Genomic DNA, 112,381 nt, shown 5'->3' with positions numbered 1-112,381 from the left:
GGGGCCGTCGTGCGCTTCCAGCACGCGGTAGCCCAGCAGGCGCAGCGCATCGACTGTATGCGCACGGACATCGTCGTTGTCCTCGGCCACCAGCACGGTTTCCTCGCGTGGCGAGTAGCCGGCCAGGCCCGTCTGCGGGACGCGAGCCTCGCAAGGCAGCGCCAGAGGCGAGCGCGGGAACATCATGGTGATGCTGGTACCGCCGCCTTCCACCGAATCGATCAGCACGTGGCCACCGGACTGCTTCACGAAGCCGTGCACCATCGACAGGCCGAGCCCGGTGCCGCGGCCGACCTGCTTGGTGGTGAAGAACGGCTCGAACACGCGCGCCAGGGTGGCCGCGTCCATGCCGTGGCCGTTGTCGCGCACCCGCAGCATCACATACTCGCCGGGGGAAGCATCCGGGAACAATGCGGCGTAGTCGTGGTCGAGGTGGCTGTTGTCGACTTCGATCACCAGGCGGCCGCCGTGCGGCATCGCGTCGCGCGCATTGACCGCCAGGTTCAGCACCGACGCTTCCAGTTGGCTGATGTCGATCTCCACGCACCAGATGTCCTCGGCGGTGCGGATGTCCAGTTGCACCAGTTCGCCCAGCGCCCGCCGCAGCATGTCCTGCATGTCCAGCAGGCACTCGTTGAGGTTGGCTGCCTGGCTGTGCAGCGGCTGGCGCCGGGCAAAGGCGAGCAGGCGCTGGGTGAGGCTGGCGGCACGGCCAACCCCCTTCAGGGCATTGTCCAGGGCACGGCTGGCCATCGCGCCGGCTTCGCCGGCCCGTTCGCTGAGCAGCATGGCGTGCTCGATGTTGCCCGAGATCACCGTCAGGATGTTGTTGAAATCATGCGCGATGCCGCCGGTGAGCTGGCCGACCGCCTCGATCTTCTGCGACTGGCGAAGCGCATGCTCGGCCTGCCGCCGCGCAGTAGTTTCCACCGCCTCCGATACCACGGCAGTGGCCACGCCGTCGGCGTCCAGCAGCGGGCGCAGCGAGACGTCGAAGCTGCGCCGGCCGGTGGGCAGTTCCAGCTCGAGGGAATGCAGCGAGTTGCGACCCTGCGCCGCCGCGGCGACGGCCTGGTCAACCACCGCGCCGACGCCGTCGGTGTTGGCGAACCACAGGGATTCGCCGAAGCGCTGGCCGACAATGTCCTTCTTGTCCGCGAGCACGGCGGCCAATGAAGCGTCATTGGCATCGACCACGCGCCCGGACAGATCCAGCAGCACCTGATGCTGGAAGCTGGATTCAAAGATTGCCTGCAGCCGCCGTTTGCTGGCCCGCAGTTCGGCGGTGCGCGCCTGCACCTGCTGCTCCAGGGCCTGGTTGTCCTCACGCAGGGCCAGTTCGGCCTGCTTCAACACCGATACGTCGCTGCCCATGCAGATGTAGCCGGCCACGCTGCCATCGGCGGCATGCTCCGGCACGCAGTCCATCTGCACGAATCGTGACTGGCCGCTGCGATGCACGAGCTCGACCTGGAAGCTGGTACGCTCGCCCTGCAGCACGCGTTCCAGGCTGGGGAGGGCACGTTCGAAGGCGCTGATGCCGCTGACATCGCGGGCAAGGCGTCCCAGCAATTCGGCCTGGCTCACGCCATGCCAATCCAGGAACGCCTTGTTCGCGAAGCGGTAGCGGTGGTCCTTGTCGAGCCGGGCGATCAGCGCCGGAACGGCGTCGGTCACCTGCTGCAGCTGCGCCTGGCTCTCATTGAGCGCAGCCTGCGCCTGCACCAGCTGGTTGCGCTCGTGGGCTTCCTGCCGCGCGCGACGGATGGCATCCGGCAAGCGCTGCAGGCGCTGCTTCACCACATAGTCGCGTGCGCCGCGGGTCAAGGCCTGCACGGCCAGCTCTTCGGTCAGGGTGCCGGAGACGAAGATGAAAGGCGTGTGCGGGATGCGCTCGCGCGCCAGCGCAAGGGCGGCATCGCCATCGAATCCAGGCAGTACGTGGTCGGCCAGGATGATGTCGAAGGGGCGATTGTCGATCGCCTCGATGAACGCATTGCGGGTCCACAGCCGCTCGGCCTCGAAGTCGAGGCCTGCGCGCTGCAGCTGTGCGCTGATCAGCTCCGCGTCAAGCGCGCTGTCCTCCAGCATGAGGATGCGCAGGCGCTCACTGCGGCGCGATCCATCACGCATGGTGCTGCCCCGAACCGTTGGGCCGGTGCGGCGGTGGCTGGTTGGTGATGCCCCAGAACATGCCCAGCCCCTGGATGGCATCGAAGAATTCCTTGAAATCGACCGGCTTGACCACGAATGCATTGACGCCCAGTTCGTAGCTCCGCACCAGGTCCTGCTCCTCGCGCGAGGAGGTCAGCATCACGATCGGGGTGCTGCTCAGCTGCGCGTCTCCACGGACCTGTTCGAGCACTTCCAGGCCATTGACCTTGGGCAGCTTCAGGTCCAGCAGCACCACGACCGGGCCACCGTGCATGGCGCCGGCGAACTTGCCTTCGCAGCGCAGGTAGTCCAGCGCCTCGGCGCCATCGCGCACGTGGATGACGTCGTTCAGCAGCTGGCAGCGTGACAACGCGGCCATCGTCAGCTCGGCGTCTTTGGGGCTGTCCTCGACCAGGAGGATCGGCCGCAGGTCCCTCATGGGTGATCTCCTGTGGAACGGGGTAGGGTGAAATGGATCGTGGCGCCCTTGCCGGGTTCGCCCTCGGCCCAGGTGCGGCCGCCGTGGCGGCCGATGATGCGGCGCACATTGGCCAGGCCGATGCCGGTGCCTTCGAATTCCTCGACGTGATGCAGGCGCTGGAACACGCCGAACAGCTTGTCCACGTAGCGCATGTCGAAGCCGCAGCCGTTGTCGCGCACGAAGAAATGGTCTTCGTCGTCGTTGCGTTCGTGGCCGACCTCGATAACCGCCTGCTCGCGCTCGCGGGTGAACTTGATCGCGTTGCCCAGCAGGTTCTGCCAGACCAGGCGCAGCATGGTCGGATCGGCCTCGACTTCCGGCAGCGGCGCCAGCGTCCACTGCACCTCGCGGCCGGCATAGTCCAGGGCCAACGTCCTGCGTACGTCCTCGGCCAGCGCAGCCATGTCCAGTCGCACCCGGCCCACCGTCGAGCGGCCCATCTGCGAGAAGCTGAGCAGGTCATCTACCAACGTGCCGGCAGATTTCGCCGATTCCACGATGGTGTCGAGGAAGCGACGTTCGGTGTCGTTGAGGCGCTCGCCCGCAGAGCTGCCCAGCAGCTCCGAGTAGCCGACGATGTGGCGGAAGGGAGCGCGCAGGTCGTGGCTGACCGAATAGGAGAACGCTTCCAGTTCCTTGTTGCTGCGCACCAGCTGTTCGTTCAGCTCCGCCATTTCCTCGGCCTTGCGCAGCACGATGTCGACAATGGCGGTGCGCATTTCGTGCGCGGCATCGCAGTCGGCATCACTCCAGGGCAGGCTGCGCTGCTGCACGGTCTCCTTCCACGCCTCGAACGAGTTGCGCGGCGACAGGGCCATGCCGGGCGCATCGGTCTTGCGCGGGTCGCCCCCCCAGCGCACGGTGCGCACGACCTCCGGCCGGAACCACATCAGGTAGCTGTGATGGAGCTGCGAGATCGACACCGCCAGCAGGCCACTGGCCACGTCGGTCAGGTGCGCGGCAGGCGACCAGTCGGCGGCGAGATGATCGGTGCAGTACATTTCCTGCCCGGCGTGCTGGTTGGCCAGCCAGTCGGCCAGGGCCAGCACCTCGCTGGGGGGCGGGCACTGCCCCACGCGCATGCAGTCCCCCTTGTGCACGATGGCCGCGCCGGCCGCGCCGGTTAGGGACAGCAGGCTGGCCTCATCGTGGCGCAGCGCCGCCATGAACTCTTCGTCCCCGGCCATGCGTGCCAGCAGCTTGACCAGCACCGAGCGACGGGCCACGCGTTCCTCGATCGCGCGCGCGCGCTCCTTCAGCGCGATCTGCAGCGACAGGATCTGGCCCATGAACTCACAGGCCGTACGCACGTGGTACGGCAGGCGGCGCGGCCGCACCGCGTGGCAGGACACCAGGCCCCACAGCCGCCCTTCGTGCACCAGCGACACCGACATTGATGCCCCGGTGCCCATGTTGCGCATGTACTGCAGGTGCACCGGCGAGACGCTGCGCAGCACGGCCAGGCTCAGGTCGGTGGGCGGCGCGTCGCGATGCGCTTCCGCGCGCAACAGCGGCGCAGGGGTGTAATCGCTGTCCGCAATCAGGCGCACCCGGTTGCGGCGGTACAGCTCACGCGCCTGGGCGGGGATGTCCGATTCGGGGAAGCGCAGGTCCAGATAGGAGGGCAGCAGGCCGTTGCCGTCCTCGGCCACCACCGTGCCATTCCAGCCTGCATCGAACTGGTAGACCAGGGTGCGGTCGAAGCCGGTGAGGCGTCGCACATGCGCGGCGGCCAGCCTGCACAGGTCTTCCACCGTCGTGGCGGTCTCGATGCCGGACATCAGCTCGCGGATCGCCGGGTACAGCTCTTCCAGCGAACCGGGCTGGCCCGGAACCGGCGCCTCCAGTTCAACCAGAAGGTCGGTTGCAGACCGGTGCACGAGCAGCTGGTGGCGGCCATGGCCATCCAGATGCACCGCGCCCACGTGTGCGCTGCTGCCGACCGTGGCCTGCTGCAACACCGCCTGGAACGGCGCCAGCACGCCACCCAGCACCTCGGCGACGTGTTGCATCAATGGCTCGCCGAACTGCTGCAGCAGGGCGGGGTGGCTGATGGCGCGCTCACGCACCTGCAGCGAGTGCGGTTCCACCACCAGAAGCACACCGTACGGCTGGATCGCGCCGGGGGTATGGATCGGTTCGCGCGCGCAACGCGACAGGGCAGCGTCGTGCGTGGGCTCAGCAGAAGGCATCAAGGGCGGGACTCATGATTCGTGAAGGGCAGGAACGACCCAGCGGTGTATCCGGTAACCATGGATGGTGAAGCAAAAGAGCGTATCCGCCTACCTCCCTGTGCATGTGGCGTGTCCTCCATCTGAAACTGAATTCTTCATACAAGCAGCGATGCGCATGCGGCAGGCGTCTCTGCCGGCTTCGCGGCCAGTGCATCTGCGCTGCACGCCGGCTCGACAGCGGCTGCCCTAGGGTGGCTCGACTTCCGTCGGATACCACGCCCGTGAACCTGCAGACCCTGCCTTCTACGCCGTACCGCATGCTGGCTGACAGTTGCCAGTTCGAACTGCTGGATGTGGATGCACTGCAGGACCCCGCCAGTGGCCGGTTGCTGCACCTGTATTCGCTGGTGGCCCGTTGCCTGTCCTGCGAGACGGTGTTCAAGGCCGAAGAAGGACAAGGCCTGGTCAGCCATTCGTCGGCACGTGTGGTGCGTTGTCCCACCGGCTGCGGGCAGCAGGCGTTCAAGCCGGCACTGTTGAGGAACTGGCGCCCACAGGTCGTGGCCCAGGCGTAAGCGATGCGGCGCGCTATCACAGCAGCCCGGGGTTGGCACGCCAGACTGCGAAGTTGAGCGCCGAGGCGAAGCAAATCCAGGCCAGATAGGGCAGCAGCAGTACGGCTGCCATCGTGCGGACGCGCACGAACGCGAGCATCGTCGCGCACACCAGCGCCACCAGCACCAGGATGTCGGCGAAGGCGAGGGCGCCCAGCTTCCAGCCGAAGAACAGCCAGCTCCACAGTGCATTGATGGCGAGCTGCACCAGATAGAGCCACAGCGCAGGCCGCGCGCCGCGCCAGCCGCGCTCCCGCCAGACCAGCCACGCCGCAATCGCCATCATGGCGTACAGCAGGGTCCATGCCGGGCCAAACACACCGGCAGGCGGCGCCCATGCAGGCAGGACGAGGGTGGCATAGAAGCTGGCGGCGGACGTCGAGGCCCACGCGCCCAGTGCGGCGGCAGCGAAGGTGATCGCCACCCATCCCAGAAGGCCATAGGCCTGTGTGCGCTTGTTCATTGCGTGCAACTCGTCAATTGGGGCGTCGGTGTATACGCACCGGGGCCGGCAATGGATGCAGACGGTTGCCTTCAGGGCAACGAGCCTGCAGCACCCGTGCCCTGGCCCGCTGGCAGCAGCGAAGGCTGCTGGTCAAACCACTCGCGTGCCTTGGCCAGATGCCATTGGCGCTGGTCGCCGTCCAGCTCGATGCCCGCACCCAGCAGCCCCCACCGTAGATAGAGATCACCGCGCTTGCGCTGTTCCAGCAGATCCAGCCGCGCGCGTACCGACAGGCGGTCGTTCTCGGCCTGCAGGCCATCGATGACCAGATGGCCAGGGCGCCAGCGCAGCGTCGCCTGCGCCTGTACCTGTCCGGAATCCAGCAGGGACAAGGTCCAGCGCGGGTAGTCGGTGCGCTCTGCGAACAGCGCCAGCAACGGTCGCGCATCGCTGAGATCGAGGTCCGTGGTGGCATCCACCTGGAACGGCGACTGCGCATCGATGCGCCCACGCCTGAAGTCCACGCGGCCTTTCCATGCCGTCGAGCCCTGCGTGCCCGCCACCTGCACGTTGCGTAGCTCGACCGTGGTGCCGGACAGATCGAAATGACGCTGGTTGAAGTCTCCCCGGCGCAGTGTTGCGTTCACGTCGATATCGCCGCCCATGTCCAGCCCTGCCACCTTTGCACTGGCGTTGCGCCCCAACAGCCGGGCCGTGCCATGGCCGACGCGCCCGTCGGTATCGAGGGTCGCATCACCACTCACGGTGCCGGTGCCACGGAGCAGTCGCACCTGGGGCGAACCCAGGTAGCGGTTGTAGGCGGTCAGATCAGGGATGGTGGCTTCACTGAAGCGCAGCTGCGCGCGGACGCCTTTGCGCAGTTCCTGCAGGCGGCCATCGCCGGTCAGGTCCAGGGCCAGATCCCGGCCGTCGAACAGGCGTACGTCCTTGGCATCGCCTGGCCGCGCGGTGAAGCGGGGCAACCGGACGGCCAGCCGCGCCTGGCTGGGCGTGCCGGCCTTCAGTTCGCCGTGGGCACTGGCCGTGCCCGCCAAGCGCACACCCGCCACCTCGGCCACGGCTTCGGCTGCAGGAATGTCCACGGTGCTGCCTTCGGTCAGCTCGCCGTTGCGAAGGCGCAGGTCCGCCTTCAGCGTGCCGCCGCCATCCAGCTGCAGCCACGGCTTGCGCACGAACAGGGCAGGGATCCAGTTGAGCGAGGTGAACGTCCATTCGCCGCGCACTGTGCCAGAACTGCGTTCCAGCAGCTGTGCGGGCTGTTGGAAGGGAATGTCCCGGCCACTGATATGCAGATCGGCATCCACCTCGCTGCCTGAACCGGACTTTTGCGGCAAGCGGGCCTGCAGGCGCAGGTCCTTGGCCACATTGAGTTGCAGCGCCAGCATGCCGCGATCGGGGGCGCCGTCGCCCAGGTAGAGCGGCACCTGCCACAGCGCGTGGTCGCCGGGCTGCAGTTGGCCATCGATCAGGTGGAGTGCGGCCTGCAGCCGTCCGGGCACTGGTGCGCTGGAGATCTTCGGCGTTGTGGCATTGGTGTCCATGCGCAGGCCCTGGCTGCGGGCATCGACCTCGAGCTGGGCATGCAGCAGCTTCAACTTGGCCAGGCCGGGCGCCTGGTCCCGATAATGGCGCGGATAGCTGAAGCGCGCGGTGAGATCCATGTCGCCCAACAGCTGCACGCCGTCAAAACTGGTGTCCGCATCGCTGAATGCAACCTCGGATTCGAACAGTTCCGACGGCCCGCCGCGCAGCTGCTTGAGGAAGCCCACCGTGCCCTGGCCCTGGCCGATGATCAGCAGCCTGCCGAAACGTGCGCTGCGGATACTATCGCTGTGGATGGCGTCGAAGCGCAGGGTCCAGCCCCGGTCGCTGCGCGGCGGTGGCGGGATGGCCTCTTCCACGCGGCTGATCTCGGCCGAAACCCCGGTGGCCTGCAGCCGGGGCACCCGCACCTCGCGCTGGAACAGGGGCAGCACCGCCAGACGAGCGCTGGCGCGGTCGGCGTGCAGCACGTAGACCGTGTGGTTCACATGGCCGCGCATGTGCACGTTCCAGGCGATGACATGGCCTGGCAGCACGGTAATGGCCGGCCCAGTGGTCATCACGAACTTGTGCGGCTTGCGGTTGGTGACCTGGTCAAACAGCGGTGTGTTGAGGAAGATGTTGCCGGCCAGCAGGTACAGCAGGTAGATGCCCAGCAGGACGCAGGCAGGAACACGCCACCGTCGAAGCCGGTGCGGGATGTGCGCGGAAACAGGGGACATCTACTGCTCTGAAGGCCGGAATATCTGCAACTATTGCCGAGCCGATGGCGGTGGCGCGTGAAGCAGCTACGGAGCAGGCGTTGGATTCTGGTAGTGTTCGGCCTGGTCACCACCACAGATCTGCAGGAGTCGCATGGATATCCGGCCCGCCCGTGCAGGCGATTTCGACGTGATGTGGGGCATGTTCGAGCAAGCCATTGCGACGCAGGATGCGCTGCCCTTTGCTGGCTCTTTCGCCGTCGAGACGTTTCGCGCGCATTGGTTCCAGGCCCAGGCACCTCATGTAGCTGTGCTGGAGGGCCGGGTTGTGGGCACGTACAAGATGGGCCCGAATTTCCCTGACCTTGGGGCGCATGTGGCCAGCGCCACGTATGTGGTCGACGCCGCGACACAGGGGCGGGGCGTGGGCCGAGCCCTGGTGGAACACAGCCTGGAGCGGGCGAGGGCGGAAGGGTTCCTGGCCATGCAGTTCAATTACGTGGTCAGCACCAACGGCCCGGCGGTGGCGCTGTACCGGAAGCTGGGGTTTGCGGTGGTTGGAACGCTGCCAGAGGCCTTCCGGCATGGCAGGCGCGGGTTGGTCGATGTCTTCGTGATGCACAGGTTCCTGTAGTGCCGTCGCCAGGTCGGCCGCATCAATCAGCATTCTTCGGGAGTGTGATGACGAATGAGGTGCGGCCATCACGCCATCGTCCATGGACAGTGCCGCGGTGCGCGTGGCAGATTTCCCGCACCAGAAACAGGCCGAGGCCAAGGCTCGCGTGTTCTCCCTGTGACGCGTTGTGCGAGCCTCGGCGCAAGGGATCGAACAGGCTGTTGAACGCTTCGTCCGACAGTTCGGCCCCCGTGTTGCTCACCGTGATCAGGATCTGGTCGGCGAGGCCCTCAAGGCTGATCCGCACATCGGTGCCGTGTTCGCCGTACTTTGCGGCGTTGGTCGTGAGGTTGTGAACCGCCTCGCGCAACGAAGAGGCATCGAAGCAACCGCGGGCATCGCCTTCAACCTCATACGTGATAGGGACGTGGGGCAGGGCAGCGCGAAGCAATTCGACTTCCTCGCCAAGCGATTGGGCAAGATCGCAGTCCACCGGATGAATGGCCATCCCATCGCCCAGCTTGCTGCGGCTGTAAGCCAGCAGGTCGTCCAGCAGCTTTTTCATGCGCATGCTGCCGTTGATGATCCGCTCGGCCTGCTTGGCCAAAGCTGGGTCCTGCAGCCCACTGGCCAGGGTGTCTGCCGAGAAGATGATCGCTGCCAAGGGGCCTCGGAGATCATGCCCGAGCGCCGCGAGGAAGATCTGCCGCCAGGATTCGACCTCGGCAGAGAACTGAGCAAGGGATTCGGCCACCGCCTGGTCGATGGCCTCATTGAAACGAAGGATGTCATCGATCGATGAAGTGACCAGCCGCTGGTCGGATGCCCATCGCCGAAGTACCGAAGCCCGAAGCGCTCGATACTCAGCCACCATCTGGTTGAGGCCAAAGCCGGCGATGGCGCGGGTTCGGCCATGATAGGACGCGGCGGACTCGGGACCGGGTTTCAACGGTGCAAGCCCGTGGGACTTTGCGAGCTGCTGGGAGTCTGTCTGCGGCGATCTGAGATCGTCTATGACCGCCTGAAGAATCTGGGGAAGATGATTCCGAAGTTGCTTTGCGCTGAACTCGACGGTATCGGGTGCCTGCGTTTCGGCGAATGCCACCGCGTCGTCGAGGATTTCCCGCGCATTCTGTTCGATAAAATCAGCCAGGCGCATCGCCAAACCCGTCCTGAAGTGGTGCGCCGAGCCTACACGACGGCGTTTGGATACGGGGTGAGAAAGGCTCGGCCTGTGGGGCGCGGTTCTGCCGGTGTTGGGGCGCCCATTTGAAGGGGGAGCCTGCAGCGCGGGTTGGGCCCGGGCGGCGGTCGCCCGGGCCAGTCTGGCGAGAACATAATATACATTATGCGAAAAGCTGTATCGGGCGTGATCCGGTTCGTCGGCTCGATCTGGCAATGGCTGCGGCTCTGGCTTGGCTCTTGCCTCCCTGTTGGCTCCCCCGACAAGGATGAGATCGCAGCATGAGCAAGATGGATCCCCATGATCGCATTGACCTAACCGGCCCTTGGGCCGGTTTCGGATTCCAAGGTGGACACATGTTCACCCCCGAAGGCCATCAGCTTGAGCCATGCGACATGGCCTGGTGGTCCCTGACCTGCAACATTGCGCGCGAATGGCGGCTGATGATGGCTGAGGCGTCTCCCCGAGCCGCAGCTGCCCGGAAGGCGTCAACTGCGGCGAAATCTAGTGTCATCTACCTAGCCGAAGCCCTCAGAATTCGCCGAGAACGGCAGTTCGGCGTGGGCGCGCTCGGTTCCGACGCCGGGGCATCCAATGTTCGAACGAGGCGATCTTTCCGTCAGATGTCGACAACGATCATGATGTCAGCGATTGACGTCGACCACGATGCGCCAGGTTTGCTCAGCAATCCGTGCCGCAGCTCGCCGTGTTTTTGCCGTGTCGCTTGGCTTCATACAGTGCCTGGTCCGCTCTTGCGAGCCACTCTTCAGCACTGGTCGTCGTGGGCGCGGCGGCAATGCCGATGCTCACGCTCAGGTCCAGCATTGTGGCATCACTGCCCGTATCAGCGTGGAGCAGGCTCCTGATCTTCTCTGCCAGCAGCATGGCCTCAGCCGGCGTCTGCCCAGCGAGCAGAAGCGCGAACTCATCTCCGCCCAGGCGTCCCGGTGTGTCGCCAGGGCGTGACACGCTGCGCAGGACCGCGGCGATACGACGCAGTGCTTCATCGCCAGTGCGATGGCCCAAGGTATCGTTGATGCGCTTGAAATCATCCACGTCCAGCATCAGCAGGCAATCCCTGCGGCCCAGAGCGCGCCCCGCTTCGATCATCTGCTGAGCGCGGTGCATGAGATAGCCGCGATTGGCCAGTTCCACCAGTGGATCCATTCGGCTGAGTCGCTGCAACTGCCGATTCTGTGACCTGACCCGGCGCGCAAGACGCCAACTCAGTGCACTCAATCCGATCCCGTAGACAAACAGGAACGGAAGGCTGAGCAGGAATGTTCGGGAAGAAGTGGCCGGCTGCCAGGGCGTGCCCATAGCAAGCCATGCAGCAAGGAAACCGAGCAGAAGCGCAGCCGTGGCCTTCAGCGCCAGCCGTGTACCGCCGGCCGCGATCTTGTCTGCCACCAGCAGCGCAGCGAAGAGCGCGCTGGGCACAGCGCTGACAGCCATGAAGGCGATCCATGCCCCGCCCAGCAGCGAGTCGACAACCATGCAACGGAATTGCACGACAGCGGGCCGGGCGGCGTGCCGTGTCAGCAGCTGTGCAATGGCCGGCCAGACCAGCGCATTGACCAGAAGAAACACGCATGCCGACCTGCCCATGCCGCGCTCCAGACCCACCGATGCAATGGGCAGCGCAGCAAGCGAGGCGCCCACGAAGCGCATCCACCCAATCCGGCGGGCAGCCCCCAGGCCCTCAACCGCAACCTCGTCCGAATCAGTGAAGAATGGCATCGCTTCCCTCACCCGTGTCCATGATGTCCCCAGGCGCCCTTTGCTCCTGCGCAGTCTGTCCCTTTGCTGTCAACGGCAGGTCAACGCAGGCTGCGGCGGCTTGTATCGCTCCCGCCCGAGGTGACAGCGCCCGACCTCAGCGACCCCTCAATCTCGCCGGTGCAGTGCGATACGGACAAACCGCGGCGTTCCTCCAGCCAGGCGGACAGCATGGGCAGCGGCATCGGTGGCGCGAAGAAGTAGCCCTGGAAAGATTCGCAGCCCAGCGAGATCAACAGGTCGCGTTGCTCCGCCGTCTCGACCCCTTCCGCCAGCGCGCTCATGTCCATCACCTGGGAGATCTCAACAATCTTGCCCAGCAGACGTTGAGCACTCTCCTGGGTGGCGACCTCCTGCACGAACTGCCTGTCGATCTTCAGCTTGCGAATGGGCAGGGTCCGCAGTGTGGACAGGGACGAATAGCCCGTGCCGAAATCATCCAGTGCCCAGGTCACGCCCAGTGCCTCAAGATCAAGCATTCGGTCGATCATCTCTGCCGTATCAGTGGATAGTGCGGATTCGGTGAGTTCCAGTTCCAGCAAGGCTGGGTTGATTCCGCTTTGATTGACCAGCTTGGCTACCGAGGGGACGAATGCCTCACCCAAGAGTTGAACCGGACTGATGTTTACGGCCACCCGCATGCCACGCGTATGGACGTGCCCGGACCATCCATCGAGCAGTTCGCAGGCCTGTCGAAGTACCTCCAGCCCTATCTCGTTGATCAATGCGCTTTCTTCGGCCAGCGGTATGAACGAGTCTGGCGATAACAGGCCCGCCGACGGATGCCGCCAGCGAACCAGTGCTTCAACGCCGATCACGTCGGCGTCGACATGCACCTGTGGCTGGTAGTGAACCTCTATCTCGCCGTTGCGCACTGCGCGTCCGAGCTCACGCTCCAGGCGCAGGCGCTTGCCGATATCCAGTCGGTAGATGCCGAAGATCGCCGCCAGAAGCACCATGGAGATCGCTGTGTTGAAGCGTGCGCCCCAGTGGCGAACCTCTACTGGCGGTGAGATGCCAGGTGCAATTCGATCGAGTGCCCCCAGCGCAAACGCTGCAAACATTGCCAGGCAAAGCAACGGAAAGACCAGGGAGCCATAGCGTTCGCGCGCTTCGAATGTGAAAGCAGCACCTGCGGCCAAGGGCAGAAGGAACAGGTGAACCGAACGTGGCACGCCTGCAATGGGCGCATCAATGGCCGCAATCGCACACACAGCTGCCAGCACTCCGTGGGCGACGATCAGAATTGATGTGCCGTCACTGCGCTTGCTTCGTAGCAGCGCGAGGATGCCGACGGCTATCAAGCCAACAAACACAATGGATAGTTCGGCCCGACCGAAGTACAGGTAACAGGATGTCCAGGCCAGGCCCAGGCAGATGCAGGAGATTCCTGCGAGGGACAGTATGGCCGACACCTTGTCGCGGCGAGCTGCGCCTTTGAATTTCAGGACCCCAAGCCCAGCGTGTACCGCGCCATCCCTCATCACCAGAGGCTCCTCTGACTGCCCATCCACTAGCCTGAATCCGCCCGTGCTTGGCAATGGCAGCTCAGCCTTTGGAGGGCGTCACGTGCTGGAGCGAGGCGGCATGCCGGAGAATATCAAAGCAACGCAGGACACCCAAATGTCGGTTATTTGGCGCATGCCGCAGCATGTAGGGCAGCAGTGCAGTACACCTGACGGCCCTGCCAGGCGCGGTCACCTGGCAATCAGCTGTCAGTGGCGCCTTGATACGCCGAGCCTGCTGGCCAGCTCACCTTCACCTCAAGCCCGCCCAGTTTCTGAGAGGTGCCCAGCGTCACGCCCGCGCCGTGGGCATCGGCCACCTCCCTGACAATGGACAGCCCCAACCCGCTGCCCTGCACCCGGCTCCCCAGCGTTCGGTAGAAGCGGTCAAAGACGCGATCGCGCTCTTCCTTGGCGATGCCGGGACCGCTGTCGGCGACGATGAGAAACACCCTGCCCTCCTCCTGCATCACGCAGACATTCATGCGACCGCCGACGGGGGTGTAACGCACGGCGTTCTCCAGCAGGTTGCGAACCAGCGCGCTCAGCGCGGCCTCATCACCCCTGATCTCCGCGCTGTCCAGCTTCAGTTCGATGTACTGTCGATTTACGGAAAGGATAGGACGCAGCGCATCCACCTCCATGCCGACCAAGCCATCCAGGCTCAGGCGCACCGAAGTCAATCGGGATACGGCTTCTGCGCGGTTGAGTGTGAGCAGCTGCGAAGCAAGGCGCTCCAGCCGCGCCACTGAGTCGCTGACCATCTCCTGTGCGCGAACCCTTCCTGCATCATCCGCCGCCATGCGTGCATTGTCTGCATGCACTTTCAGCGCACTGATCGGTGTGCGCAACTCGTGTGCGGCATCGGCTACAAACCGCCGCTCACGCGCCAGTGCCTCGTTCAATCGCCCAAGCAGACCGTTCACTGCCTGCACCAGTCCTCGCGCCTCGCGCGGCACGTCAGCCGCGTCCAGTGGCGACATGCGCTCGGGATCACGCCTGCCGATCTGGTCCGAGACGCTCTGCAGCGAGCGGGTCACGTAATTGACGCTCCACCAGATCACCAGCGCCATCAGTGGCAGCGCCAGCAACAACGGCAGCAAGGTGCCTCCTGCAATATCTTCGGCCAACTCTTCGCGGATGTCCGACCGCTCGCCAGACTGGAACCATCGGCCCCCACGGGTCTGCAGCGTGAAGGTGCGCCATTGTTCGCCGTCGATCACGGGACTGGCGTACCCGGCCACCAATGAAGCCAGTGGCCGGGTGGGAGCACTATCCGAGCGGAGCAACAGGCGCTGCTTCGCGTCCCACACCTGGAAGGCAAGCTTGCTCTCGTAGGCATGTCCATCGCTGAACGCAAGCGCGTCGCCCACGCCTTCAGCGTGCCCGTGCCAACCATGCAGCACAATGGGGTCGCCCGGAAACGCAGTCAGATCACTTAGCGGCTCATCTACCAGGCCCATCAGTACCCGCGTGGACTGCACCAGCCGGGCATCGAACATTTCCCCCGCTTCCTGTAGGCCGGCGCGATAGCTGAAGAATCCAGCCACGGCCATCAGAACCGCCAGGGTACTCAGCAGGGTCAGCAGCAGGGTGCGTCGCATCGACCTCATGCATCCGGCTCCGGCGACTGCCCCAGCGCATACCCGATGCCTCGCACGGTACGCACGATCGCAGGGTCGACCTTGCGCCGCAGCTGATGCACATGAACGTCCACCGCGTTGCTGGCGACGTCCTCATCCCAGCCGTAGAGGTGCTTCTGGATCGTTTCTCGCGCCATTGGCCGCCCGTTCTGCTCCATCAACAATCTCAGCAGCGAGAACTCGCGGCGGGTCAGATCCAGCGTCCGTCCTTTCCATCGCGCCTCCAGCGTCGCCGGATCAAGATGGAGGTCACCGGCGTCCAGCGTGGGATGCGAACGTCCGCTGCTGCGCCTGACGAGCGCGCGGACGCGTGCCAGCAGCTCGGCGGTATCGAAGGGCTTCCCGAGGTAGTCATCTGCTCCAACGTCCAGCCCGAGCGTACGGTCGGCCGGGCGTTCACGGGCACTGAGGACCAGAATCGGCACCGGGTTTGCCGCCGCCCGAAGGCGGCGGATCACTTCGATGCCGTCTACCCGTGGCAGACCCAGATCGAGCACCACCAGATCAAAATCCCCATCCTGCGCAGCCAGGAGTGCGGCCGTACCGTCTTCCACCCAGTCCACGGCGAAGGCGCCCCGTCGAAGTGCGGTCCGGATGCCTTCACCCAGGGAGCGGTCGTCTTCGACGATGAGGATGCGCATGAAGGCAGTGTCCAGTCGCGGACTTCACTTTGCAAGATGGCCCATCACATCGTGCAGCTTGGCTTCGATCTCATGCCGGCGGCCGGCATCGGCCACATCCCTTCCTGGCCGGGCTGGTGCTGCCAGTGCCTTCTGCAGCGCCGCCTGTGCTGGGCCCCACTCCTTCTGATCGCGCAGGAAGTCGCCGTAGAAATAGTTGGCATCGATACCATTGGGGTCGATATCCAGCCCCTTCTTCAGCATCTGCCGCGCCTGATCGTCATCCCCGAAGCCCAGCGGCCACCCCGGAACCTGGTAGTAGAGCGCGCCCAGACTGGTATACGCCGCACCATCCAAGGCCCGGGGATCCAGTTTCAGCGCGGCCTCGAAATCGGCGCGGGCCTGCTTGACCAGGCTGAGTGCGCCCATGCCACCTTTTTCGCCCGCAAGGCTGGACAGCACGATGCCCTCCCAGATCAGCGCACCGGCATCCCTGGGGGCCGCTTGCCGGGCTTGCGCGGCCTGCTTGGACAGGGCCATGAACGCCGCCTCGCGCTGCGGCTTGGGCGTCTGGTAGTTGATCTGGGCCCAGCGGTCACGGATCTGCGCCACCGGCACTGATGGTTCGGCAGCCACAGCGACCCCGACCAATACGGCGGCGGCAATAAGAATGAGATAGAACATGGTCTTACCCTGCGTGCGCTTCATGGGAGGTGTCCTTGCTGGGAGGGCATGCGGAAGAACTCGCTGCGGTGGTGCCACTGCTGGCGTGGCGCCTGACGATGGGTAACTGTTTGCGGAGGCTACGGTCCACCAGCTCGGGCAGCAGGCCGTTCAACCGGGCGAACAGCCGCTCTGGCCAGCCAATCTGCAAGCGCGGATTGCCAGAGCGCAGTGCCTGCAACAAGGCCGTCGCGACCTTCTCGGCCGAGTCGTGGGAAACGCCCAGTTCAGCGTTCATGGCATCCACGGCGCCGCTGTTGAAATCGGTGCGGGTGGCGCGTGGTGAGAGGTACTGGAACTTGACTGTGCTGCCGGCATACTCGCGGCCCAGTCCTTCGACCAGGCCGCGCAATCCGAACTTGCTGGCGCTGTAAGCGGCAAAACCCGGGAAGGCCAGGCTGCCGAACGTCGAGCCGAGAACGGCCACGCTGGCGTGCGACTGCCGCTCCAACAAGGGCAACAAGGCGCGGATCAGCAGCATGGAGCCAACCAGGTTGGTCTGCATCAGCTGCTCCAACGCCTGTTCGGTCTGCGCGCCGAACAGTCCGAAGGCGGCGCTTGCATGGCCTACGACCAGCACCGAAGGCGGCCTGGATAGCGCATCGATTTTCGCCAGCAACGTGCCGCGGCCCGCCGCCGTGCCGATATCGGCAACGACCGGTATGACACCCCCTTCCGGCAACGTGTCGGTGAGCGCCTGCAGCCGATCGCGGCCCCGCCCCACCGCCACGACCTGCGCGCCCTCGCCCACCAGGCCGCCGCAGAGCAACCTTCCGATTCCGCCGCTGGCTCCGGTCAGAACGACCGTACGTCCACGCAGGTCCATCAGGCCGCCTCCGCCATACGCGCACCGCCACTGCGCAGGGTGCGGAAGATATCGCCGTACAGCACGTAGAAGCGGCGTGCCGCGTGGACAACGGCCTGCTGGTCGCCAGGATCATCCAGCCTGTCCATCAGCGATTTGAAGAAGCCGACATGCTCGATATCGAGATCGCCATGCGAAAGCAGATAGCTGAAGGCGTTGCGCGGAAGATCCAACGACGTCTGCAGGGTGTTTGCAGCCTGCGTTGCCAGCGCCACACTGGTGCCCTCCAGCACCAGTACCATGCCAAAGAAGCCCACAGGGTTCCCGCGCTGGATGGTGTCGTAGGCGTAGCTGACCATGAGTTCGGTGGCCAGTGCGGGTTCGGATGTTGCAGCAGCGGACCGATCACCACCGGCAGCTGCAATATCGTCCAGTACCCATTCCTGGTGGCCCATCTCTTCTTCGATGTACTCACCGATCGCGGTCCGCAGCCATTCCAGGCGCGCAGGCAGGCGCGAGCCACAGGCCATCAGCAGCGGTACCGTGTGGCGCACGTGGTGGTACGCCTGCTGCAGGAACGCCAAATAGTCGTCGCGGTCGATGCGGCCCGCCAGTGCATCGCCGATGATGGGAATCTCCAGCAGCGACTGGCGCTCGCTGGCGGTCTGGGCAAGAAGGTGATCGTGGAAGCTCATGCAGGGTCTCCGATGGTGCTGAACGCAGGGCGCCGGTAGGCGGCGTCGATCTCTGCCTGGTAGTGGGCGAGGATGGCCTCGCGACGAATGCGACCATTGGCGGTCAACAGGCCGGCGTTCGCACTGAATGGCGCGACGGTGACGTAGCGCGCGATGCGCGCGTAGTCGGGCAGGCCGGCGTTGATGGTGGACAGCGCCGCGTCGAGCGCGCCGGAGCCCTGCTGCGCGATGCGCGGAACCAGCAATGCCAGGTTGTCGGCCTGCCCTTCCCCCCAGACCAGGGCCTGCGCGATGGCCGGGTGCGAAAGCAGTTCGCTCTCCACCCATTCGGGCGACACGTTGCGGCCAAACGCCGTGATGAAGACGTTCTTGCGCCGCCCAGTCACATGCACGAAGCCGTCGGCATCGATGTGTCCCAGATCACCGGTGTGGATCGGCCCCTCCGGCAGCGACTCGTCGCCCAGATAGCCCAGTGCACGCGCGCCGGACACCACGATTTCTCCGTCCACGATCTGCACCCTCACGTGTGGAAGGGGCCGCCCCACCGTGCCATCGCGCTGGGCACCAGGACGATTCAGGCACACCACCGACCCACACTCGGTCAGGCCGTAGCCTTCGAACACCGGCAACCCCAGGTGCCGTGCCCGCGACAGAAGACCGGGAGAAACCCGGCCTCCCCCAACGGCCAGGTATCGCAGTGATGCTGGCAGTTCAGTGCCCTGCTCTGCCGCCATGACCAGGGCCAGAAGCAGCTGCGGCACGAGGATGATGCTCTCGGGGCGGTAACGATTGAGGCAGCTCAGCAGCATGGGGATATCCAGCCCTGCTGCGCCGGTGTAACCGATCTCCTGCAGGGACGGCAGCGCGATCTCGGCGCCCGACAACAACGCCGCATACAATCCTGCGACGTTCTCCAGGAGCGTCGACAGCGGCATCAGGCACAGATGCCGGCGTGGTGCGATGTCACCTGCGGCGTCTGCCAATGACGCGGCGGTGGCCATCAACGTTCCGGCAGAAAGGCATACGCCGCGCGGGCGCCCTGTGCTGCCCGAGGTGTAGGTCACGCAGGCCGTGCCAAGCGGCAGGGTACTGCCAGCAGGAGCGTCCAGGCCTAAGCCGTGCGCACTCAGTGTCGGCAACGCCATTGGTGCGGCCGTGATCCCGCACGGCGGCGGCGCGCCCTCCGCCAGCACCAGCAGCTGGGCACCGCTGGTCTGCAGTGCGTGCTGCACTTGTTCATCCGAGAAGAAGGTGGGCAACGGTACGTGCACCACTTCGGCAATGCGAAGGGCCAGGTCGAGCACCACCCAGTCGGGGCCGTTGTCCAGGCGACTGGCAACGCAGGTGATACCTGTCCGCTGCAGCCACTGTGTCAGTTCCAGTACGCGAGACCGCAGCTCGGACGCACTCATCGTCCCCTGAGCGGTCAGTACTGGCTGGCTATGCTGCTGCAGCAGGCGCAGGACGTGCTGTGCATCAACACTCATCCGGCCACCCCCACGGAACTGACCGTATCCATTGGGTCTATCGAGCAGGCCTTTCCGCTAAGAAAGGCGATGCCTTCGCGGATATCGCCGCACATCACGCGCGGTTGCGATTCATAGTAGCGGCCCCAGTCGCCCGCGCTGTCGCCCATGCGCTCGGCACGCGCGGGCACCAGTTCGAGCGGTGCCAGATGCAGACGGACGAACGCGTTGCGCAGCTGTTGCGTCGCCACGAACATCACCCAATCCACATCGGCGGCGCGCAGGACCCAGGCCAGCTGCACGATCAACTCGCGTGCGATGCCCGCCGTCGTGGCCGCAAAGTGGCCCACCTCGGCGATCTGTGCTCGTTGAGGCGCACTGGAAAGATGCTGCGCCAGCACGGCCTCGACGGGCGCATCCAGATAGTGCTCCACAAACAGCGGGCCACTGTCTGCGTGTCGAAGCCCGACTGCCGCCACCAGTGCGCCCTGCGAATCGCGGTAGGCCAGCAGCTGTGGCATGAACTCGCGGATCTCCGCGCCGAAGCGCTGACGATAGGTCTCGGCGATGAAGGACTGCACCTGACCACGCAGCGGATGATCAGGCCCGATGAGGGTTGCTTCGGCGAATCTGCCCGGATGCGGGGCCATGGGAATCGGCGCTGGGATCATGTCCATGGGACAGCATCCTGAAGCGCACCGATTAAGGCAGAATTAGGCCGTTGTTAGCCGATTGTTAGTCATTTGATCGGATTTCGTTTTCAGGCTCGGCTGCTAACCGGTCTCTTGATCTAGAGAACCAACGCGAGCGTCAGTGCGACGACCAGGGCCAGCGTCACCAGGAAGGAGCCGAGTACAAAGCCAAATGCCTGGAGGTACCCTGTGCCGTTCAGTGCTACGAAGGTGCGCGTGCGCGCCCACAAGTACCATGCAACTGCCAGCGCTCCGATCCCCACACCCCAGCCATGCGCAATGTCTCCACCAGCAGAGCCCACTGCCTGCGAAACTGCAAGCAGAATCACAAATGGGCACGCAATGAACGCCTGTATCGAAAAAGGCTCCCGCAGCGTGTCGCGGTTGACGGGCAGGCGCTGTCGCCACAGCGTGCTTAGCGCCGCCCCCAGGGCGAAGATGCAGAAGGCAGCTGAACGGGTGAGCAGCAGCCCCTGCTCGCTTCCAAACAGCAGCTTGCCTACGGGTCCTGATACCGCGAGGGGGGCGGTGCGCGTAGACATTTCCAATGCGTGCGCCAGCACCACTGACAGAATCAACATCAGCACAGGGCTGATGGCATCGGCGAATCGTTGTTCCGGATCTTTGGAGAACTCTCGGCGCGTGTAGTGCGCTACCTCGCCCGGCTGCACCAGCACCCTCCACAGGGTCCGCGGGTAGAACACCAGCCACCCTACGAGTTCATAGAGGAACTCCTCAAGCGATCGCAGCAGTCTGATGAGATCCACAAGAGCCCCGGGTCAAATGGTTGAAGGTGAGCTTACTCTCCCTGCCGCCCGGGGCCGAATGGAGTTCGGCTGTCGGCCAAACCATTGCGTTAAGCCTTGCTGAGTCGAGTCCCCGCCAGGACATTCGCACCGGCACCAACGGGTGAAGTGAATTTGAGGATTCTTAACAATTTATGCTGTACGCTGGCTCGACTTGGCTCCTCTTGGGCGCGAATCCTTCGCCTCCGTGTCTAGCCCCTGACCGGCACGACACATGACCTCTCCAGTTGCTTTTCGGATCCTGAGGATCCGTCCTTTGCTGCGCGTCAACGGAACGATCGAGCGCGTCGAGACGCTTCAGGCCAAGTGCGGCGCATGTGGGGACGAGTCACGCATGTTCCGGGGATGCGGACTTGTCGATGTAGATGGTGGCGTCGAACTGACTTGCCCAGCCTGCAGGGTGACAGGGTTCTTGTCCACTGACCGGACATGGAGTCTCTGGGGGGAACAGATGAGGCAAGACAGGGTGCTGGCGCTGGCAGGGCTGACGCCAGACGATCTGGATCTGATTTAGGTCCGGGTTCACCTCTTGGTACCCGCGCCGAAGAGCCGCCGGAAGTCGGACGCCGGCAACCGTACGTCCTGCGTGCTTCTCGAGCACAGCCGCTTGAATCTCGCCAGCTGAAGAAGGCGCATACTCCTGACTGCGCCACAGCCTGGAGGGCCATCACGTGCCCCGGGGTCGCGCAACGGCAGGTGCCTGCCCGTTGCGCGATCATGAAGTTCCGTTGCGCCTTGCTCAAGCATCAGCCGCAACACTTGGCCCTCGACGTCTGCGAAACACTTGAATGCTCTGGATTCTTGCATTTTTCTCGCTGAAACAGCCATTTCCGGGGCGCAACAGTACAAACAAGTACCAAGATTGCGAAATGCTGTATCGGGCGTGATCCGGTTCATGGGTTCTGCTTGGCAATGGCTCCGGCTGTGGCTTGGCTCTGGCTTGGCTCTTGCCTCCCTGTTGGCTCCCCCCGACAAGGATGAGATTGCAGCATGAGCAAAATCGATCCCCATGATCGCATCGACCTAACCGGCCCTTGGGCCGGTTTCGGATTCCAAGCTGGGCATATGTTCACCCCTGAGGGTCACCAACTGGAGCCTTGTGACATGACCTGGTGGTCCTTGACCTGCAACATCGCGCGGGAATGGCGGCTGATGATGGCTGAGGCGGCTCCCCGGACCGCAGCTGCACGGAAAGCTTCGACCACGGCGAAATCCAGCGTCATCTACCTAGCCGAAGCGCTCAGAATTCGCCGAGAACGACGGTTCTGCGTGCGTGATCCCGGCCCCGGCGCCGAGACGTCCAATGTGGTCTACATGAGTCGTGGGCCGAAACCGCGTCAGCGCGTGTAAGGCTTTGTTCGTAGGGGCGCTGCCCCTACACCCCAGATCATTCAGTGACGGATGCTCTGGGGCGGTAGCTCTCTGCAGTCCGAGTGATATAGCCAGCGGCCCCGATTATTGCCATGTTCAACTTGTGCGCACGCGAATCATCCTTCCGGTGATGCTCGCTCAAGCCGGGCATCGCGCTTAGGAAATCATCGATCTTCCTTTCAAGGATGGACAGGTCCCGTCCATGGGCTAGCTCGTTGCGCGCGGAATTGAGTTTTTCAAGTGCGGGCCAGATGTCGACACTCTTGCCAACCACTCCCTGCGCAAGCTTCAATTTTGTCCAAAAGCTCAACTTAGCCTCAATTACAGCCTCAGGCTCGGAGAATACGGACATAATGATCACTTCAAGTTGCTCTTCTATGAAGAGGTGGCCCTGAAGAAGGTTGTGAGCGTATGGGTGCGGCTTGTTATAGCGCTCAAAGAACTCAGCTCCACGCACGTCACGAAGCTGGTCAGAATCTTCCTTGCTGATAGCCATCTTGCACCTGAGGTTAATTTCACAGTGGTTGTTGCGCGCTACATCGGTTGGAGGCTGGCTGGTTTGCAGGGGCTCCGCGCCCTGCCCTTGAAATCAACGCTCCCGGCAGCAAAGCCAGCCGCCTCTGGGAGACAAAACCTGCTCCCAGCCGTTCGATAGCTTACGCATTGCCTGACCGCCTATGCAGGCCATTCCTGAGCGTTTAGCTGCATCCGTACCCATTGCAGGCAATGCAACAACCTCGGTTGATGGCTTAGGGCGTCCCGCCTGCCTGGACTCGCCTTGAAGGACATCGGCCTCAAGCCCGTCACAAAGCGGGTTCATTCCCGGGTGCGGGTGATTAGGCCAGCGGTACTGGTCACAGTTGAATGGCGTAGTGGTCTTTGCCATCGAGTTGTGGGTCGCGCTGGGCGCTATCGGGATGTGATTTGGTGCAGGGCCCCTGACTGAATGGATCTGCTGCCCTGAAACAGAGCCGGCTGCAGCTAACAACACTCAGAAGATGCCAAGTCGAGTATCCATCCCCTCCTCCTGAGGATGTTAGCCAGCTTCCCGTTGGTGGAATTCCTACGGCGTCACCAATTTGCTGCCTACCAGGATGATCTGTAGCAACAGTAATACTGCATATGCGATCCCCGCGATGCCCGCAAGCGTCAAAATTCGCACCATTCGGTATCGCCAAGCCGGCAACTTCTCGTAGAAATTAAGCTCTACATGCCTCGCCACTGCTTGCTCGCTTCGGCAGCTTTGCATCTGAGGCAGCGCTGAGCCGAATCCAATCACCTCTACCAAAAAGTCTTCGCCTGGCGCCAAGCTCTTGATCCCCACGACATGGCGGCCGTCATGTGTTTGCTCCTGAGAGAATGGGCGCGGAGGCCAAAGGTGCATTCCATCTGGCTTCCACTGCCAAACCACCTCCACTCCATTCAGAGGAATTTTTCCATCGTTCCGAATGAAATAGGAGATGGTGTGCACAGTGATGGCATCTCTCTGCTGTCCCGAGCTATCGGCTTCAGGAGGGATATAGAAGGTAAAGCCATGCCTCTGGGCACAAAGCAGCCTAGCGCGCCCCTTGGAGAGCCAGCCGAAAGTCGCTGTTAGCACAGGAGCTAACAACGATGCGATTTCTTTGCTGTGGTCTAGTAAGAACATGTGCATTCCCTGTCGCCGTAATCATCAGCCCTAAATGAGTCGACTTTGAACAGAGGTATCCTCGCGTGCATTGCTTACATGATTGGTATCGACAATGGATAAGAACGCGAATTTGTCTTTAAGAATATCCACCGTCAAAAGACCGCGCCCCCGCAAGGATGCATAGAGCGCTGCGGAATAAGCTTGGCAGTTTACGGATTTTTCCGGATTAAAAGCTATATCAGTAAAGGCTTGATACCTCATCACCTCATCGGCAATTGCGGGCTGCTTGTGAAGTGCGTTGATGTACAACCAATCATAAAACGCGGTCTTTGGCTCCAGTTCCCAGTCGATCCCAAAGAACCGGAAGCCAACCAGTCGACCACTTCGAGTCAGGCGCGGATCTCGCTTGGCATCAATCGATGATGCATCCATCAAGTCAACGTAGGGACCTCCAGACTCAAACACCTTGCTTGCTTGATATGCGCATTCCAAGCTGAACTCGCGGCCACGCTTGACTGTCTTGATCATCAGATTAAAGGCGCTCAAGCTTACTCCAAGAGCGTCGGCTGACTTGCTTGATATCTCAAGTATATCGTCCAGCCCAAATTGCCTACTCGCTTCCGCATGCAGGGATCGAATCGACTTTTGAGACTGAGTTTTCGACATCCCAGGGAACCACTGAAAGTCGACGTGCCTCGTGAGCACGAGCAGGTCGCCACTGAGTGAAGGCGCAAATACTGGCCTAGATGCCACTGTCAGCCACCTGTTTCCAATGGGCGTAGTCCTGGCGGTAGCGGAAAATACTCGCATTGACTGCAACATTTCTTTCGTTCAGCTTTGCGTGCGTAGCAACAAGCCTAGCCTTTACCGCTTGATTCAAAGCAAATACTCCAAGTATGTGCTCTCTCGAAACTCCCTCTAGCATTAGGACTTCAGCTTGTGGATTAGTTGGGTATCTATCGGGGATGCCTAGAGTTGCGCGGCTCACACCATTCCAGTCAGCGTACATGCCCTGAAGGGCTTGTAGCCCCATGCGTTGAGCGATCGGAATGCTTGTCATCGCGGCCGACGCTGCATTGCCAGCGCAGAATGCGACAGTGGGTGACGACAGTACAGCGGGGCTAACCGCCACAATTACCCAGCTTTCGTCGACATCTGCCTGCTTAACCTTGAAGAACATCTTGTAGTTGGGGAAGTCAATTGAAAGACAGACTGCCGATGTCCCGTCTAGCCGTACAGTATCGTTAAACTTAACCCCGCCTTCTCCAGCTAACAGATCCCTAGGTACAAGTCCTCGCTGAATGATGGAAGTCAGATTGCTCTCCCTCGTGAAATGAACCAGATACTTGATACCTCGTTCGTGTACGAATTCCTGGATCGTCGCTGCCATGATGATTTCCTTCTCTGTCATGTGCTGTCAATGATGACCCGGCGGCCAGTGGCTCGACCCCGGCGCGGGCACGTCAGTGCGAACCGCATCTTTCAATTTATCATGCCGCAGTCGATGCGGCGAGCAAAGAGCAACCCGCCCTAGTTGGGCCAGAATGAAAGCAATACTTATGAGAGCCTGTGAGAATTAGTTGATATCTATCGTAGGTGTATGGAGCGGCCAGATTTCCGTAGTGCTTACCCCGCGATCTATGAGTCTGATGATGCGAGGATGCCGCAAGCTAGCTTCCCCTTAACCTCCAGGAGCGCAAAGTCCAATGTCTGATAGGCGATTCGTACAGCTGCTGCGTAGCCAGCCGCAACCACAGACAGCCCGATGAACAGGGTTGCTACAGCGATGGCTGGAAAGATGCTCGCCTTTACAGTGTCCAGTGAAATGGCCGGGGATAGCACGCGTGCCGTGACGAGCCAGAACAGGGCGCCCCAAAGGATGCCAGCGAACACATTGAAACGCGCCATTCGCTCGGTCGTTTGAGCTTTCACTAGCTGCACGCCGGAGGACAATCGCTCCAGCTCTGCTTGATCCTTCACAAATTCCTCGATAGCAACTGCAAGCTTTCCAGTAGACGTTGCGGTGACGCCCGCAAGGACCGTTCGAGTAGGAAGACCGAAGTAGACGCTGACAACACTCAGCACCAATGCGGCGATAATCATGACAGGATCGAAAGCGGATTCCATAAGGAAGAATCCACTCATGAAGATGAGTGTGAGGAGGAAGATCCAGAGTAGGCGTTTCCAGATGATGCTGAAGCCACTCATGATTAACCATGGTCCGACTAAAAACTCTTCTGAAAATGCAAGCAGCGGACCCTCCTTCACCCGGAGTGGCGGCCGGTCGACGACCGTGTATTCCGCAAGCCTGACTACTGCCCGGATCTTCTCAAACTCCATTTGCCCTCCGTTTAATCACCCGGTTTTTTACCGCATCGGTAGGCCTGCCCTGCGTCGAGGAGGGGTTGATCCAATTAACGTGACGCGTCACGCCCGATCGCCCCGCCCCATTGGCGCCCCCCCCCTCCCCCACTATAGTGCCAACCCTCACAAGGACGAGGCGGCGCACATGCCCTATATCGGAATCGGACTCCACGTACTGGCGGCCATCTACTTCGCGGTGCACGCCATCCGCTCAGGCCAGAGCCTCTACTGGCTCATCCTGCTCTTCTCGTTCCCGCTGCTCGGCAGCGTCGTCTACTTCCTGGCGATCTACTTCCCGGAAGCCCGCCACTCGCGCGGCGCCCGGCAGGTCGTCCGTTCCGCCAAGCAGCTCATGGACCCGGGCCAGGACCTGCGCAATGCCCGCGCCGAACTGGCACGTACGCCCACCGTGCAGAATCGGGTTCGCCTGGGCATGACACTGCTGGATGCTGGCCAGGCGGAGGAAGCCAGAACCCTGCTTGAGCAGGCAGCCAGCTCGCCGCTGGGCGACGATCCCTACATTCTGACCGGCCTGGCGCGTGCCCGCCTCGATTCGGGGCAGCCCGCGCTTGCGGCGGAGACGCTGGACGGCCTGTTCGCCCGCCATTCGGATGTGCGCCGCAAGCCGGAACAGACCCTGCTTTACGCGCAGGCACTGGCGGCTGCCCAAGCGCCCGGCATCCGCGCCGCGTTCGAGCGAGCCGTGGAATGCGGAAACGATGCCGCCGCCCGCTGCCTGTACGCCGAGTGGTTGATGGCACAGCCGCAGCCCGACGATCGTGAGCAGGCCCGCAGCCTGTTCGCCAGCATCATCGATGATGCCCAGCACTGGTCGCGTCACGCACGCAGCCACAATGCCGCATGGCTGGAGCGGACCAAGGTCGCGTTGAAGGGCTACTGACGCCTGGCGGCCTTTGGCAACCCTGTCGCATCCGCCTCCTTCACGGCCTCGCCGGACGGATGCCGACACTCGTCAGGCGTGCACCGCCGACATCGACAACAGCCTTGCGGCGCAAGGCTCCAGGCCCGTTGCGCCATATGCAACGATTCTGAAAATGTTGAATGTGGTGACGGCATCGGCCTTACTGCATTGGCATCGCGCACAACCGGGCGTATTCCTTTGCGTGCCACCGGAAACGGGTGGCCGGGATTCGAAACCCCGGTTCTACGCTGAAGTAAACGCTTGCCAGCCGGCATCACCCCTCAGGTGGTGCCGGCTGGCAATCCGTCGGCCGGCTATGGCGGGCGGTGCGCGGAGGCCTTGTGCCTGCCGGTTTTAGCGTAGACCGGGTTTCGAACCTCGCACCGTCCGCCACCTTTATCGGTGGCGGCTTCTGCATGCGCGCAAGGAGCCCTGCCATGAACCAGCCCCACTCCCCTACCCCGCACCCGATCCACGACGCGCCCTCCAACGGCCCCGGGCTGGATCCGAACACCCTCATCGCCCTGCTGCACAGCATCGGCTCCGGCGCCGCGTCCGATGGTCAACCGTGGCCAGAGCGCCATCAGATGCCGGGCCGGCGCATCGCCTTGGCGGATACCGATTGCTCGCTGGCCGGGCTTCGCGTGGTCCTGGAGATTCTGCTGGCCGCGCAGCGCGCCCGCGAAAATGGCGAGCTGGAGCAGTACGTTGGCCCGCGCGTAATGGAGGGGCTGATCATGGCCGGAATCGGCCTTACCGCACACGCAAGTACCCGACTGCATCCGGAGGGCTGAGTGGCGTGGTGCCGCTGGGCGGCCAACGCGCTCTGTCTTGTGGTGGTGGTTGCGGCACAGGCGCTGTGGCCTGCGACGCCGGTGCCCTCGCCCGTCGCGTTCCAAGGCATCAACGACGATCGATTTTCACAGCTGCGCCGCCAGGCGATGCAGTTCGTGGACTCTCGGCCACGGCAGGGCTTCCAGTTCGTCGAGCGGCGCCGAGATGCCGAGTTCCAGGTTCATTGCCGGGGCATACCCGTGCTGTGGCTGGAGGGGCGCTCGCACCATCTGCTGTTGCAGGTCTCACTGGACGCGGAGCAGCGGGCGCCCGCCGTTCTGCAGATTGGCACGCTACTTCAATGGCAGCTGGAGCCGGTGGGCTATCTGGAGCAGGTGCTGGCTGACGTGCCGGAACCTGTTCTGTTGGATCGTGTGCTGCAGATTCTTGCTAGTGATGTGCCTGATGGGGCGCGATGTGGCGTGCCGTAGTCGAGCATGGCTCGACTCTACAGGGCTGCGGGCAGCGAGGGTTAGGGCTCCAGCCCTGCCGCTCGTCACCTGCGAGCCAGGCATTGGCCCAGTGATCATGCGGGTCACCTCCCGGCATCGATCCAGCCCGCATCGCGCGCACGCGCAAGATCTTCTGGCGTATCGATATCCAGGGCCAGTTCCGGTGCCTGCACGACATGCACCGTATCGACAGGAAGTTGCCGCAGGCGCGCTCCGAAGCCGCGGTCACCGGCTGCACCGACAGGGGTGAACCAGGCGCGCGGCACGACTGCGGGAACGCCAAGCGCATTTCCGTGGCGGGTGCCCGCGCACGTTGACGCTGCGGCGCGGGCACCGGAAAGCAGCGCCTGCAGATGCGAGCGCTCGATTGCGGGCTGGTCGCATGCCACGACCATCACCGCGGTCACCGTGGGCAGCAGGTGTGCGCCGGCAACCTGCAGACTGCTCGCCAGGCCGCGTTCCCAGTGGGGATTGGTTACCGGCGTGGCATCCAGCCCGGCAATGCTGGATGTCACTGCCTGTGCGTTCGCGCCCACCACGACCAGGACCTGCGCTGGCGCGAGCTCCAGCGCTAGCCGCACTACGCGATGTAACAGGGTCTCGCCCTGCCGGGTCAGAAGCTGCTTGGGCTGGCCAAGTCGGGTGCTCCCGCCGGCAGCAAGCACGATGACCGCATGCGCGTCAGTCACCTGCCGTCCGCGCTTCGCCATTGCTGCAGCTGCGCGGCGATGCTGAGCGAAATCGCCTCCGGCCCTCGGCCGCCGATGTTCAGGCCGACCGGTGACCGAAGTCTCGGGGAAAGGCGGTGGCGCTGATCCGGTGTCAGCAGCTTGAACAGGTCCTCGCGCCTTCGCCGCGGACCCAGCAGTCCAATGAACGCGACGTTGGTATCAGCCAGGGCCACCAGCGTCTCCCGGTCCAGTTCGAAATCGTGATGCATCACCAGTGCCGCGTCGCAACGGTCGCCATGAAGGGCCTCGGCCGGGCTGGTCTGAAGATGCGCATCCGCGCACTGCCCGGCTGAGGCCCAGCGCGCTCGCCGTTCGGCTACGCTGACCCGCCACCCCAGGCCGCGCAGCAGCGGAACCAGGAAGGGCGTTTCGGGACCGCCCCCCAACACCAGGGCCCGCGGAAGCCGGGGCAACGGCAAACGCCACGCACCCTCGCCAAAGGGCTGCGTACCCTCCATCGGATGCAGCTGCCACGCCTGCTCGCGATGGCCCGCACGGAAAACGACCTGCCCCGACGTGCGAAGGTCGCGCTGGAGTGACACGCCCTCGCGCAGCCAAGCCTCAATGACGTCGTCGAGGCCGGCCATGGCACGCAACGGCAGCAGCGCAATCCGAAGCCGGCCGCGGCAGCCGAGCGCGGACCCGCTCAACAGGTCGTCGTCACTGCGGGTGTCGATCTCGATCCAGTCGACCCGCCCTGCCGCGCTCACCTGCTCCGCGCGTCGCGCGAGCTCGGGCTCCAGGCATCCGCCGCTCAGCCAGCCGACCTGGCCGCCGTTGCAGAACAGCACCATGTCGCCGGCACCGGCGTAGGTGGAGCCATCGGTTTCCAGCACCAGCGCGAGCACGGCGTGCTCCCCCGCACGCACGCGCGTCAAGGCCGTCTCGAGCACGCCGCGCGGGCTGCCTTCGGCGAGGAAGCCCGGCGCTGCGGACAGGTCCTCGGCAAGATCGCCGGGCTCCCCTCCGCCTGCGGCGGAGACCTCCAGAGTGGGCGAGGCTACGGGTCGGTCCATGCGCAACGTCAGCCTATGTCGGGCAAGCCGGGCAACAGCTTGTCCAGGGTGATGGGATAGCTGCGCACGCGCACGCCGGTTGCGTTGTAGATCGCATTGGCGATCGCGGCGCCAACCCCGCAGATGCCCAGTTCACCCACACCCTTGGCCTTCATCGGCGAGATCACCGGATCCAGCGTGTCGAGGAAGACCACTTCCTGGTACGGAATGTCGGCGTGCACGGGAACCTCGTAGCCGGCCAGGTCGTGGTTGATGAACAAACCAAGCCGTTTGTCGACCACCAGCTCCTCCATCAGGGTCGCGCCCGCACCCATCACCATCCCGCCGATGACCTGGCTGCGTGCAGACAGCGGATTGAGGATGCGGCCGCCATCGCATACGGCAAGCATGCGGCGAATGCGCGTCTCTCCAGTGTAGGCATGCACGGCGACCTCGCAGAAATGTCCTGCATAGGTGCCGACGTCGTAGCCTTGTTTGAAGTCGCCGAAGGCAATGCCGTCCTCCGCCGACAGGGTTCCCGCCTCCGCCAGCGTGATGGTCCGCCCATCCGCCTGGATGCGGCCATTGGCGAAGTCTGCGGTGTCGCCGTCGAAGCCGAGTTTCTCGCCCACCTTGCGGCGCAGGCTGACGCACGCCGCGTACACGCCCGCGGTGGAGCTTGCCGCGCCCCACTGGCCGCCGGAACCGGCGGAGGCGGGATGACGGGAGTCACCGAGGGTGACCTGGACCTGGTCCAGCGGCACGCCCATGGTCTCGGCTGCCGTCTGCGCGATGATCGTGTAGGAGCCGGTGCCGATGTCGGTCATGTCGGTCTCGACAATCACCCCGCCCTGGCCGTCAAGCCGGACCCGCGCCGCCGACTTCATCGTCGGTGCGCCGCGATAGCCCGCGGACACGCCCATGCCGACCAGCCAATGCCCTTCCCTGACCTGCGCCGGCTTGGCATTGCGCTTGTTCCAGTTGAAGCGCTCCGCGCCTTCGCGCAGGCAGCGCACCAGGTTGCGGTCGGAGAACTTCTTGGACGGATCGCCGGGCACGACCTCGGGCTCGTTGAGGATGCGGAACGCGATCGGATCGAGGCCCAGCTTCTCGGCCATTTCGTCCATCGCCACTTCCAGCGCCATGTGGCCCGGTGCTTCACCCGGTGCGCGCATCGCATTGCCTTCGGGCATGTCGAGCGTGGCGATGTAGTTGGCCACCAGGCGGTTGGCGCCTGCATAGAGCTTGGGCGTCTGCAGGGTGCCGTTTTCGCCATCCTCGCCGTTGATGTTGCCCGACCAGTTCTCATGGGCGATGGCGGAGATCCGGCCATCCTTTCCGCAGCCGATCCGCACGCGCTGGAGGGTGGCGTGCCGGTGCGTGGTGTTGTTGGGCATCAACGGGCGTTGCAGCGCGATCTTCACCGGTCGCCCGACCTGCTTGGCCGACAACGCGGCCAGCACCGCGTCGGCGCGGATGAACAGCTTGCCGCCGAAGCCGCCGCCGATATAGGGCGAGTCCACCCGCACCTTGGCAGGGTCGATGCCGAGGATCGCCGCCATGCCCTGCCTGGCCCAGTCGATCATCTGGTTCGCCGTCCACAGCGTGAGCGTGTCACCCTCCCAGGCGGCGATGGTGGCGTGCGGCTCCATCATCGAATGACTTTCGTCGGAGGTGTGATAAGTCTCGTCGAGCTTGACCGCGGCGCTCGCGTAGGCGGTGTCGAAATCGCCCAGCGCCTGCCGGTCGGGCTTGCCGTCACGCCCCTTTGCCAGCGGCGCGGTCGGTGCCAGGGCCGGGAAATCGAAGCGGCCCTTGCTGCGCTCGTAGCGGGTGCGGATCAGCGCCGCGGCGGCGCGGGCTTGCTCGAAGGTCTCTGCCACCACGCAGGCGATGGCCTGGTGGTAGTGGGCCACTTCGGGTCCGCCGAACAACGGCGCGTTGTTCCAGTTCGATTTGCCGACCGGCTTGGTTTCCGGTGCGGTGATGACCGCCAGTACGCCGGGCGCGGCACGTGCGCGGGAGGCATCCATCGAAATGATGCGCCCCTTGCCGATACCCGCACCGACGATGTAGCCGTAGGCCTGGTTCGGCGCCACGTCGTGGCGCTCGTAGGCATAGGGGGCGGTGCCGGTGGTCTTGCGCGGACCGTCGATGCGCGGCGTCGGTTTGCCGACGACCTTGGCCTTGTCGAACAGGTTGTCGCCGGCGGGGGCGTTGAATTCAAGGGGCATCAGCGCTCTCCTTCCACCAGCACGGCCGCGAGGGTGCGCTCGGCGAGCGCGATCTTGAATGCGTTCTCCGGCGTCGGACGGGCGCCGGCGAACACCTGCCCGGTCGCGGCCTTTACGCCGTCGCGCAGCAGCGGTTCGGCTGCCTCGACGCGCCACGGCTTCGGCGCAACCCCACCGAAGGCGAACCGCGCCGACCCGTCTCGCTGCACGACCGCAGCGACCGACACCAGTGCGAACGCATAGGACGCGCGGTCACGTACCTTGTGATACACGTGCCGACCGCCCAGGGGCTCCGGCAGCGTGACGTGGGTGATCAGCTCACCGCGCTGCAGCACGTTGTCCTGCTGCGGCCTGTCGCCGGGGGAACGATGGAAATCGGCAATCGGGATGCTGCGCGTACTGCCGTCACCGCTGACGGTCTGGATCGAGGCGTCCAGCACCCGCAGGGCCACCGCCATGTCGCCCGGATAGGTCGCGATGCAGCTGTCCGAAGTGCCGATCACGCCCATCTGCCGGGAGAACCCCTCGAGTGCGCCGCAGCCGGATCCGGGCAGGCGCTTGTTGCAGGGCAGATGGGGGTCGTAAAAATACGGGCAGCGCGTGCGCTGCAGCAGGTTGCCGCCGGTGGTGGCTTTGTTGCGCAGCTGCCCGGAGGCGCCTGCCACGATCGCGCGGGTCAGCACCGCGTAGTCGCGGCGCACGCGCTCATGCGAGGCCAGCGCGGTATTGGTGACCAGCGTGCCGATGCGCAGGCCACCCTCGTCGGTGGGTTCGATCCTGTCCAGGCCGATGTCCTGCACATCGACCAGGTGCGCTGGCGTCTCGACCTCCAGCTTCATCAGGTCGAGCAGGTTGGTCCCTCCGGCCAGGAACTTCGCGCCCTCGGTACCGGCGACGGCCTTGGCGGCCTCGGCGGGGGATTTGGCGCGTTCGTAACTGAAGGCCCTCATGAGCGCCTCCCTGCAGAGGTCACGCCAGCAACCTCTTCCATCGCCTCGGCAATGTTGGAATAGGCCCCGCAGCGGCAGAGGTTGCCGCTCATGCGTTCGCGCATCTCCATGTTGGTGGCCCGGGGCCGTGCGCTGACGTCCGCCTGTACATGGCTGGGGACACCCCGCTTGATCTCGTCCAGTACCGCCACCGCCGAGCAGATCTGCCCCGGCGTGCAGTACCCGCACTGGTAGCCGTCATGCTTGATGAAGGCGGCCTGCATCGGATGCAGGTCATCGGGGGTTCCGAGCCCTTCGATGGTGGTGATGGCATCGCCCTGGTGCTGCACCGCCAGGCTGAGGCAGGCATTGATGCGCTCACCGTTGACCAGCACGGTACAGGCACCGCATTGACCGTGGTCGCAGCCCTTCTTGGTCCCGGTCAGCTTCAGATGTTCGCGCAGGGCATCGAGCAGCGTAGTCCGCGTGTCGAGCTCAAGCTCCCGCCGCTTGCCGTTGACGGTCAACGCCACCGTGCTGACGACCGGCGGCCTGGGCGGCGGGGGCGTCGCCAGTTCGGCGGCGAGCGATGACGCCCCCGGTGCGGCGGACATTGCCACGGTCGTGACGCCGCCGGCGATCACCTGGCGACGCGTCAACTTCATTCCTTCATCACAACTTGGCACAGTGACCTCCTGGCGTTCGGGAAAATCCCGTGGCTGGATGGACGCGCTCACACTACCCAAGGGGCACTATGCCCATCTGCGGGGTACAGGCCTGTGAAGTCGGCGACATGTACGATCCGACCAATGCAGGCAACCGCGACTTTTACTCTTCAGCGCGGCACTCTTGAGCCATGCGTATGCTTCACTGGATGGCTCACAGTTCTGTTTATCCCTCACGGCGCTGGCTTCGAGGGTTCGGGCTCGTGGATAGAGCCCTCCAACAATGCCACGTAGGTATCCAGCCTGGTGCGAAGGCCGATCAGCATCCAGCCCAGCAGGTACAGCAGCACCATGGCGAAGATAAGCAGTGCGCCTAGCAATCCAACATCGAAAGCGCCCGCCCAGTCGCCCCATTTCCATCCGCGGAACTGCAGGTAGAGGGCAATCAACAGCGGGAATGGTCCAAGCCGCTGCAGCCCGCCATACATCATGCCCATGCGCTCAATCATGTTTGTGCGCAGGTGACTGACGTACTTGAGGCGCCGCTCGCGCTGGACGCGCGGAAATCCGCGAAGCTCGGTCACCACCGCTTGCCAGTGCGCGAAATCGCCATCCATCTCCCGCGCGTGCGAGAGCCGAGGCTGGCTGAACTGGCGAATGCCCCTGCGGGCGGCCAGGACGCCCCCGGCAATGAACCCTCCAATTTCGATTGCCAGGCAGGCAACAACCACCTGCAGCACTGCGCCGACAGGCAGCCATCGATCCGGAAGCTGGCCAGTGAGAATGCCGACGATCGCCGCACCCATGCCGATGCGAAACGCCCACGTCTCCACCCTGCCCGCCTTCGGATAGATGCTGTGCTCAACCAGCCCCTGCACCCGCTGGTAGAGCCAGTGGAATGTCAGTTCCTGCGAATCGGTCGTTGCCGGCGGATCGACGCCGCCCCCTGCCTGCATGTCCATTGCGCCCCTGCCCCGGCCGGCGCAGATGCCGGCCGCCCCATCGTACCTGAGCGAGCTTCGGAAGGCGCCTCAGCGGGAATCACATACCCAGTTCCGACAACCCCGGATGATCGTCCGGGCGACGCCCCAACGGCCAATGGAACTTGCGGTCGCTTTCCTTGATGGGCAGGTCGTTGATGCAGGAGAAGCGGCGCTGCATCAGGCCATCCTCTCCGAATTCCCAGTTTTCGTTGCCATAGGAACGGAACCAGTTGCCGGAGTCGTCGTGCCATTCGTACGCGTAGCGGACCGCAATGCGGTTTTCGGTAAAGGCCCAGAGCTCCTTGATCAGGCGGTACTCAAGTTCCTTGTTCCATTTGCGTGCCAGGAACTGCCGGGCTTCCTCCCGGCCATTGGTGAATTCGGCACGGTTACGCCACTGGGTGTCGAGCGAATAGGCAAGCGACACCTTGTCGGCATCGCGGGAATTCCAGCCATCCTCGGCAAGACGCACCTTCTGCGTGGCCGATTCAAGGGTGAACGGAGGAAGCGGCGGACGGGGCTGTTCTGCGGACACGGGGAGACCTCCAATAGAAATGGATATACGGGTTGCTTCATAGGATCTGGCGTACCCAGGCGCTAACGCTTGGCCTGTTCCAACAACAGCTTTGCAACGTCCTTCGCGGTGTCTGCGGCGCCGTAATCACCCATCACGCGCGACAGGGTGATGGCGCCTTCCATCAGGATCAGCAGCTGACGGGCCAGGTCCGCCGGCTGCTCCACATCCAGTTGTTCGGTAAGTTCCCGCGTGTAATCGAGCAGCTTCTGCTTGTGATTCCGCGCGATTTCCCGGATCGGATCGGCAGGGTCGCCGACCTCCCCTGCGGTATTGATGAAGGCGCAACCGCGATAGCCCTCGGACTGGAACCAGTTCTTGAGCACGGTGAACATGCCGAGGATGCGTGCTTCCGGGCTGTCCGCCTTCTCGCACTCATGCCGGAACCAGGCGAGCCAGCGCACGTCGCGCGCCTTCAATGCAGCGGCGGCCACGTCGTCCTTGTTCTCGAAGTGGCGGTAGATGCTCTTCCGCGCCACGCCCGAGGTCTTCACCAGAAGGTCCATGCCGGTGGCGTGGATCCCGTTCTGGTAGATCAGCGCCTCGGCCGTGGCCAGGATCTTCTGTTGGGTGTCGGTGGTGAGCTTGCTCATGGCTGCAAGGTAGAACGGGCGTTCTACCTTGTCAACAGGCGATCGCGATCGATTCGTACGCGCACATCCGTGCAAGACGATCTATCAAGAAATCCGGACACTTCATCACCCGGACGCCTGATTGCAGGCGCAAAGTACGTCTCACCACCCACCCATGAGAGTTTCCGCATGAACACCTTCGCCCGTACCCTGGCCGTTGCCGCCCTCGCCCTCTCGGTCCAGGCCGGCCTGTCCGCGCAGGCCGCCGAACCAGCCAAGCCGGCTCCGGTAACCGCCATCGCGCGCACTGCCAGCTACATCACCACCGCCGACGGCGTGCAGCTGTACTACAAGGACTGGGGCCCGAAGGACGGCCCGGTCGTGACCTTCAGCCATGGCTGGCCGTTGAATTCGGACAGCTGGGAGTCGCAGATGATCTTCCTGGCCAACCATGGCTACCGCGTCATCGCGCATGACCGTCGCGGCCACGGGCGCTCCAGCCAGCCGTGGGACGGCAACGACATGGATCACTACGCCGATGACCTGGCCACGGTGATCAACACACTGGACCTGCACGATGTGACCCTGGTGGGCTTCTCCACCGGTGGTGGCGAAGTGGCGCGCTACATCGGCCGGCATGGCACCGGCCGGGTCAAGAAGGCCGTGCTGATCAGCTCGGTGCCGCCGTTCATGCTGAAGACCGCCGACAACCCCAACGGCCTGCCGATCGAAGTGTTCGATGGCATCCGCAAGGCACAGATGGATAACCGCGCGCAGCTGTACCGGGACATTCCGTCGGGCCCGTTCTATGGCTTCAACCGCCCCGGTGCGAAGGTGTCGCAGGGGCTGATCGATGCGTGGTGGGCGCAGGGCATGCAGGGCGGCCACAAGAACACCTACGATTCGATCGCCGCGTTCTCGGCCACCGATTTCCGCGCCGACCTGAAGAAGTTCGATGTCCCCACCCTGGTGATCCACGGTGACGACGACCAGATCGTGCCGATCGATATCTCTGGCCGCCAGTCAGCGAAACTGATCAAGGGCGCCAGGCTGATTGTCTACCCGGGTGCGCCGCATGGCCTGACCGACACCCACAAGGACAAGGTCAACCAGGACCTGCTGACGTTCCTGCAGGAAAAGTGAGTGGCCAGGGCTCCGGCGCGGTGCCGGAGCCCTTCTGTTGCCTGGCGCCCACCTTCATGGACGCGCCGCGGTCGGCATCTGGAATGTGAACACGGTGCCGTCGCTCTCACTCGACTGCACGTCCAGTGTTCCGCCGTGGGACTTGGCAATTTCCGATGCAATGTAGATGCCCAGGCCAAGCCCTGGCCTGGGCAGCTCGCCCTGCTCACGCGAAAACGGGCTGAAAATCGTCCCCAGCCGCTCAGGCGCAATGCAGCCGGCGTTATGCACATCCAGCGTGAGGCGATGGGATGCGGCCTGAACCCTCAGCGTGACTGGGGCGGAGCGCTCGCCGTGCTGGGCTGCGTTGGTCAGCAGGTTGGCCAGCAGCTGCGACAGCCTGCCGGTGTCGCAGACCACGCCACCTTCGATCCGCATCTGGACGTTGATGTCCTGCCGACCGGTAGCGATCGCCACTTCTTCTGCAACCTGTTCAAGCGCCGCCTGCAAGGTGTGGCTTTCCTGGAGCGAAACCGGAATGCCTCCTCCCAGCCGCCCCCTGGCGAAATCAAGCACATCACCGATGAGGCCATCCATCCGGGTGACGCCGGCGGCGATGTGCGCGAGCATCCGCTGCTGGCGCTCGGAAGTTGCCTCAAGTTCCAGTGAATCGGCGGCCACGCTGATGGCCTGCAGCGGGCTGCGGAGGTCATGGCCCAGCACCGCGATGAACTGATCGCGCAGATCGGAAACACGCTGTGCCGTTGAAAGGGCTGTCTCTGCCTCCAGCAGCTGATCCTCTTTGTCGAGGTAGTTGCCAACGAGGTCGGCAAGCAGCTCCATGGATCGTTGGACATGCGCCTCATCGAAGTTGCCCGGCGACGAATCAATGGCACACAGGGTGCCGAAGAAACTGCCATCCGGCCGATGGATCGGCACGGAGGCGTAACTCTCCAGCCCATAGATCCTGGGCGTATGGTGTTTGGAATACAGCGGATGTGCACTGGCGTGCGCGAACACCACGGAGGTCGATGACTGCCTGATCTCGTCACAGAGGGTGGTTTCGAGGACCAGCTGCCCGCCCGGAACGAGCCCGAACCCCAGGGTGTCCAGGGTGGCGCAGGCGGTCCACGTGGTTTCTGTCACCCGGGCAATCGCGGTGAATCTTGAGCCTGTGATATGGGCGACGGTTTCAAGGATGCGCGGCACTGCTTCAATACGACCGATCTCAGCGATGTCATTCAGCAGGTGGGGATCGGTCAGTGTGTGCATGTAGTGGCAGTCGGGCGCAGTGGTGCATCATCCCATGAATCCAGCCACGAACACTCAGTCCGCCCCGCCCCGTGCGTTGCGCCGCAGCGATTGCGGGGGCTGGCCGAAGGCGCGCAGGAAGGCACGTCGCATGCGTTCGGTATCACCGAAGCCCGTTTCAGTCGCCACTTCATCCATCGTGTAGCGGCTCTGCTCGATCAACACGCGAGCGGCCTCCACCCGCAGGCCCTCCACTGCCTTGGCGGGGGATTGCCCGGTTTCCTCGCGGAACGCGCGACTGAACTGGCGGGTGCTCAGATGCGCGGCCTGCGCCAGTTCTTCAACCGACAAGGTGGCGCGCAGATTGCGGCGTGCAAAGGTCAGCGCGTTCTGGATGCGATCAGACCGGGCATCCAGCTCGAGCAGCACCGAATGCTGGGACTGCCCGCCTCCGCGCCGATGGTAGATCACCAGCTTCCGGGCCACCGCCCTGCACAGATCCGCACCGAAGTCCTGCTCGATCATGCCAAGCGCCAGGTCCAGCCCCGCGCTCATGCCGGCGGAGGTCCAGATCGGGCCATCGGTGATGAAGATGCGGTCTTCCTCCACCTGCGCGGCGGGAAAGCGCTGCCTGAGCGCACGTGCGTGGAACCAGTGCGTAGTGGCGCGGCGCCCGTCCAGCAACCCCGCTTCGCCGAGAAGGAACGCGCCGGTGCACACCGACGCGGTCCTGCGCGTGCGTGCGGCCGCGTGACGGATCGGATCGATCAGCGCGCCGCTGGACGGGGCTGGCTCCAGCAGGCCGGCCACGATCATGGTATCCAGCGGCTGCTGCGCAAGCGGCGCTGTCTGCATGGCCATGCCAAGCGAGCTGGGCACCAGCCCGCCCTGTTCGGACAGCATGTGCAGATCGTAAAGGCGCGCGCCTTCGGTGGCATTGGCCAGTTCGAAGGCGGACGCCGCGGCGATCGCCATGGTCTGGAATCCGGCGGGCAGGACAAATCCAACACTGGGCATGACGGTTTTTCAGGGGTGGCCGTAAACGAGGTATATACGACATTTACGACACGTACAAGCCGACCTAGATTTCCCCTGACCCCGGCGACGTTCGCCGGTTCGGACTGACCTCTGTGAACGACCCTACCCATCACGGCACCGCACTCATCACTGGCGCATCGTCCGGCATCGGGGCGATCTATGCCGATCGCCTGGCCCACGCCGGCCATGACCTGATCCTGGTCGCGCGACGCGCCGACCGCCTGCGCCAACTGGCCGAGGCGCTGGCCCGCAGCACCGGCCGCACGGTGGACATCATCGCCGCGGACCTGACCATCCCCGACGGGCGTGCCGAAGTTGAAAAGGTCATTCAAGGCCGAGCGGATATCCAGGTGCTGGTCAACAATGCCGGCATCGGCGCTACGGCGCCCCTGCTGCAGTCGGACATCGGCGAGATGGAGCGCATGATCACGCTCAACGTGAACGCCGCGATGCGCCTGGCCTATGCTGCAGCGCCGGTGTTTGTGGCACGTGGCCGGGGCACGATCATCAACATCGCCTCCATCGTCGCGCTGGCACCGGAGCTGCTCAACGGGGTCTACGCGGGAAGCAAGGCGTTCGTGCTGGCGTTCTCGCAGTCGCTCCACCATGAGCTGGCCGACAAGGGCGTGCGCGTCCAGGTCGTCCTGCCGGGTGCCACCGCGACGGACTTCTGGCACCTTTCCGGCCTGCCGGTGGAGCACCTGCCACAGGGCATCGTGATGAGCGCCGAAGACATGGTGGATGCGTCCCTGGCCGGGCTGGCGCAGGGTGAGCTTGTGACCATTCCCGCGCTTCCGGACATCGCTGAGTGGGACGCCTTCGAGCACGCACGCAAGGCGATGGCACCGGGCCTTTCGCTCGCGCAGCCGGCGCCGCGCTATGTGAGCGGCGCCTGATCGGCGAACGGCTTGCAGCTGCCCGGCGTGGTGGAGTGCGATAGCCGGGGATGACGTCGCTACAGCGCCAGTTCCCTGGCAAGGAACGGCGCCGTCCTGCTGTCCTTGGCGCGGGCCACCTGGCGTGGCGTACCCTTCGCCACGATGGTTCCACCTGCGCCGCCTGCGCCCGGGCCGACGTCAATCACCCAGTCGGCCTGTGCGACAGAACGCATGTCGTGCTCGATCATCACCACGGTGTTTCCCGCGTCCACCAGCCGCTGCAACTGCACCAGCAGCCTGTCTGCGTCCAACGCATGCAGGCCGGTGGTGGGTTCGTCCAGTACATAGAGCGTGCGGCCGCGTTGGCTGCGCTGCAGCTCGGTCGCCAGCTTGATGCGTTGCGCCTCGCCCCCTGAAAGCTCCGTGGCCGGCTGGCCGAGCCTGAGATAGCCCAGGCCGATCTCCTGCAGCAGCTGCAGCGGCCGCGCGATGGCTTCCTCACCGGCGAAAAATGCCTGTGCCTGGTCGACCGTCATCTGCAGGACTTCGGCAATGTTGCGGCCGTTCCACAACACCTTCAGCGTGGCCTCGTTGTAGCGGGCGCCATGGCAGGCGGGGCATGGCGCATAGACACTGGGCATGAACAGCAGTTCGACGCTTACGAAACCCTCGCCTTCGCAGGTCTCGCACCGGCCCTTGGCTACGTTGAACGAGAAGCGACCTGCATCGAAGCGGCGGCGTCGCGCGTCGGGGGTCGCGGCGAACAGCTTGCGGACGTGATCGAACAGGCCGGTATAGGTGGCCAGGTTGGAGCGTGGCGTGCGGCCGATCGGTTTCTGGTCCACCTGCACCACGCGCTGGATGGCATCCACGGCTCCGGCAAGCTGGCCCCGCGTCGCTTCGATCACGGTTGGCCCGTCCTCGGGCGTACTGTCGGCGCTGTCGTCCACGGGCTCGTGCCCCAGGTGCAGCAGCATCAGCTCGGGCAGCGCCTGCGCCATCAGGCTGGACTTGCCCGATCCGGAAATGCCGGTCACTGCGGTCAGCACTCCCAGCGGCAGCTGCGCGTCCACGCCCTGCAGGTTGTGGCGGTGGATGCCCTTCAGCTCCAGCCAGCGGTCGGCGCTGCGTTGCCGGCTGGCAGGCGCAGGCACCTGGTCGAACAGGTACCGCGCGGTGCGCGAGTCCTCGATGCGGCGCAGGCCGTCGGGCTCGCCACTGTAGAGAACGCGCCCGCCGTGCTCGCCCGCTTGCGGTCCCACGTCCACCAGCCACTGTGCACGTCGCATCAGCTCCAGATCGTGTTCAACGACGAACACCGAGTTGCCGCCATCGCGCAGCCGGTCCAGCGCGTCGTACAGCGCCTGGCTGTCGGCCGGATGCAGGCCGGCCGAGGGCTCATCGAGCACGTACAGCACACCAAACAGCAACGAGCTGAGCTGTGTGGCCAGCCGCAGGCGCTGCAGTTCGCCGGCCGACAGCGTGGGCGTGGCGCGATCCAGCGAGAGATACCCCAGGCCCAGCTCGCGCAGCTGCCGTACCCGCGCCATGACCCCACCCGCCAGTCGCTGCGCGGCCAGGCGTTTTTCCTCCGACAGGGCCGAGGTCAGCCGCACATCGGGCGCGCCTTCGTGGGTCGCACGGCCAGTGGCTGCCCGCTTGGCGCGATCGCGGGGCGTCGCACTCCTGCGGGTGCGTGCGCCGTGGCTGTGTGCACTGAAGTCACCCTGCGCGATGGGCTCGAGCAGCCCGGCCAGTTGATCCAGCGGCAGCCGCATGAACTCGCCGATGTCCACACCGGCAAAGGTGACCGAAAGCGCTTCGGGCTTCAGTCGCTTGCCCTGGCAGGCGGGGCACAGCTTGCCTTCCATGTAGCGCGAGACACGCTTGCGCATCAGCGCGCTCTGGGTGTTGGCGAAGGTGTGCAGCACGTAGCGGCGGGCGCCGGTGTAGGTGCCCATGTAACTGGGCTCCAGCTTGCGCTTGAGTGCGGCACGCGTCTCGGCAGGCGTGAAGCCGGCATAGACGGGCACGGTCGGCGTGTCCTCGGTGAACAGGATCCACTCCCGGTCCTTCTTCGGCAGCTTCTTCCACGGCACGTCGATGTCGTAGCCCAGCGTGACCAGGATGTCGCGCAGGTTCTGGCCATGCCAGGCCGGCGGCCAGGAGGCGATGGCGCGCTCGCGGATGCTCAGCGACGGGTCCGGCACCATCAGCGCTTCGGTCACTTCGTAGACGTGGCCCAACCCATGGCAGGTGCTGCAGGCCCCCTGCGGCGTATTGGGCGAGAAGTCCTCGGCGTACAGCATGGGCTGGTGGGCCGGGTACGCGCCTGCACGCGAATACATCATGCGTACCAGGCTGGACAGCGTGGTCACGCTGCCCACCGATGAACGTGCGTTGCTGGCACCGCGCTGCTGCTGCAGGGCCACCGCCGGCGGCAGGCCGTCGATGGCATCCACGTCGGGCACGCCCGCCTGGTCGATCAGGCGGCGCGCATACGGTGCGACGGATTCAAAGTAGCGCCGCTGGGCCTCGGCGAAGACCGTGCCGAACGCCAGCGAGGATTTGCCCGAACCCGATACCCCGGAGAACACCACCAGCGCATTGCGTGGAATGGAGACGTCGACGTTCTTCAGGTTGTGCTCGCGTGCGCCGCGGACCTCGATGCAGCCGCTGGCCGCGGCTGCGCATGACGACTCGCCAAAGGGGGTGTTGGACATCTTCGCGATCCTGCTGCCAATCAGTGGAATACGTGCATGCGCACACGGGCGGTTATTGTCGCTGTTGCAGGGTGAATGGAGTGAGGGGATGTGTGATTGCGTGCAGCGTCGGAACACCAGGTGGCCGACGCCAACCGCGCCACGCGGCTGATTGTTAACCTGCATTGGCTGAAGGCTTGACGCCACGTTGCCGCACCCTTGATGCAGCCGCTCACAGTGCGGCTCCTATGCTGGGCCCGCCACTACGGCAGTGGGACCCAACCTGGAGATTCACCATGCAACGCGATCAGAAAGACCTGCCCCACCCGGACCCGGAAGCACAGCGCACCGATCCGGTCAGCCCGCTTCAGGCCAAGCTGCATAACCATCGCAATCATGAAGAGGCGTTGCAGGAGACGTTCCCGGCCAGTGACCCGATCTCGCCCTTCGTCGCAGCCCCGACGCCCGACGAGCAGGCCGCGCGCCTGGGTGAGCGGGTCAAACTGCCAGACCGCGAAACGGATGAGGAGGCCGGCGGAGGTGAGCAGTGATCCGGCGCGGCTTTGCACGCGTCGCGGCGGCCACGGCGCGGTTGTCCGGCAGTCTTGGGGCGTTCGTCGCGGCACTGGGGGTGATCATCGCCTGGGCCGCCAGCGGGCCGGCCTTCCACTTCAATGACACCTGGCAGCTGGTGGTGAACACCGGCACCACCATCGTGACGTTCCTGATGGTATTCCTGATCCAGCATACCCAGAACGCTGACACCGCTGCGCTGCACATCAAGCTGGACGAGCTGATCCGGGTCAGCAAGGACGCCAACCAGGAGCTGCTGAACCTGGAATCGATGGAGCCGGCCCATCTTGAAGAGATACGCCAGCGCTACGAGGCACTGGCGAAGACCGCTGCAGACATCAAGTCCAAGAAGGAGCGCTGCATGCCCTGCGAAGCGGATGCAACCGCCGAAGCCTGAGGTCACCTTTGCGGCGGCGGCCTACAGCGCCGCCGGTGTGAGGCCCTGCCTGGCGGGGCCCTCCAGCAGGGCCCCGGTGGCGGAAAAGCGGCTGCCGTGGCACGGGCAGTCCCATGTGCGTTCATGGCCATTCCATTGGACGACGCACTTGAGGTGCGGGCACAGCGCCGACATTGCGTGCAGCTGGCCATCATCATCGCGGTAGATCGCGGTGCGCTCTCCGCCCACGTCCAGCAGCGCACCGCACCCGCGGCCCAGCTCGCTGGGAGCGCGCGACGACGCGGTTCCAAGGCGATCGCCCACCATGTGCCGCGCAACCGTGGCGTTGGTGCGGGCCCAGCCTGCAGCCGAGCGCAGCGGAGTAAAGCGCATGGGGCTCAGCAGCTGCTCGATCTCGCTGGTCGTTCCCGTGATTCCCTCCGTGATCGCGCGCGCGGCCACGCCCGCCCAGGTCAATCCGTCCGGCCCATAGCCGGTAGCGACCCATACATTGTCGTGCGCGCTGCTGCCGATGTAGGGCAGCTGATCCGCGGCCCGGAACTGCTGCGCGGACCAGCACAGCGGCTCGCCCTGCACGCTGAAGTTGCGACGCGCGTCGGCGACCAGATGCTGGGCCGGATCCATCGCCGGGGTTTCGCCAGTGCGATGTGTCTCACCGACCAGCACCAGCCAGTCGCGGCCATCAGCGCCATGCACCCCGCGCAGCGAGCGGTGCCGGTCGGCGATCCAGTGAATGCCTGCCTCTGGCGGATTGGCCACCGGTACCGCTACGCCGTATTCGCGGTACACCTCCATCTCGGCCTGCACCAGGTTGAATCCTGCTGGCGAGTGGGTGGCCAGCACAAAGTGCCTGGCATGGATGCGGGCACCAGGGGCCGTCGCCACTCCGGCTGAAGCCTCGATGCGGGTGATCCGGGTCCAGTCGTGGATGCGCACGCGGCCCACCAGATGACGGGCCAGTTCCCTGCAGAACGCCGCCGGATGCAACTGCGCCTGGTCGGGAACGCGGAAAGCGTGGGCCAAGGTGAACGGCAGCCCGGATTGGCGGTGCTCGCAATGCAGGCCAACGCGTTGGTAGGCCTGCAGCTCGCGTTCGAACTGCGCCGTGGCCTCGCGCGAACGCTCCTGCACGCCGTACTGCATGGCCACGCGCTCGAAGCCACAGTGCAGATCGTAGCGGTGGACCAGTGTTTCGATGGAACGCAGCGCGTGTTGCCGCCACTGCACCACACGACGTGCCGTGTCACCGCCCCAACGCGCGATCAGGTCTGCCAGCCGGGACACGGGAGCGTAAAGATTGCCGGTTGACATCACCGTGTTGCGCCCGCCGATGGGGCCGGCATCCACCACCACCACATCCAGGCCGCTGTCGGCCAAGCGGGCGGCGGTCAACAGGCCCGTCATGCCTGCACCGACCACCAGCACGTCCGCGCGCGTGGTCCCGGCGAGCGGGCGGAAGCCGTGCGGATCGGAATCAGCTGACCATAAGCTGGCGCGCGGGGACGGGTCGGCCATGAAAAGGATCCTTGCAGGTTCATCGGAGAGCCTTCCCTGATACGCCCTGCCGGGTGAAACGACGGTGGCGTGCCCGTGCAGGAAATCCTCACGTGCGTGGCACTGGCGCGGTGAGGATCAAGACGTGGTGAGTGCCGCATGGACACGATGCCAGCGTCGCCTGTGCGAACCGCGACCCTCTGCTTGCAGCGTGATTGCTAACGTGGCTGCATGGAGGGCCAGGCAGTGAGCACGCACCTGGAAATCGACCTGATGATCGCGCAACTGGAGGAAATGCTGCCCACCTGGGCGGCGTTCTATCCCGAGCCGCAGTTCATCCGCATGCTCGCCGAGGCGCTGGACTACATCGCTGCCAGTGCTGACCCGGATGCCCGCCTGTACTGCGTGATGCGCACCGGGCACCTCGATTCGTGCAGCGGCGAGATCCCCTGGGCGGCGCGCTATGGGGGCCGCTAGGCCGATCAATCACGCCGCGACGGCATAGGGTTCCACCAACCTGGCAAGGACATCCATCGCCGTCTCGGTTGGCGCATCGTCACCGGTCCGCTGGGCGAACCCTGACCAGTCCGCGCGGGCAAGACTCTTCAACTGCTCGGGTTGCGTCGGCAGCCAGCGCATCGGCCAGAACGGGAGACGCCGGTTGCCTACCCTGCCGCGCTGCAGTTCGATCAGTCCCGTGTGGCTTGTAGCACCGAGTACCCGCGAGTACGCCACATTCAAGCCATCTTCGGGTCCTTCCATGTACTGCAGGAAACGGGCGCCATCGAACAGCAGTACGCCGGTAACGCCGGCATTCCGGTTGAAGCGGGAGGCATCATCGACCAGGTCGTCCAGCTTCCCGCTGCGCAGGCCCAAAGGATCACCCGCAACGGCCGGGCCCGCTTCACTTATGTATGCGACTGCCCTGATCGGCATTGGCTGCTCCTGTAGCGAATCCCCCCAGATTCCGTACCGCAAGCATAGGCCAACCGCGCCGACGATATGTTCCGGCCCTGTGTATTCTGCGAATCAGTTGGGTTCGGGCTGACAGACGGTACGCAGCACGGGCCTGGCCTACGGGTCTGCCCGGGCCCATCGGGCGAGATTCTGCTTCACTTCCGCGATGCCGGCCCAAGGGTCCTTGCGGCGACGTCTGAGCTTTGCGGGCACGTCCTTGATCGTGAAGGCGTCGGCGCGCTTGAGTTTCGCCAGATCACCCCAGGCGATCGGCAGTGCCACCGGTGCGCCCGGCCGGGCGCGCAACGAATAGGACGCGACTGCCGTTGCACCGCGCCCATTGCGCAGATAGTCGACGAAGATCCGCTTGTTGCGCAGGCTCTTGGTGGCGGTTGCCAGGAACCGCTGCGGTTCGGACTGTGCCAATGCATCGGCGAAACCCTTCGCAAAACGCTTGGTCAGGTCCCAATCGCACCCTGGGTTGAGCGGCACGACCACGTGCAGGCCCTTGCCGCCGGAGACTCGCAGGAACGATTCCAGCTCCAGCTGCGCCAGCAGTTTCCGGATGTCGGTTGCGGCTTTCTTGACTTCGGCAAAGGGCACATCCGGTCCGGGATCCAGATCGAACACCACCCGGTCGGCCCTGTCGGGCGCCTCGGCGTGGCTGCCCCAAGGGTGGAACTCCAACGCGTTGAACTGCACCAGTTCCAGCAGGCTGGCTGCGTCCCGCACCACCAGGTAATGGGCGTTGATGCCGCTTTCCTCCTTCAGCCGTACCGAATCGACCAGCGCCAGCCCGGCCGTATGGTGTTTCTGGAAGAAGCAGGGCTTTGCGGTGCCACTGGGGCAGCGGATGATCGACAGCGGACGATCCACCACCTCGGGCAGGAGGTGCTCCATCACTGCTGCGTAGTAATCCCACACGTCCTGCTTGGTGTAGCCGTCGCCGGGAAACAGTATCTTGCCTGGGGACGACAGCACGGGGGGCGCGCGATCCGTTGCCGGCGCCCTTTCCACCCGGCGCCCACGCCGCGCGGGCGCTTGCGACCGCGCAGCGGCCGGGGCCGCTCCGGCGCGATCGGAATCGGCGAGGTCGGCGATATCCTTGTCCGCCCGCACCGCCTTCAGCGACGCCTGGCGCAACAGTTGCTGCCCACCGATTCCGCGGTAGAAGACCTCCACCACGAAACGCGGTTCGAACCAGGTCGCAGCGCGCAGATCGGTGTCCTGCGTGGGCACGTACGCGGTTGGCTTGCGGCCGCCGCCGCCCTTGATGCGCTTGCTGATGTCGCCAATCAGTTCATCCGAGAACCCGGACCCGACGCGCCCTGCGTAGAGCCAGCCATGCGTTGCGTCTGGCCGGGCCAGCAGCAGCGAACCAAAGCCGGTGCGGCTGCCTTTGGGTGCGGTGTAGCCCACCACCGCGAACTCGTCGCTGGCCAGCTGCTTCGTCTTGCGCCAGTCCTCGCTGCGGCCGCTGTGGTAGCTGCGATCGGCGCGCTTGGAGATGATGCCTTCGAAGTGCCGCTCACCGGCCAGTCGGTAGGCCTGGTCGCCATCCCCCTGTACATGCGAACTGAAGGCCAATGGGCTGCCCTGCCCCTCCAGCACCGATTGCAGCAGGGCCTTGCGCTCCAGCAGGGGCGCATCGGCGACATCCACGCCATCAAGATGCAGCAGATCGAACAGCGCATACGTCAGGACGCCTTGCTTCTCGCCGGAAAGCGTGGCCTGCAGCAGGTTGAAGTCTTCCTTGGTGCCGGCGCCGGCGATCAGCTCGCCGTCCAGTGCCGCCGAAGTCAGGCCCAGGGCCGCGATCGCATCACGTATTTCGGGAAGTTTGGCGGTCCATTCCAGCGCGTTCCGTGACCACAGCTGCACGTTGCCCTCAACCACCGTAGCAAGGATGCGGTACCCGTCCCATTTGATCTCATGCACCCACTGCCCGCCCTGGGGCGGCGCTTCGCCCAGCTTGGCCAACTGCGGCTCAAACGGCCCGGACGGCGCTGCCGCCCTTTTCGCCTTGCTGAGCGTCAGGGCCTTCTTCGCCCAGTTCTTTCGCCGGGCGCGTCTGGCAGGTACCGCCGTCAGCCGCTTCTTCGCGGCCTTGCCAGCGCCGGCACGCTTCAGATCCTCCGGTGGCGCTTCAGCGACGTCCCCCAGCAGATCGTCTGCCTCGATATCGCTGGCAAATTCGTCGTCGTCCTTGAACAGCAGCCACTGTGGCTGGCGCGCGGGCTTTCCCGACCGGACCAGATGCCAGCCGCCTTTCAACTTGGTACCGAACAGCTCGAAGCGCAGATGGCCCTTGGCGAGCTGGGCTTCCGGATCGCCCTGCGTGGCCCATACACCGTGGTCAAACTGGGCGACATGGCCGCCGCCGTACTGGCCCTTGGGAATATCACCCTCGAACGCCGCGTAGTCCACCGGGTGGTCTTCCACTTCCACCGCCATGCGCTTGACCTTCGGGTCGTAACTGGGGCCTTTGGGCACGGCCCAGCTCTTCAGCGCATCGCCAACCTGCAGGCGGAAGTCATAGTGCCTGCGGCTGGCATGATGCAGCTGCACCACGAAAATGGCGCGCTGGCCTTTCGGCAGCGCCTTGCCCGGCTCGGGCTCCTTGGTCTGGTCAAAACGACGCTTGCGGCGATACTCGACCAGGGACATGGCCAGCTCCGCGCTATTTGCCCAAGTGCTTCCGGACAGCAACCGCCGTGGGCCCGACTGCCGCGACGGCCGCGCGAAGTTCGTCGGCGGACACGCCCAGCGTCGTGGTCCAGTACCGCAGTTCGTAATCCTCATTGACGTTGATGCGGTCCCGGTCCGGGCTGCCGGCGTTGTTCTTGTCATCGCTCATGGGAGTCTCCAGCGTGATCGGGGGTGAACTGACCGTACCGGCCATTCCATGGGCACGGAGCGATGCCACTGTGAAGCCATGGCGAAGGCCGCCGGCACGGCGTCCTGCCGATGCGCGAAAGACGCTGCTTCGTGAAGGCAGCGCGCAGGGTCCGCGTGGGAATTCACATGCCGCCTTCACTCCTTCCCCGCCTGATCGCAACCGGACGGGACCTACTCTGAGCACTCCATTCACAGCGGAGCCCAGCATGGCTATCAAGACGGCGGAAGATCTGTTCATCCACGAGCTCTCGGACATCTACAGCGCCGAGAAGCAGCTGACCAAGGCGCTTCCGCGCCTGGCCCGTGCGGCCGAGAATCCGGATCTGGCCGCAGCGTTCGAAACGCACCTGGAAGAAACCCAAGGGCAGATCGAACGCATCGACCAGGTGGTCGAGGTGCTCGGCATCCGCCTGAAGCGCATCAAGTGCGCGGCGATGGAAGGCCTGGTCGAGGAAGGCAAGGAGGTGATCGACAGCATCGACAAGGGGCCGGTGCGCGACGCTGCCCTGATCGGTGGCGCGCAGAAGGTCGAGCATTATGAAATAGCCTCCTACGGCACCATCGCCGCGCTGGCCAAGCAGCTGGGCTACAAGGATGCCCTGCCGTTGCTGCTGGAGACGCTGGAGGAAGAAAAGGCAACCGATGAGAAGCTGACCCTGCTGGCCAAGGGCGGCGGCAATGCCAAGGCCGCGCAGGCCGCCTGAGTCGAATCGCATGCCTCCCGGCCGCCATGGACGGCGGCCTCAGGGTGGGTAGAGCACCTGATCGTTTGGGCAGAAGAACGTGCGTCGCCGCGTCGTACCCATGTACAGCTTGCTGACCGGGCCACCGCAGAGCGGGCACACCTTGCGCGTGTGCACCTGCCAGTGCTTCTTCAACTCGAAGCGCCGTTTCCATTCCAGGAAGTCGAAGCTGTAGGCACGGGCCTGGGTGATCAGGGCGGTGAGCTTGCGCGGTGGCAGGTCGCCCAGTCGCGTGGCCGGATGCACGCGGATGCGGAACAGCACCTCGTTCTTGATGATGTTGCCGACGCCGGCGAAGATCGTCTGGTCCAGAAGCGCATCACAGACCAGGGTGTCCGGCAGTGCCTTCAGCTTGCGCCGGGCCAGTTTTGGATCCCAGGCGTCGTTCATCACGTCCGCCCGCCAGTCGTAGACGTCGTCCAACGGCTGGTCGATCAGCCGGACGGAACACGCATAGAAATTCAGTTCCCCGTTGTCGAATGCCAGCGACACCCGTGCAGGAACTGGCTTCCGTTCGTCGATGCGCCAGCTGCCGAACATCATCAGATGGATGCGCAGCGTGTGGTGGCTGAACTCCAGCAGGAAGTGCTTGCCCCAGCTGCGAACCGCCTTGACCCTGCGTCCCTGCAGCGGTGACAGGTCGATGCGGCTGTTGCCGGAGACGCCGCGCACGACGTGACCCTTGAAGCGGCTGGCGGCTTCGCGCAGCAGGACAATGGACGGGCCCTCAGGCATGCGCGTTCTCCTGCAGCAGTGCCTGCAGGTGCAGGGCGTTGCCGGTCGCGTGGCCCAGCGCGGTGTTGTCCAGTACGCACCAGGCGCGGCGCTGCGCAGCGGCTTCACGCTGCAGGTGCTGGGCCAGCCCCGCCAGCGCCTGTTCGCTGTAGGGGCTGCGATAGATCTGCGGCTGCCCGTGCCAGCGCCAGTAGCTCCACGTGCGGTCACCGCCCGGGACAGCTGCTGCCGGTACCCGGGCCGGGTCAGCCGCGACCCGTGCGATGCCATGGTCGCTCAGCAGCGTATCGACGTCTGCAGTGAACCAACTGGGGTGGCGCGGTTCGCAGGCGACATCAACCGAGGTGCGTGCGCGCAGTCCGTGCAGGAATGCCTTTACGGTTGCCGGCTCATACGCCAGGCTGGGCGGCAGCTGGAGCAGCAGCGGCCCCAGCCTGTCCCCCAGCGCGATCACGCCATCAAGGAACAGCGCCAGCGGCTGCATCGCGTCGCGCAGCCGGCGTTCATGGCTGATCACGCGCGGCAGTTTCACCGCGAAGCGGAAACCCGCGGGCACGCTCGCCGCCCACCGGGCGTAGGTCGCCGCCTGGTGGGGGCGGTAGAACGAGGAATTGATCTCGACCATCGGCAGGCGGGTGGCATAGCGCTGCAGTACGCTGTCGCCTGCGCCGAACGCCGCCTGCGCCGCGCGCGAAAGCGACCAGCCTGCGCAGCCGATCCGTACACGTCCTGGCGTGCCCGGGGCGTCGGCTGCGCTCATCGTGCTACCGGTCCGTCCGGCTCCAGCAACCGGCCATCGCCGGCGCCTGGCGGCGCCTGCGCCACCGATTGCAGTCGATCAAGCGCACTGGTGCCAGGAGCGAGCGCGGAGGCGCTGCGCACGAAGCCGGTCCAGTCGGAGATCGCGATCTTTCCCAGCGCCAGCTCATCCACGCGCACGCTGTGCATGCGCCAGTGCGGGAACTGCCGCCGCCCCACCCTGCCCCGGTTGAGTTCGACCAGACCGTTGTGGCTGTCGGCCGCCAGGATGCGGGTGTACGCCGCGCTGACACCGGACTCCGGGCCTTCGAGATATTGCAGGAAGCGCGTGCCGTCGAACAGGAGGACGCCGGTCACATCAACCGACTCGTTGAACAGCATCGCGTCCGCGACAAGCTGCTGCAGCCGTTCTTCAGTCAGGTTTCGGGTGGCTTCACTTACATATGCAATGGCACGAAGAGGCATGGCAGCACCGGGTTGTTGCAGATGGCTCTACCTTAGCGGTGCGGATCAAACGCGCGGTGACACCGGCGTGGAGGCGGCGTTGAACCTGTACGTGCCAACGCCGCGCTGCGTTGACACCCGGCTCGAGCACCACGACCGGCATGCCGTGTCTTCCGCCGATGGATTTGCTTTCGTGGAGAATGCATGAGGAAGCGCGTGCCTGCGCATGACATCACGTTGGCGGTGGTGCCACCGCCGTCTAGCGGCGGATCTGGAAGATGGTCGTTGCCGCCAATCGGGCGGCTCACTCCAAGGAGACTTTCCATGGCCAACCAGAACCAGAACCAGGGCAGCAGCAACCGCGGCTTCGCTTCGATGGACGAAGACAAGCAGCGCGAGATCGCCGCCAAGGGCGGCCGCGCCGCGCATGAGTCGGGCAACGCCCATGAATTCAGCTCTGAAGAAGCGCGCGAAGCCGGTCGCAAGGGCGGCGAAGCGGTGAGCCAGGATCGCCAGCACATGGCCGACATCGGCCGCGAAGGCGGCCAGAACAGCCATGGCGGCGGCAACCAGGGTGGCAACCAGGGCGCTCGTCAGCAACAGCAGGAACGTGGCGGCAACAACAACCGCGGTGGCCAGCAGCGTTGATCGAGACTGACCGGTTGCACCCCATGTGGGCGGACAGCGTGTCCGCCCACTTTTTTTCACGCGAAACGTGGGGCGGAGGCCCGCCCCGGCCTGTCCCGCGTCAAGGCTCCCGTGGCGGCAGGTCGAGCGCACCGGCGCCCGGCCCGGCGCCCAGTTCGGCACCGGTTGTCGGCCGTGCTTCGGGATCGGAAAGCGTTCGCAGGGTCATGGCCTGCACCGCCGCCTGCTCGCGTGGGTCCAGGCCCACCGTGGCGCTGCCGTCACCGCCGTCCACAGCGGCCTGGGCCTCGCGGTCGCTGACCCGCTCCCACAGCTCGCCGCTGTTCCAGCTGCCCAGCAGGTCATCGGCGCCGTCGCCCTGCGACATGTCCATGTACAGGTCGGTAAAGGCGGGGTCACCCGGCTGCTTGCCCGGCGGGAAGTTGGGCTGGATGCTGTGCAATGCCTTTTCGAAGGACTTCTGGTGGGCGATTTCGCGCGTCATCAGGAAGCGCAGTGCGTCCTTGATGCCTGGATCATCGGTCACCGTGATCAGTCGTTCGTAGACCAGCTTGGCGCGGGCTTCGGCGGCGATGTTCGAGCGCAGGTCGGCGGTGGGCTCCCCGATCGAATCGACGTAGGCCGCCGTCCACGGCACCCCGCTGGAATTGACCAGCGCCGGGCCGCCCCCATACAGGATCTGTTCGGTATGGCTGGTGCTGTTCTGGCCCAGCAGCCGCATGTCCTCGGCTTCGGCAAGACCCTCGGACTGGATGGCCTTCGGGCCGCGGTTGAGCATGGCGATGATGGTGCCGATGATCTCCAGGTGGCTGATCTCTTCGGTGGCAATGTCCATCAGCAGGTCCTTGCGGCCCGGATCGCATTCACCGAGTCCCTGGGTGAAGTAACGCATTGCAGCCGCCAGTTCGCCTTGGGGGCCGCCAAACTGTTCCAGCATGAGGCTGGCAAGCTGCGGGTTGGATTCGCGCACGCGCACGGTGTACATCAGCTTCCTGTGGTGGAAGAACATGGGACTGTCTCCTGTGTATGGCAGGCGGGATCGGGATCAACGCTTGGCTTGGGCGCCAGGCGTTTCGTCACGGTTGAGGAAGGCGCCGACCAGGCTGTCCTGGTGCTCTTCCAGCCAGCGCGCCATGGCGATCTCTTCCTGCAGGATCTGGCCGCACACGGCCGCGATATCCGGCGCGGCGGCCCGCTCGGCCGCGATCACCAGTGCCCGGTAGGTGGCGATCTCGGTGTTCTCGAAGCCAAAGGAGATGCCGATGCTCTTGACGACCTCGTCCTCCATCAGGGTGTTGCCGGCAGCGTGGATCGCTGCGGTCATGCTCGCGAACAGCCCCTTGGCGGTGGGCACGCTTCCGCCGAGCGCTTCAATGCACTCGCGCAGGGAGGCGGCCTGCTGCTGCGTCTCCAGCACGTGCTGGCCGATGCGTGCGGCAAGATGGGGATAGTTCTGGATGCGCGAAGCCATGGCCTTCATCATGGTCTCCGCCTCCTGCTCCATGGCGTAGGCATCCTGCAGCCATTTCAGCAGGCGCTCGCTGCGGACGGTGTTCGGGTCTGCCATCACGGTCTCCGGTAGTGGGGCGACATGCCTCCGGAGACCATGGTGGCGAGGCAGCAATCACTGCCCCGTCGGCCGGCGTGAGCCGGCGGGCGTGCGCGCTGCACCTGGCGCTGATGCGGCCATAACATCCGCTGTTGCGTGGCAACGCCTGCCGCGAACTCAGGCGGGCATCGCGCCGGACACTACAGCGCTGCCGGCGTCGCGACGGGGGCTTGCTGCGGGTGCGCGCGCGCCTGCGGACGCCTTCAACGCCTGGATCACCCGGTGCTGCGCACGGTGCGCGCCCCCTTCCACGCCCACGACGTAGACAAAGCGGCCATCGAACTTGGCCTGGGCACCCTCCAGCACGTCATCCTCCTGCAGGGCGCGCTTGAGCGACTTCATCCATGCCCGTTCGGGGGTGCGATCCAGCTCCACGACGATCGCAGCGCCGCCGCAATCCAGGGACATGCACTCCACGCGCAATGCGCAGGGGGCGGTGGGGTCGGTGGCGGATCGAGGCATGGTCATGGCTCCAGTGCTGGGGGACGGCGGCAGTATCCATGGCCGCCGCCAACGCGCCGTCAAAAAAGGCGCACCGCCTTCCACGCCGCATCGACGGCATGGACCACCTGCGCGGGGCGGCTTCGCGCTGGGCTGACACGGCCCACGCGCGCCGTTGATGCAATACAGCACACACTGCAGTTCCCAAGGCAACACAGGCATGCGCGCATGCAATCGGAAATGGACCAGCGCAGGTGCAACCTGCTGCTGGTTGAAGACCAGCTCGACCTGGCTGCACTGATGGAACAGGCGCTGGAAGACGGCGGCGGCCGGGTGACCCACGCCTACAGCGTGTTCGATGCGCTGGGGCTGCTGGATACGCAACGTTTCGATGGCGCGGTTCTGGATGTGGAGCTCCGCGATGGCGTGGTGTTCCCCGTGGCCGATCGACTGGCGGAACTCGGCATTCCCTACCTGTTCGTCTCTGCGGTCTATGACCAGCTGGTGCCGCTGCGCCACCGCCGCGCAACCTTCGTGGCCAAGCCGTTCCACATCGACCAGTTGCAGGAAGCCGTCCAGCAGGTCGTGGGAGACGCCTGCGCGCCCCCTGCCACGCATTGAGCGGCAGACGCCGGGATTACGCCAGGTGTGGGGCTACCACCTGCCCCAGCTGGCGCAGCGCACCACCGCGGGAGAGCCCGCTCCAGTTGCCACGAGCGACGCTGCGGATGTCGGCAGGGTCGGTCCAGAGCAGCCGCATCGACCAATAGGGAAAGAACCGGCCGGACACCCTGCCCCGGCCCAGCTCAAGCAGTTCGCAATGGCTGCGGGCACCGAGGATACGGCTGTACACCACGTTGATGCTGTCTTCCGGTCCCTCGATGTACTGGAGGAAGCGGTGCCCATCGTAAAGAAGCACACCCATCACGCCTGCTTCGAAGTTGAAGCGGGCAGCGGCCCTGGCGAGGTCGTCCACAGGGTCCATGGAAAGCCCCGGTATCGCCTCACTTGCGTAAGCGATTGCGCGGAGGGGCACGTTGATTCCTTCTGACGCAGGAAGTGTCCTGCCCTTCCATGATGCTGCGCTTGCCGTAGAGCCAAATGAGGCGGTTCACAACCTGCCTCGCTCCATCCTCCCCCCTGCGGCACACTGCAGTAACAGGTATCCGGCTCAGGCGGCCTTTGCGTAGGGCTCGACAATCAGCAGCAGCTTGTCCATCGCCGTGGCATCGGCCTGTCCGGTCGCTGCCCGCTGGATGAAGCTGGTCCAGTCGGCACAGGCGATCTCGCGCAGCTCATCTGCAGTGACGGACAGGCAACGCATGGGCCAGAACGGCAGCCGCCGCTGGCCGACACGCCCCCGCGCAAGTTCGATCAGGTGGATGTGACTGCTGGCGCCGGTGACACGGGAGAAGGCCACATCCAGTCCATCGGCAGGGCCCTCCATGTACTGCAGGAAGCGTTCGCCGTCGAACAGCAGCACCCCGGTCACCCCTGCGCCCCGATTGAAGCGCGCGGCATCGTCCATCAGCGCTTTCAGACGTTCCGGCGAGAATCCACTGACGGCCTCGCTGACGTAGGCGATGGCTCGATTCGGCATGGTGCCACTCCTGCTCTTCCAGCGCTTCACTCTAGGACGGGCATCGTGGCGAAACCGTAAACGCCAGCCGGGAAAACATCACATCATGCCCAATTCAGCGTGGTTTCCGAGGCGCTTCCAGCTCCCGCCTTCCGCCGATCTGCCGCCGTGGCGGGGGCGCGCACCCTCCATTCCGGCCAGGTAGGCCGAGAACCCTCCGGTCGCGCGTCCCACCAGACGGGCACTGGTCATGACGATGGGAGCGCCGGCCCACCTTACGGTAGCGCCGAGGCGTTGCAGCCTCCTCACCAGTGCAACATCCTCTCCACAGCGCAGGGGAGCAAATCCCCCGGCCGCCAGATAGGCCTGGGCGGAGACGCCGAAATTGGCACCGTGGATGCGCCCATGATCGTCGCCCCACTGCTGCCGTTTCTGGAACGCGCGTCGCAGGCGCTTCTCCGTCCTGGAGGTGGTTGCTATGTCCACCAGTCCGCAGAAGGCGTCGCACCGGCCCTCAAGCTGGGCAACCAGCCATTCGGGAGGTACCTCGCTGTCGGCATCGGTGCTCGCCAGCCATCTCGCACCGCGTCCGAGCAGCTCAGCGGCGGCCGCTGCCCTGGCAACGCCGACGCAGCGTGCTTCCAGGCGCACCGTATCGACCCGCTGCTGCTGGCAGATGGACGCGGTGGCATCCGAGCAGGTGTCCAGTGCAACCACCACCTGCACTGCTTCGCCGTGCAGCTCGGGATGCAGGGCTGCCCTTCGGATCGATTGCAGGCAGCGCTCCACGCTGGCTGCCTCGTCATGGGCCGGAACCAGGATGCCGATCATCGCAGGCCCTCGTTGCGGGCCAGCGACAGCGAGCTGCGCGTCCAGCCCTGCAGCACGAAGTCCGCATCACGATAGTGGAAGGCTTCGTGCAGGCCTTGGCCAAGGCACCGATGCACGACGTCGGTGCGACTTGCGCGCCTCTGGAACGAAGGCAACCAATGGCAGGCGACCAGCAGTCCGTCGTCGCGAAGGGCCGAATCGATGCCGGCGCGCAGCTCGTGCAGCGCTGCTGCACCCAGGTAGTAGCCCATTTCCCCGCAGACGATCAGGTCGAAGCGGCCCGGCGGCCATTGCTCGGGATGGCTGGCGCAATGGACCTGCACATGCGGCAGGTGGGCCAGGTTGCGGCGGGCCCGGAACGCTGCGCGTGGGCTGATGTCGGTGGCCAGCAGGCGCTCGCAGCGGGCGGCCAAGGCCTCGGTCAGCACGCCGTTGGAGCATCCCAGCTCCCAGCCCCGAATGAACTGGCGCTGGCTCAGGCTGGCCAGCAGCAGCGCACGCTTGCGTTCTTCATACCATCGGCTGCGATAGCCGAAGGGATCCTCCTGCTCATGCAGTTCATCGAAGTACGGTTGCGCGCTCATGCCAGGAATACCTCGTAGTTCCGGAAGAATCGGGTAAGTACATGTGCGGGCAGCACCGGCGGGCTGTTCAGTTCCGGCACCTCGCCGGTCTGGGTCCGGAAGTGCGCGATGGCGTTTCGTTTTGCGGCAGCCACTGCTGAAATGTCGATCAGCCTGGGAACCTCCCACGCCATATGTGCGCAGGCGGGGTCAAGCCAGTGCCAGCCCCACACCGGGTACTCCAGGCGTCGGCAGCCCACTGCCCGCACCGCCCTGCAGGCAGCACGCCCTGCGGCTTCATGATCGGGATGCCCATCAAAGCGCCAGGGTGCCAGGACCAGGTCGCTCGGCTGGAGGTGCTGCTGCAGCCAGTCTTCCAGGCCCTGTTCGTGCGCACTGACCGCGCCGTCGGCGATGCCGAGATGAAACGCGGATCCAGGCCGGATACCGAGTTCGCCCAGCGCTGCGGCAAGCTCGGCGCGTCGCGCCGAGCGCAGGCGTTCTGGCGTCCACCAGTGCTCGTCCGGATAGCACGCTTCGCCATCGGTCACGGCGACGACGCGTACCTCCATGCCCTGCTCCGCAGCGTGACGGAGCAGTCCACCACAGCCGAGGATCTCGTCGTCTGGATGGGGTGCGACCACCACGACGCGATCATGGCCGGCGCAGAGGGCATTGGCCGATGTTGCCGGCCGCTGCCACAGCCAATCGCAGCGCAGCCATGCCTGCTCCTGCGTTCCTTCCCCCTGCAGGGGTGTCCTGGCTACAGCGCCCATGTCGCCTCCTGGCTCGCCCGCTGGCCGCCCAGCCATTCCCAATCGCGATCTGCGTGGTTCTGCCGAAGGAACACGGTCAGGTCCGCGCAGCGACGGGCGTGGGCATCCTCCAGGCACATCGGCGCCGGGCCCAATGCGCGCCCCGCCAGATCCAGGACACGCGTCGCCGCGCGCTCGACCACGCAGCGCAGGCGCACGACCTCTTCGCGATGCGCCGATTCCGGCGCGGCGTCGATGCGTGCCGCCACTTCGCGAAGCAGCGCCGCCGCCGGGCCCAAGGCGAGGTCCACTTCACCCAGTAATCGCGCGCGATTCCCCTCGCTGCAGGCTGGCCGCATGCGCTCGGCCAAGGCGGCCGCCGCGCCGAACCAGACTGCCGCGATGCCCGCACCGCCGTGCCAGAAGCCCGGTCGCTGCAGGTACTCATCGCGCGTTCCCAGAAGCGCCATCGGCGCGCCGTCGAATCGCACCGTGGTGGACGGAACGCCGGCCATGCCAACGGCCGGCCAGGGCTCATCTGCAAGCGTGCGCCAGTGTTTCGCCGCGACCTGGCACAGCCACACGCCCTGCGCGTTGCGGACGGTTACCAATGCCGCATCCACCCACGCGCTGCCGGAACACCAGGGCTTGTCACCATGGAGCTGGCCGTGGGCATCGAAGCGGAGTGTGTTGGCTGGACCTTCCGCGGCCCAGACCGCCAGTAGCTGGCCTTCAACCAGTTCGGGCGCGTTCAGTTCGGCGATGATCGCCTGGGCGTCGTAGTGCGCCTCAAGCACTTTGGCCAGGCACAGGTCTTCCGCCCCCCATGCCGCCAGCGCCTGCCACCGCCGCAGCGTGCGGCCGCTTCCGGGCAATGGCAGGTCGGGCCGCTGGACCACTACCTCGCGAGCGCGGCCCTCCAGCGGGGATGGCGACGTCACATGCTGCATGAAGGAGCCTGAAATGGAGAGACATGTCGAACGTAGGCGGCAAGCGGTCACATCACTGTCTGGGAGGCGTAGTCGGCGCATGAATTCTCTGCGCGATCATCCTCACGCGCTCGCTTGCCGGCGCTGCCGCCGTGCGCGCAGGCACTGCCGCAGCTCCCACAACCATGGCAGCACGACCACGCCCAGCGCCGGCAGCAGGACCAGCCACCAGACGCCCGGTGCTGCAGGCTTCACTTCGAGCGACCACCGGGGGTGGACCTGCCAGCCCACCCAGCCCAGCAGGACCCACGGCGCGGCATCGAGCACGCTGTGCACATGCTGCTCTGCCGGGCTGATGCGTCGTCTGCCGTCCGCGCTGACGGTGTCGAAGTAGCCGGCGATTGCGTGCGCGAGGACCAGAAGTGCCAGAAACGTGACGAGCGACAGCGTGTTTTCCAGCAGGAGCCATGCGAGCACTCCGCTGCCGATCAGCAGCAACTGCACCCCATGCAACAGGCTTTCGCGCATCGCGGAGGTGTGTGGAAGGTCGGTCCGCCGGTGAAAATGGAAGTCCAGCCAGCCGGCAGCCAGCCACAGTGCGTAGACACCGGCGGCAATCGCGCTCATGGCAGCATGCTCAGGGTGTCAGCACGATCTTGCGGCAGTCGTCATCCTTGGCATCGAATATCGCGTAGCCCTGCGCAGCGTCGGCCAGGCGCATCCGGTGCGAGATGATGTCACCCGGATCCAGCTTTCCTTCCATGATTGCGTCGAGCAGTTCCGGCATCAGCCCCTGCACATGGGTCTGGCCCATCTTGAATGTCAGTCCTTTGTCGAACGCATCACCCAGCAGAAAACCATGGATGAAGCCGGCATAGACGCCTGGAATGCTGACCACGCCGCCACGGCGCGTTGCCGCGATGCATTGCCGTATCGCCACGCCACTGCTGCCTTCCAGCTTTACAGCGGTCAACGCTGACTCCAACGCACTGCCCTCGGCCTCGAAGCCTACGGCCTCGATGCAGGCGTCTACGCCCCGCCCACTGGTCTGGGTAAGGATGTAATCGGCCGGGTCTTCTATCTCCTTGAAGTCGATGGGGGTCACGCCGTAAGCACGGCGTGCATAGTCCAGGCGGTAACGGAGGTGGTCGACCATGAAGATGGTCTCTGCTCCCAGCAGTCGGCAACAGGCCGCGCTCATCAGCCCAACCGGACCGGCGCCGAAGATGGCCACCGTCGAGCCGGGCTTCACACCCGCGTTCAGCGCGGCCTGATAGCCGGTCGGGAGAATGTCAGACAGGAACAGCACCTGCTCATCGGCCACGCCTTCCGGAATGCGCAACGGGCCCACGTTGGCCTTCGGCACGCGTACGAATTCGGCTTGGCCACCGGCTACGCCGCCATACAGATGGCTGTATCCGAACAAAGCAGCTGGAGGCAGCAGCCCTTTCTGGTTGAGCGCCGCGCCCTTGCCAGGATTGGTGGTCTCGCATGCGGCATATTCGGCCAGCCTGCAGTGGAAACACTCGCCACAGGCGATCACGAAGGGAATCACCACGCGATCGCCCGGCTTCACCTGGGTCACGCCGCTGCCGACCTCTTCCACCACGCCCATGAATTCGTGGCCCAGTACATCGCCATCGTGCAGATCAGGAATCTTGCCGCGGTAGAGGTGCAGGTCTGAACCGCAGATGGCGGTGGCGGTCACCCGCAGTATCAGATCGTCATCCGCCGCCAGTACCGGGTCGGGCACAGTCTCGACGCGCACATCCCTGCGGCCGTGATAGGTCAATGCCTGCATCGTGCTGCTCCAGGAGCTCGGGCCTTCAGCATCGCAAGGCCGCCATCCGGCTGCAGTGACATCCCGGTGTGCGCGGCGTTCATTCTGCAGCGTCGTGGCGTTAACCCGGCGCGGCGCAGGCTTCACTCTCTCGCCGCAGGAGCTGCCCATGAACGACAAACTGCCCTTCAATCCAACGACGGATGTGGACGATCAGTCAAAGGCGCACACGCCGGACAAACGGCGCAATGATCGAGCCAGATGGAAGGAGCACGACATGCCCGACGACGGCGATGGCCCCAAGGCGGTACCGGAGGACTACGAGCGCCCTGATCCCGATCCGACGGGGAAGCGTTGAGTCCGCCTCACATTCCGGATGCGCAGCAATCACGAGGCATGGCTCTTTGTCGGCGCAAGCTTCATGGACGGTCTTTGGAGCAGCCTCAACGAGGTCTTGCATGTGGAAACGCAACGGTCTCTCGCTGGTGCTGCTTGCGCTCACGTTGGTGTTCATTGTGGGGCAGGCAGTTGCGGGGCATCACGTGCACAACCAGGAACTGGTCGAGCACGGACGCATGCCGATCGATTTCTCGCACTACCTGGCTACCGGGCACTTCGTCAGCGCTACGTTCGAGAACTGGGAGAGCGAATTCCTGCAGATGGGGATGTACGTTCTGCTGACGGTCAGCCTGCGCCAGCGCGGTTCCGCCGAATCGCGGCCGCTGGACCCCGCGCAGGAACAGAATCGCATCGAACCCGGCCGCACGCCCTGGCCGGTCAGGCGCGGTGGCCTGTGGAACGTTCTTTACGGTCATTCGCTGGCGATTGCATTCGGGCTGTTGTTCCTGTTCAGCTTTACGCTGCATGCATTGGGAAGCTGGCGCGCCGAGGAGGCCGAACAGCAGTTGAAGGGATTGCCGCCGCCAGGCTTTGTGGAGCACCTCGCCAGCAGCACATTCTGGTTCGAATCCATGCAGAACTGGCAAAGCGAATTCCTGGCCGTGCTGTCTCTGGTGGTGCTGACGATCTTCCTGCGCCAGAAAGATTCGCCGCAGTCCAAGCCGGTCGAGGCGCCGCATACCCAGACAGGAGACTGAACCATGGCAGATGATCCGTCGACGGCCTTGCTGATCATCGACATGTTCAGCCGTTTCGATTTCCCGGGCGCGCAGGAGCTGGCGCCCGCGGCAGAGCGGGCGGCCCGGCAGATCCGGCGCCTGAGGGATCACTTCGACGAACGCGGGTGGCCAGTCATCTACGCCAATGACAATTTCTCGGATTGGAAGCGCGATTTCCGCCAGCAGGTGGAACAGTGCCGGCGCGACGGCGGTCCGGCGGGGCGAATTGCCAGCCTTCTCTCGCCCTTGCCCGGTCATTACTTCGTGCTCAAGCCCAAGCACTCGGCGTTCCTGGCCAGTCCCTTGCCGATTCTGCTGGCCAAACTGGGCGTGCGCCGCCTGTGCCTGAGTGGCATGACGGCCGATTCGTGCGTTCTGGCCACCGCGCTGGATGCCAACGCCAGAGAGTTCGACGTCCTGCTGGCACCGGAGGTCGTGGCGGGGCTGCCATCCCGGAAGCGGCGCGCACTGGCGCTGCTGGCTGATTCGGGTGCAGCCCGGATCGCGCGGCTTTCTTCGCTTGTCTCTGGGCAGGAAGCAGGAGGGCCGCTGAAGGCAGCTCAGGCCCGGTCGGCTATCCCCTGTACGCCGGCATGACCGGCGCAATGTGCACAGCAGAAGATCTGGCCATTTCCTTCAACGCCATGCCCAATGACGGCGCATTTGCAGTGTGCGCAGCGGGGTGCGAATGCGTGGATCGCGCACTCGAACGAATCGAACGTGCCGCTGCGCCCGCCCTGCTGCAGGGTAAAGCTCTTGTCGTAGTTGTTGCCGCAGACATCACAGGTAGCCATGGGGCACGTCGTGCTGTGGAAGGAACATGCAGTCTGGCAAGCGCGAATGTCGGTGGTCGTGAATGCACCGTGTCGCGAGGGTGTAGGACGTCCGCATCGTCGCCAAGCGGGCGCGGCGTGCTTCATTGGTCATTGCCGGGCTCGGCACTGTTGCCACGTGGTGTGCCGCGACCACAGGGAAACGCCGTGCGCAGCCCTTCGACAACCAGTGGCGACGCATCCTGCTGCAATCGCTCGCGGGGCAGTTGCCGGAGATGGGAAGACACATGGTCGACCAGTTCATGCGGAAGGATCTGGCCCTGCCCGCACCACTGTCCGCGGCTGGCATCGGCGACGCCCAGGATATAGCCGCTGGCGCGAGCGCTGGACAGGATCCGGCACTGTTCACCGTCGCAGAACCCGTCATCGCCTTTCCCCTGCAGGAGGGTGATGAGTTCCGTGCCGCTGACAAGCCAGGTCCGTACCGGCTGCATTGTTCCGGCCAAAGCGGACCCAGCCAGCGCGCAGAGGCCAAGTGCGAGGAGCCGACGCATGACGCGGCGCGCCTGGGGTTGGTGATGTCTCTTCATGTTGAGGCCCTGGCTGTTGCTTTCATGGACGCCACGCGGCAGAGGTCAAAGCCGATCAAGCTGGTTGCGCGGACGAAACTCCGGGTCGTCCTCGGCTTCCAGCATGGCCTCCACCAATGTTTCGAAGGGCTCGGTGGCGGCATCCAGGTCTGCGGATGACAGGAATCCGGATTCCCCGGGGCCGGCCAGCCCAATCGCAGCAACCGTCTCCTGCTCACCTTCCTCGGCCCAGAGATAGTCGTGGATCAGTGCCACGCCTTCGTCGCCCCCCTTCAGGAAGTCGGCGGCGCCTCGTGCCACGGCAAGAAACGCGATGAGATCGTAAAGGCTCTCCGAATACGTCAGCGATCCTGCGACAAAGTGCGTAGCAGTGCGGTCATAGGCGGCAATCTGGATATTCCCGGCCTGTGCAGAGGCAAGGAAAGCCTTCAATGCGGCGCGATTGTCGGGGTAGCGGGCCAACAGCGCCTGGCAATCCGCGAGCAGGTGGTCCAACGCCTCGTCGCTGCACGAGGCAAGGTATTGACCGTTTTCCATGCGCCACTGCCCGGAGATGCCTCGCCAGTCGGACCAACGGGATGATGAAGGCACGGGCGCTGCCAGCCATCTGGAAAGATCGTGGTGGGAAATCTTCAGGCGGAGCAGTGCTGAATAGGGCTCTGACAAGGCGATCCTCCACTGTGTCTGCGTACAGTTGGCTTGTAGCAGACAACGCATGACCCGCCAACATCTGGCGGCTGCCGCAGGCCGGTGCCGGACTATCGCCCAGCCGTCGACCCTCTCACCACGCACCTTCCCGTCATCACCAGCCTGCGCACGGGCAGCTCCGGCATGCGCAGGCGTTCCAGCAACAGCGACATCGCAGCGCGCCCCATGTCTTCAACCGGCTGCTCGACCACGGTAATGCCAGGTTCGACCAGCTCGGTCCAGCGCTCGTTGTCGAACCCTGCCAGCGCCAGCTCTCCTGGAATGGCGAGACCGGCGCTGCGTGCCGCCTTCACTGCACCCATGAGCAGCAGGCTGTTGCTGGTGACCAGCGCGTCGGGACGCGAAGGGCCGGCCAGCCATTGGTCGACCGTTGCGATGGCGGCCTCGGCCGTTGGCTCGACTTCACGGTAATCCGGCTCCAATCCGTGCGTGCGCATCGCAGCAAGATAGCCGTCGCGGCGCTCGGCCGCCGTGGTGCTGGTGCTGCCGAACAGGCCGCCGATGCGGCGATAGCCACGCTCGACGAGATGCTCGACCAGGGCGCCCATCGCCGCGGGATTGTCCAGCACCACGCTGTCGATCGACCCGCTGGCCGCGGCGCGGTCCACCAGTACCGTCGGGAAGTCCAGCGTGAGCCGTTCCAGCCGCCCCACCGTGGTCCGTGTGGGCGCAAAGATCAGTCCACTGATGCGCTCCTCGTGCATCAACTGCAGGTACAGCGCCTCGCGCTCGGGGTCTTCGTCGGTGTTGCAGAGCGTGACGCGCAGGCCTTCGCGATAGGCGACCTCCTCCACCGCACGGATAAGCGCAGTGAAGAACGGGTTGCGGATGTCCGCAACGATCAACCCGATGATGCCGGTGTGCCGGGAGCGCAGCCGCCTTGCCTGCAGGTTCGGCCGATAGCCGGTCTGGCGGATCGCCACCTCGACCCGGCCGCGAACCTCTTCGCTGACCGGGCCGCCCCCGAGCACCCGCGACACGGTGGACTTGGATACCCCCGCTACACGCGCGACGTCATTGATGCTGATACTCATTGGAAACGTTCCCGGAAAAGTGCGCCTGCCATGGTCCGGCGGCTGTTCAGGACAATGCTAACGCCAAAGAGCTGTTGGCATTTTGTGCAGTGCACATTGAAATAGGCGGTGGGAACGTTCCCAATATGCCCAGCCATCCTTTTGCCGGAGCCGCCCTTTGTCGCCCCAGACCTTCCCCTCCCCCGTCAGCCGGGAACTGATCCGCCTGGACGCGCGGGCGCAGGACAAGACCGATGCGATCGCCCAGGTCGCGCAGATGCTGGTCGCGGCCGGCTGCGTGGCGCCGGGGTACGAGGCCAGCATGGGACGGCGCGAAGCGCTGGCCAACACCTTCCTCGGCCATGGCGTGGCAATCCCGCACGGGCTTGGCGAGGACCGCCATCTGGTGCGCCGCGATGGCATCGCCGTGCTGCAGTTGCCGGAAGGCGTGGAATGGAATCCGGGGCAGGTCACCCGTCTGGTGGTTGGCATCGCTGCCCAGTCCGATACCCACATTACCCTGCTGCGCCGCCTGACCCGCCTGATCCAGGATGAGGCAACGCTGCAGCGCCTGTTTGCGACCACCGATGCGGGTGAGATCGTCAACGCGCTGACCGGCGACATTGCGATCACGACCGCCCAGGTACCGGCCACCGATCTGGCCGAGCGCTTTGACTGGACCATTGCCTACCCCAGCGGCCTGCACGCGCGCCCGGCCACGCGCTGGGCAGAGACGGCGCGCCGCTTTGCGGCCCGCGCCCAGGTGCGTGCCGGCGACCAGGCAGCGGACGCCAAGAGTCTGGTCGCGCTGCTGCAACTTGGCCTGCGTCATGGCGATGCCGTCAGCGTGTCTGCCGAGGGGGCGGATGCCCCTGCCCTGCTGACCGCGCTGCGCAGGGTCATGGAGGACCTGGTGGCACAGGAAAAGGCCGACGCCGAACGCGCAGCACAACGCAAGGCCACGCCGGTGGCAGGCTGGAATCCGCCCGAGGCACAGGCTGCCATCGTCGGCATCGGTGCCAGCCCTGGGCTGGCAATCGGCCCGGTGCATGTATTGGCCAGCACGCAGGCCGAGGTCGCCGATCGCCCGGCCCCGCTCGGCGAAGGCGGGGCGCGTCTGCAGGACGCGCTCGCACGTACCCGCCAGCAGTTGGCCGCGCTGCAGGATGACACCCAGCGCCGGCTTGGCGCCTCGGACGCCGCCATCTTCAAGGCCCATGCCGCGCTGTTGGACGACACCGACCTGATTACCCGTACCTGCCAGCTGATGGTCGAAGGCCATGGCGTCGCATGGTCCTGGCACCAGGCCATCGAACACATCGCCTCGGGCCTGGCCGCGCTGGGCAACCCGGTGCTGGCCGGGCGCGCCGCCGACCTGCGTGACGTTGGCCGCCGAGTGCTGGCGCAGCTTGATCCGTCGGCCGCCGGTGGCGGCCTGGCCGACCTGCCCGCGCACCCGTGCATCCTGATCGCGGCGGACCTGTCGCCGTCCGACACGGCCAACCTCGACACTACCCGCGTGATTGGCCTGGCCACCGCGCAGGGCGGGCCGACCTCGCACACCGCCATCCTCTCGCGCACCCTCGGCCTGCCGGCGCTGGTCGCCGGGGGGGGCGAGCTGCTCGCGATCAGCGCCGGTCGCGAGGCGATCATCGACGGCAGCAGCGGGCGGCTCTACCTGTCTCCGTCCGAGGCCGACCTCGCCTCGGCGCGCGCGTGGATCGCCGAACAGCAGCAGATCCGCGAGCGTGAAGCGGCGCAACGTGCGCAGCCGGCACAGACGCCGGACGGCCACCGCATCGACATCGGCGCCAACGTCAACCTGCCCGAGCAGGTGCCGCTGGCACTGGAGCAAGGCGCGGAAGGCGTCGGCCTGATGCGTACCGAATTCCTGTTCCTTGAACGTGGCAGTACGCCCAGCGAGGATGAGCAGTACACCACGTATGTGGCGATGGCCAAGGCACTCGGCGGCCGCCCACTGATCGTGCGTGCGCTCGATATCGGTGGCGACAAGCAGGTGGCGCACCTGGAGCTGCCGCATGAAGAAAACCCGTTCCTGGGCGTGCGCGGCGCGCGCCTGCTGCTGCGCCGGCCGGACCTGCTGGAACCGCAGCTGCGTGCGCTGTACCGCGCGGCGAAAGACGGCGCGCGCCTGTCCATCATGTTCCCGATGATCACCTCGGTGAGCGAGCTGGTCGCACTGCGCGCCATCTGCGAGCGCCAGCGCGCAGCACTGCAGGCGCCCGGGGTACCGATCGGCATCATGATCGAAGTGCCGGCCGCTGCAGCGCAGAGCGATGTGCTGGCCCGCCACGCCGACTTCTTCTCGATCGGTACCAACGACCTGACCCAGTACGTGCTGGCGATCGACCGCCAGAATCCGGAACTGGCCGCCGAGGCCGACAGCCTGCATCCGGCCGTGCTGCGCGCGATCCGCGCCACGGTGGAAGGCGCACGACTGCATGGGCGCTGGGTGGGCGTCTGTGGCGGGCTGGCCGGCGATCCGTTCGGCGCACTGCTGTTGGCCGGCCTGGGCGTGGACGAACTGTCGATGACCCCGAACGACATCCCGGCCGTGAAAGCACGCCTGCGTGGCAGCGCGCTGGCCGATCTGCGAACGCTGGCTGCGACGGCGCTGGACTGCGAGACCGCCGAGCAGGTGCGTGCCCTCGATGGAGCGCGCGCATGAGTTCCCGCGCCGTCACCATTACCCTGAACCCGGCAATCGACCAGACCGTGCGGCTGGCGAACCTGCAACCGGGTCACGTGCATCGCGCCCGCAGTTCCCGCGACGACGCCGGCGGCAAAGGCATCAACGTGGCCGCCTGCCTGGCAGACTGGGGCGTGCCGACCACTGCGCTGGGTGTGCTCGGCGATGGCAACGACGGCGTGTTCAGCGCACTGTTTTCCGATCGGGGCATCGCAGACGCGTGTCTGCGCATTCCGGGCCGTACCCGCACCAACATCAAGCTGGTGGAAGATGCCAACGGCGAGACCACCGACATCAACCTGCCCGGCCTGTCACTGTGCGACGCCGATCTGGACGCGGTATCGCGCCGACTCGACGCACTGCTCCAGCCGCAGCTGCCGGTGGTGCTGTCCGGCAGCCTTCCGTCCGGGCTGCAAGCCGATGCATGGGCCCGACTGCAGGCGCAGGTGCGCGCCGCCGGCGCGCGCGTACTGCTGGATACCAGTGGTGACGCGCTTGCCGCCGCGTTGAGTGGTGCACACGGTGCACTGCCCTACGCGGTCAAGCCCAACCGCCTTGAACTGGAGGCCTGGGCCGGCACGCCGCTGCTGGATCGCAGCGCCCTGCGCGCCGCGGGCCGGGCCCTGGTCGAACGCGGAGTTGCACTCGTAGCGATCTCGATGGGCGCCGACGGCGCGCTGTTCATTGATCGCAGCGGCGCCCTGGTCGCACGACCGGCGCGACTGGCGCAGGGCAGTACGGTCGGTGCCGGCGACGCCATGGTCGCCGGCATCGCCGCCGCCTTGTTGGAGCCCTCCCCCGACCTGGCCGGTTGTGCGCGACTGGCCACGGCGTTCTCGATGAGCCGGCTGGAGAGTGGCGACGCGCGGCGGCTGGACCCGGCGCAGGTGCGCGCGTGGACCGGCGATGTACTGATCGAGCGGTTGGATTGAAACCCCTGCAGAGGGGGCTGCCGCTGGCCTTGGGCCACCGATGGCCCCTGCTGCAAGGACGAACCCGAAGAATTCCAGGAGTTGCCATGCAAGCTTCCACCGTAGTCATCGCCGCTGGCGAACGCAGCATCGAGGCCGTTCTTGCCGCCGAAGCGCTGCGCCGCGCCGCACGCCAGCAAAGGGTCGAATTGGCGATCGAAATCCGCAGCAATCAGGGCGTGACCGGGGCATTGCCCGACGCGCAGGCTGCCGCCGCAACGCAGCTGCTGCTGGTGGGTGACGGCGAGGTGGACAGCGCCCGCTTCGGCAATGCCCAGATCGTGCGCGCCGGCCTCGGTGAAGTGCTGGACGACCCGCTCGCCGTGCTGGCGCAGCTCGCCGCAGCATCGGCACCCCCTTCCAGGGATGACGCGGGCAAGCGCATCGTCGCCGTCACCTCCTGCCCGACCGGCATCGCCCACACGTTCATGGCGGCCGAAGGCCTGCAGCAGGCGGCCAAGGCACTGGGCCACGCGATCCGGGTGGAAACCCAGGGCTCGGTCGGCGCGCAGGATGCGTTGAGCGACGGCGAAATCGCTGCCGCCGACCTGGTGCTGATCGCCGCCGACCGCGAAGTCGATCTGTCGCGCTTTGCTGGCAAACGCCTGTTCAGGAGCGGCACCAAGCCGGCGATCAATGACGGCCAGAACCTGATCCGCAAGGCGCTGGCCGAGGCTGGCGTGCAGACCGGCACGGTGGCTTCAGGTCGCACCACCGAGAAGGCCAGGGTCACCGGCCCCTACAAGCACCTGATGACCGGCGTGTCGTTCATGCTGCCGTTCGTCACTGCCGGCGGCCTGCTGATCGCACTGGCGTTCGCGCTCGGCGGCATCTATGCCTTCGACGATGCACACAAGGGCACGCTGGCCTGGTCGCTGTTCCAGATCGGCGCCAAGTCCGGCTTCATGCTGATGGTGCCGGCACTGGCCGGCTACATCGCCTACTCCATCGCCGATCGCCCGGGCATCGCCCCGGGCATGATCGGGGGATTGGTGGCAGTCAACATGGATGCGGGCTTCATCGGCGGCATCCTGGCCGGTTTCATCGCCGGCTACGGCGTGCATTGGATCAACCGTGCGCTGCGCCTGCCGCGCAGCCTGGAAGGCCTCAAGCCGGTGCTGATCCTGCCGGTGCTGGGCACGCTGCTGGTCGGCCTGCTGATGATGTATGTAATCGGTACGCCGGTGGCCGGGCTGCTGGCCTGGCTGACCGACTGGCTGCGCGGCATGCAAGGCAGCAGCGCGATCCTGCTTGGCCTGCTGCTGGGCGGCATGATGGCGGTGGACATGGGCGGACCCGTCAACAAGGCGTCCTACGCCTTCTCCACCGCATTGATTTCCAGCCAGGTCTACACGCCGATGGCGGCGACGATGATCGGCGGCATGACGCCGCCGCTGGGTATCGCACTGGCGACATGGCTGTTCAGGAACCGCTTCACTGCCGAGGAGCGTGGCACGGCCGGTGCCGCTGGCGTGCTTGGCCTCAGTTTCGTGACCGAAGGCGCGATCCCCTATGCCGCGCGTGATCCGCTGCGCACCATTCCGGCGCTGGTCCTTGGTTCTGCCGTGGCCGGTGCGATTTCGATGGCCGCAGGCGTCGAACTGAAGGTGCCGCATGGCGGCGTGTTCGTGCTGCCGATCCCGAACGCAGTCACCCACCTTGGCATCTACCTGCTGGCACTCGTGGCCGGCGTGGCCGTCACCGCGGTCGCGCTGCGCGTGCTCAAGAAGCCGGTCACGGCTCCCACCCTGTAAAAGGAACCCGCCCATGACCTCCCCTTCCCGCCGCCTGCTGCCGACAGTGATCCTGCTGGCCCTGCCATCACTGGCCGCAGCCGCCGACGCGAGCGACGTCTTCGCTCCGAAGCTCGCCTACACCGGCGAAGCGGCCGCCACGCTCGACGGTGGCAAGCGCAGCGGCACGGCCTATGCCGGCCAACTGATGTTCGGTGCCGACGTGGACCTGGACGCGGCGTTTGGCTGGCGAGGTGCGACGGTCAAGGCCTACGGCATCAACCGCCATGGCACCAATCTCGCCAACAGCAGTACGGGTAACAGCACCTCGGTGCAGGAAATCTACGGCGGCCAGGGCACGCGCCTGGCCAACCTGACCCTCGAACAGCAGTTGTTCAACGACCGGTTGGTGCTGGAAGCAGGGCGCAGCGTCGCCAACATCCGCCACCTGGGTTCGGACCTGTGCCAGTACTTCCAGGGCAACTCGGCCTGTGGCAACCCGACCTACGTATTCCGCACCAGCAGTTTCACCTGGTGGCCGGTGTCGAGCTGGATGGCCGATGCCACGGCCTGGGTGACGCCCGATGTCTATGTCCGCGTCGGCGCCTACCAGGTTGATCCCAGCCAGGCCGAGGATGGCCAGCATGGCCTGAAGTGGAATACGAACCAGGCCACCGGCTGGATCGTGCCCTACACGATCGGCTGGCGCAGCCCTGCTTCGGCACGACTGAAAGCCCGCTACGAACTCGGTGGCTGGCAGGACAACTCGACCTATCGCGATCCGCTGCGCGATGCCAACGGCATTCCCGCGCTGCTCAGTGGCCAGGAGTACGCGACGCGTCACGGTCGCTCAGGCACGTTCGCCCGCTTCGAGCAGCAACTCACCAGTGATGGTGCCGGCCGCGGCCTGACCCTTTTCGGTGCGGCGCTCAAGGGCACCTCCGGCCAGTTGATCGAGGATCATTTCCTGCAGGCCGGGCTGGTGCAGAAAGGCACGTTCGCCCGGCGGCCGCAGGACAGCATCGCTTTCGTCGTGACCCAGCAGAAGTACAGCAGCATCGCGCTGGAAGACCTGCGCCTCGCCCGCGCCGCAGCCGGTGGCAGCGGCACCCCGCACGGGAGCCAGGTGATGATGGAGCTGAGCTATGGCATCCAGCTCACCCCGCAGCTTCGTGTTGCACCGAACCTGCACTACATCGTGCACCCCGACCAGTTCAATGAGCCCGCACGCCAGCACGACCTGCCGGATGCGCTGATCGCGGGCATGCGGATCGACTGGAACCTGTAGGAAATGTCAGGTGGTCCTGGGGCGCGGCCCGTGTCAGGCACCGGGTCCACGGCCGGTCCAGGCGGCGTACCGACCGCCCGGCACCCGGGTGATCGCCTGCCCTGGCCGGGGTTTCAGGTGCTGTCCGCCGCCCACGCCAGTTCGAATGTCAACGCGAGGCGCTGGCCGGGCTCCAGCCGGTGCGGTGCCAGTGTGTAGCCATCTGGCGGGCCGCTCTGCGGTTCGACACAGGTGGCGTGCGGCGTACCATCGTAGACCACCCAGTGGTCGTGGTCCGACCTCAGCCGCAGGTGCTGGCCTTCGCGTATCAGCGTGACGTCACCGTCGGCGATGAAGCAGTCATCCCAGGGGCCGGTGGTGGGCTCCACGCGGGGCAGCGTGGCAATACCTTCCCTGTCCCGCGGATACATCGAGCGAGGACTGAACAGCAGTCGTTCCGGCTTCCGGAACCAGGGGTGCCAGCCCAGCACCGCCGGCATCGCCTGGCCGCCGGCCTGGACCGAGAGGTCCATCCGCAGGCTGTGAGCCTGCAACTGCAGGTCCAGCACGGCAGCGCCACCGAAAGGCCAGTAGCCGTCGCGCGGCAGCTCCAGCGACAACCGGGCTGCCGCCGCGTCCAAGCGGTCGATCCGCCAGGGTCGCGAGAAACCCACCCCATGGATGGCGTGCCCGTCGAAGTTGAGCGGCAGCCGATGCGGCCTGCCGTCAAAATGGAACTGTCCACGGCGGATGCGCCCGGCCCACGGCACCATCGGGTAGCAGCCCCACGCGATCGCCGCCGGGCCTGCCTGCTGCGCATCCACCAGCCATTCCACGCCCTGGTAGCGCAGGTGCGCCACGCGCCCGCCCGCCCCTGCGGCGAACGCAACCTCCAGTTCGCCGCACCTCAGCCAGTGCAGCTCGCCGGCTGGCAGCGGAGCCAGCGCATCATCCACCGGCAGCATCCGCTCAGGCCCCATACGGGTTGATCGTGCGGATGCTTCCGTCCGGCTCCATGTGCAGCGGCGTGCACTTGGCCGAGCGCAGGTGGGTGATGCCGCCGGACATCAGTGCATCGTGATAGAACAGGTACCACTGTCCTTCGAACTGGCAGATGGAGTGGTGGGTGGTCCAACCGACCACGGGGGTGAGGATCACGCCAGCGTAGGTGAACGGTCCATACGGGCTGTCGCCGATGGCGTAGCACAGCTGGTGGGTGTTGCCAGTGGAGTACGACAGGTAGTAGCGACCCTGGTACCGGTGCAGCCACGGACCTTCGAAGAAGCGGCGCGCATGGTCGTCCGCGCGCAGCGGCTGGCCATGCTCATCCAGGATCTGCACTTCGCGGGTGGGTTCGGCCAGCTCGGTCATGCCGGCATCCAGGCGGCCCACGCGCGGGCCCAGCGCCGGTGCGCTGCCCTCGGGCTCCTCGTGGGCCTCGCTGTACTGGTTGTCACGATACTTCTGCAGCTGCCCGCCCCATATGCCGCCGAAGTACAGGTAGTGGCTGCCATCCTCGTCTTCGAACACGGCCGGGTCGATCGAGTACGCACCCTTGATCGGCTCCGGCTGGGGCACGAACGGGCCCTCCGGCCGCGTACCGATCGCCACGCCGATGCGGAACCGGCCCTCGGCATCCTTGGCCGGGAAGTAGAGGTAGTAGCGGCCATCACGGCAGGCGGCATCGGGGGCCCACATCTGTTTCCGGGCCCAGGGCACATCGCGCACATGCAACGCCATGCCGCAATCGACGGCCGTGCCGTCGGGCGTATCCATCTTCAGCACATGATAATCCTGCATGCCGAAGTGGCCACCTTCGTCGTCGAATGGCTGGCCGCCGTCGATGTCGTGCGACGGATAGATGTACAGGCGCCCCTCGAACACATGCGCCGAAGGGTCGGCGGTATAGATGTGGGTCACCAGCGGTTGCGAAATGGCGTGCGCGGTGAGCTGCGCAAGACGGGCTTCGCTGGCCTGGCCGTCTTCGCCGGCAGAGAGGTCGATCATGGTCGTCATCTTGGAGTTACACGGAGGCGTCGGCGGAACGGCGACGCAGGTGGAGGTCCTGCTCGATGCGGGTTTCGGTGCGCTTGTCGATCCTGTAGAAGACCAGCAGCGCCACGGCGAGCAGGAAAGGAAGGGAGCAGTAGACGCTTACGGTCAGGCGGATGCCCTGCACCACGGCCTCAGGCTGCTGCGCCAGGCCGGCCTGGTAGCCGTAGTGGGCGAGGATCGCGGCGACCAGCGCGCCGCCCACGCTGAGGCCGATCTTCAGCCCGCACAGCATCGCCGAGAAGATGATCGCGGTTGCCCGCCGATGGTTCTTCCACTCCGAGTAGTCCGCGACGTCGGCGATCATCGCCCACAGCAACGGGATGGTGATCCCGTAGCAGAAGCCATGCAGCATGAAGGCGCCGAACGCCACCGCCACCGCCGTGGGTGGAAACAGGTAGAAGGCAAGCAGGAACAGGGTCGAGACAAACAGGGCGCCACCGAAGACGTCGCGCTTGCCGAAGCGGTCCGCCAACCGTCGCGATGCGCCGATACCCAGGATCATGCAGAGGATGCCGCACGCGTTGAACAGGCTGAACGCCGAGGTGGCCGCGTCCTTCGGCCAGGTGAACGCCGCGAAGCCGGCGCTGGCCAGCGCAGCATTCAACGCGCTGACCAGGCCGTTGAACCCCGAGTTTTCAAGGAAGCCGGCCAGCGCCGCTTCACTCATGTAGTACTGGAAGTAGTAGATGTAGGTACCGCCTTTCAATGCCAGGTTGATGAACACCAGCACGGTCAGGGCCAGCATCACCTGCCACGGGCGGTTGTGCAGCAGGTCCGACAGGTCCTGCACTATGCCGCCGGTCTGTTCACGCGTCGGCACGATGCGTTCGCGGGTGGTGGCGAACGTGATCAGGAAGAACGCCGTGCCGATGATGGCGAATGCGGTCATGACCTGCTCGAAGCCGCGCACCCGGTCGCCGTCACCCAGGATCAGCACCAGCGGCATCAGCAGCACCTGGATGATGAACTGCGCGATCATCACGGCCACGAAGCGGTAGGCCGAAAGGCTGTTGCGCTGGGCCATGCTGCCGGTCAGCACGCCGCTCAGCGCCGAGTACGGCAGGTTGTTCGCTGCGTACACGCACACCAGCAGCGCGTAGGTGGCCAGTGCATAGATCACCTTTCCGCGCTCGCCCAGGTCCGGCGTGCTGAACGCCAGCAGGGACAGTACGCCAAAAGGAATGGCCGTCCACAGGATCCACGGCCGGAAGCGGCCCCAACGGGTGGTCGTCCGGTCAGCCGCGATGCCGATCAACGGCGTGAACACGAACGCACCCAGCAGGCCCACCACGAAGATGATCGTGGCCGCGGTCGCAGCTGGCAGGCGGTAGACGTCGGTGTAGAAGAACGCCAGGTAGGTGATCAGGGTCTGGAAGATCAGGTTGGCGGCGAGATCGCCCAGGCTGTAGCCGAGCTTCTCGCGTACCGATAGCGCGTGTTCAGTGCTTGCCATGCAGCGGACGTCCTGGAAAAGGGATCTGGGCGGAGGGAAATCGATGCCGGCGAGAGCGATCAGTCATGCGCGGACACCACCGTGAACCTGCCCTGCGCGCGTGCATCGGCACTGGACGCCCCCACCCTGACCTCGTAGGCACCGGGCCGCACCTCATACGCGGCGCGCGCTTCGTCATAGTGGCGCAGGGCCTGCGCTGCCTCCAGGGTGAACGTCACCGTGCGGTGTTCGCCCGGGGCCAGATGGATCCGCTGGAAGCCACGCAGCTCCTGCACGGCATCGCCGCTGCCAGCGTGCTCGCGCCGCACGTACAGCTGCACCACTTCGTCACCGCTGCGCGTGCCTGCGTTGGTCACATCGACCGCAACGCCCAGGCGGCCATCGGCCCGGAGCCTGGCTGCATCGAGGCGGAGCGTTCCATAGTCGAACCGCGTATACGACAGGCCGTGACCGAACGGATAAAGTGGCGTGCCGCGGAAGTAGCGATAGGTGCGGCCCTCCATGGCGTAGTCGTCGAATGCCGGCAACGCTTCGCCGGCCTTGTAGAACGTCACTGGCAACCGGCCGGCGGGATTGATGTCGCCGAACAGCGCCTGGCCGACGGCGGTGCCGCCGCGCTGCCCGGGGTACCAGCTCATCAGGATCGCCGGCAGATGCGACTGCGCCCAGTCCACGGCAATGGCCGAGCCGCCGGTGAGCACCATCACCACCGGCTTGCCGGTAGCGTGCAGGGCCTCCAGCAGGGTGCGCTGCGGCGCGGGCAACCGCAGGTCGGTACGGTCGCCACCGGCAAAGCCTGGATAGTTGACCGTCATTTCCTCGCCTTCGACATCGCCGGTAAGGCCACCGACGAACACCACCACATCGGCTTCGCGTGCGGCATCGAGCGCTTCATCGAACGGCGCCTTGGCGCCGGGCATGCGCCAGCCCAGGCGCACGCCGGCATCGCGCTCGTCGTCGTAGTACTCCAGCGTCATCGCGTAGGCACGCCCGGCCTGCAGCTCCAGTTCGATGCCCTCGGCATGCAGGCGATCTGTGTTCACCCAGTGATCGATCACGCGCTTCCCGTCCAGGTACAGGCGGTAGCCATCGTCGCCGGCCACCTCCAGCCGGTAGCGGCCGGACACGGGTGGCAGCAGTTGGCCGCTCCAGCGGATGCTGAAGCGGTCGTTCGGGATCCCCTGCCCCGGTGCCGCTTCGCCGCGTGCCAGCAGGTTGTCGGTCGGCGAGCCGCGGTCCCAGCGGAAGCCGATCTGCGCGTCGGTACGCACCAGGGCCGGCGTACCGGACAGGTCGGGCGTGCGGAAGTACTCGCCACGCAGGCCACGCTCGGGCGAGTCCGCCGAAGGCCGCAGGAAGGTCGGCTCGATCAACGGCGTGGCACCGGGATCGTCGCGGCCCTCCACCAGGTCCACGCCGCGGGCATAGCGAACCTCGACGCCCTTGGCCGCCTCGCGTATGCCCTGCAGGATCGTGACCGGCGCGGCCGGTGTGCCGAAGTAGTTGCCGAGCAGCGCCATGGTGTCGTCGGCAGTGGGTCCGACCACGGCAATGCGCTTGATGTCGCGTGACAGCGGCAGGATGCCGTCGTTCTTCAGCAGCACCAGCGACGCCTGCGCGGCCTTGAGCGCCAGCGCATCATGTGCCGGGGCCTGGTTCACCGAGGCCGGAATGCGCGCCCAGCGCACCCGCTCCGGCGGGTCGAACATGCCCAGGCGCATCCGTGCGGTGAACAGACGGGTCACCGCATCGTCGATCTCCGCTTCGCTGATCAAACCCTGACGCACGGCCGACGGAAGCGTGGCGTACTCCTGGCCGCATTCCAGCTCGGTGCCATTCCTGACCGCCAGCGCCGCAGCGGCTTCGCGCGTGGTCACGATATGGTGGTGCTTCCAGATGTCGACGATGGCCCAGCAGTCCGAGACCACGTAGCCCTTGAAGCCCCAGTCGCGTCGCAGCACATCGCGCAGCAGGAAACGGCTGGCACTGGCGGACTCGCCGTACACGCGGTTGTAGGCGCCCATCACAGCATCGACGTCGCCCTCCTTGACCAGCGCCTCGAATGCCGGCAGGTAGGTGTCATACAGGTCGCGCCGGCTGGGCCGTGCATCGAAGTGATGGCGGTCGGCCTCCGGCCCGCTGTGCACGGCCAGATGCTTGGCGGTGGCGTCCAGCTTGCGGTAGACGGGGTCGTCGCCCTGCAGGCCACGTACGAAGGCCACGCCCATGCGCGCGGTGAGGTACGGGTCCTCGCCATAGGTTTCCTGTCCGCGGCCCCAGCGCGGGTCGCGGAAGATGTTGACGTTCGGCGACCAGAAGGTCAGCCCCTGGTAACGGCCGTGCGCGCCTTCGCGGAGGAACTGGTGGTGCTTTGCGCGCGCCTCATCGCTGATCGTCGTGGCCACCTGCCCCATCAACGGCACATCGAAGGTCGCGGCCAGGCCGATCGCCTGCGGAAAGACCGTGGCCTGCCCTGCCCGTGCCACGCCATGCAGTCCCTCATTCCACCAGTCGTAGGCGGGCACACCCAGGCGTCCGATTGCCGGCGCGGCGTTCTGCATCTGCGCGGCTTTCTCTTCCAGCGTCATCTGCGCGACGAGTGAGGCAGCCCGTTGCTCGAAGCTGGCCGAAACGTCCAGCCAGGGCCGCGGCGCGGCTGCGGATGCGGCCGCCGCGATGCAGGTCAGAACGAACACAGTGAGCCCGCGGCGCAACGTGCGGCGACGGGCGTTGGACGACAGCGACAGCCTCATTTGCTTCTCCCGGTGCGCTCATCGCGCGCGAAGGGACCCAGCAGTGCGCCTACGAAGCCGCCCGCCCGGTCCGTGCTCAGAACGGTGCCATCCACCTTGCCTGCAAGCAGTTGCCAGCCCTGCCCGTCGCCGGTATCGAACGAGAACGCGTAGTCGCCCTCGTTGCCGTCGATCTTCAGGCGCAACGCGTCCGGTGCCCGCACCTCGCGGGTCGCCACGATGCGCGTACTGCCACCGCCATCACGAACTTCCAGGAAGAGCGAAAGTCGCTCGTCCGGAAGGCTGCGAACGCCAAGGAAGTACCAGTACGCCTCGCTCTGGAACGCCGCCAGGCCGGCCGCCACGCCAGGCCCCGGCCGGCTCATCGCGGCGCTCGCCTCGAAGCGCAGGTGCTGCTGGCGTCGGCCAAGGAACGCGGGATTGCGCAGCGTGTCCAGATCCTCGGCAAGCGGGTGCACGGCCAGCATTCCCGGGCGCGTGGCCAGGTCGGCCCAGGCGTGCTTGGGCACCCGCACGCGCAGCCACTGGCGATCGAGCCTCGGTCCATCGAAGTTGTCGCGCTCGACGAAGTTGCCGGTCGAGGGGGCCTGGGATGCCTCGCCCTGCATCCACGACGGCGCCTTGACCACGTAGGGGATGGGCTGGTCGGCCGGCAGGATCCGTGGCCAGCCGTCCTGCCAGCGCACCGGCAGCAGATAGGTCTCGCGCCCGGTGTTGTAGTGCCGCGTCTGATAGTTGCGGCTGGCCAGGAACACCGCCCACCACGAACCGTCCGGGCCTTCGACCAGGTCGGCATGGCCGGCATTGGTGATCGGTAGCGGTCGGTCGTCGGGCAGCTCGCGCTGGGTCAGGATCGGATTGCCCGCGTAGGGGTCATACGGGCCCCACACGGCGCGGCTGCGCAGCACCACCTGGGAGTGCTGCGGCCCGGTGCCCCCTTCGGCATCGGACAGGTAATACCAGCCCTGGCGCTTGTAGATGTGGGGTCCTTCGATCCAGATCGGGTTCTTCGCCGGCTCCACGCCCGCGTCGACCAGCACCCGGCGCGGCCCGACCGGCTTGAAGGCAGCCAGATCGATCTGCTGCATCCAGATGGCGCGGTGCCCGTCGTAGCGCGGCGGGCCGGGCGGTGCATCGTTGTTGACCAGGTACACCTTGCCGTCGTCATCGAAGAACAGTGATGGATCGATGCCATCAATGCCGGGCAGCCAGTGCGGATCGGACCACGGACCGGCCGGGTCGCGCGCGGTGGCAATGAAGTTGCCGCCACTGTCGGTGGCCGTGGTCACCACGTAGAAGACCCCATCGTGGTATTCGATGGTGGGCGCGAAGATGCCGCGCGAGACGCTCAGTCCGTCGAAATCCAGCTGCGTGGCGCGGTCGATCACGTTGCCGATCTGCTTCCAGTGAACCAGGTCGGCACTCTCGAACACCGGAATGCCCGGGAAATAGGTGAAGCTGGAATTGACCAGGTAGAACCGGCCGTTCGCGCTCACGATGCTGGGATCGGCATGGAAGCCGGCCAGCACCGGATTGCGGTAGTGGCCGGCCGGCAGCGGCGTGTCGAAGGCCGCGTCGTGGCCGCGGTATTCGAACCAGTCGAAGTACACCGGCGGTGCGTCCGGCGGCGCGCTGGCCGGGCTGGTTGCGGCCGACAGCAGGAGTGCCGCCGCCAGCAGGTGGCGCGCCATCGACCTCAGGCCGGCCCTGTCGCGGACCGGAGGGGACTGCTTGGACAACGTCATCATCGTCGCGTCTCGGCTTCGGCAATGGGAAGTTCGAACGGGCCTGCCGGTGCCCCGCTGCGGTCGCGTAGCGTGCACACCGGGCCATCGGCCCAGCAATAGCGGACATGCGTTGCGTGCGTCGACAGCGGGCCGCGCAGCAGGATCCGGCGCCCATCCAGTTCGGCGTCGCCGTAGTCGCAGTGGCGGGTATCACCCCTGGTCCCGCACAGTTCAAAACCAATCGGACGCAGCGCGCCGGTCGCGGTGAGCACGCCTTCGACATCCTCGAACGCAATGGCCACGCCAGCGGGCGTCCGCACGGCCGTTACCGCTCGCGGACCCGACGGCGCCACGTCCTGCTTGCCGTACACCACGTGGCGCGCCACGCGCGCCAGGCGGCGCCCGAGCTCCTGCTTGTTCGGCGGATGGATGTCGTAGGCGTCGCCGATGTCGATGGCAATGGCGAGCCCGCTCCGCGCATCCTCGGCGGCGACGCGCCGCTGCGCCTCACGCACCTGCGCCCAACCGCTGGCGGCGGGCACCACCGGCGGCTGGCCGTAGCCGGCCAGCTGCACCAGCAGCAGTTGCGTGCGCGCACCGAACTGCCGCCGCCAGTCCTCGCGCAGCGCACGCAACCGCATCGCATACGCCGCACCATCGCTGGTGTTCGATTCACCTTGATACCAGAGCATGCCGCGCAGCCCGAAGCCCCCGAGCGGTGCGATCATCCCGTTGTACAGCGTCGACAGCCCGGTGGCGGCCTGCCATGGCGCGAAAGGCGGCGCCTGCTGGCCCGCCGCCACCCGGTATTTCCAGAGGCCCTGCAGTGCCACGCGCTCGCCGTTGTCGAACTGCAGGCCGTATGCCGTTGAGGGGCCGGCCAGGCCGCCTTCGCCGTAGGTGTCCAGCACGTTGACCGCAATGCTGTTGGATCCCGCCTTCAACAGGCCACTCGGCAACGGATAGCGCCTCTGGCCGGCGCCGTACTGGCTGCCGACGGCGACCCCGTTCACCCAGGTCACGTCCACCTCGTCGGCCGATGCCAGCTCCAGGGTCGCGCCGCGTGCAGCCTGTTCAGCGCTCAGCACCACCTGCGTGCGATACCAGACCATGCCGTTGTAATCGGCAAGCGCGGGCTCGTTCCACCGCTCCCATGCGCCCAGTGTGGCCGGTGCGTGCGACCATGCGCGGTCATCGGTATCCGCGCGCCAAGGTGCGTCGCCCGGCAGCGCCCCTTCGCGCGTCTCCCACCAGTGCTGCCAGTGGCGGCCCCAGGCTGCGCGTGCCTCCAGCGGATCACGGGCAGAGCGCGCGAGAATATCGAGGGCCTCGTCCATGCCACCTTGCCCGCGCAGGGCATCGGTACTGGTCCAGGCCTCGATCCGCGAGCCGCCCCACGCTGCCTGGATCAGCCCCATCGGTACGGCAACCGTGCGCTGCAGTTCGCGGGCGAAATAGAAGCAGGCTGCAGAGAAACCGCGCACCGAATCGGGCGTTGCCCGCGTCCATCCAGGGTCACCCTTGAAGCTCTCCTGCGCCTGCACGGCCGCGTCCTTCGGCACGCTGAACAGCCGGATCCGTGGCAGCGTGGCCGAGGCGATCTCGCTGGCTGCGTTGAGCGAGCGCCAGACCGGCAGCTCCATGTTCGACTGCCCCGCGCACAACCAGACGTCGCCGACCAGAAGATCCCGCGCCGTCTCACGCCGGGTCCCGGCGGTTGCCTCGAGGGTGTACGGGCCGCCTGCGGCGATGGCGGGGAACATGGCCTGCCAGCGGCCTGCCCTATCGGCCTGTGTGGCCACCGCCTGGCCCGCGAAGGTGGCCGATACCGCCTGCCCAGGGCTTGCCTGGCCCCAGACGGTGATCGGCCGGTCGCGCTGCAGGACCGCATGGTCCTGGAACAGCGGGTGCAGCAAACCCGTCGTTTCGCCGGCCGCCACCGGTGCGGCAAGCCACGCCAGCACCATCAACGCCGCCGCGCGCGCGGACCATCCGAACCGGTTCATCGCCCATCTCCGGGTGCGAAAGGAAACTGCAACGCCTGGTAGTACGACAACGGCTGTGGCGGTGGCCGTTCTCCCGCCGGCAGCGGTCGGCCGCTGACTGACTGGAAGTACGCCACACTGGCATCGCGCCACCACTGCGCTTCCTCGCGCTGGATCTGCAGGAACGCCGCCACCTGCTGGTGCCGCTGCGGATCGATCCGATCGCGCAGGCCCGCCCAGGTCGCCTGCATCGACTGCACCTGGCGCACACCCCGCGAATAGCGCCCGACCAGTTCGTCCCACAGCGTCCTGCCCGAGCGCATGCGGCGGTCCCACGGCACGTGATGGAACCACAGCAGCAGCGACTCGGGCACCCGCGCCGGATCGCCATAAACCCCGGCAACCGGCGGGAAGTACTGCCCCACGGCGTTGCTTCCGCTTGCGCTGCGGTCAAAACCGATGCCGTTGCGGTCTGCACGGTGGTAGTAGACCGACGTCCAGTCCGCACGCGGGCCGCCGTCCACCCAGGGGCCGGGACCGTAGTGATGGCCGCGTGCCATGAGGTGATGCAACCCAAGCGGCGTCATGTAGTCCACTGCCGCCTCGCGCGAGTCCATCATCATCCGCACGATCGGGCCGGTCACCTGCGGGTCGGGCGAGAAGGTCAGCGCGGCCCAGTCCTCGGCAATGCCGCGCGCGGACTGCTGCGGATTCCATGCCAGTCGCCCGAACGCGTACCAGTTGGCCTGGTCGAAATGCGAGCCGCTCCAGGTGCGGTCTACGCCAATGTTCGCAACGCCGGCGATGCCGGTCAGTGCATGACCTTCCAACGAGCCGTCGATCACGCGGGCGACCGTGGAGCCCTCGCCACGTGCATGGGTGTCGGCCTGCAGCACTTCTTCGTAAAGCGTTCCCAGGTACACCAGGTGCGTCGCAAAACCCAGGTACTCCTTGGTGATCTGCAGTTCCATCATCAGCGGCGTGCGTGGCATGGCGCCGAACAGCGGATGGAACGGCTCGCGCGGCTGGAAGTCGATGGGACCGTTCTTCACCTGCACGATCACGTTGGGGCGGAAGGCACCGTCCAGCCCGACAAACTCGCTGTACGCCTGCTTGGCGCGATCTTCGGGAACCTGGTGCGAGTACACGAAGGCGCGCCACATCACTACGCCGTTGTAGGGCGCCAGTGCCTCGGCCAGCAGGTTGGCGCCGTCGGCATGGGAACGACCGTAATCCTGCGGGCCGGGTTGCCCCTCCGAGTTCGCCTTGACCAGGAAACCGCCGAAATCCGGAATGCGCGCATGGATCTCATCGACCTTGTCGCGCCACCAGCGCCGCACAGCCGGATCCAGCGGATCAGCCGTTGCCAGGCCGCCAAGCTCGATGGGCGCACTGAAGCGCGCGCTCAGGTAGACCCGGATGCCATAGGGCCGGAACAGGTCGGCCAGCGCGGCGGCCTTGGCCAGATAGGCCGGCGACAGGCTCAGCGCACTGGCATTGACGTTGTTGAGGACGGTGCCGTTGATGCCGAGCGAGGCGTTGGCACGGGCGTAGTCGGTGTAGCGCGGGTCACGCCACTGCGGCAACGTCTGCCAGTCCCACAGCGAGCTGCCTGCATAGCCACGCTCGACGTAACGATCCAGGTCGTCCCAATGGTTGAGCACACGCAGTGCGACCTGCGGCGACTCATGCACATCCAGCGCCTGCAGTGGGGTGCCACGCTGCATCAGCCGCAGCAGATGGAACATGCCATACAGCACGCCGACATCCTGGCGTGCCGCCACAAGCAGCACATCGCGCGCCTCGATCCGGACCCGGCGGATCAGGAAGCCCTCGTCGCCCAACGTGGCGATCTCGTTGCCGTACGCGGCGACGAGTGTCGAAGATTGCGGCGTGCCCAGCACCAGGGCACGCTCGGTACTGATTGCCGTTCGCATTGGCGGCGACGCTCCCAGCAATCCAGGGAGGCTGCGCGCAAGCTCGTCGCGGGTGGCGCGCTGCATTGGCGTGCGATCCGGGGCCACCACTTCGGCCAGTTGCCGCCGGTAATCGGCAGCGACCGTTGCGGCAACCGGCTGGTAGCGCATCCACAGCGCATAGCCATCCTCCGCCCGTGCCCCGCCAACACAGGCCAGCAGCACGAGCAGGGCCCACAGGTGCGTGCCGACAGCGCGCAACAACGGCGTTAACATGCGCCTTTGTAGACTACGTCCGGGCCCGGGGCAGCGCATCATCGTCCTTCGCACCCGCGCGGCTGCGCCACCAAGAACAAAGGGATCGTGCATTGGACAAGCCGAAGAAATCGGTTCGCCGCAGAACCGCAGGCGTGACGATCGACGAGGTTGCGGCCCTTGCCGGCGTTTCGCCGATGACCGTGTCGCGGGTAATCAACCAGGGCAAGGTGCGCGACGTCACCCGCGAGCGCGTGCTGCGCGCCGTGCGTGAGCTGGGCTATACGCCCAATCTTGCCGCCAGTTCGCTGGCCGCTGCACAGCACACGCGCATTGCGCTGATCTACACCAACCCCAGCGGCGCCTACCTGCGCGAACTGCTGGTGGGCCTGCTGCGCGTTGCCTCCAGTTCCGCCATCCAGCTGGTCATCGACTACTGGGACAACCTGGATGCCGAATCCGAACGCAGGGCGGCGCGTGCGCTCGCCGGACGCGTCGACGGGGTGATCCTGCCGCCGCCGCTGTGCGAATCGCAGGCCGCCGTAAGCGAACTGGTCAAGGCTGGCATTCCGGTGGTGGCCATCGCATCGGGTCGCCTGAGCGAGGCCCTGTCCTGCGTCCGCATCGACGATTTCAGTGCGGGCAGGGAAATGACCGATCACCTGCTCCGGCAGGGACACACCCGCATCGGTTTCATCCGTGGGCGCGATGACCTGAGCGCAAGTGCACTCCGCTACGACGGCTTCGTCACCGCCCTGCGCGAGGCCGGGCTGGCGGTGGAGCCCGGCCTGGTCCAGCACGGTGACTACACCTACCGGTCCGGCCTGGCCGCGGCCGAGAAGCTGCTGTCCCAGCGCCGGCCACCGACCGCGATTTTCGCCAGCAACGACGACATGGGCGCCGCCGCCATCTCCGTGGCGCATCGGCGCGGGCTGGAAGTGCCACGCGACCTGTCGGTGGTGGGTTTCGATGACACCTCGGCCGCCACCACCGTGTGGCCGGAACTGACCACGATCCACCAGCCCATCGCCTCGATGGCCAACGCGGCCATCGACATCCTGCTGCGCACCATCCGCCGGCCTGCGGGGGACGCAACGGTGCTGCGCGAACATGTGATGCCGCATCGGCTGATCGCACGCGGTTCGGTAGCCGCACCGCCCACGCGCCGGTAGCGAAGGCCCCGCCCTCATGCCTGCGCCTGCGCAGTAGGCGGCAGGGTGCCGGTCAGGCCGGCAGCAATCATGCGCCGCATCCAAGGGCGACCTCGGCTTCGTTCAGTGCGCCCAGCGCGACGCGTGACACGGAGATCGTCATCGCATCGGCCGTCACCACCGACCACGGTCGGTCGATCGCGTCCAGCTTTGCACCCGCCTTGGCCAGGCACTTCAGCGGCACGCCAACGCGCTTCCACTGGCCTTGTGGAAGGGCCGCCAGCGACGGCCCGATGGCGATGCGTGCCGAGCAGCCCACGCCGCAACCGACCGACAGCCACGCCTCACCCTCCGGCGCAGCGTCCACGCGCAGCGTGGTCAGCAGCATCAGGTCACCGTTGGATTCGCGCTGCAGGTCCAGCGCCGTGTGCGACTGCAGTGCAGCAACGGCCTCGCCCTTGCCCGACCAGGCCAGGCGTCGCCCATCCTCCTGCGCCAGATGATCCACGCCGGTGATCTTCAGCCGATCATCGGGCAACGCGTCCGGCACGCGGGTCACGGTCAGGCCCTGGCCTGCGGCCTGCTCAAGGCGCAGCGCCATGCCGGGGCCTGCATCACCGCGCGCGAAGAACACGCCGGTCGCGCCCTCGTTGCCGGTCACGCCCGATGCCTCCGGCAGCGCGGCCAGGTCGCCGTTGTCGGCGTAGGTCAGGCCGAAGCCGAACGCAAACAACGGATCGTAGTCCTTCTGGCCGACGTTGTTGGCGTACTGGGTGGCGGTGCGCGGCCAGCTGAAACTGAGCTTGCCCTTGAAATCGTGCTGCACCCCGCCATCGCTTCCGCGCAGCAGTACATCGGCAATGCCGGCGCCTTCCGAGCCCGGCAGCCACGCGGCCACGAAGGCATCGGCGGCATTGATTTCCCGGTTCACCCAGAGCGGCCGCCCGCTCAGGAAGACCGCGACGACCGGTATGCCATCGGCCTTGAGTCGCTTGAGCAGCGCCAGATCCGTTTCGTTGCCCGGCTTGTAGGCCAAGGTGGGCCGGTCCCCCTGGAACTCGGCATAGGGGTCTTCGCCAAACACCACCACCGCCACGTCGGGTTTCACTGCATAGCGACCGTCAACGGCAAGCACGGCTTCACCACCGGCCGCCCTGGCCTGGCGCGCGATGCCCTCGTAGATGGAGTCCGCATTGGGGAAGTCCTTGCGCGTGGTGCCGGTGCCCTGCCAGTTGAGCGTCCAGCCACCGGCCTGCTTGCCGACATCGTTGGCACCGTCGCCGGCCACGAGGATCCGCTGCTTCGGCGACAGCGGCAGGACGCCGTTCTGGTTCTTCAGCAGGACCAGCGATTCGCGCACGGCCTGCCGGGCCACCGCGCGATGTGCCGGCGCGCCGATCAGTGCGAACTGCCCGCCAACGGCCCGCGTGGACGGCCTGCCGGCCTCGAACAGCCCCAGGCGGAACTTGACCCGCAGTATCCGGCGCACCGCATCGTCCAGGCGCTGCGGCGTTATCCGGCCGTCCTTCACCGCAGCCAGCGTCGTCTCGTAGAAGCCTTTCCAGCTGTCCGAGGCCATCGCCATGTCCAGGCCCGCGTTGATCGTGGCCGGGCAGTCCGTGGTGGTGCAGCCCTTGACCTGGCCATGACCATTCCAGTCGCCCACCACGAAGCCACCGAAGTTCATGCGTCCCTTGAGCACATCGGTGAGGTAGTGCCGGTGCCCGTGCATCTTTTCACCGTTGACGCTGTTGAACGATGCCATCGCGGTCTGCGCGCCGGCGGCGATGGCCGGCGGGTATCCGGCGGCGTGGATGCGTACCAGGTCCGGCTCACTGATGCGGGTGTCGCCCTGGTCCTTGCCGTCGGTGGTGCCGCCATCACCGAGAAAGTGCTTCACCGAGGCGATCACATGGCGGCCATCGAGGAACTCCGGTGTTCCCACCCTGCCCTGCAATCCCTCCACCATGGCGCCGGCATAGCTGGCCACCACCTCGGGCGATTCCGAGTAGCCCTCGTAGCTGCGGCCCCAGCGATCATCCTGGGGTACCGCAACGGTCGGCGCGAACGTCCACTCCATGCCGGTGACGCGGGTTTCCAGCGCGGTGATGTCACCGATCTTCCGCAGCAGCTCCGGATTGCGCGTGGCGCCCAGCCCGATGTTGTGCGGGAACAACGTGGCGCCAATGATGTTGCTCTGCCCGTGCACGGCATCGATGCCGAACAGCAGCGGGATGGCCTTGCCGCCTTTCGACGTGTCCATGGACGCGTCGTAAAAGGCGTCTGCCAGCGCCAGCCACTCGGCTGGCGACGCATCGTAGCGGCCACCGGGGTCGGAATTGCCACCGGCCAGGATCGAACCAAGGCGGTAGCGCCGCACGTCATCGGGGGTGAGGCTGGCAATGTCGCCCTGCACGAGCTGGCCGACCTTTTCCTCCACCGTCATGCCGGCCATCAGGTCGGTGATCCGCTTCTCCAGAGCAGGATCCGCGGCCAGTGGCCAGGTGACCTGCGGCCACGGGTCGCTGGCGGTTCCCGCAGTGGCGGCGGGCCGGTCCTGGCCGTGGCAACCGAGCAATCCCAGCATCACTACTGCGAGCAGCATGCCGCTGCGGGATACGGAGGTCTGCGATGTCATGGCGCTCATCCTTCCATCTGCTCCAGTTCCTTGCCCTTGGTCTCGTGCACATGCCGGACCACGAAAATCACCGAGATGATCGCCGCCACCAGGTAGATGCCGTAGGTGGCCGCCAGCCCGGCCGCGGCCAGCAGCATCGGGAACGTCACCGTGACCACGAAGTTGGAGGTCCATTGCGCTGCGCCGGCGACCGCCAGTGCCGAACCGCGGATCTGGTTCGGGAACATCTCGCCCAGCATCACCCACATCACCGGCCCCCACGACAGGTTGAAGAACACGACATAGGCATTGGCCGCCACCAGCGCCAGCGTGCCCATGCGCCCGGGTAGCTGCAGATGCCCGTCGGCCAGTGAACCACTTGCAAACGCGACCACCACCAGTGCAAGCGACAGCGACATCCCGGCCGAGCCGAACCACAGCAGGGGCTTGCGGCCGATCCGGTCGATCAGCAGCACCGTGACCACGCAGGCGCCGATGCTCAGCGCGCCGGACAGCACGTTGATCAGCAGCGCGTCGTTTTCGGAAAAGCCGACCGCCTGCCACAGCACGGCGCCGTAGTAGAACACCACGTTGATGCCGACCAGCTGCTGGAAGCAGGCCAGTCCGACGCCGACCCACACAATCGGGCGGATCCGCCCGGTCGCCCGGCTCTTCAGATCGGACAGGCGCGGGCGATGGTGGTCGTTGGACAGCGAGGCATCGATCTCTTCGAGCGTGGCGCGGGCCTTGTCGTTGCCGAGCAGCCGGGTGAGCACGCGCAGCGCGTCGTCCTTGCGCCGCTTCACCACCAGGTAGCGCGGGCTCTCAGGAATGGTCAGCAACAGCAGCAGGAACACCAGCGATGGCGCGGCCTGCATCCAGAACATCCAGCGCCAGGCAGCCTGCCCGGCCCACAGCGGCTCGGTCGACGCGCCCGCTGCGGCCGCCAGCAGGTAGTTGGACAGGAAGGCAGCGGTGAGCCCGGTGATGATCGCGATCTGCTGCACCGTGGCCAGGCGGCCGCGATAGCGGGCCGGAGCGACCTCGGCAATGTAGGCCGGCGAGATCACGCTCGCCGCGCCTACCGCGAACCCACCCAACACCCGCGCCGCAATGAACCAGCCCGACGAGGCCGCCGCCCCGGCACCGAGTGCCGACAGCAGGAACATCACCGCCGACAGGATCAGCACGTTGCGACGGCCGAGGCGGTCGGCCAGGCGGCCGGCACTGAACGCGCCCACCGCACAGCCCAGCAGCATCGACGCGATCTCGAACCCCTGCATCCATTCACCGGACCGGAACGCCTGGTGCAGGCCGTCCTGGGTGCCGTTGATCACGCCGCTGTCGAAGCCGAACAGAAAACCGCCAATCGTCGCTACCACGCTGATCAGTACGATCAGCCGGGTGTTCTCACCGCTGCCTGCTGCCTGGTTCATTCCCGTCCCCTTGAGTGCATCGTTGCCGCGCTCAGCGCAGCAGGTACTGGTTGAGCAGATTTTCGTAACGCTCCTGCTTGCCGCTGGCCTGGTGCGGTTCGCCGAGGCGGGCGGCCAGGCCCGCCAGGTCCGGCAGGCTGAGCGCGCCACGCTCGAACTCCTGGCCGGCGCCGCTGTCGAAACTCGCGTAGCGCTCCTTGCGCCATTGCTCCCAGGGCGACTCGGTCAGCAGTGCATGGGCAACCTCCAGCCCGCGTGCGAACGCATCCATGCCGCCGATATGGGCAATGAACAGATCCTCCAGGTCGGTCGACTCACGGCGCACTTTGGCATCGAAGTTCAACCCGCCCTCCAGCCCGCCCTGGCGCAGCACGACCAGCATTGCACCTACCGTGTCGTACAGATCGCTGGGGAACTGGTCGGTGTCCCAGCCGTTCTGCGCGTTGCCGCGGTTGGCATCGATGCTGCCGAGCAGGCCATGGTCGGACGCAACCTGCAGGTCGTGCTCGAAGGTGTGCCCGGACAACGTGGCGTGGTTGGCTTCGATGTTGAGCTTGAAGTCCTTGTCCAGCCCATGCTCCTTCAGGAAGCCCACCACCGTGGCACTGTCGAAGTCATACTGGTGCTTCATCGGCTCCATCGGCTTGGGCTCGATCAGGAAGTTGCCCTTCAGGCCGATGCTGCGGCCGTAGTCGCGGGCCATGGTGAGGAAGCGCGCGAAATGTTCGATCTCGCGCTTCATCTGGGTATTGGCCAACGACGCATAACCTTCGCGTCCGCCCCAGAAAACGTAGTGCTCGCCGCCGAGTTCGACCGTGGCCTCCAGCGCGGCCTTGACCTGCACCGCTGCGCGCGCGACCACTGCGAAGTCGGGGTTGGTCGATGCGCCGTTCATGTAGCGCGGGTGCGAGAACAGGTTGGCCGTGCCCCACAGCAGCCTGACGCCGGTGGCCTCCTGGCGCGCCTTGGCCAGGGCCACCATGTGCGAGAGGTTCTTCTGGTACTGGCCGATGTCGTCGGCATCCGGCGCCAGGTCGATATCGTGGAAGCACCAGTACGGCACGCCCAGCTTGGTGAAGAACTCGAACGCCGCGTCCACCTTCGCTTCGGCCGTGGCCAGTGGCGAGGCTGCCTCCCACGGGAACTGCCGGGTACCCGGGCCGAACGGATCGTGCCCGGCATTGCAGAAGGTGTGCCAGTAGCACACGGCGAAGCGCAGATGCTCCTGCATGGTCTTGCCACCGATGACCCGGTTTGCATCGTAGACCTTGAAGGCAAGCGGATTGTCCGAGCCCTTGCCCTCGAACGGAATGCGGCCGACGCCGGGGAAGTACTCCTTGGCGCCGATGAAGGGCTGCGTGCTCATGGTGCGTGCTCCTGTCGTTGTACGAGGTGTCGTGGAGGAGCCATCAGCCGCGCTGCAGCGGCGCGATGGCATCAAGATGGCTGAGGAAGCGTGCGTAGGCCCGTGCATAGGCAGCGCTGCGATCCGGATCCGGCCGTGCGGACTGCGCGGGATCGACGGTGACGTGGCGCGCGGTGATGTCGCTGATCGAGGCGGCGTCTCCCTGCGCCCGGGCGAGCGCCCACAGCGCCTGCAGTGCCGCACCAAACGCCGCGCCTTCGGCCTGCACCGGGACGTCCACCGGCAGGCCGAACACATCAGCCACCAGCTGACGCCAGGCCGCGCTGTTGCTGCCGCCGCCGGTGAGCACGATGCGATCGAACTGCATGCCCGCGCGGACGAAGGCGTCGTAGCCGTACTTCAGGCTGTAGGTCGCGCCCTCCATGGCGGCGCGGTAGAGGTGCGCCGGGGTGAAATTGGCGATGTCCAGGCCTGCCAGCACGCCCTTGCCGAGCGGCAGGTCGGGGGTACGTTCGCCATTGAGGAACGGCAGCATCACCAGCCCCCCTGCGCCCGGCGGCGTCGCGTGGAGGTGCGCATCGCCGTCGCGGGTGCTGAAACCGAGGGCGCTGGCCACGCGTTCGGTGGCCACGGTGCAGTTCATGGTGCAGATCAGCGGCAGCCAGCCCCCCGTGGACGAGCAGAACGCCGCCCACGCGCCGTCCGGATCGATCACCGGCGAGCCGGAATAGGCGAACAGCGTTCCGGAGGTTCCCAGGCTCATCGCCAGCCGCCCTTCCGTGACGCAGCCGGTGCCGATTGCCGCCATCATGTTGTCGCCGCCACCTACGGCAATCTTCACGGCCGCCGGCAGCCCCAACTCGGCCGCTGCCTTCGGCGCGATATCGAACAGGGCATCGGGTGCTGCGATCGGCGGCAGGCAGGCGGCAAGATCACGATCAGGATCGGTGGCGCGCAGCAGTTCCTGCGACCAGGTGCGTGTGCGCACGTCCAGCCAGCCGGTTCCGGACGCATCGCCAAGCTCGCAGAACCGCTGCCCGGTCAACACGAAATTCAGGTAGTCGTGTGGCAGCAGGATGGTCGCCAGCCGCGCATAGGCGTCGGCACGGTGGATCCGGGTCCAGGGCAGCTTGGACGCTGTGTAGCCGGCCAGGATCGGGTTGCCCGCCAGCGCGATGGTCCGTTGGAACCCGCCCACGGCGTCCATGATCTGGATGCATTCGGCCGAGGTGCTGGTGTCGCACCACAGCTTGGCCGGCGCCAGTACCTCGCCAGCATCATCAACCAGCACGAACCCATGCTGCTGCCCCGATACCGCCAGTGCGACGATGCGAGCGCGCAGCGAGGGGTCGATCCTGGCAAAGCAGTCGCGCAGGGCCGACACCCAGCCGGCAGGCGCCTGTTCACGGCTGCCGTCGGCACCGCTGTCCAGCGCGAGCGGCACGCTGGCCGAGGCCACCACCACCTGCGTCCGCGGGTCATAGACCAGCACCTTCAGGCTCTGCGTCCCTGCATCGATCCCTGCAACCAGACCCATCGAAACCGCCTCCGATCAAAAAAGGTAGCGCTAACATTCCGTGGACTCAAAAAGGGGGCGTGGTGTCCGGCCCCCTCGTTGCCACCGCGCGCGTCATCGCCAGCGGTGTTGCCGCACTGTAACCAGCTGCAGCGGAAAAAGCGTGCTGCAACGCAAAACCCTGTTACGCGCTTGCTGCCGTCGAACGCCACACGTCCACGCCGGACCTGCAGTACTGCGCGATGAACTCCGCCTGCGCCGGCATCTGCGCGGCAGCCTGCTGCACGGGCTGCTGGATGTCCTTCAACAGGGTGCGCAGATCGGCGTCGCTCACGGCCCGCGCCAGCGGGTGGGCGGGACCGGGCGCGATGCCCTGCCCGAGCAGCACGCTGGTCCAGGATTCCACGCGGAAAACCTCGCCGGGGTCCTGCCACGCATGTGCACGCTCGCGCCACGCGCTCAGCCGCTGCTGCAGCGATTCGGGCAAGCGCATTTCGCGACACGCCTTCCACATCGGTTCGGTGCGCTGCGTTGCGTGGTAGTGCAGGATGATGAAGTCGCGCACGTGCTCCATTTCCTGGCGGCTGACATCGTTGTACAGCTTCACCAGCGACGCACTGATGCCGTCGAACGGGAACAGCTGGATCAGGCGCACTACCGCGCTGATCGTCAGATGGATGCTGGTCGACTCCAGCGGTTCGATGAAGCCGCTGGACAGCCCGAGCGACACCACGTTCCTGTTCCAGGCCTTCAGCCGGCGCCCGCTGCGGAACGGCACCTTCCATGGATCGCGCAAGGGTGGAGCCCCGGCATCGCGCAGCAGCTTCGCTGCGGCCTCGTCATCGGACAGGTGGCGGCTGTCATACACCAGCCCGCAGCCAACGCGGTGCTGCAGCGCGATGTGCCAGCGCCACCCCGCTTCGTGGGCGATCGCCCGGGTATAGGGCACCGGCGGCGCCACCGCTTCGGTCTGCACCGCCACGGCGCGGTCGCACGGCAGCCATTGGTGCCAGTCCTCGTAGCCGGTGCCCAGCGTCTGCTCGATCAGCAGGCCACGGAAGCCGGTGCAGTCGATGAACAGGTCGCCCTCGATCACCTGGCCGTCGTCCAGTACCAGCGCCTGCACCGAACCGTCGTGCGCGTGCTGCCTGACCTGGGCGATCCTGCCTTCGATCCGGCGCAGGCCGTGGGCCTCGGCCCTGCGGCGCAGGAACCGCGCATACAGGCTGGCATCGAAATGATACGCATAGCTGGCCTGCGGCTGGGTGTGCAGCGAGAAGCGGTCGCCATGCGATGCGATGCTCTCCAGGCTGAAGTCGCCCAGCTCCGAGGGCATGCCGCGGCGCAGGCTGTCCAGCCAGAAGTGATGGAAGGGTGCCGCCCAGGTGCCGTGGCCGATGGTGCCGAACGGATGGAAGAAGCGATCCCCCGGCAGGCGCCAGTTCTCGAACGAGATCGACAGCTTGAAGGTGCCGGCCACCGCGCGCAGGAACTCCTGCTCGTCAATCTGCAGGAAGCGATGGAAGGTGCGGATCGGCGGCACGGTGGACTCACCGACGCCGACCGTGCCGATCTGCTCGGACTCGACCAGCGTGATCTGCAGCTGGTCACGGAACTGATGCGCCAGCGCGCAGCCGGCCAGCCATCCCGCCGTACCGCCACCGGCAATGACCACCTTGCGGATGCGCCCTGCAGGCGTGCTCTGGGTATCCAACACGGTGCCCTCTCTCAACGGTTGAGCCTGCCCAGCAGCATCGCGCGCATGCGGCGGGCGCGCTGCTCGTCGAACGGTGCCAGATCCCCGCGCGCCGTCTCAGGCAGGTGCTGACCGGCGCGCTCGCCGGGGCCGAATACGTAGTAACGGAAGAGCCCTTCCCAGGCCTGCTTCTCACGCGCTGGCAGGTCGCGCACGGACCACATCGCGTGCTGCAGCGCCGCCAGCGGCGACCCCAGCCAGGCCGGTGAGCTTCGCCACCAGTAGTTCACCAGCACGTTGAACGGTTCCAGGCTGCGTACATGGTGCCACCACATGCTGGGAATGAAGATCGCATCGCCGGGCCCAAGTACCGCGCTGCGTGCATGCGCCAGCGCCTCGCGGAAACGTGGATGCCGATCGAAGTCGGGGCGCTCGAAGTCCACCACGCTGACCACCTGTCCGCCCGGCGTGGGATCGAGCGGGCCCGGATACAGGTTGTCGACCTGGGCGGGCGGGAACAGCGTGAACTCGCGCTGCCCCACCGCACAGCAGGCGAGGTTGTCGGGTGTGTCGAAATGGCACGAGGCCGTCACCCGGTTGCCGATCCAGATGCTGGCTGTGGCGTCGATGCCCTGCTTCGCCAGCCCGGCATCGTTGGCCTGCGCGAATGCCGGCAGCAGTGCCCGCGTGATCGGCAGCGAGGCCACGTAATAGGTTGGCGGCCGCGGCGCATGCAGCGTCGCGGCGATCTCTTCCAGCACCTGGGCGAGTACACCACGCCGCACTTCGAAGTTCAGCCGGGTGAAGTCCGCGCTGTAGAACGGGCGGCCCGCGATCTCGGCGCCGCCGAACGAGTACTGGATGGGCGCACCCGCATCGACGCTGCACAGGTACGCCATCGCGTCACGCACGCCACCCAGTCCGGCCTGGACCAGTGGCCAACCGCTGGCGATGCCGCGCAGTACGACCGGCTCACCGGCCTCCACCAGGGCGGCCAATGGCAAGGCAGCAGGATCGATGCCTTCCAGGATCCGTATCGGCAGGCGGGCTTGCACCGGTCAGTTCCTGACCGCCTGCGCGGTGCCGTCCTGGACGCGGAGACGGCGCTGCTTCTCGGCGATCAGGCGGCGCATGTTATGCAGCGACGCAAGCATCAGGTACGCACCTTCCAGGTAACCGGCGCGGTTCAACGCCGCCAGGCGTGAACTGTCCAGCGCCGCCAGTCGCTCGCGGTCGATGCCGTGCAATCCGCTCACCCCCACGCGGTGATGCGGCGCGAGCTGCACATCAAGCGTGACCGGCTGGATGAGGCCACAGTCGTCGAGCATCGTGAACATGCCGGCCGCGAAGGCACTGCCCTCGTGGATGCCGCGCAGCACGCCAGCGATGTGGTCCAGGTAAGGCGTGTTTCCACCCTGCGGCAGGAACACCGGCTCACCGGCGCCGCAGGTGACACGCGGATGGTCCAAGTCGACGTGCATCACCGCGTCCTGGGTGAGCAGGCCGTCCACGTAGTGCTCCTGGAAGCCGATCAGGAACGGCCCTTTTGCGGCCGCGCCGGGCAGGTAGGAGGCATTCCAGCGTCCGTCCTGCAGGTACAGGTTCTCGTGCTGCTCGAAACCCAGCAGGGCCACGGACTGCCACGCCCCGGTCCCGGCCTCCCGGCGCAGGAAGATCGGATACTCGCGCTGCAGTTCGGCGAACTCGCTGGGATAGGCCGGCACCATGCCCACCGCATCGCCGAACTGCGGCCCGAATCCGGTGGCGACCTTCAGGTCCCGATGCGCGATGTTGTTGAGCATTTCATAGCGGGCCATCGAGGTATCCAGTCCAGTGCGGGGTGGCTGGCCAGCAGGGTAGCGCAGGCGCGCGACAGGTGCGGCGACTCGGCCCCGGGCGGCACCGCCGCGGACAGCGGTGCCGTGCCGGGCGCATCGGCAACCAGGCTCAGAACTTGTAGCGGACGCCCAGCATGTAGCGCGGGCTCTGGTCGGCCAGCTTGACGATCATCTGCGAGGTGCGCGAGCGCCACCGCACATCCTCGCCGGTCAGGTTGATCGCCTCCAGGCTGAAGGACCAGTGGTCATCCAGCGCGTAGTTGACGCTGAGATCCCACTGCTCGTACGGCTCCACGTAGTACGGATTGCGGCTGGAGCCCTGGTTGGCCAGGATCAGGTACTGGTCGCGCCAGTTCCATGCCAGGCGCACCGACCACCCGTACTTCTCGTACATCAGCATGGCGTTGGCAGTGTCGCTCAGGCCGGTGAGCGAGAACTGGTCGATACCCGGATCGCCGCCATTGTTGTAGCCGACATCACCTTTGACCACGGTGTAGTTGGCCAGCACGCCGAAGCCGGTGTCACCGAAGAAGTACTGGCCGCCCAGTTCCCAGCCATGCAGCTTGGACTTGTTCTGGTTGATCGGGCGATTGACGTTGAACTGGTACAGCGGGTCGTTGGCCTGCCCATACAGATCGTAGGCCGCTTCGGTGGCCAGTACCTGCGCATCGGTGCCGTTGTAGGCGCCCAGGCCAGCTGGATTGTTGCGCAGCAGCGCCAGTGCGGTGAACAGCGAGGTGTCGTTGGCTGAGCAGGCGGCCGCATTGGCCGGCCCGACCTGGGCCACGCAGGCGCCGCTGGTCAGGAAGTCCAACGCCGCCCGCGCATCCGGCCCGGAGGTCGGGTCGGTGAGGCCGTACAGGCTTTCCTGGACGACCGTGTTGCCGATGAAGTTGCTGACCGACTTGTTCCAGTAGGTCAATGACACATAGCTGGCGTCGGCGAAGTACCACTCCAGCCCCAGGTCGAGGTTGTCCGATTCCAGCGGCTTCAGGCTCGGGTTCTGTGAATTGCCGCTGGCGCGCGACGACGGATCGATCAGCACCGAGCCGAACGGCTGCTGGGCACCGGGCCCTGCATACAGGTTGCCGTACGGCGCGCGGGCGATGCTCTTGCCGAACGAAACGCGGCCCTTCAGTTCCTCGGTGAGGTCGATGCTGAAATCAAGGTTGGGCAGGATGTAGCTGTACCGCGCCTTCTCGGTGAAGGGCTGCTGCTCATCGGACAGCACGATGCGGAAATCGTTGTTGGCCTGCCACTCGATGGACTCGGGAACGGCAATGACCGAGGTCGACACCACGTCGGTGGTTTCATAGCGCACGCCCAGGCGGGTATTGGTGCGCATGCCGCCCAGCTCCCCGTCCAGCTCCACCTGGAAGTACGCCGCCTTGGTCTTCTCTTCCACGAAGTTGTCGGCAGCGCGTTGCGGATCCACGCCCAGGCCGACGCCGTACTCGCGCGACGCCCATTGCGCGAGCTGCCCGGCATTGCCGCGCCAGGCCGGCCAGCTGTTGGCACTGTAGTCATCGAACAGGCCGACGATGCTGACCGGCTGCAGCAGGTCCATCAGGCCGGCGGCGGTATCCCGGTCCACGTTGGCCACGCCCCAGTCGCCCAGTGTCGAATAGGCCTCGGCGGCCTGGATGCGGTGGGTGGTGGACTTGTTCGTATCCACGCCGAACTGGAAGCGGCCGTGGTCGAAGTTCCATTCGCCGTCGACACGCGCCTGCTTGATCTTGCTGATCTGGGTCTGCGCGTTGACGCGCAGCACCTGGGTGCCTATCTCGCCTTCCTGGAAGCCCGGATTGACCACGCCATTGGTCCCGGCGATCGCATCGGCAGTACTGGGATACCAGACCTGGGTGCCGACCGGCAGGCCATTGTTGAAGTTCAACTCCTGTACCCAGGAGCCACCGCAATGCGGGCCACGGGTGCAGTTGTTGGTGCCGGCAATGCTCATGAAGATGGAGCCGCCGCCGGTCAGTGGGTCATTGGGGCGGCTTTCATTCTTCGAATTGTGCGCATCGAAGCTGAGCTTGAAACGGTCGCTGACATTCCAGACCGCGTTGAAGCCCAGCGAGCCCAGCTTGTACTCCTGCATGCTGCGCTGCTGTTCCAGCCCGAAGTCCTTGGTGCCGGCGATCTCGCGGATGTAGACCGGGGTGGCGACCGCACCGGAGGTGTCGAACTGGACATTGGTGTAGTTGCTGTTCTGCAGCCACATGCCCTGCTCGCCACGATTCTCGGTGATCTCGTTGGTCGAGTAGGTGTAATCCATCGTCAGGGTCAGGCTGTCCGTCGGTGCGAACTGCAGCACGGCCTGCCCATTGACTCGCTCGCGCTCGAATTCGGAGAACGCGTAGCGCAGGTCGTTGGGCCGCGCATAGAGCTGGCCGACGGCCGGGGCGTTCACCACGGTCGGGTTGCCCGGCATCGACCCCGTCCAGGGCTGCACGTTCCAGTAGTTCTCCGTGGCCTGCACCGAGCCGCCCTTGCGCTTCTGCTGGCTCGCGCTGAGGCTGACGCCAAAGGTCTTTTCCGGATTGCTGTAACTGAAGATGCCCGACAGCTCCGGCGTCAGGTCGTTGTCGAACGGCTGGCTCTGGTCGGAGACCAGCTTTGCCCCGGCATTGGCCACGATGCCGGCGTGGTCGAGCGGGCGAGAGGTCAGGATGTTGATCGTCGCGCCGATGCCACCGCTGGGCACCTGTGCCTGGCTGGTCTTGTAGACCTCGATGCCATTGATGGCCTCGGCGGCCAGCTGCGCGAAATTGAAGGCGCGAGTGCCGCCGTCGACACCGCCGATGGCCACCTGCCCGGAGGCACCGAATGCATCGGCGCCGGGCATCTGGCGACCATTGAGCGTGACCATGTTGAACTGCGGACCAAAGCCACGCGCGGTCACCTGCGCGCCCTCGCCGTCACGGCGCTCGATGGAGATGCCGGTGATGCGCTGCAACGACTCGGCAAGATTGGTATCGGGGAACTTGCCGATGTCCTCGGCGCTGATCGCATCGACCACGCCCGCCGAGTCGCGCTTGATGTCCATGGCCTGGCTCAGGCTGTTGCGTATGCCCGTGACCTGCACTGCATCGAGCTGGGTGGGCTGCGACTGGCTCTGCGGCTGCTGCCCGGTTGCCGTTGCTGCGTCCTGCGCAAACGCAGGATTGATGACCAGGGCGCCACCCACGAAGGTGAACATGGCCCGGGACCGGAACTTCGCCAACGCGCGGCTCATGAACCGGACCTCGGGCCCGGGGTGCCACGGAAACTGCAAGTGCTCATGAAAGTCCCCTCTGACATACGATCGAATGGATGTACCGCCCCCTCCCAGGGGCACGCACGGGCGTGGCCCGCATTCCAAACCGAACAGCACGGCTGCTGGAGCACGCCGCGACTTACACTTGCTTTTCAAGCCTGCCAGGACAAACACGCGGCAAAGAAGGCAGCCCCTGGACCCTGGATCCCCGTCCGACTGGTAGCGCTACCATCGCGTTGCAGCGGAGAGTAATCACCCGGGTTCGCGCTTGTCACCATGCAGCGCAGCAAATCGGCAGCGCGCGTAGCGGCGCTGGAATCACCCCGCTACTGATGACCGGGCTGCTGCTGCATCCGGTCACCGCTCACCCGCCGCAGGAAAGATGCCCGCGCCTGCGGGTCATCCAGAAAGGAACGCACCGTGAACGCTCTCCAGCGCATCGCCGCCGCAGTCGGCTCGCCGTACTCGTTCCGTCCGGCTCCGCCGTTTTCGCGGCCAACGCCGTGATCGTGGACGGAGCAGATGAGCCGCTCACCGTGGTGCTACGCAGGGGCTACCACTCCGGTCCCAGCAGCTTCATCACTTCGACCTCCAGTTTCTGCGCGGCCTCGTCCTGGGAGGCGACCTTGATGCACAGCCCCGACTGCGCCGGCCCGGGCATCAGCTGGTATCGGTTGATGGTGCCGCCCCCGTCGCCGTCCAGCGCCACGCGCGCCACCACCGTGCGCCCATTGGCGTGGAAGGTCCAGTCCTGGTAATCAAACATGCTTCAGTATCCCGGCGGCCAAGGGGTCATCCCACCTTAGGCGGCACGACAGTGAAGAAGGCTCCAGGAAGTTGTTCAGAGCGCGTGGACATGATGATGGCAGCACCTACTGCAGTGCCCGCGCCAATTGCAGGACATCGGCGAAGAAGGACGCGTAGTCGTCCTGTGGGGCGCGGTGGCTCTCGCGCCGATGGATCAGGCGCACTGCGACGACGCGTTGTTCCGGAACGATCATCAGGTATTGGCCCAGGTAGCCGTTGGCGGCAAAGCCGACGACCGGTCCCCGTGTGATGTCGTAGAGATCGGCGAGCTTCAGGCCGCGCGCGGCGATCTGGCTGGCGTAACGCTGCGGCCCGTCCGCACCCAACCGTTCGGTGAGGAATGCGATCAACTGCCCCCGGCTGTCGAACGTGCGCCCCGCGCTGGCCTGCACGGCGCGGCGCACGTCATCGTCAACGCCGTGCCCGGCCAGCAGGTCATCCAGCCGGGGTTTGAGCTGATAGCGTTCCCACGCTGGTATCCGCCACCACAACAGGCCCACCTCAGGCGAGCGGGCACTTTCAGCAGTGATCAATGCCACTGACCGTTCACTCAACAGTCGTTTGCCATCCGGCGCCACGCCTCCATCCAGCAACAGTTGCCCGATGGCGGCAAGATCGGCGGCACGCAGGGACAGGCCCGCCATTCCCAGCGGAGTGCCTGCCTCATCCTTCATCCAGGTGTGGTGGGCAATGCCCAGCGGCTTGAACAGGCGCGCATCCAGGTAGGCATCCAGCGGCTCGCCCGCCAGGCGCTCGACAATGCCGGGCAGCAGGTTGGTGGCCTTGTTGTTGTAGGAAAACACGGCGCCCGGGTCGTCACTCAGCTCGGCTGCCAGTGCCAGTTTGACCAGGTCCGGGGCCCCTTCCAGTTCGGCGCCCGCGTTCGCCACGTTCTGCAGGCCGGAGGTGTGGTCCAGCAGCATGCGCACGGTGATGCGGCTCTTCCTGCCCTGTTTCCATTCCGGATAGATCTGGCTGACCGGTACGTCGATCGAAGCCAGCTTTCCTTCGTCCAGCAGCAACGCAATGCCCAGCGCGACGACGGACTTGGTTGCCGACATCAGGTGCACGGATTCCTGCGCTGGGGCGGGCTTCAGCTCAAGCAGCGTGTCCCGGTCGTGCATCACGAGCACCGCATCGGTATGCGAAGCACGCGCGTTGCGCTCGATCGTGGCGAGGGCGTCGGCACGCGGCGTCGCATGGGTGGGCCCCGCGATGCCGATCACGAGGGCCAGGGCGCAGGACAACCAGCAGGACGTTGGCATTGCGTTCTCTTCCAGTGAGTGTGCCCGCAGTTTGACTACACATGTAGTCAAACTGCAGTGCCTGAAGTCATACCGCGCTTGATTGCCCATCCGCACTGGACGCCGGGTTCGTCACTAACCCGCCCGGCCCCCCAGCAGTCGCCATGCCAGTGCGCACGGTATGATGCGGCGATCCCGGAACCTGCGATGATTGCAGCGGCCGCCCATCCGCTGATCGCGTGCGCCAGGAGCACCTGCGCCGGGGTCGCTGCCGGTGCCGCTGAAGCCCCCACTCCATGCTTGCCCCCCATTCCCCCCTCGTGATCTGGGCAGCGGTCGCCGTTGCCACCATCGGCCTGCTGTTCCGTCCCTTCCGCATCCCCGAGTATGTGTGGGCGCTGGGCGCTGCCGCCCTGTTGCCGCTGCTGGGCGCGGTATCGCTGCAGACCGCATGGGGCGCGGTAGCCGAAGGCCGCGACGTCTACCTGTTCCTGGTCGGCATGATGGTGCTGGCCGAACTGGCGCGGCGCGAAGGCCTGTTCGATTGGCTGGCGTTGTACGCGGTGCGGCATGCGGGCGGATCGGGGCGACGCCTGTTCGACCTGGTGTTCCTGGTCGGCACGCTGGTGACGGTGTTCCTGTCCAACGATGCAACGGCCGTGGTGCTGACACCGGCGGTCTACGCGGCCTGCAAGGCGGCGCGCGCCAATCCCCTGCCCTACCTGTTCGTCTGCGCCTTCATTGCCAATGCGGCCAGCTTCGTGCTGCCCATCTCCAACCCGGCCAACCTGGTGGTGTACGGCCAGCACATGCCGCCACTGCTGCAGTGGCTGGCGCAGTTCGCGCTGCCGTCGGCGGCGGCGATCGGTGCCACCTACCTGGTGCTGCGCTGGGTACACCGGCGCGAAATCGCGCAGCCGCTGGTCGCCGCACCGGAACATCGCCCGCTGACCGAGGGTGGCCGACTGAGTGCATTGGGCGTGCTGTTCACCGGCAGCGTACTGCTGGTGACGTCCGCGCTGAACGGACCGCTGGGCCTGGCCACGTTCTGCGCCGGCGCGCTGAGCGTGGCGGTCGTGGTGATACGCCAGCGCCATAGCCCGCTGCCGCTGCTGCGGCATGTCGCCTGGGGCGTGCTGCCGCTGGTGGCCGGTCTGTTCGTGCTGGTGGAGGCGGTGGCGCAGACCGGCGTCATCCAGACTGCGGCAAGCGCGCTGCAGGCCATGGCGCAGGCTTCTCCCCACCAGGCCAGCTGGCTGGCCGGTGGCGCCGCTGCACTGCTGAGCAACGTAGCCAACAATCTGCCGGTCGGCCTGGCCGCCGGTTCGCTGGGCCAGATGGCTGAACTGCCCGCACAGACCCGTGCCGCACTGCTGATCGGCGTGGACCTGGGCCCGAACCTGTCGGTGACCGGCTCACTGGCCACGATGCTGTGGCTGGTGGCGCTGCGCCGCGAGGGCGAGCATGTCAGCGCGCTCGACTTCCTGCGCGTCGGCGCGCTGGTGATGCCGCCTGCACTCATCGCTGCGTTGTTGCTGCTGTGACCAGAATGCAGGCGGCGGCCCGGCCCTAGAAGGCCAGCTGCAGACGGGTATTGAAGGTGGTGCCTTCATCCCTGCCCGCAGCACTGCCGCTGCGGTGGCGGGTCTGCCAACGCACGGCTTCGAACATCACCCGGCTGAAATCGTTGAGGTACCAGTTCGCGCCCAGTGTCCACGCGTGACCGGTACCACCACTGGGCAGTTCGGCATAGTCCACGTCCTCATAGCGGCCCTTCAGCTCCCAGGCACCGCTGCCGCCGCGCGTCACCGGATCGGCCACCTTCACCTTGCCCCACGTGCCGGCCTTGCCCGAGTAGGACGGCAGCGCGCCCGCCAGGAACCAGCCGGCCGAGATCGCCCACGCTTCGTGGTCGCGATCATAGCGCCCGCTGGCATCGGCCCCGCGCAGGCTTCGCGTACCCCACTCGCCGGTTGCCCACGCCGGGCCGAAGAAGCCGGCCAGTTCCGCGCCGTAGGCGGTGCTGCGCTCGGCGCCCACCAGCGTGCCCGGTGTGATCCTGACCAGATCGTTGAAATGCCCCGCGATGGCCGAACTGCGCACCACGCCGCTGGCCCCGGCGGGAATCTTCTCGTGGAAGGCCCATGCGCCCAGATGCACCGTGGCGTCGGCGGTGTCCAGCGGATTCCAGTGGACGCGGGTGGCCCAGGTCTGGCTGTCGTTGTCGGTGCCGGCGTTGTTGAGGTCGTTGCCGGCCACCGACAGGCTGGCATGCCAGCCCCTTCCATACACCCGCTCGGTGAGCCCGACACCAAACAGGCCGCGCTGCGGCAGCAGCAGCGTGCCGACCACGTTGCGTTCCTGGAACGGCGTGTTGGAGGTGCTGCTTGAGCCATCGATACCGCGATCGTTCAAGCGGTTGCCGATCGTGAGATCGGCCGGCAGGCCGAACAGCGTGTGGTCCAGCGTGGCGTAGACCGACTTCCACGCCACCGCGTTGTCGGCGAAGTCGCCCTCCACGACCCAGCCCAGGGTGCCGTAGCGCCCCTCGGCCCCCAGGCGCACCGAACGGATCTCGGTACCCGAAACGTTGCGGTCGGCGACCGCCGAACCGTCGGTGCTCGAGGCATCGACGAACAGGCGGCCACGGGGGCGGAACACCGTCGTGCCGTCGGCACTGCTGAACTCCGGTGCACCCTTGGCCCAGGAGACCTTCGGCAGCCTGGACTGGCTGGTTTCCAGTGCGGCCACCCGCGTTTCCAGCGCAGGCGCGGGCGGCGTTGACGGTGCCCTCGCTCTGCCCTGCCCGCCCTCGACGGCGCGGAGGCGTGCTTCCAGTTGCTGGATCTGCAGTGCCTGCTGCTGCACCAGGCGTGACAGCTCGGCCTGGCTCAGCGGCGCGGGCAGCGACGACGTGGACTGTGCGTCGGCATGGCCACTGGCCAACAGCAGGCCGAGCGCGACCGACAGCGCTGCCAGCGGCAGCACGTTGGAATGGTTCATGGGCTCTCTCCGGCCAGCCGGCCCCCTGGCCTGGCGCTGGCCCGTTGCGGTGGTGCGGGGGAAGATCGGGGAAGGAAGCGCGCGCCGCCGGATCGGCCCGGCGGCGCGGCAGGCGGGCTCAGCCCGTCCGGGTCAGCTGGTGGCCTGTGCCTGGGCGTTGGGACGCCAGGTGATCAGCTTGTTCTCGACCACGTCCAGCAGCGCGTCGATGACCAGCACGAAGGCGGCCAGGATGATGATGCCGGCGAACACGCCCACAGCGTTGAAGTTGCCTTCTGCCTGCGCGATCAGGTAGCCCAGGCCCGCCGAGGCGCCGAGGTATTCGCCGATGATCGCACCGACCACGGCAAAGCCGACCGAAGTACGCAGCGAAGACAGGATCCAGCTCGCCGCTGCGGGGAAGTAGACATGGCGCAGCAGGTCACTGCGGCTCGCCCCCAGGATGCGGGCATTGGCCAGCACCACCGGATTCACCTAGCGCACGCCCTGCATCGCATTGAAGAACGTGGTGAAGAACACCAGCGTGACCGCCAGCGCCACCTTCGACCACAGCCCCAGGCCCAGCCACAGCACGAAAATCGGCGCCAGCACCACGCGCGGAATCGCGTTGAAGCCCTTGATGAAGGGATCGAGGATGCGTGCCGAGCGGCGGCTCAGGCCGAGCCAGACGCCGCCGGCCACACCCAGGCCGGTGCCGATGATGTAGCCCAGCGCGGTTTCGGTCAGCGTGATGTAGACATGCTGATAGAACGACGTATCGGACAGCCAGGTCCAGGCCTGCTGCACGATGGCGGTTGGCGATGGGAAGAAGAACGGATCGATCACGCCCAGCGCGATGCCGCCTTCCCAGCCACCGAACACGGCGACCACCAGCGCGAGCTGGATGAACTTGTCAGTCTTGGCGTGCATAGCTCTTCTCCACTTCGCCGCGCAGGCAGGCCCAGATGTCGCGGTACAGGTCGGTGAAACGGTCATCCAGCTTGATTTCGGCCACGTTCCTCGGCCGTTCCAGATCCACATCGAAACTGCGCACCACGCGGCTGGCCGGGCCGGAGGACAGCACCACCACGCGGTCGCCCAGGGCGATCGCTTCTTCCAGATCGTGGGTGATCAGGATCACCGAGCGCCGGTCTTCCTGCCACAACCTCAGCAGCTCGTTCTGCATGAGGTGGCGGGTATGGATGTCCAGCGCCGAGAACGGCTCATCCATCAGGATCACCTTCGGCTCGACGATCAACGCCTGGGCCATCTGCACGCGCTTGCGCTGGCCACCGGACAGCTGGTGCGGGTAGCGATGCTCGAAGCCGGCCAGGCCGACCTTGGCCAGCCACGCGTTGGCCTTGGCCTTGCGTTCGGCCTCGGGCACACCACGGAAGCGCAGGCCGAGTTCAACATTCTGGTACGCGGTCTTCCACGGCAGCAGCGCGTCCTGCTGGAACAGGTAGCCGACCGACTCCTGCACGCCGCTGACGGCACGGCCATCGATGCTGACCTGGCCCGACGACGGCTTCAGCAGGCCCGCCACGGAATTGAGGATGGTGCTCTTGCCGCAGCCGGTGGGTCCGACGATGGCAAGGAACTCGCCGTCACCCACCTGGATGTCGACATCGCGTACGGCGGTGAATTCGCCGAAGGACATGGTCACCTTGTTGATGGCGACCATGGTCTGTGCAGGCTCCAGCTGCGGCGCGCCATTGAACTGGCGCACGGTGGCATTGAGGGCCATGGTTTACCTCCGCTTACGGTTGGGCAGCCGGCGCCGCAGCGTTGGCACGCTCGACGAAGGCATTGGTATAGGTCCGGGACAGATCGATATCGGCCTTGGCGACATCCGTGTTGAACTCACGCAGCACCTTCAGCGGTGTTTCCAGATCGGCAGGCGTGAAGTGACCGTCCCGGGTGAAGATCGCGCGCGCGTTCTCCACCGCGCGGGCATAGGTGGCGCGGTCACCGGAGACGTAGCTGTCCGGCAGCGCGGCCACGATGTCTTCAGCACTGTTGTCGGCGATGAACTTCAAGGCCATCTGCTCGGCGCGGGCGATCTTCTCGGCCGCTTCGGGACGCGTGTCCAGGAAGCTCTGGTTGGCGTACATCACCGAGGTCGGGTACAGGCCGCCATAGACCTGGCGGGCGCCGTCGTCGCTGCGCGCGTCGAGGATGATCCTGCCGACCTTGCGCTCGGTGATCAGGGTGGCGGCAGGATCATAGTTGACGAGCAGGTCGATCTTGCCCTGCTCGAGCGCGGCCACCGCTGCGGCGCCCGAGCCGACGCCGATCAACGAGATGCTGTCGGCCGGAATATCGTGCTGGGCGAGGAAGTGACGGACGAAGAAGTCGGACGAGGAGCCCGGCGCGGTGATCCCGACCTTCTGGCCCTTGATGGTCTCCGGGCGCGCCGGATCGAAGGTGGCATCCTCGCGGCCGGCCATCACCAGGCCGGAGTTGCGCGAGAGCAGTACGAAGGCCACCACGTCCTTGCCCTTGGCCTGCATCTGGATGGTGTGGTCGTAGAAGCCGACGGCCACGTCGGTGGAATTGGCCACCAGCGCCTGCAATACCTTGGAGCCGCCTTGGGCGAAGTTCTCGGTCTTCACCTGCAGGCCGACGTCCTTGAAGTACCCCTTGGCGTCGGCGATGAAGAACGGCAGGTTGTTGAGGTTGTAGGAGCCGACGCTGATGCGTACCGGGGCATTGTCGCCACCGCCGGCGGATGCGCCTTCGCTGCGCCCGCTGTTGCTGCATCCAGCCGCGGCCAGACCGGCCGCGCACAGCGCGGCCAAGAAGAACTGCTTGTACATCATCCCTCCCAGGAGTGAAGCATCTACGTTGTAATGGCGGGCATGCGCGTCTACGCAGGCCCGTCCGGGTTCAGATCATGCCGCTGACGTCCATTGGCGGGCTTGGGTGGCACTGGCCGTGGCGGGCGCGGGCGAAGTCGCGTACACGCGCCCCTCGAACAAGCGGCGTGCGGTGCGGACCACGCTGGCAATCACCGGCGAATCGCCCGAGCTGCGACTGAGGCCCACCTCCAGGGCCCCACTCGGATGTTCGAGGGTAATGCTGCCGGGAACGGACCGGCATCCGACCAAAGTGTGGGCCAGCGTGCCCGGCGTGACGGCGGCGGTGGCCAGGCCGACCGCACCGGTAATGGCCAGTGCGGTGTGGCATTGGTGCGGCATGAAATAGCGCACCTGTAGATCGCCGCCCTGTTGCGGCGCCGACAGCAGCACCGGCTTGGGAATGACCTTGTTGCCGGCGTCGGCGATGCCCATGCGGGCGCCCGCTTCGATGCGCAGCGCTTCCAGCCGGCGCATGAACGCCGCGTCCGCGTTCAGTTCGGCGGGCGAGGCATCACCGCGCACGCCCAGGTCTTCGGCACGCACCAGCATCATCGGCATGGCGCAGTCCACCAGGCTGGCCGGCACGCCATTGATGGTTTCCTGCGCATGCCCGCTGGGCAGCAGCTTGCCGGTGCGGGCGCCCGCCGCATCAAGGAAGGAGAGCCTGACCGGCGCGGCTGAGCCCGGCGCGCCGGCAATGCGCGTATCACCGCGGTAGGCCACAGTGCCGCCCGGCGTTTCCACCGTGGCGATGATCAGCTTGCCGGTGTTGACGTTGTGGATGCGCACCTCGGTCTGCGGATCCTGCGCCTGCACCAGCCCACGCTCGATGGCATACGGGCCCACGGCCGCCAGCATGTTGCCGCAGTTGGGCGAGGTATCCACCACCTGCTGCTCCACCCGGACCTGGGCGAACAGGTAGTCCACGTCGGCGTCCGCCCGGCTCGAGCGGTCGATGATCGCCACTTTGCTGGTCAGTGCGTTGCCACCGCCGATGCCGTCGATCTGCAACGGATGGCCCGAGCCCATCACTTCCAGCAGCAGGCGATCCCGTTCGGCGGTGTCCGCCGGCAGGTCGCTGGCCAGGAAGAACGGGCCCTTGGAGGTGCCGCCGCGCATGAGCACGCAGGGAATGCTGAGCAGATCGTTGGACATACGTGTGCTAGATTGATGCGTATAGGGGATGAATGACCCCTCTGTGATTCGATACTGGCATGACCCTAATTGATCTGTGAATTGCTGATTTTTGGATGATTGATACCCAATGAGCATCAATTGCGAAATCCTGGATCTACGCGCGTTCCTGCTGGTATCGGAGACACGCAGCTTCCATCGCGCCGCTGAAATCCTGCACGTCTCCCAGCCGGCGCTCAGCCGACGGATACAGAAGCTGGAGCAGGCCGTGGGTTCGCCGCTGCTGGAGCGCACCACGCGCAGCGTCAGTACCACCGCTGTCGGCGAGAACCTGCTGCCACTGGTGCGCCGCATGCTGGAGGAATTCGATGGCTCGCTGTTCTCGCTGCGCGGCCGCGAAGACACCCGCGGCGCCACCGTGACCATCGCGTGCCTGCCGACGGCGGCGTTCTACTTCCTGCCCAGCGTGATGGCGCGTTTCCACGAAGCACACCCGAACGTGCGCTTCCGCATTCTGGATATCCCGGCCACGGAGGGTCTGCAGGCAGTGGAACGTGGTGAAGTCGAGTTCGGCATCAACTTCATGGGCGCCAACGATCCGAATCTCGACTTCGACGTGCTGGCCGAGGACCCCTTCGTCCTCGCCTGCCGGCGCGATCATCCGCTGGCCCGCAAGCGCAAAGTGGAATGGGCTGATCTGGCCGAGCACCAGCTGATCACCGTGCATCGCACCAGCGGTAACCGCACGCTGCTGGACGGCGCGCTGGCGCGCGAGAACCTCAAGTTGAGCTGGCACTACGAGGTGACGCACCTGTCGACGTCACTGGGCATGGTCGAGGCCGGCATCGGCGTGTCGGTGCTACCGAAGATGGCCACGCCGGACGGGGATCACCCCACCCTGGTGACGCGCGCGATCGGCAACCCGGTGGTGTCGCGCACGATCGGCATCGTCCGCCGACGGGGTGCCCTGCTCTCGCCCACCGCAGAGCGATTCCTTCAGATGCTGATGAGCCAGTGGCGTGGGGAGGCGTGAGCAACCGCGCGGTTCACGCGCTTGTGCTGTCCTGACTCCAGGCGAATGTGCTGCTGCCACCCATCAATCGGGCCGTCTGCATCGACCATTCCTGCAGAAGCTGCCGCGCGCCTGATTCGCCACCTCGCCCGATTGCCTCCAGCATCCTGTCCAGTCTTCCGCGGATCGCGCTGGACACCGGCAGTGCGAGCAGATTCTTCAGTGCAGCGTCTGCGGCCGGGAAATCGCCCAGGCGAATGGTGGACAGGTACTTCACCCATTGGCAGTAATCGCCCTCGAAACCGGCCTCTTCAACCTACATCAGAAGGTCCGCAGCTGTTCTCACCCCTTCGAGCATTGCGAGGTGAGCCTCGTGCGTGCCGCGGAAAAAGTCCTTTGGATCTTCCGGGCAAGCGACCCTCTGGCCGAGAGACATATGCAGGTGTGGCAGGCCGTCATAGACCGGAAGTGCGAAGGTCCATACATAGATGGAGGACGGCGCTGGGTCCATGGCAAACCCGGAGATCACATCGCGCGTGTACGAAACAATCAGAAAGTTGCCAACCACCCGCAACCCAGCCTTCCTGGCGTTCCGTTTCATTGTCCACAGATCAATGGATCTCATGCGTGCCCCCGACGGTTGGCGACGGCATAGGACTTTCAATGTTCAACTGGATGCCCTGCACCATTCGCCTTCCGTCGCGCAGGACAACAAGGGCTCGATCCAGATCGCGCCTTGCAATGGAAATCGATCTCAGACCAAGCGATTGAGCGACCTCGCACTGCGAAAAGAAGATGTCATAGGTCTCCATCAACTCGGCATGAAACAGCTGATTGGGGGCGCTGTCGATCACCCTGGAGAGGTCCGTCATGAAATTCCATGCATCCACGACCTCGCCGGGGTCGACCTCCCGCCCTGAATCTACAGACGAGATCAGCGAGTCGAGGTCAATGACGGACTCTCCTTCCCAGTCCAGGACTCGGCCGCGCGCGGCAACCTGACCCTCCAGCCCTTCCTTGCTGCTATCGCAGACAGGCCTTCCATTGCTGGACATCACCCGATCATGGTCACCTGATACCCAGGCAAACCAGATGATCCGCATTCCCCCTGCAACGCCGACCGGATATATCGCTTCCACTATCGATTCCTGCTCAGATGGTTCCATCCATCCCGGGCTCTCACGGGAGGTGCAGCCGCTCCGATGGTAACGCCAAACTCGATTGCCGATGACCTGCGGAGCCTCCAGCGACCGGCACTACCAGGTCAATCAACCTGCGGTTTCCAGTCCCTTCCCCGCCGCATCCATCCGCAGCGAGGCCAGGTAGCGACAGTACTTGCCCACGAAGACGCCAGTGAACCCGCCGGTCAGCAGCAGGTAGGCGGCGCTGAAGCCGGCACTGGCGGTCAGCGTCGGCGACACCGCAAATGCGACCTCGAAGCCGTACTTCACCAGGAAGGTGACCAGCAGCAGCGGCAGCAGGCTGAAGTCCGCGCTGCGCCAGAGCTTGCCGGTGCTGCGGTCCAGCGTCAGCTTCAATCGACTCAACAGCAGCCAGGCAAGCGCGGCCCCCGTGGCGATGCCGGCCAGCCACTCGCTCCAGGCGATCAGCGACGCGCCGAAACGATGGCTGATCGACCACGCACCCCAGACGGCAAACAGGCCGGGCACGATCGCCAGCTTCTGCAGCGAGGTCTGGGCCGGCTTCATGGCGGCAATGCCACGGGTGACCAGGAAGGCCAGGAGCAGCCAGACCCAGATCGGCGTCTGCGAGGCGAGTTGCTGGAGCATGTTCATGAGCGGTCCCCCTGGTGAGTGGTGGCTGAGTGGTGGCGAGGTGTCCTCGCCTTGGCGCTCACTATTCGCTTCCGCCCGGGTTGCAGCCAGTGACAGCTGTCAGCCATCGCCGGTTACGCCGTGGCGAGCACGCCCCGGCCTGACCCGGCTGGGGCGGGCCAGGCCGGGCACATGCTGTTGACGGCCCTGCCCTATGCTGGGGGCCTCATTGGAGACCTGCCAGGTACGAACCATGACGAAGCTGCACACCCTGATACTGACCGGCGGCCTGCTTGTGCTGAGCCCGCTGGCCTCGGCAGAGACCGTGAATCTGACCAACAGTGCCGAGGGTGCCAACCGCGATGCCGGCATCACTGCGGTCAAGAAGAAGCTGCAGGACGCGTGTACCGAGCGCAAGGGCTCGCCCGACACCGCCTCGTTCGAGGTGGTCTTCGAGAAGACCAACCAGAACCCGAGCGTGCCCAAGCCCTACTACGTGGACGGAAAGATGAAGTGCGACCTGCCGGGCTGAGGCGATTCAACCATCGGTGCCGGAATGCGCCGCCGGTACTGCGCCACCCACTCCAGCGACGGCGCAATACCGCCGAACGGGAAGAAATGCGGGCTGACCTGGCCATGGGCGCGGGTCAGCCCCTTCACCAGGCAATCGACGAACACCTCCGGCCCTGCCGTGCCGAGCAGCCGGCCGATCGAGATGCCATACCGGGCCAGCATCGATGCACTGGCGCCCACGCCGCACATCGCGGCGTAGCGCAGCAGGCGAGAGACGCTGGCCGGGCCCGGCACGCCGACCAGCACCGGGACGCTGATGCCACGCGCGCGCAGTGCATCCAGCCAAGCCAGCACGGCATCGGCATCGAAGGCGAACTGGGTGACGATCAAGGGGGCCATGCCGCGCGCTTCGATGCTCTGGCATTTACGCTCAAGCGCCTGCCAGCGTTCGTCACTGCTCATTACCGGATGCCCTTCCGGGTGTCCGCCGATACCAACGACCTTGATCCCGGAGTGCTCCAGAAGACCGGTCTGGATGATCGAAGCACTGTCGGCAAACGGCCCAGCGGGCGTGGCCAGGTCGCCCGCGATCAGCAGGCAACGCGCGACCCCGGCGTCGCCGGCCGCACGCTCCAGGAAGCGCGCAAGCGATGCGGCTGACCGGATGCGGCGGGCAGAGAGATGCGGCATCGGCTCGAATCCGAGCGCGCGCACGGTGCGCACGGCGGCCAGGCGGGCGTCGTCATCCTCGCTGGCCAGCCAGGGAATGGAGATGACCGTACCGCGCGGGATCCGATCCGCCTCGGCGCGCAGCGCAGGCATGGCCTTCGCGCTGACTTCCAGTGAAAAAGCGTTGATGAAGGCTTCCGCGTGCGCTGAGGTACCGGCCGGCATCAGCGCGCCTCGCGTGCATTGCCGGCAAGCGGCGAGCTGTTGCGGGCCAGTTCGATGAAGGCCTGCAGGTAGTCGATACCGGTATCGGCCTCGCGCGCACCCAGGTAGATCTGCTTGGGGATGCCCTTGGCGCCCAGCCGTACGGGCACCACGTCCATGCGCGTGGCGTACTCCTCCACCAGCCAGCGCGGCATGGCAGCCACGCC

Annotated in this window: 107 protein-coding genes and 1 pseudogene (2 of these 108 running past the window's edge); 26 read left to right on the top strand and 82 right to left on the bottom strand. The window is 65.8% G+C overall.

Annotation, left to right across the window (positions count from 1 at the left end):
- The 3 genes in view from AC5P8F_RS14025 to AC5P8F_RS14015 are tightly spaced (each overlapping or abutting the next) and all read right to left on the bottom strand, a layout consistent with a single transcriptional unit that may run on beyond the window.
- Positions 1-2,133, bottom strand: partial view of a response regulator gene (locus tag AC5P8F_RS14025; protein ID WP_262087588.1) — the 5' portion only. The gene continues 267 nt to the left of window position 1, outside the view; only the first 2,133 of its 2,400 coding nucleotides appear in the window; it begins with the start codon at positions 2,131-2,133; its stop codon lies off the left edge, out of view.
- Positions 2,126-2,593, bottom strand: a complete 468-nt coding sequence (locus AC5P8F_RS14020; protein WP_014647135.1) for a response regulator — start codon at positions 2,591-2,593, stop codon at positions 2,126-2,128. The genes AC5P8F_RS14025 and AC5P8F_RS14020 overlap by 8 nt, the downstream gene beginning before the upstream one ends.
- Entirely contained in the window at positions 2,590-4,827 is a 2,238-nt protein-coding gene (locus tag AC5P8F_RS14015; protein WP_049439843.1) for an ATP-binding protein, read from the bottom strand. Before AC5P8F_RS14015 ends, AC5P8F_RS14020 begins: the two co-directional genes overlap by 4 nt.
- A 263-nt stretch (positions 4,828-5,090) precedes the next feature.
- On the opposite strand from AC5P8F_RS14015, the gene AC5P8F_RS14010 reads away from it, so the two are divergent.
- A complete protein-coding gene (locus AC5P8F_RS14010; protein ID WP_014647137.1) occupies positions 5,091-5,384 on the top strand; it encodes a hypothetical protein in 294 nt (97 codons plus the stop codon).
- 16 nt (positions 5,385-5,400) lie between these two features.
- Here the strand turns inward: AC5P8F_RS14010 and AC5P8F_RS14005 are convergent, their stop codons facing one another.
- Positions 5,401-5,886, bottom strand: a complete 486-nt coding sequence (locus AC5P8F_RS14005) for a TspO/MBR family protein (RefSeq protein WP_049439841.1) — start codon at positions 5,884-5,886, stop codon at positions 5,401-5,403.
- Positions 5,887-5,957: 71 nt separating this feature from the next.
- Positions 5,958-8,153 (bottom strand): AsmA family protein, encoded by a 2,196-nt coding sequence (locus AC5P8F_RS14000; RefSeq protein ID WP_495228406.1) that lies wholly within the window; start codon positions 8,151-8,153, stop codon positions 5,958-5,960.
- A 133-nt stretch (positions 8,154-8,286) separates the two neighbouring features.
- On the opposite strand from AC5P8F_RS14000, the gene AC5P8F_RS13995 reads away from it, so the two are divergent.
- Positions 8,287-8,766 (top strand): GNAT family N-acetyltransferase, encoded by a 480-nt coding sequence (locus AC5P8F_RS13995; RefSeq protein WP_495228405.1) that lies wholly within the window; start codon positions 8,287-8,289, stop codon positions 8,764-8,766.
- 22 nt (positions 8,767-8,788) lie between these two features.
- Here the strand turns inward: AC5P8F_RS13995 and AC5P8F_RS13990 are convergent, their stop codons facing one another.
- Entirely contained in the window at positions 8,789-9,907 is a 1,119-nt protein-coding gene (locus AC5P8F_RS13990; RefSeq protein WP_445391638.1) for an ATP-binding protein, read from the bottom strand.
- A 305-nt stretch (positions 9,908-10,212) separates the two neighbouring features.
- Between AC5P8F_RS13990 and AC5P8F_RS13985 the strand changes: the two are divergent.
- Positions 10,213-10,377 (top strand): annotated as a pseudogene (locus tag AC5P8F_RS13985) (DUF3653 domain-containing protein); the annotation flags it as partial.
- Between the two features lie 235 nt (positions 10,378-10,612).
- On the opposite strand, the gene AC5P8F_RS13980 reads toward AC5P8F_RS13985, so the two are convergent.
- From AC5P8F_RS13980 to AC5P8F_RS13935, 10 genes are all read right to left on the bottom strand, one after another.
- Complete coding sequence (locus tag AC5P8F_RS13980) at positions 10,613-11,602, bottom strand: GGDEF domain-containing protein (RefSeq protein ID WP_239507146.1); 990 nt, start codon at positions 11,600-11,602, stop codon at positions 10,613-10,615.
- 149 nt (positions 11,603-11,751) lie between these two features.
- Positions 11,752-13,194: an EAL domain-containing protein gene (locus tag AC5P8F_RS13975; protein ID WP_241886830.1), complete on the bottom strand. Its 1,443-nt coding sequence runs from the start codon at positions 13,192-13,194 to the stop codon at positions 11,752-11,754.
- 224 nt (positions 13,195-13,418) lie between these two features.
- Positions 13,419-14,807, bottom strand: a complete 1,389-nt coding sequence (locus tag AC5P8F_RS13970; RefSeq protein WP_445392271.1) for an ATP-binding protein — start codon at positions 14,805-14,807, stop codon at positions 13,419-13,421.
- A 17-nt stretch (positions 14,808-14,824) separates the two neighbouring features.
- The gene (locus AC5P8F_RS13965) at positions 14,825-15,499 is read right to left on the bottom strand and encodes a response regulator (RefSeq protein ID WP_495228403.1); all 675 of its coding nucleotides are present in this window, start codon (positions 15,497-15,499) and stop codon (positions 14,825-14,827) included.
- A 24-nt stretch (positions 15,500-15,523) separates the two neighbouring features.
- Entirely contained in the window at positions 15,524-16,186 is a 663-nt protein-coding gene (locus AC5P8F_RS13960; protein ID WP_309250475.1) for a tetratricopeptide repeat protein, read from the bottom strand.
- Entirely contained in the window at positions 16,167-17,027 is an 861-nt protein-coding gene (locus AC5P8F_RS13955) for an SDR family oxidoreductase (RefSeq protein WP_495228401.1), read from the bottom strand. Before AC5P8F_RS13955 ends, AC5P8F_RS13960 begins: the two co-directional genes overlap by 20 nt.
- A complete protein-coding gene (locus AC5P8F_RS13950; RefSeq protein ID WP_133050543.1) occupies positions 17,027-17,701 on the bottom strand; it encodes an iron-containing redox enzyme family protein in 675 nt (224 codons plus the stop codon). The genes AC5P8F_RS13955 and AC5P8F_RS13950 overlap by 1 nt, the downstream gene beginning before the upstream one ends.
- On the bottom strand, positions 17,698-19,188 hold the full coding sequence (locus AC5P8F_RS13945; protein ID WP_495228399.1) for an AMP-binding protein: 1,491 nt from the start codon (positions 19,186-19,188) through the stop codon (positions 17,698-17,700). Before AC5P8F_RS13945 ends, AC5P8F_RS13950 begins: the two co-directional genes overlap by 4 nt.
- On the bottom strand, positions 19,185-19,844 hold the full coding sequence (locus AC5P8F_RS13940) for a thermostable hemolysin (protein WP_108762000.1): 660 nt from the start codon (positions 19,842-19,844) through the stop codon (positions 19,185-19,187). The genes AC5P8F_RS13945 and AC5P8F_RS13940 overlap by 4 nt, the downstream gene beginning before the upstream one ends.
- 113 nt (positions 19,845-19,957) lie before the next feature.
- A complete protein-coding gene (locus tag AC5P8F_RS13935; RefSeq protein ID WP_108762001.1) occupies positions 19,958-20,626 on the bottom strand; it encodes a hypothetical protein in 669 nt (222 codons plus the stop codon).
- A gap of 1,029 nt (positions 20,627-21,655) precedes the next feature.
- Between AC5P8F_RS13935 and AC5P8F_RS13930 the strand changes: the two genes are divergently transcribed.
- On the top strand, positions 21,656-22,015 hold the full coding sequence (locus AC5P8F_RS13930; RefSeq protein WP_080352922.1) for a DUF3653 domain-containing protein: 360 nt from the start codon (positions 21,656-21,658) through the stop codon (positions 22,013-22,015).
- A gap of 37 nt (positions 22,016-22,052) precedes the next feature.
- Here the strand turns inward: AC5P8F_RS13930 and AC5P8F_RS13925 are convergent, their stop codons facing one another.
- From AC5P8F_RS13925 to AC5P8F_RS13905, 5 genes are all read right to left on the bottom strand, one after another.
- Positions 22,053-22,532, bottom strand: coding sequence for a hypothetical protein (locus tag AC5P8F_RS13925; RefSeq protein WP_088430497.1), 480 nt, complete (start codon positions 22,530-22,532; stop codon positions 22,053-22,055).
- Positions 22,533-23,099: 567 nt separating this feature from the next.
- The gene (locus tag AC5P8F_RS13920) at positions 23,100-23,684 is read right to left on the bottom strand and encodes a hypothetical protein (protein ID WP_141098013.1); all 585 of its coding nucleotides are present in this window, start codon (positions 23,682-23,684) and stop codon (positions 23,100-23,102) included.
- A 30-nt stretch (positions 23,685-23,714) separates the two neighbouring features.
- On the bottom strand, positions 23,715-24,476 hold the full coding sequence (locus tag AC5P8F_RS13915) for a DarT1-associated NADAR antitoxin family protein (RefSeq protein ID WP_495228396.1): 762 nt from the start codon (positions 24,474-24,476) through the stop codon (positions 23,715-23,717).
- Positions 24,409-25,056 carry a DarT ssDNA thymidine ADP-ribosyltransferase family protein gene (locus tag AC5P8F_RS13910; RefSeq protein ID WP_080352925.1) on the bottom strand — a complete coding sequence of 216 codons (648 nt, stop codon included), beginning with the start codon at positions 25,054-25,056 and terminating at the stop codon, positions 24,409-24,411. The genes AC5P8F_RS13915 and AC5P8F_RS13910 overlap by 68 nt, the downstream gene beginning before the upstream one ends.
- 248 nt (positions 25,057-25,304) lie before the next feature.
- Positions 25,305-26,006, bottom strand: a complete 702-nt coding sequence (locus AC5P8F_RS13905) for a hypothetical protein (RefSeq protein ID WP_049414796.1) — start codon at positions 26,004-26,006, stop codon at positions 25,305-25,307.
- Between the two features lie 169 nt (positions 26,007-26,175).
- Here AC5P8F_RS13905 and AC5P8F_RS13900 point away from each other — a divergent pair, with 169 nt between their 5' ends.
- From AC5P8F_RS13900 to AC5P8F_RS13890, 3 genes are all read left to right on the top strand, one after another.
- Positions 26,176-26,931, top strand: a complete 756-nt coding sequence (locus tag AC5P8F_RS13900) for a hypothetical protein (RefSeq protein ID WP_495228394.1) — start codon at positions 26,176-26,178, stop codon at positions 26,929-26,931.
- Positions 26,932-27,389: 458 nt separating this feature from the next.
- Positions 27,390-27,746, top strand: a complete 357-nt coding sequence (locus AC5P8F_RS13895; protein WP_495228393.1) for a hypothetical protein — start codon at positions 27,390-27,392, stop codon at positions 27,744-27,746.
- Complete coding sequence (locus AC5P8F_RS13890; RefSeq protein ID WP_495228391.1) at positions 27,747-28,217, top strand: hypothetical protein; 471 nt, start codon at positions 27,747-27,749, stop codon at positions 28,215-28,217.
- 104 nt (positions 28,218-28,321) lie between these two features.
- On the opposite strand, the gene AC5P8F_RS13885 is transcribed toward AC5P8F_RS13890, so the two are convergent.
- The 8 genes from AC5P8F_RS13885 to AC5P8F_RS13850 all read right to left on the bottom strand — a co-directional run bounded on the left by AC5P8F_RS13885 (position 28,322) and on the right by AC5P8F_RS13850 (position 35,942).
- The gene (locus tag AC5P8F_RS13885) at positions 28,322-28,948 is read right to left on the bottom strand and encodes a nucleotidyltransferase family protein (RefSeq protein ID WP_495228389.1); all 627 of its coding nucleotides are present in this window, start codon (positions 28,946-28,948) and stop codon (positions 28,322-28,324) included.
- A complete protein-coding gene (locus AC5P8F_RS13880) occupies positions 28,924-29,985 on the bottom strand; it encodes an XdhC family protein (protein ID WP_495228387.1) in 1,062 nt (353 codons plus the stop codon). The genes AC5P8F_RS13885 and AC5P8F_RS13880 overlap by 25 nt, the downstream gene beginning before the upstream one ends.
- 8 nt (positions 29,986-29,993) lie before the next feature.
- A complete protein-coding gene (paoC, locus tag AC5P8F_RS13875) occupies positions 29,994-32,198 on the bottom strand; it encodes an aldehyde oxidoreductase molybdenum-binding subunit PaoC (protein ID WP_495228428.1) in 2,205 nt (734 codons plus the stop codon).
- Positions 32,198-33,148 (bottom strand): FAD binding domain-containing protein, encoded by a 951-nt coding sequence (locus AC5P8F_RS13870; RefSeq protein WP_495228386.1) that lies wholly within the window; start codon positions 33,146-33,148, stop codon positions 32,198-32,200. The genes paoC and AC5P8F_RS13870 overlap by 1 nt, the downstream gene beginning before the upstream one ends.
- Positions 33,145-33,792, bottom strand: a complete 648-nt coding sequence (paoA, locus tag AC5P8F_RS13865; protein WP_329767912.1) for an aldehyde dehydrogenase iron-sulfur subunit PaoA — start codon at positions 33,790-33,792, stop codon at positions 33,145-33,147. Before paoA ends, AC5P8F_RS13870 begins: the two co-directional genes overlap by 4 nt.
- 233 nt (positions 33,793-34,025) lie before the next feature.
- Positions 34,026-34,754, bottom strand: a complete 729-nt coding sequence (locus tag AC5P8F_RS13860; RefSeq protein ID WP_329890246.1) for a hypothetical protein — start codon at positions 34,752-34,754, stop codon at positions 34,026-34,028.
- Between the two features lie 79 nt (positions 34,755-34,833).
- A complete protein-coding gene (locus AC5P8F_RS13855) occupies positions 34,834-35,310 on the bottom strand; it encodes a nuclear transport factor 2 family protein (RefSeq protein WP_123958565.1) in 477 nt (158 codons plus the stop codon).
- Between the two features lie 62 nt (positions 35,311-35,372).
- Complete coding sequence (locus tag AC5P8F_RS13850; RefSeq protein WP_180834668.1) at positions 35,373-35,942, bottom strand: TetR family transcriptional regulator; 570 nt, start codon at positions 35,940-35,942, stop codon at positions 35,373-35,375.
- A gap of 168 nt (positions 35,943-36,110) precedes the next feature.
- Here AC5P8F_RS13850 and AC5P8F_RS13845 point away from each other — a divergent pair, with 168 nt between their 5' ends.
- Complete coding sequence (locus tag AC5P8F_RS13845) at positions 36,111-37,064, top strand: alpha/beta fold hydrolase (RefSeq protein ID WP_049407332.1); 954 nt, start codon at positions 36,111-36,113, stop codon at positions 37,062-37,064.
- Between the two features lie 54 nt (positions 37,065-37,118).
- Here the strand turns inward: AC5P8F_RS13845 and AC5P8F_RS13840 are convergent, their stop codons facing one another.
- Together AC5P8F_RS13840 and AC5P8F_RS13835 are read right to left on the bottom strand one after the other, a co-directional pair.
- Positions 37,119-38,315, bottom strand: coding sequence for an ATP-binding protein (locus AC5P8F_RS13840; protein WP_164109255.1), 1,197 nt, complete (start codon positions 38,313-38,315; stop codon positions 37,119-37,121).
- Between the two features lie 54 nt (positions 38,316-38,369).
- Positions 38,370-39,269, bottom strand: coding sequence for a GlxA family transcriptional regulator (locus tag AC5P8F_RS13835; protein WP_229653766.1), 900 nt, complete (start codon positions 39,267-39,269; stop codon positions 38,370-38,372).
- Between the two features lie 155 nt (positions 39,270-39,424).
- On the opposite strand from AC5P8F_RS13835, the gene AC5P8F_RS13830 reads away from it, so the two are divergent.
- Positions 39,425-40,228 (top strand): SDR family NAD(P)-dependent oxidoreductase, encoded by an 804-nt coding sequence (locus tag AC5P8F_RS13830; protein WP_197604594.1) that lies wholly within the window; start codon positions 39,425-39,427, stop codon positions 40,226-40,228.
- 59 nt (positions 40,229-40,287) lie between these two features.
- On the opposite strand, the gene AC5P8F_RS13825 is transcribed toward AC5P8F_RS13830, so the two are convergent.
- Positions 40,288-42,933, bottom strand: a complete 2,646-nt coding sequence (locus tag AC5P8F_RS13825) for an excinuclease ABC subunit UvrA (RefSeq protein ID WP_445391658.1) — start codon at positions 42,931-42,933, stop codon at positions 40,288-40,290.
- A 275-nt stretch (positions 42,934-43,208) separates the two neighbouring features.
- Between AC5P8F_RS13825 and AC5P8F_RS13820 the strand changes: the two genes are divergently transcribed.
- On the top strand, positions 43,209-43,463 hold the full coding sequence (locus AC5P8F_RS13820) for a hypothetical protein (RefSeq protein ID WP_014647163.1): 255 nt from the start codon (positions 43,209-43,211) through the stop codon (positions 43,461-43,463).
- Positions 43,460-43,882, top strand: coding sequence for a low affinity iron permease family protein (locus AC5P8F_RS13815; RefSeq protein ID WP_014647164.1), 423 nt, complete (start codon positions 43,460-43,462; stop codon positions 43,880-43,882). Before AC5P8F_RS13820 ends, AC5P8F_RS13815 begins: the two co-directional genes overlap by 4 nt.
- A 21-nt stretch (positions 43,883-43,903) precedes the next feature.
- Here the strand turns inward: AC5P8F_RS13815 and AC5P8F_RS13810 are convergent, their stop codons facing one another.
- Complete coding sequence (locus AC5P8F_RS13810; protein WP_495228383.1) at positions 43,904-45,397, bottom strand: FAD-dependent oxidoreductase; 1,494 nt, start codon at positions 45,395-45,397, stop codon at positions 43,904-43,906.
- Positions 45,398-45,622: 225 nt separating this feature from the next.
- Here AC5P8F_RS13810 and AC5P8F_RS13805 point away from each other — a divergent pair, with 225 nt between their 5' ends.
- Positions 45,623-45,853 carry a hypothetical protein gene (locus AC5P8F_RS13805; RefSeq protein WP_014647166.1) on the top strand — a complete coding sequence of 77 codons (231 nt, stop codon included), beginning with the start codon at positions 45,623-45,625 and terminating at the stop codon, positions 45,851-45,853.
- A gap of 9 nt (positions 45,854-45,862) precedes the next feature.
- Here the strand turns inward: AC5P8F_RS13805 and AC5P8F_RS13800 are convergent, their stop codons facing one another.
- The 3 genes from AC5P8F_RS13800 to AC5P8F_RS13790 form a co-directional block, all read right to left on the bottom strand.
- Positions 45,863-46,312 carry a BLUF domain-containing protein gene (locus AC5P8F_RS13800; protein WP_126412216.1) on the bottom strand — a complete coding sequence of 150 codons (450 nt, stop codon included), beginning with the start codon at positions 46,310-46,312 and terminating at the stop codon, positions 45,863-45,865.
- A gap of 138 nt (positions 46,313-46,450) precedes the next feature.
- Positions 46,451-49,000: a DNA ligase D gene (ligD, locus tag AC5P8F_RS13795; RefSeq protein WP_495228380.1), complete on the bottom strand. Its 2,550-nt coding sequence runs from the start codon at positions 48,998-49,000 to the stop codon at positions 46,451-46,453.
- Between the two features lie 13 nt (positions 49,001-49,013).
- Positions 49,014-49,190: a DUF3606 domain-containing protein gene (locus AC5P8F_RS13790; RefSeq protein WP_014647169.1), complete on the bottom strand. Its 177-nt coding sequence runs from the start codon at positions 49,188-49,190 to the stop codon at positions 49,014-49,016.
- A 247-nt stretch (positions 49,191-49,437) separates the two neighbouring features.
- Here AC5P8F_RS13790 and AC5P8F_RS13785 point away from each other — a divergent pair, with 247 nt between their 5' ends.
- Positions 49,438-49,935, top strand: coding sequence for a YciE/YciF ferroxidase family protein (locus AC5P8F_RS13785; RefSeq protein WP_005416567.1), 498 nt, complete (start codon positions 49,438-49,440; stop codon positions 49,933-49,935).
- Positions 49,936-49,974: 39 nt separating this feature from the next.
- Here the strand turns inward: AC5P8F_RS13785 and AC5P8F_RS13780 are convergent, their stop codons facing one another.
- Genes AC5P8F_RS13780 through AC5P8F_RS13770 form a run of 3 tightly spaced genes read right to left on the bottom strand, consistent with a single transcriptional unit; the run spans position 49,975 to position 51,933 of the window.
- A complete protein-coding gene (locus AC5P8F_RS13780) occupies positions 49,975-50,709 on the bottom strand; it encodes a DNA-formamidopyrimidine glycosylase family protein (protein WP_495202636.1) in 735 nt (244 codons plus the stop codon).
- Complete coding sequence (locus AC5P8F_RS13775) at positions 50,702-51,469, bottom strand: DUF72 domain-containing protein (protein ID WP_049439729.1); 768 nt, start codon at positions 51,467-51,469, stop codon at positions 50,702-50,704. The genes AC5P8F_RS13780 and AC5P8F_RS13775 overlap by 8 nt, the downstream gene beginning before the upstream one ends.
- The gene (locus AC5P8F_RS13770; protein ID WP_445978950.1) at positions 51,466-51,933 is read right to left on the bottom strand and encodes a BLUF domain-containing protein; all 468 of its coding nucleotides are present in this window, start codon (positions 51,931-51,933) and stop codon (positions 51,466-51,468) included. Before AC5P8F_RS13770 ends, AC5P8F_RS13775 begins: the two co-directional genes overlap by 4 nt.
- Positions 51,934-52,236: 303 nt before the next feature.
- On the opposite strand from AC5P8F_RS13770, the gene AC5P8F_RS13765 reads away from it, so the two are divergent.
- The gene (locus AC5P8F_RS13765) at positions 52,237-52,560 is read left to right on the top strand and encodes a KGG domain-containing protein (protein WP_014647174.1); all 324 of its coding nucleotides are present in this window, start codon (positions 52,237-52,239) and stop codon (positions 52,558-52,560) included.
- A 100-nt stretch (positions 52,561-52,660) separates the two neighbouring features.
- Here the strand turns inward: AC5P8F_RS13765 and AC5P8F_RS13760 are convergent, their stop codons facing one another.
- The 3 genes from AC5P8F_RS13760 to AC5P8F_RS13750 form a co-directional block, all read right to left on the bottom strand.
- Entirely contained in the window at positions 52,661-53,569 is a 909-nt protein-coding gene (locus AC5P8F_RS13760) for a manganese catalase family protein (RefSeq protein WP_046430681.1), read from the bottom strand.
- A gap of 36 nt (positions 53,570-53,605) precedes the next feature.
- Positions 53,606-54,127, bottom strand: coding sequence for a ferritin-like domain-containing protein (locus AC5P8F_RS13755; RefSeq protein WP_053494316.1), 522 nt, complete (start codon positions 54,125-54,127; stop codon positions 53,606-53,608).
- 159 nt (positions 54,128-54,286) lie between these two features.
- Entirely contained in the window at positions 54,287-54,631 is a 345-nt protein-coding gene (locus AC5P8F_RS13750; protein WP_100450505.1) for a hypothetical protein, read from the bottom strand.
- A 207-nt stretch (positions 54,632-54,838) separates the two neighbouring features.
- Between AC5P8F_RS13750 and AC5P8F_RS13745 the strand changes: the two genes are divergently transcribed.
- Positions 54,839-55,231, top strand: a complete 393-nt coding sequence (locus AC5P8F_RS13745; protein ID WP_014647178.1) for a response regulator — start codon at positions 54,839-54,841, stop codon at positions 55,229-55,231.
- 16 nt (positions 55,232-55,247) lie between these two features.
- Here AC5P8F_RS13745 and AC5P8F_RS13740 read toward each other — a convergent pair whose 3' ends face one another.
- The 8 genes from AC5P8F_RS13740 to AC5P8F_RS13705 form a co-directional block, all read right to left on the bottom strand.
- Positions 55,248-55,646, bottom strand: a complete 399-nt coding sequence (locus AC5P8F_RS13740) for a BLUF domain-containing protein (protein WP_495228377.1) — start codon at positions 55,644-55,646, stop codon at positions 55,248-55,250.
- Between the two features lie 135 nt (positions 55,647-55,781).
- Positions 55,782-56,210, bottom strand: coding sequence for a BLUF domain-containing protein (locus AC5P8F_RS13735; RefSeq protein WP_049439716.1), 429 nt, complete (start codon positions 56,208-56,210; stop codon positions 55,782-55,784).
- A 78-nt stretch (positions 56,211-56,288) separates the two neighbouring features.
- Positions 56,289-57,020 (bottom strand): glycosyltransferase family 2 protein, encoded by a 732-nt coding sequence (locus AC5P8F_RS13730; RefSeq protein ID WP_495228375.1) that lies wholly within the window; start codon positions 57,018-57,020, stop codon positions 56,289-56,291.
- Positions 57,017-57,604: a class I SAM-dependent DNA methyltransferase gene (locus AC5P8F_RS13725; RefSeq protein ID WP_111205732.1), complete on the bottom strand. Its 588-nt coding sequence runs from the start codon at positions 57,602-57,604 to the stop codon at positions 57,017-57,019. The genes AC5P8F_RS13730 and AC5P8F_RS13725 overlap by 4 nt, the downstream gene beginning before the upstream one ends.
- The gene (locus tag AC5P8F_RS13720; protein ID WP_014647183.1) at positions 57,601-58,359 is read right to left on the bottom strand and encodes a PIG-L deacetylase family protein; all 759 of its coding nucleotides are present in this window, start codon (positions 58,357-58,359) and stop codon (positions 57,601-57,603) included. Before AC5P8F_RS13720 ends, AC5P8F_RS13725 begins: the two co-directional genes overlap by 4 nt.
- Complete coding sequence (locus tag AC5P8F_RS13715; protein WP_495228373.1) at positions 58,347-59,288, bottom strand: acyl-CoA dehydrogenase; 942 nt, start codon at positions 59,286-59,288, stop codon at positions 58,347-58,349. Before AC5P8F_RS13715 ends, AC5P8F_RS13720 begins: the two co-directional genes overlap by 13 nt.
- 102 nt (positions 59,289-59,390) lie before the next feature.
- Positions 59,391-59,894 (bottom strand): hypothetical protein, encoded by a 504-nt coding sequence (locus tag AC5P8F_RS13710; RefSeq protein WP_169411924.1) that lies wholly within the window; start codon positions 59,892-59,894, stop codon positions 59,391-59,393.
- 10 nt (positions 59,895-59,904) lie between these two features.
- Positions 59,905-61,068 (bottom strand): zinc-dependent alcohol dehydrogenase, encoded by a 1,164-nt coding sequence (locus tag AC5P8F_RS13705; RefSeq protein WP_049407369.1) that lies wholly within the window; start codon positions 61,066-61,068, stop codon positions 59,905-59,907.
- A gap of 148 nt (positions 61,069-61,216) precedes the next feature.
- Here AC5P8F_RS13705 and AC5P8F_RS13700 point away from each other — a divergent pair, with 148 nt between their 5' ends.
- The 3 genes from AC5P8F_RS13700 to AC5P8F_RS13690 all read left to right on the top strand — a co-directional run bounded on the left by AC5P8F_RS13700 (position 61,217) and on the right by AC5P8F_RS13690 (position 62,762).
- Positions 61,217-61,405, top strand: a complete 189-nt coding sequence (locus tag AC5P8F_RS13700) for a hypothetical protein (protein WP_014647187.1) — start codon at positions 61,217-61,219, stop codon at positions 61,403-61,405.
- A gap of 100 nt (positions 61,406-61,505) precedes the next feature.
- A complete protein-coding gene (locus tag AC5P8F_RS13695) occupies positions 61,506-62,144 on the top strand; it encodes a DUF6766 family protein (RefSeq protein ID WP_495228371.1) in 639 nt (212 codons plus the stop codon).
- 3 nt (positions 62,145-62,147) lie between these two features.
- Positions 62,148-62,762 (top strand): cysteine hydrolase family protein, encoded by a 615-nt coding sequence (locus AC5P8F_RS13690; protein ID WP_134808870.1) that lies wholly within the window; start codon positions 62,148-62,150, stop codon positions 62,760-62,762.
- On the opposite strand, the gene AC5P8F_RS13685 is transcribed toward AC5P8F_RS13690, so the two are convergent.
- The 4 genes from AC5P8F_RS13685 to AC5P8F_RS13670 all read right to left on the bottom strand — a co-directional run bounded on the left by AC5P8F_RS13685 (position 62,726) and on the right by AC5P8F_RS13670 (position 65,270).
- On the bottom strand, positions 62,726-62,959 hold the full coding sequence (locus AC5P8F_RS13685) for a metallothionein (protein WP_014647190.1): 234 nt from the start codon (positions 62,957-62,959) through the stop codon (positions 62,726-62,728). The two genes, AC5P8F_RS13690 and AC5P8F_RS13685, sit on opposite strands and share 37 nt — an antisense overlap.
- 122 nt (positions 62,960-63,081) lie before the next feature.
- Positions 63,082-63,492 (bottom strand): Rap1a/Tai family immunity protein, encoded by a 411-nt coding sequence (locus tag AC5P8F_RS13680; protein ID WP_262225119.1) that lies wholly within the window; start codon positions 63,490-63,492, stop codon positions 63,082-63,084.
- Positions 63,493-63,573: 81 nt separating this feature from the next.
- Positions 63,574-64,194 (bottom strand): hypothetical protein, encoded by a 621-nt coding sequence (locus AC5P8F_RS13675; protein WP_227863764.1) that lies wholly within the window; start codon positions 64,192-64,194, stop codon positions 63,574-63,576.
- Positions 64,195-64,286: 92 nt separating this feature from the next.
- The gene (locus tag AC5P8F_RS13670; protein WP_049439702.1) at positions 64,287-65,270 is read right to left on the bottom strand and encodes a substrate-binding domain-containing protein; all 984 of its coding nucleotides are present in this window, start codon (positions 65,268-65,270) and stop codon (positions 64,287-64,289) included.
- 157 nt (positions 65,271-65,427) lie between these two features.
- Between AC5P8F_RS13670 and ptsP the strand changes: the two genes are divergently transcribed.
- The 4 genes from ptsP (at position 65,428) to AC5P8F_RS13650 (ending at position 71,951) form a co-directional block, all read left to right on the top strand.
- Entirely contained in the window at positions 65,428-67,938 is a 2,511-nt protein-coding gene (gene ptsP, locus AC5P8F_RS13665; protein WP_069116758.1) for a phosphoenolpyruvate--protein phosphotransferase, read from the top strand.
- A complete protein-coding gene (locus tag AC5P8F_RS13660; protein WP_197604613.1) occupies positions 67,935-68,891 on the top strand; it encodes a hexose kinase in 957 nt (318 codons plus the stop codon). Before ptsP ends, AC5P8F_RS13660 begins: the two co-directional genes overlap by 4 nt.
- 86 nt (positions 68,892-68,977) lie before the next feature.
- Complete coding sequence (locus AC5P8F_RS13655) at positions 68,978-70,684, top strand: PTS fructose transporter subunit IIC (RefSeq protein WP_495228368.1); 1,707 nt, start codon at positions 68,978-68,980, stop codon at positions 70,682-70,684.
- Positions 70,685-70,697: 13 nt separating this feature from the next.
- Positions 70,698-71,951, top strand: a complete 1,254-nt coding sequence (locus AC5P8F_RS13650) for a carbohydrate porin (RefSeq protein WP_495228366.1) — start codon at positions 70,698-70,700, stop codon at positions 71,949-71,951.
- A 113-nt stretch (positions 71,952-72,064) separates the two neighbouring features.
- On the opposite strand, the gene AC5P8F_RS13645 is transcribed toward AC5P8F_RS13650, so the two are convergent.
- The 7 genes from AC5P8F_RS13645 to AC5P8F_RS13615 are packed head-to-tail and all read right to left on the bottom strand — an operon-like array spanning position 72,065 to position 84,095.
- Positions 72,065-72,910, bottom strand: a complete 846-nt coding sequence (locus AC5P8F_RS13645) for an aldose epimerase family protein (RefSeq protein ID WP_495228364.1) — start codon at positions 72,908-72,910, stop codon at positions 72,065-72,067.
- Entirely contained in the window at positions 72,900-73,937 is a 1,038-nt protein-coding gene (locus tag AC5P8F_RS13640) for a glycoside hydrolase family 43 protein (RefSeq protein WP_075076923.1), read from the bottom strand. The genes AC5P8F_RS13645 and AC5P8F_RS13640 overlap by 11 nt, the downstream gene beginning before the upstream one ends.
- A gap of 16 nt (positions 73,938-73,953) precedes the next feature.
- Positions 73,954-75,438, bottom strand: a complete 1,485-nt coding sequence (locus tag AC5P8F_RS13635) for an MFS transporter (protein WP_049439691.1) — start codon at positions 75,436-75,438, stop codon at positions 73,954-73,956.
- A gap of 59 nt (positions 75,439-75,497) precedes the next feature.
- The gene (locus tag AC5P8F_RS13630) at positions 75,498-78,191 is read right to left on the bottom strand and encodes a glycoside hydrolase family 3 protein (RefSeq protein ID WP_495228362.1); all 2,694 of its coding nucleotides are present in this window, start codon (positions 78,189-78,191) and stop codon (positions 75,498-75,500) included.
- Entirely contained in the window at positions 78,188-79,882 is a 1,695-nt protein-coding gene (locus AC5P8F_RS13625) for a glycoside hydrolase family 43 protein (protein WP_075076925.1), read from the bottom strand. The genes AC5P8F_RS13630 and AC5P8F_RS13625 overlap by 4 nt, the downstream gene beginning before the upstream one ends.
- Positions 79,883-79,935: 53 nt before the next feature.
- Positions 79,936-81,924, bottom strand: coding sequence for a sialate O-acetylesterase (locus tag AC5P8F_RS13620; protein ID WP_495228360.1), 1,989 nt, complete (start codon positions 81,922-81,924; stop codon positions 79,936-79,938).
- The gene (locus AC5P8F_RS13615) at positions 81,921-84,095 is read right to left on the bottom strand and encodes an alpha-glucuronidase family glycosyl hydrolase (protein WP_495228358.1); all 2,175 of its coding nucleotides are present in this window, start codon (positions 84,093-84,095) and stop codon (positions 81,921-81,923) included. Before AC5P8F_RS13615 ends, AC5P8F_RS13620 begins: the two co-directional genes overlap by 4 nt.
- Positions 84,096-84,187: 92 nt before the next feature.
- On the opposite strand from AC5P8F_RS13615, the gene AC5P8F_RS13610 reads away from it, so the two are divergent.
- The gene (locus tag AC5P8F_RS13610) at positions 84,188-85,246 is read left to right on the top strand and encodes a LacI family DNA-binding transcriptional regulator (RefSeq protein WP_014647205.1); all 1,059 of its coding nucleotides are present in this window, start codon (positions 84,188-84,190) and stop codon (positions 85,244-85,246) included.
- 67 nt (positions 85,247-85,313) lie between these two features.
- Here the strand turns inward: AC5P8F_RS13610 and AC5P8F_RS13605 are convergent, their stop codons facing one another.
- The 10 genes from AC5P8F_RS13605 to AC5P8F_RS13560 form a co-directional block, all read right to left on the bottom strand.
- Positions 85,314-87,872: a glycoside hydrolase family 3 protein gene (locus tag AC5P8F_RS13605; protein ID WP_495228356.1), complete on the bottom strand. Its 2,559-nt coding sequence runs from the start codon at positions 87,870-87,872 to the stop codon at positions 85,314-85,316.
- Positions 87,869-89,278 carry a sugar porter family MFS transporter gene (locus AC5P8F_RS13600; protein ID WP_495228354.1) on the bottom strand — a complete coding sequence of 470 codons (1,410 nt, stop codon included), beginning with the start codon at positions 89,276-89,278 and terminating at the stop codon, positions 87,869-87,871. Before AC5P8F_RS13600 ends, AC5P8F_RS13605 begins: the two co-directional genes overlap by 4 nt.
- 31 nt (positions 89,279-89,309) lie before the next feature.
- Positions 89,310-90,644, bottom strand: coding sequence for a xylose isomerase (xylA, locus tag AC5P8F_RS13595; protein WP_014647208.1), 1,335 nt, complete (start codon positions 90,642-90,644; stop codon positions 89,310-89,312).
- Positions 90,645-90,687: 43 nt separating this feature from the next.
- Positions 90,688-92,181, bottom strand: a complete 1,494-nt coding sequence (xylB, locus tag AC5P8F_RS13590) for a xylulokinase (RefSeq protein WP_495228352.1) — start codon at positions 92,179-92,181, stop codon at positions 90,688-90,690.
- Positions 92,182-92,344: 163 nt separating this feature from the next.
- A complete protein-coding gene (locus tag AC5P8F_RS13585; RefSeq protein WP_329767821.1) occupies positions 92,345-93,877 on the bottom strand; it encodes a tryptophan halogenase family protein in 1,533 nt (510 codons plus the stop codon).
- Positions 93,878-93,888: 11 nt separating this feature from the next.
- Entirely contained in the window at positions 93,889-94,911 is a 1,023-nt protein-coding gene (locus tag AC5P8F_RS13580; RefSeq protein ID WP_197574215.1) for a cupin-like domain-containing protein, read from the bottom strand.
- Positions 94,912-94,914: 3 nt separating this feature from the next.
- Positions 94,915-95,673 carry a SapC family protein gene (locus AC5P8F_RS13575; RefSeq protein WP_241883885.1) on the bottom strand — a complete coding sequence of 253 codons (759 nt, stop codon included), beginning with the start codon at positions 95,671-95,673 and terminating at the stop codon, positions 94,915-94,917.
- Positions 95,674-95,803: 130 nt separating this feature from the next.
- On the bottom strand, positions 95,804-98,932 hold the full coding sequence (locus AC5P8F_RS13570; protein WP_014647213.1) for a TonB-dependent receptor: 3,129 nt from the start codon (positions 98,930-98,932) through the stop codon (positions 95,804-95,806).
- 574 nt (positions 98,933-99,506) lie between these two features.
- The gene (locus tag AC5P8F_RS13565; RefSeq protein ID WP_032957243.1) at positions 99,507-99,719 is read right to left on the bottom strand and encodes a hypothetical protein; all 213 of its coding nucleotides are present in this window, start codon (positions 99,717-99,719) and stop codon (positions 99,507-99,509) included.
- 106 nt (positions 99,720-99,825) lie between these two features.
- Positions 99,826-101,007, bottom strand: coding sequence for a serine hydrolase domain-containing protein (locus AC5P8F_RS13560; RefSeq protein WP_329767914.1), 1,182 nt, complete (start codon positions 101,005-101,007; stop codon positions 99,826-99,828).
- Between the two features lie 293 nt (positions 101,008-101,300).
- Here AC5P8F_RS13560 and AC5P8F_RS13555 point away from each other — a divergent pair, with 293 nt between their 5' ends.
- Complete coding sequence (locus AC5P8F_RS13555; protein ID WP_041863460.1) at positions 101,301-102,548, top strand: arsenic transporter; 1,248 nt, start codon at positions 101,301-101,303, stop codon at positions 102,546-102,548.
- 25 nt (positions 102,549-102,573) lie between these two features.
- Here the strand turns inward: AC5P8F_RS13555 and AC5P8F_RS13550 are convergent, their stop codons facing one another.
- The 6 genes from AC5P8F_RS13550 to AC5P8F_RS13525 all read right to left on the bottom strand — a co-directional run bounded on the left by AC5P8F_RS13550 (position 102,574) and on the right by AC5P8F_RS13525 (position 108,002).
- Positions 102,574-104,007 carry an OprO/OprP family phosphate-selective porin gene (locus tag AC5P8F_RS13550; RefSeq protein WP_495228349.1) on the bottom strand — a complete coding sequence of 478 codons (1,434 nt, stop codon included), beginning with the start codon at positions 104,005-104,007 and terminating at the stop codon, positions 102,574-102,576.
- A gap of 132 nt (positions 104,008-104,139) precedes the next feature.
- Positions 104,140-104,481 carry an ABC transporter permease gene (locus AC5P8F_RS13545; protein WP_495228347.1) on the bottom strand — a complete coding sequence of 114 codons (342 nt, stop codon included), beginning with the start codon at positions 104,479-104,481 and terminating at the stop codon, positions 104,140-104,142.
- A complete protein-coding gene (locus AC5P8F_RS13540) occupies positions 104,482-104,916 on the bottom strand; it encodes an ABC transporter permease (protein WP_495228346.1) in 435 nt (144 codons plus the stop codon). It lies immediately after the preceding gene.
- A complete protein-coding gene (locus AC5P8F_RS13535) occupies positions 104,900-105,733 on the bottom strand; it encodes an ABC transporter ATP-binding protein (RefSeq protein WP_014647218.1) in 834 nt (277 codons plus the stop codon). Before AC5P8F_RS13535 ends, AC5P8F_RS13540 begins: the two co-directional genes overlap by 17 nt.
- A gap of 13 nt (positions 105,734-105,746) precedes the next feature.
- A complete protein-coding gene (locus tag AC5P8F_RS13530; protein ID WP_041864185.1) occupies positions 105,747-106,805 on the bottom strand; it encodes an ABC transporter substrate-binding protein in 1,059 nt (352 codons plus the stop codon).
- A gap of 75 nt (positions 106,806-106,880) precedes the next feature.
- Positions 106,881-108,002: a 4-oxalomesaconate tautomerase gene (locus AC5P8F_RS13525; RefSeq protein ID WP_014647220.1), complete on the bottom strand. Its 1,122-nt coding sequence runs from the start codon at positions 108,000-108,002 to the stop codon at positions 106,881-106,883.
- A gap of 109 nt (positions 108,003-108,111) precedes the next feature.
- On the opposite strand from AC5P8F_RS13525, the gene AC5P8F_RS13520 reads away from it, so the two are divergent.
- The gene (locus AC5P8F_RS13520) at positions 108,112-109,014 is read left to right on the top strand and encodes a LysR family transcriptional regulator (RefSeq protein WP_010485668.1); all 903 of its coding nucleotides are present in this window, start codon (positions 108,112-108,114) and stop codon (positions 109,012-109,014) included.
- Between the two features lie 13 nt (positions 109,015-109,027).
- Here the strand turns inward: AC5P8F_RS13520 and AC5P8F_RS13515 are convergent, their stop codons facing one another.
- From AC5P8F_RS13515 to AC5P8F_RS13505, 3 genes are all read right to left on the bottom strand, one after another.
- A complete protein-coding gene (locus AC5P8F_RS13515) occupies positions 109,028-109,270 on the bottom strand; it encodes a hypothetical protein (protein WP_495228344.1) in 243 nt (80 codons plus the stop codon).
- A gap of 334 nt (positions 109,271-109,604) precedes the next feature.
- Positions 109,605-110,132, bottom strand: coding sequence for a hypothetical protein (locus AC5P8F_RS13510; RefSeq protein ID WP_197621698.1), 528 nt, complete (start codon positions 110,130-110,132; stop codon positions 109,605-109,607).
- Between the two features lie 129 nt (positions 110,133-110,261).
- Positions 110,262-110,789: a DUF6622 family protein gene (locus tag AC5P8F_RS13505; RefSeq protein ID WP_075076936.1), complete on the bottom strand. Its 528-nt coding sequence runs from the start codon at positions 110,787-110,789 to the stop codon at positions 110,262-110,264.
- Between the two features lie 232 nt (positions 110,790-111,021).
- Between AC5P8F_RS13505 and AC5P8F_RS13500 the strand changes: the two genes are divergently transcribed.
- Positions 111,022-111,300: a hypothetical protein gene (locus AC5P8F_RS13500; RefSeq protein ID WP_495228341.1), complete on the top strand. Its 279-nt coding sequence runs from the start codon at positions 111,022-111,024 to the stop codon at positions 111,298-111,300.
- On the opposite strand, the gene AC5P8F_RS13495 is transcribed toward AC5P8F_RS13500, so the two are convergent.
- The gene (locus tag AC5P8F_RS13495) at positions 111,261-112,175 is read right to left on the bottom strand and encodes a methylenetetrahydrofolate reductase (protein ID WP_495228339.1); all 915 of its coding nucleotides are present in this window, start codon (positions 112,173-112,175) and stop codon (positions 111,261-111,263) included. The two genes, AC5P8F_RS13500 and AC5P8F_RS13495, sit on opposite strands and share 40 nt — an antisense overlap.
- A protein-coding gene (locus AC5P8F_RS13490; RefSeq protein ID WP_495228337.1) for a LysR family transcriptional regulator crosses the window boundary here: on the bottom strand, positions 112,175-112,381 show its end. It continues 708 nt past the right edge of the window; the window shows 207 of its 915 coding nt (coding positions 709-915); its start codon lies beyond the right edge, outside the window; it ends in the stop codon at positions 112,175-112,177. Before AC5P8F_RS13490 ends, AC5P8F_RS13495 begins: the two co-directional genes overlap by 1 nt.

It is taken from the genome of Stenotrophomonas sp. YJH_SMC_69 (assembly GCF_059370495.1).
Note: the sequence above shows the minus strand (reverse complement) of the source record. Positions and strands in the feature narration are given on the sequence as shown.

Bases quoted from the DNA above. Each gene is read 5' to 3' on its own strand.
- AC5P8F_RS13925 (WP_088430497.1), bottom strand. From the start codon at position 22,532: ATGGCTATCAGCAAGGAAGATTCTGACCAGCTTCGTGACGTGCGTGGA.
- AC5P8F_RS13655 (WP_495228368.1), top strand. From the start codon at position 68,978: ATGCAAGCTTCCACCGTAGTCATCGCCGCTGGCGAACGCAGCATCGAG.
- AC5P8F_RS13600 (WP_495228354.1), bottom strand. From the start codon at position 89,278: ATGAACCAGGCAGCAGGCAGCGGTGAGAACACCCGGCTGATCGTACTG.
- AC5P8F_RS13645 (WP_495228364.1), bottom strand. From the start codon at position 72,910: ATGGGGCCTGAGCGGATGCTGCCGGTGGATGATGCGCTGGCTCCGCTG.
- AC5P8F_RS13930 (WP_080352922.1), top strand. From the start codon at position 21,656: ATGAGCAAAATCGATCCCCATGATCGCATCGACCTAACCGGCCCTTGG.
- AC5P8F_RS13950 (WP_133050543.1), bottom strand. From the start codon at position 17,701: ATGAGCTTCCACGATCACCTTCTTGCCCAGACCGCCAGCGAGCGCCAG.
- AC5P8F_RS13990 (WP_445391638.1), bottom strand. From the start codon at position 9,907: ATGCGCCTGGCTGATTTTATCGAACAGAATGCGCGGGAAATCCTCGAC.
- AC5P8F_RS13790 (WP_014647169.1), bottom strand. From the start codon at position 49,190: ATGAGCGATGACAAGAACAACGCCGGCAGCCCGGACCGGGACCGCATC.
- AC5P8F_RS13530 (WP_041864185.1), bottom strand. From the start codon at position 106,805: ATGTACAAGCAGTTCTTCTTGGCCGCGCTGTGCGCGGCCGGTCTGGCC.
- AC5P8F_RS14015 (WP_049439843.1), bottom strand. From the start codon at position 4,827: ATGCCTTCTGCTGAGCCCACGCACGACGCTGCCCTGTCGCGTTGCGCG.
- AC5P8F_RS13615 (WP_495228358.1), bottom strand. From the start codon at position 84,095: ATGTTAACGCCGTTGTTGCGCGCTGTCGGCACGCACCTGTGGGCCCTG.
- AC5P8F_RS13505 (WP_075076936.1), bottom strand. From the start codon at position 110,789: ATGAACATGCTCCAGCAACTCGCCTCGCAGACGCCGATCTGGGTCTGG.
- AC5P8F_RS13685 (WP_014647190.1), bottom strand. From the start codon at position 62,959: ATGGCTACCTGTGATGTCTGCGGCAACAACTACGACAAGAGCTTTACC.
- AC5P8F_RS14020 (WP_014647135.1), bottom strand. From the start codon at position 2,593: ATGAGGGACCTGCGGCCGATCCTCCTGGTCGAGGACAGCCCCAAAGAC.
- AC5P8F_RS13550 (WP_495228349.1), bottom strand. From the start codon at position 104,007: ATGAACCATTCCAACGTGCTGCCGCTGGCAGCGCTGTCGGTCGCGCTC.
- AC5P8F_RS13905 (WP_049414796.1), bottom strand. From the start codon at position 26,006: ATGGAGTTTGAGAAGATCCGGGCAGTAGTCAGGCTTGCGGAATACACG.
- AC5P8F_RS13555 (WP_041863460.1), top strand. From the start codon at position 101,301: ATGCTTGCCCCCCATTCCCCCCTCGTGATCTGGGCAGCGGTCGCCGTT.
- AC5P8F_RS13720 (WP_014647183.1), bottom strand. From the start codon at position 58,359: ATGGGCGCTGTAGCCAGGACACCCCTGCAGGGGGAAGGAACGCAGGAG.
- AC5P8F_RS13915 (WP_495228396.1), bottom strand. From the start codon at position 24,476: ATGCGAGTATTTTCCGCTACCGCCAGGACTACGCCCATTGGAAACAGG.
- paoA (WP_329767912.1), bottom strand. From the start codon at position 33,792: ATGAAGTTGACGCGTCGCCAGGTGATCGCCGGCGGCGTCACGACCGTG.
- AC5P8F_RS13780 (WP_495202636.1), bottom strand. From the start codon at position 50,709: ATGCCTGAGGGCCCGTCCATTGTCCTGCTGCGCGAAGCCGCCAGCCGC.
- AC5P8F_RS13810 (WP_495228383.1), bottom strand. From the start codon at position 45,397: ATGGCCGACCCGTCCCCGCGCGCCAGCTTATGGTCAGCTGATTCCGAT.
- AC5P8F_RS13620 (WP_495228360.1), bottom strand. From the start codon at position 81,924: ATGAACCGGTTCGGATGGTCCGCGCGCGCGGCGGCGTTGATGGTGCTG.
- AC5P8F_RS13735 (WP_049439716.1), bottom strand. From the start codon at position 56,210: ATGCCGAATCGAGCCATCGCCTACGTCAGCGAGGCCGTCAGTGGATTC.
- AC5P8F_RS13670 (WP_049439702.1), bottom strand. From the start codon at position 65,270: ATGAGTATCAGCATCAATGACGTCGCGCGTGTAGCGGGGGTATCCAAG.
- AC5P8F_RS13630 (WP_495228362.1), bottom strand. From the start codon at position 78,191: ATGAGGCTGTCGCTGTCGTCCAACGCCCGTCGCCGCACGTTGCGCCGC.
- AC5P8F_RS13535 (WP_014647218.1), bottom strand. From the start codon at position 105,733: ATGGCCCTCAATGCCACCGTGCGCCAGTTCAATGGCGCGCCGCAGCTG.
- AC5P8F_RS13660 (WP_197604613.1), top strand. From the start codon at position 67,935: ATGAGTTCCCGCGCCGTCACCATTACCCTGAACCCGGCAATCGACCAG.
- AC5P8F_RS13745 (WP_014647178.1), top strand. From the start codon at position 54,839: ATGCAATCGGAAATGGACCAGCGCAGGTGCAACCTGCTGCTGGTTGAA.
- AC5P8F_RS13705 (WP_049407369.1), bottom strand. From the start codon at position 61,068: ATGCAGGCATTGACCTATCACGGCCGCAGGGATGTGCGCGTCGAGACT.
- AC5P8F_RS13845 (WP_049407332.1), top strand. From the start codon at position 36,111: ATGAACACCTTCGCCCGTACCCTGGCCGTTGCCGCCCTCGCCCTCTCG.
- AC5P8F_RS13710 (WP_169411924.1), bottom strand. From the start codon at position 59,894: ATGAGCGCGATTGCCGCCGGTGTCTACGCACTGTGGCTGGCTGCCGGC.
- AC5P8F_RS13725 (WP_111205732.1), bottom strand. From the start codon at position 57,604: ATGAGCGCGCAACCGTACTTCGATGAACTGCATGAGCAGGAGGATCCC.
- AC5P8F_RS13960 (WP_309250475.1), bottom strand. From the start codon at position 16,186: ATGAAGCGCACGCAGGGTAAGACCATGTTCTATCTCATTCTTATTGCC.
- AC5P8F_RS13765 (WP_014647174.1), top strand. From the start codon at position 52,237: ATGGCCAACCAGAACCAGAACCAGGGCAGCAGCAACCGCGGCTTCGCT.
- AC5P8F_RS13540 (WP_495228346.1), bottom strand. From the start codon at position 104,916: ATGCACGCCAAGACTGACAAGTTCATCCAGCTCGCGCTGGTGGTCGCC.
- AC5P8F_RS13880 (WP_495228387.1), bottom strand. From the start codon at position 29,985: ATGGACCGACCCGTAGCCTCGCCCACTCTGGAGGTCTCCGCCGCAGGC.
- AC5P8F_RS13640 (WP_075076923.1), bottom strand. From the start codon at position 73,937: ATGATCGACCTCTCTGCCGGCGAAGACGGCCAGGCCAGCGAAGCCCGT.
- AC5P8F_RS13975 (WP_241886830.1), bottom strand. From the start codon at position 13,194: ATGAGGGATGGCGCGGTACACGCTGGGCTTGGGGTCCTGAAATTCAAA.
- AC5P8F_RS13625 (WP_075076925.1), bottom strand. From the start codon at position 79,882: ATGGCGCGCCACCTGCTGGCGGCGGCACTCCTGCTGTCGGCCGCAACC.
- AC5P8F_RS13920 (WP_141098013.1), bottom strand. From the start codon at position 23,684: ATGTTCTTACTAGACCACAGCAAAGAAATCGCATCGTTGTTAGCTCCT.
- AC5P8F_RS13755 (WP_053494316.1), bottom strand. From the start codon at position 54,127: ATGGCAGACCCGAACACCGTCCGCAGCGAGCGCCTGCTGAAATGGCTG.
- AC5P8F_RS13730 (WP_495228375.1), bottom strand. From the start codon at position 57,020: ATGATCGGCATCCTGGTTCCGGCCCATGACGAGGCAGCCAGCGTGGAG.
- AC5P8F_RS14005 (WP_049439841.1), bottom strand. From the start codon at position 5,886: ATGAACAAGCGCACACAGGCCTATGGCCTTCTGGGATGGGTGGCGATC.
- AC5P8F_RS13955 (WP_495228401.1), bottom strand. From the start codon at position 17,027: ATGGACCTGCGTGGACGTACGGTCGTTCTGACCGGAGCCAGCGGCGGA.
- AC5P8F_RS13700 (WP_014647187.1), top strand. From the start codon at position 61,217: ATGAACGACAAACTGCCCTTCAATCCAACGACGGATGTGGACGATCAG.
- AC5P8F_RS13910 (WP_080352925.1), bottom strand. From the start codon at position 25,056: ATGGCAGCGACGATCCAGGAATTCGTACACGAACGAGGTATCAAGTAT.
- AC5P8F_RS13945 (WP_495228399.1), bottom strand. From the start codon at position 19,188: ATGAGTGTTGATGCACAGCACGTCCTGCGCCTGCTGCAGCAGCATAGC.
- AC5P8F_RS13715 (WP_495228373.1), bottom strand. From the start codon at position 59,288: ATGCAGCATGTGACGTCGCCATCCCCGCTGGAGGGCCGCGCTCGCGAG.
- AC5P8F_RS13635 (WP_049439691.1), bottom strand. From the start codon at position 75,438: ATGGCAAGCACTGAACACGCGCTATCGGTACGCGAGAAGCTCGGCTAC.
- AC5P8F_RS13680 (WP_262225119.1), bottom strand. From the start codon at position 63,492: ATGCGTCGGCTCCTCGCACTTGGCCTCTGCGCGCTGGCTGGGTCCGCT.
- AC5P8F_RS13690 (WP_134808870.1), top strand. From the start codon at position 62,148: ATGGCAGATGATCCGTCGACGGCCTTGCTGATCATCGACATGTTCAGC.
- AC5P8F_RS13565 (WP_032957243.1), bottom strand. From the start codon at position 99,719: ATGTTTGATTACCAGGACTGGACCTTCCACGCCAATGGGCGCACGGTG.
- AC5P8F_RS13965 (WP_495228403.1), bottom strand. From the start codon at position 15,499: ATGCGCATCCTCATCGTCGAAGACGACCGCTCCCTGGGTGAAGGCATC.
- AC5P8F_RS13520 (WP_010485668.1), top strand. From the start codon at position 108,112: ATGAGCATCAATTGCGAAATCCTGGATCTACGCGCGTTCCTGCTGGTA.
- AC5P8F_RS13695 (WP_495228371.1), top strand. From the start codon at position 61,506: ATGTGGAAACGCAACGGTCTCTCGCTGGTGCTGCTTGCGCTCACGTTG.
- AC5P8F_RS13900 (WP_495228394.1), top strand. From the start codon at position 26,176: ATGCCCTATATCGGAATCGGACTCCACGTACTGGCGGCCATCTACTTC.
- AC5P8F_RS13825 (WP_445391658.1), bottom strand. From the start codon at position 42,933: ATGTCCAACACCCCCTTTGGCGAGTCGTCATGCGCAGCCGCGGCCAGC.
- xylB (WP_495228352.1), bottom strand. From the start codon at position 92,181: ATGGGTCTGGTTGCAGGGATCGATGCAGGGACGCAGAGCCTGAAGGTG.
- AC5P8F_RS13750 (WP_100450505.1), bottom strand. From the start codon at position 54,631: ATGCCTCGATCCGCCACCGACCCCACCGCCCCCTGCGCATTGCGCGTG.
- AC5P8F_RS13980 (WP_239507146.1), bottom strand. From the start codon at position 11,602: ATGCGCTTCGTGGGCGCCTCGCTTGCTGCGCTGCCCATTGCATCGGTG.
- AC5P8F_RS13860 (WP_329890246.1), bottom strand. From the start codon at position 34,754: ATGGACATGCAGGCAGGGGGCGGCGTCGATCCGCCGGCAACGACCGAT.
- AC5P8F_RS13770 (WP_445978950.1), bottom strand. From the start codon at position 51,933: ATGCCTCTTCGTGCCATTGCATATGTAAGTGAAGCCACCCGAAACCTG.
- xylA (WP_014647208.1), bottom strand. From the start codon at position 90,644: ATGAGCACGCAGCCCTTCATCGGCGCCAAGGAGTACTTCCCCGGCGTC.
- ligD (WP_495228380.1), bottom strand. From the start codon at position 49,000: ATGTCCCTGGTCGAGTATCGCCGCAAGCGTCGTTTTGACCAGACCAAG.
- AC5P8F_RS13850 (WP_180834668.1), bottom strand. From the start codon at position 35,942: ATGAGCAAGCTCACCACCGACACCCAACAGAAGATCCTGGCCACGGCC.
- AC5P8F_RS13570 (WP_014647213.1), bottom strand. From the start codon at position 98,932: ATGAGCCGCGCGTTGGCGAAGTTCCGGTCCCGGGCCATGTTCACCTTC.
- AC5P8F_RS13785 (WP_005416567.1), top strand. From the start codon at position 49,438: ATGGCTATCAAGACGGCGGAAGATCTGTTCATCCACGAGCTCTCGGAC.
- AC5P8F_RS13995 (WP_495228405.1), top strand. From the start codon at position 8,287: ATGGATATCCGGCCCGCCCGTGCAGGCGATTTCGACGTGATGTGGGGC.
- AC5P8F_RS14000 (WP_495228406.1), bottom strand. From the start codon at position 8,153: ATGTCCCCTGTTTCCGCGCACATCCCGCACCGGCTTCGACGGTGGCGT.
- AC5P8F_RS13495 (WP_495228339.1), bottom strand. From the start codon at position 112,175: ATGCCGGCCGGTACCTCAGCGCACGCGGAAGCCTTCATCAACGCTTTT.
- AC5P8F_RS13775 (WP_049439729.1), bottom strand. From the start codon at position 51,469: ATGAGCGCAGCCGACGCCCCGGGCACGCCAGGACGTGTACGGATCGGC.
- AC5P8F_RS13800 (WP_126412216.1), bottom strand. From the start codon at position 46,312: ATGCCGATCAGGGCAGTCGCATACATAAGTGAAGCGGGCCCGGCCGTT.
- AC5P8F_RS13525 (WP_014647220.1), bottom strand. From the start codon at position 108,002: ATGTCCAACGATCTGCTCAGCATTCCCTGCGTGCTCATGCGCGGCGGC.
- AC5P8F_RS13895 (WP_495228393.1), top strand. From the start codon at position 27,390: ATGAACCAGCCCCACTCCCCTACCCCGCACCCGATCCACGACGCGCCC.
- AC5P8F_RS13940 (WP_108762000.1), bottom strand. From the start codon at position 19,844: ATGGACATGATCCCAGCGCCGATTCCCATGGCCCCGCATCCGGGCAGA.
- AC5P8F_RS13575 (WP_241883885.1), bottom strand. From the start codon at position 95,673: ATGGCCCGCTATGAAATGCTCAACAACATCGCGCATCGGGACCTGAAG.
- AC5P8F_RS13605 (WP_495228356.1), bottom strand. From the start codon at position 87,872: ATGAGCGCCATGACATCGCAGACCTCCGTATCCCGCAGCGGCATGCTG.
- paoC (WP_495228428.1), bottom strand. From the start codon at position 32,198: ATGCCCCTTGAATTCAACGCCCCCGCCGGCGACAACCTGTTCGACAAG.
- AC5P8F_RS13760 (WP_046430681.1), bottom strand. From the start codon at position 53,569: ATGTTCTTCCACCACAGGAAGCTGATGTACACCGTGCGCGTGCGCGAA.
- AC5P8F_RS13835 (WP_229653766.1), bottom strand. From the start codon at position 39,269: ATGGCGATCGCCGCGGCGTCCGCCTTCGAACTGGCCAATGCCACCGAA.
- AC5P8F_RS13870 (WP_495228386.1), bottom strand. From the start codon at position 33,148: ATGAGGGCCTTCAGTTACGAACGCGCCAAATCCCCCGCCGAGGCCGCC.
- AC5P8F_RS13500 (WP_495228341.1), top strand. From the start codon at position 111,022: ATGACGAAGCTGCACACCCTGATACTGACCGGCGGCCTGCTTGTGCTG.
- AC5P8F_RS13840 (WP_164109255.1), bottom strand. From the start codon at position 38,315: ATGCACACACTGACCGATCCCCACCTGCTGAATGACATCGCTGAGATC.
- AC5P8F_RS13650 (WP_495228366.1), top strand. From the start codon at position 70,698: ATGACCTCCCCTTCCCGCCGCCTGCTGCCGACAGTGATCCTGCTGGCC.
- AC5P8F_RS13820 (WP_014647163.1), top strand. From the start codon at position 43,209: ATGCAACGCGATCAGAAAGACCTGCCCCACCCGGACCCGGAAGCACAG.
- AC5P8F_RS13885 (WP_495228389.1), bottom strand. From the start codon at position 28,948: ATGGCGAAGCGCGGACGGCAGGTGACTGACGCGCATGCGGTCATCGTG.